Consider the following 115,343-nt stretch of genomic DNA (forward strand, 5'->3'; position numbering starts at 1 on the left):
CTTTGAGTTTGGCTTCATAGGCTTCCCGTTCGGCGCTAGTCCATTGCTTGAAACGCAGTTCATCGGATTGCTGCTCGCGCTTTTGTTGTTCTTCAATCGCAGCTAACCGCCGCCCTTGCTCTTCGTTCTTTTGCAGCAGATCGCGAAGCTGGGAGGAAATGCCGTCGATGCCTAGTGAACGAGGATCGCTGTCGGTCAGGATGTGCTGAATCGTCGCTTGTTTACTGGTCGGCTTGGCGATTTCCGGTGAAACAGAGGCCAAAGCAATGATGGTTGCCAATAGCACGGTGCCGATACTGCCTACCGCGACATTGCGCTTGGCGGTAGGACTCAAACGTGACCACCAGTTGTCCATGCTGGCCATCAGGGTTGACTCCCATTGAGCAATGACGGTCTGAGCGTCGATGATGTTTCCGGTGTATGTCTGACCGCAACATAGAGCTCGGTGGATTCGTTCTGTCCCAGTACGACTTTGGGCCAGCTGGCAACAGCTAACACCTCGTCTTTGGTGGTTGCACAAGATCGCTCGTCAAACTCCAGGGGCTCCATGCCGGTATTACGCGCCAGACCGACCAGAATCAGCATGTCGTGTCCTTCCAGTACCTGGCCAGTTTTAATCTGAACGAGGTCTTGCAAGCACTGAATATGTTCGCCCTTGCTTGGATCGCGCAGGGAAAAGCCTGGCGGTGTCTTTTGCAGGCCCAGGTCGCGGAATAGCTTTTTAATTTGGGCGATGTAGGCTTGTTCCTGATCGCTGGTTTTGCCTGAAGAGGTACTGGGCGATTGCAGTTTGCTCAACAGCTTGTAACTGTCTTTATCCAGGCTGAGATGGATTTCCCGTGCCGGAATACGTTTGGGGATCAAGGTCAGCGACAAGGCGATGTCCTGGTTGTCGCCAGGAGTGATGTATAAGGTCACCGGCGTTTCGTCGGCCGTGGCGACGTAGACGATTTTGCCTTTGGTGCTAGTGGTCGCTTGGCTGGTCGTTGTGACTACGGGATGTTCGAAGGGGGTGACCAGGCGATTCAAATGGCCGACGGCAATCGGCATCAGTTCGTTGATGCCGGGTTTGACTTGAATGTGTTGCGGACCAACGGAGGTTGTCGATGCAATTGCTGCCTGTTGCTTGGCCGTTTGCAATACGCTGGCATCGACCGGCGGAAGCTCGATGCCCAAATCCGTTTGCTGTCCAGCTGACTCGCCTGCTGGCGGCAAAGGATCTGCTACCGTGGTAACCAGCGGTAAAACGGTCACGGGTAATTCATCCGCAGATAAGGCAGTGCTAACGGTCAGCAGTAACAAAAATGACGGTAATGATCGTTTCATGGTTGAGCCTCGCGGGTTTGGCCTTGCATTGCTTTCAGTCGATCTAAGGTTCTGGGCGAATCAGGGTAGACATCGATGAACTCCAGTCGAGGCCGGTAGTTCTTGACGGCGATGATGAATTCGTAGGTACGGGGTTTGATGTCGGGTTTGGAACTGGGGCCTTGGCTTTTGAGCTCGCCGCTGACGAAGACTTTGTTGGTCTCGGCTTCATAATCGACATGACGTGGCGTGAAGCTGATTGCCACCCGATCCATCTTGATGGCCTTGATTTGATCGGTCATCGCATCCAGGACGCTACGATAAATATCCGGTGCCAGCAAAGGCTCGATGGCCACTTTTAGAAAATCGGCGTTGGCTGGTGTGGTGTTGCCGAGCAATTCCGCCATGTACAAGCCCCAGGACTCTTTGAACTCACTAGAGGCGCTACTACGCGTTACTTCAACTTCCTGGGTCAACGTAGGGGGCACCAAAATGATGCTGCGCTCGGTACGCCAGGCGGCAAGTGAGGTAATCACACAAACGACGAGCAATCCAATGACGACGACTCGGCTAAACCGGTTCTCGGTCTCGTGTCCATCCCAGGTTTGCAGAAAATCCGACCATCTCATGGCAGGAACCGGCGAATGTAGGGATTGGGGATGGTTCGGGAGCGATTGGGCAACAGACCCAGCCAATACAGCGCATGCAAGGTATAACCATCAGGCCGGTTGTCCCGAAAGCGCCGGTAAAGTTTGACTGCGATGAAGCCAAGCGCCATGCCCGGAATGAACTGATCAATCAACATGCCAGTGAGCATGCTGACCATGAAGGGTACGATCTCGTCCGCGCTCCACAGCAAAATGTGGATCGGATCGTCGATCGATTGGGGGATGGCAACGGGTTCCATAATGACCTCCGGTTGGATGGTCATTATTGTGAAGCGGATTTTAAGGAGGTCGTTTGCAGCTGATGACGAATTTGCGATCAGCTGTAAAAATTGACGGCAGGTTGAGAGTTCTATACTTTAAAGACCTTTAGCTTGATATTGGATGTAATCCTCTCCGGGGCTAATATTGTCAAGACGTTTCCCGAAGATGGCTCAACCGCACCGTCAATCGACCATCTACAACCCCAAATCGCTCAAACTGGCATGATCGTCGGGACGGCGGCCCAACGGCCAGTGAAACAAACGCGGCTCTTCCTTGATCGGCAAATCGTTGATGCTGGCAAAGCGCCGTTGCATGAAACCCTGAGCGTTGAACTCCCAGTTTTCGTTGCCGTATCTGTGGAACCACTGGCCGGAATCGTCGCGCCATTCGTAAGTGATGTGTCAACACTAAACCGGACACATAGTTAAGCGGCTTGATGCCGCAATTCGTAATTAATCGGTGACAGGTAGCCGTTAGCGGAATGTAACCGCTCCCGGTTGTAAAACACTTCGATATATTCGAACACCGCTTGTTTAGCCTGATCGTGGGTCTGGAAAGTCTGTTGGTGAATCAGTTCAGTTTTTAGGGTGTGAAAGAAACTCTCCGAAACCGCGTTATCCCAGCAATTCCCTTTTCGGCTCATGCTTTGTCGAATGCCGTGTTGTTTCAGCAAAGCCCGATGGCTTTCTGAGGCATATTGGCTACCCCGGTCGGTATGCCATAGCAAGCCTTTGTCGGGCTTACGTTTCCAAATGGCCATCAAGCGCGCATCGTTGACCAACTGGGTTTTCATATGTTCGGCCATTGACCAATCCACGATCTGGCGGGAAAACAAGTCGATCACCACCGCCAAATACAACCAGCCTTCCTGAGTATGGATATAGGTAATATCACCCGTATAGACTCTGTTTGCTCGATCAACGGCGAACTGACGAATCAAATGATTAGGTGCAATCAGCAGGTCGTGCTCGGAATCGGTGGTGACTTTAAATCGGCGCTTGGTTTTACACGTTAATCCGGCTTCTCTCATTAAGTGACCAATTCGCCGTCGCCCCACGGATTGACCTTGATGGGACAGGGCAATTTTGATCCGTCGGGTGCCATAACTGCGTCGGCTTTTTTCGAAGGCTTGCTGCACCAGGTTACTCAGTTGTTCATCTTCTCGCTGCCGTGGCGAGGGGCGGCGATGCTGCCAGGCGTAATAGGCGCTGGGCGACACTTGCAAAAACCGACACATTGCCGCGACGCTGAATTCCGCCGTATGCTTTTGAATCCAAGCGTGCTTTACCGTTGCTCTTTGGCAAAGTACGCGGCGGCCTTTTTTAACAAATCGCGCTCCTCGGTCAGTCGGGCCACCTCTTTCTTGAGACGCTTGAGTTCGTCATAAAGATGATCATCGGTTCTGACCGGGTTATCGGGGGATTGGCGGCGACTGTATTTGCCAATCCACGTATGCAGGGTATTCACGTTAATCCCTAGATCAAGGGCAACCTGGGCAACGGATTTGTCTGATTCATTCGCCAGCTTAACGGCTGAGGCTCGGAATTCAGCAGTATAGGTATTGGGTTTTTCTCGGCTCATTTGGACCACACTCAGTTTTAGGCATTGTAAAAGTGTGTCCAGCAAAGTGTAACCACATCAAAAAGCAAATGATTTGGTCCCGAAATATGCATCGATTTGAAGGCAAGAAATAAAATTTTCATGCCTCAAATCCTTTAATTTTCAAGACTGTTTATTTGTCTCCTGCCATTTGATGATGCATTTTAGCCATCGCTGTATTGGCATCAACTGCTTTTTGGTAGGAATTGATTAGCGATTGGCAATGTTCGAAAAACATCTCGGATTGCTTGCCGTACAGGTAGCTGTGCTGCTTGTACTGTTGCAGAAGCTTTTTGTGTTCTTCCACTTTGACTTCGGCATCCTTTGCATTTTGCTCAAAATGAGTCGCCAAAGACTCATGGTCATCCTTAGTTTTCGCACTTTGGATAGCTGCACTCATATCCATGGGATGGGGATTTTGTTGGCAACCTGATAAAACTCCCAACGTTAAAGAAGTGACGACCAACAATTTAGTTATGGTTTTCATGGGATTTCTCCAGTTCGGTGAAATTCTTCAGACAGCACTAAAAATACCGTCATGTTTGGTTAAAAGGTTGTTATTTAATGCATTATTTTGACTGTACTTATTGTCATAAAACTCCTGGTTAAGTGAATGTGACATGAGAAAATTTACTGTGCTGAACTTCATCGCGATTTCAATGAATGGCCTTTCAACAGCGCATAAATCGCTGGAATTACAATCAACGTCAGCAGCATCGAAGAGATCATGCCCCCCACCATCGGGGCAGCAATGCGGCGCATGACTTCTGATCCGGTACCGTTGCTCCACATGATGGGTAACAGACCGGCCATGATGGCGGCTACAGTCATCATCTTTGGTCGTAGCCGTTCTGCCGCACCGCTGACCACACTGGTGTAGAGTTCATTCCGGGTAAAATCCTGACCGTGTTGCCGGCATTCTTCGATTTTGGCCTGGTAGGCGTGATCCAGGTAGATCAGCATGATGACGCCGGTTTCCGCAGCCACTCCAGCCAGTGCGATAAAGCCCACACCAACCGCCACACTAACGTTATAGTTCAACGCCCACAGCAACCAGACGCCGCCCACCAGCGCAAACGGCACCGACAACATAACGATCAGGGTTTCCGTCATTCGCCCAAAATTCAGATACAGCAGTATAAAAATGATCAGCATGGTCAACGGTACGACAATCTTCAACCGCTCAATCGCCCGCTCCATATACTCGAATTGCCCGCTCCAGGTAATGTAGTAACCGGTAGGGAGTGCTACCGCTTTCTCAACAGCCAGTTTGGCATCATGAACATAACCGGCAATATCGCGATCCCGCAAATCGACGAAGATATAAGCCGAGAGCAGCGAGTTTTCGGTACGAATACCCGGCGGCCCTTTGGATAAGCTCAGATGTGCCACCGACGATAAAGGAATCATGGCACCGTCAGCAGTCGTTACCAGTAAGTGATTGCCTATGGCACTAGGACTGTTCCTGAGTTCGCGCGGATAACGCACGATCACGCCGAAGCGCTCGCGGCCTTCGACCATAGTCGTCACCATCTCGCCGCCGATGGCGGTTGAAATTAGATTTTGAATATCGCCAACCATCAACCCATAGCGAGCCAAGGCTTCATAGTCGGGATCGATATTCAAGTAATAACCACCGGTAATGCGCTCGGCATACGCGCTGGTCGTGCCAGGTACGTTCTTGATAACTTGTTCGATTTGCTGGGCCAACCGTTCCATTTCAGCCAGGTCGTTACCGAATAACTTGACGCCAACTGGAGTGCGAATACCGGTGGCCAGCATGTCGATGCGATTTTTGATCGGCATGGTCCAGGCATTGCTAACACCGGGAATTTGCAGGGCCTGATCCATTTCCGCAATCAATTTGTCGATGGTCATACTGGGACGCCATTGTGATTCCGGCTTGAGATTGACCACAGTCTCGGACATTTCCAAAGGAGCCGGGTCGGTTGCCGTGGCGGCACGCCCGGCTTTGCCGAATACCGATTCGACTTCAGGGAAGGTTTTGATGATGCGGTCCTGAGTTTGCAGTAATTCGGCCGTTTTGGTCACCGACAAGCCAGGCAAGGTCTGCGGCATAAATAACAACGTGCCTTCGTTTAAGGTCGGCATGAATTCGCCACCCAATTGCATGGCAGGGTAAATACTCGCAGCCATGACCAGCAACGCCAGCAATACCGTGGTTTTCTTAAAACGCATCACCCAGGTAATCACCGGGCGATACAGCCACAGCAATACCCGGTTGACAGGGTTATCTTGCTCGGGTCGGATATGACCACGCACAAACAACAATATCAGCACCGGCACCAGCGTCACCGACAGCAAGGCCGCGCCGGCCATGGCAAAGGTTTTGGTGTATGCCAATGGCTGAAATAGTCGTCCCTCTTGGGCTTCCAGCGTGAACACCGGTAAGAAGGATACGGTGATGATCAGCAAACTGAAAAATAATGGCGGCCCGACTTCTCGGCAGGCATTCAACACAATCGTGTGCCTGGGCAATTTTCCGGCATCGTGCTCCAGGTGCTTATGCACGTTTTCAATCATCACGATGGCGGCATCGACCATTGCGCCAATCGCAATGGCGATGCCCCCCAAGCTCATAATATTGGAGTTCATCTTCAATAAATACATGACGATAAAAGCGATCAGGACACCAACTGGCAGCATGACGATGGCCACCAGCGCACTACGCAGATGCAACAGAAATGCCGCACAAATAACGGCGACCACCACACTCTCTTCCAATAGCGTATGGCGTAAATTCTCGATCGCTCGTTGGATCAAATCAGCACGGTCATACACCGCTTTTATGCTGACACCCGCTGGCAGACCTGCGGTAATTTCCTTTAACCGCAGTTTCAAGTTATCAATCACTTCCAGCGCATTTTGACCGTAGCGAGCGATGGCGATGCCGGACACCACTTCGCCCTCGCCATTCAGTTCGGTAATACCGCGACGTTCATCGGGTACCAATTCAACTCTGGCCACGTCGCGCACTAAAACGGGCGTACCATTGGCGACTTTTAATACCAAGCGTTCCAGATCGTGGATGCCATGCAAATAACCACGACCGCGCACCATATATTCAGTTTCGGTCATTTCAATCGCCCGCCCACCCACGTCGCGGTTGCCATTGGCAATTGCTTCAGTCACTGTTTTAAGCGGGATACCATAAGCCTGGAGTTTATGCGGATCGACCGTCACTTGATATTGCTGGACGAACCCACCGACGCTGGCGACTTCGGCAATTCCCTGTGCCTTGGTCAACTGATAGCGCACAAACCAGTCTTGCAGGGTACGCAGTTCTGCCAGGGAGTAATCCTTGCCCAACAACGCATATTGATACACCCAGCCCACGCCGGTGGCATCTGGCCCTAACTGCGGCGTAACACCACGTGGCAACCGTCCGGCCGCAAAATTTAAATATTCGAGCACCCTGGAGCGGGCCCAATAAATATCAGTACCATCCTCAAAGATCACGTACACAAAGGATGCACCGAAAAATGAGAAACCACGAACCACCTTGGATCGCGGCACACTCAGCATCGCGGTGGTCAGTGGATAAGTGACTTGATCCTCGACCACCTGAGGTGCTTGGCCAGGGAATTCCGTGTAGACAATGACTTGGGCATCGGACAGATCAGGTAGGGCATCAAGCGGAATCTTGATCAGAGCATAAATGCCGCCACAGATTAAAAATAACGTCGTGATCAGAACCAGAAACACGTTCTTCAACGACCATGCAATCATACGTTCCAACATGGCTAGTTCTCCACTGCATGTTGATTGTGATCATGTCTCGGCATAGCCTGAGTGTCCGGCTGAGTAGCTTCGGATTCTGGCATCTGATCCACGCTGCGCATACTATCCAGCGCCGCTTTCAAATTGCTTTCGGCATCGATCAAGAAATTAGCGCGGGTGACTACGTTGTCGCCATCCTGCAAACCCTCAAGTACTTCGCTGAATCCCCCCGTCTGATGGCCAATTTTCACCGGACGCGGTTCAAACCGGCCTTCATCCTCTTGCACCAGAACCACTTGCCGTGTACCGCTATCGAGGATGGCCGAATCGGGTACACTTAACTCGCGGTGCTGTTGCTGGGAAGTCAATAATTCAACGCTACCATATAGACCAGGCCTCAGAAAACCTTGCGCGTTGTCCATGTCCACTCTAACTTTGACGGTGCGCGTGTCGGTATTCAGCGTGGGATAGACAAAACCCACTTGCCCTTGAAAAGATTTATCGGGGTAAGCTTTGAAAGCGACGACGACCGCTTGACCCATTTTGACCCACTCTAAATCGGGCTCGAACACATCGACAATCAGCCACACCCGACTCAAGTCGGCAATCTGGAACAATATTTCGCCCGGCATAAAACGCATCCCGTCTACTGCTGGCTTCTCCATCACGACGCCATTGACAGGCGATTGCAACGACAGGGTTTCGATCACGCGATCCTGCTCTTGCAAACGTTGCAATTGTGCCTGGCCTATATCCCAATAATTCAGCCGCTTTAAGGCATTACGGGTGAGTTGTTGCGCGGTGGCTAGCGCCTGTGGACTGGCCTGTTGCAATGACGCCTCGCCTTGTTTGGCGATCAGATATTCCTGTTGAGCCGTGAGTAGATCAGGACTGTAGACTTCCAATAATGGCTGACCGCGTTTGACAGCTTGTCCCGTGCTATTAACTAGCAACCGTTGTATCCAGCCCTCGAATTTGGCATTGATGACATGTAACCGACGCTCATCAACTTGAATACTGCCCGGCGCACGGATAGAACGCACTAAATCCCGATATTGAACTTTCTCGGTTTTGACGCCGAGCTTTTGGATTTTTTCGGGGCTGATCGTCAAGAGTTTAGAACTCGTTACCTCGCCTTCGTAAACCGGCAGATAATCCATGCCCATTTCGTCCTTTTTCGGTACCGGCGATGTGTCTGCGGCCCCCATGGGGTGGCGGTAATACAGAATGCGCCCTTTGTTCGGTTGGGATGTCGGCGAAAGTTCATCGGCATACACGGGTAGATAATCCATGCCCATTTCATCCTTTGCTGGTGTCGAAGACGTCACTTTTGGATTCATCGGATGCCGATAAAACCGTGGTTTATGCTCTGCGACCGACACAGTCTTTTCCATGGATTGCGGCTTATTCGCCAGCCAAAAGCCGCCGGCGATTCCGATGATCATGGTCAATATACTGACCAGAATGGCTTGCTTAGTCATGAGTCAGTTCCTCGCCAATTAAATTCGATAATTCCGCCAGCAATTGCTGGGTTTCGACCAATGATTTCCAATATTGGCTTTGATACTGAAACAAGCTCAGCTGGGTGCGGAGCAAGTTACTGAAGTCAGCTTTGCCGACGGGATACCCGGCCATCAAAGAGCTGACAGTCTGCTGCGCTTGAGGAATGATTTCATGCTCGAATAACGCTAACCGCTGTTTTGCATGCAGGTATTGGGCGGTATTGGCAGCAATTTCACCATGGACTTTGTTGTGCTCGTCCTGCAAGGCGTACTGCTCCTGCAATAATTCACTATTGCGTTGATCGACCGCCTTGGCCTGTTTTTGCTCGGCATAGATTGGCAAATTGATACTGAGTTTGACACTGGCAAAATCGCTACGCGATTCGCCGGACGGCGTGTTTTGCCTGACTGCATAACCCGCACCCAGAGTCAGATCGGGATAGAAATCCTTTTCGGCGATTTCAATGCGGGTCTTGGCGGCACCGAGCATTTTGCGATGCTGCTCAAACAGCGGGCTATGTTCCATGGCTTGTGTTTGCAAATCCGCAACCACCAAGACCGGGGTTTTGATCTCGGCTTGGTCAGGTAGTTTTATCAAGGTATCGGAGTTGCGGCTAAGCAATGTGTTGAGCTGAATACCGGTACTGTGGCGCATGCTGATCAGCTCGATTTTTTCATCCTTGAGTTTCGAGAGTTCCAATTGGGCCAGCAGCACATCCTGCTGTTGCCCCTGACCCGCTTTGTAGCGGGATTGGGCGGTATCGATCAGTTGCTGAAAAAATTGTTCGCTTTCGGCAATGACATTGATGGCCCTATCGTAATAAAACAAGCGCCACCAGGCCTGTTTGACATCACGAACCAGACGCAAACGGGCGACATCTACCGAATCGGCAGCGGCCAGGGCTTCCTGTTCCGCCGCTTGTTCCTTCAAGGCCAACTTACCCGGAAAGGGAATTGTCTGACTGACGCCGACATCCATCATGGTCATGTCTTCCTTGTGAAGACTGAAGCTACTGGTTGGGACATTCAGTGTATCGAAATTAAGCGTTGGGTCTGGAAGTGCACCTTCCTGCGAAGGAATAGCCGCCAGTGCCTCAGCGCGCGCTTTAATTTCAGCAAGACCGGGATTGCCCGCCTGAGCTAGTTGAACGGCCTGTTCAATGGATAAAATCGTTTCGTCGGCATGGACTATGCTGATGAAAATCATCAGATAACAACCGAGCGCCCAATAGGGCCAAGACACCCGATCAAGGGGCGAGGGGTATAACAAGGGGTACATCATTTTCTCCAAACAAGGAAACACAGGCTCACGCCAAAGCATGAAGCTCTATCACGCCAACAAGGCGAGGGTTACCTGGGAGAAATGACTAATTCAGGAGTGTGCAAAAACGATAAAACAACGGAATCGGCTTGCCAATAGGCGGCCTTATCCGATTGAATATCAGTTGAGGTGGGCGGTAGCTAAACAAACAGCCGATTAACCATACCAGACATGCAATAAACAACGGGATTTCCGGTTTATCGATTTTGATATTGAAAGTCGGATTGGGTTGAGAGTCTGGGCAGGATTTAAGAACGCAGTCCTGAGCTTGCGAGGAAAAGTGTTTTGTTTGCTCAGAGTGATGCATGGACTCTGAACAGCCGACCGGCATCGCATCAACAGCAGGAAGCTGAACCGGCATAGGCATGGCGCACGTCGACGTCACCAGCATGAATAGCCAGCTGACCATCATTACCAAAATCAAAATAGACCGGTAATGACTATGGCGATGAGCACGAAGCGTTGACAACAAAAACTTTATCCAAAAAAACTAAGGTCATTACGCTAGCATGCCTATTGGCTTTTTTCAATATCTGATTGGTCACCATCTGATAGGGTTTCTAACGTTCTTCCAACGCATCGCCAAATTCTCAGGCACCCGCCAAAACATACTGGGCAAACAAGACAGTGCCGCCGATTGTCACACTAAGAAAAAGTCATCCAAGACATAAACGAGTCAGAATTTTTCGATGAATGAAACGGCTTGTAGCCAATGCCGCTTGCGAGTCTGCCCTTGTATTGACTGTAATTTTCAACGAATTCGAATTCATCATTGTTTACATCGCCTCTGAAAATTCTGCCTCAGCGTGAAATATACATACGTTCTTCAACAGCCTGTTAGGTCTCAAAACCAAGAAATACTAAAAAACAGTTAAGTCATTGTCATTTAGATTCATTTGGTGTAGCTTTAAAAAATGAATGCTTTGCGACACTCTAAAATTTGGCTCTCTATTGTGCTGATACTCGCGGTGCTTGGTCATTTTGGCCTGGGCCATCGAGATGTGTCGGCCTTTGTGCTATGTTTTGGTGCTGATGGTCATATTGCTGTAGAGAAGACTGGAAATGACCAATTCGCTAGTATAAATTCTGTCACTCGTTTCAACGATGAGACCAATGCTCTTACGAGCGATGACGGTGATCCCTGCTCGTCGCCTTGCACTGACATCCCTATCGATGGTGATGATCATATTCCCCTACAATTGACGAATTTATCAAAAATAGCGCCTGATATTGGTCTTCTGCCGGTATTTTTCCTGATCTCACTCTTGGTTGTTTATGCCAGAGTCATCATTCGGCAGCCGGCATTTTTCGCCCCCCCGTTTACCGATTCCCGACTGCTTGCGCTGCGCAGCACCGTTTTACTGATTTAGCCACCTCTCCTAGCCGCAACTCACCAGCCAAAGGCGCAGGTTCACCTGTGTCTGTGCTGACGTTACTTCTATGCTACGGAGAAATTTTCCATGTTCTCAAATTATGTGCGGCCACTTGGCGTTGCACTGTGTTTATTGATCACTGCCGGCTCGGTCGATGCGAGTCCAGCAGACAACACGCCATTGCCGGCTCAATCAGGCGATCAGGGTGCAAACGGTTCCAGTCGGCAAACCGTTGAGGAACCGACCGGCTCCCTGGTTTTGTCTCAAGTCTTGGCTTTAGCGCTAACCCAAAACCCCGAACTCTCCGCCTTTTCCTGGGAGAGCCGCGCACAGGAAGCAGCCACCCTCCAAGCCGGGTTGTTCCCCAATCCCACCTTCAATGCCAATGCGTCGAACTTTGGTAATAAAGTAATCACGGGTTTCGATGGCGATGTCGTCACCTTGGAACTCAGTCAATTGATCGAATTGGGCGGTAAGCGCATCGCCCGCATGGAAGCGGCATCGCTAACCAAACAATTAGCCGATTGGGATTACGAAACCAAGCGGGCAGATGTACTCACCCAAGTCACGCAGGCCTTTGTGGATGTGCTGGCAGCTCAACAGCGCTTGGCGCTAACACAGCAAATTCATGAATTGGCCACTCAGACGACTGTAACGACCTCGGCGCGAGTACAGGCAGGCAAGGTATCGCCCGTTGAGGAAACCAAGGCCAAAGTTGCTCGCGCTTCGGTGCAAATTGAGCTGATGCGAGCCCAGAAAGAACTGGATGCCGCCCGCAAGCGTTTAGCCGCTGGCTGGGGCAGTACGACACCGCGTTTTGAGGCGGTGAGCGGTAATTTGGAAAACATCCAGGCACTGGCTTCTCTGGACTCATTGGTGCAACGCCTCTCCAAAAATCCGGATTTAGCCCGTTGGGCCACCGAAATCACCCAACGTCAGGCACTCATCACGATGGAAAAATCCAAAGCCATTCCAGATGTCACCGCGACTGTAGGTGCCAGTAAATATCTGATGCCGGGTGATTACGCTTTAGTCGTTGGTTTTTCGGTGCCATTGCCGGTATTTGACCGCAATCAAGGCCGTATTCAAGAAGCCGAGCATCGTTTGACCAAAGCGGAAGAAGAATATCGGGGTGTCGAGATACGCATTGCCACGGCACTGAACACAGCCTATCAAACTTTAGATGCCGCCCATTCCGAAGTCATGACCTTGCAGCAAGACATTTTGCCCGGTGCCCAAAGTGCTTATGACGCCGCTTACGAAGGTTATCGTATGGGTAAATTCGGTTTTCTGGACGTGCTCGATGCGCAACGCACGCTGTTTGGCGCTAAAAATCAGTATTTACTGGCCTTGGCCGAATATCACAAGTCCGTGGCCAACGTGGAACGCCTGGTCGGCAGCGGCATGAACGAGACATTGGCAAATAGCCAGCCAGAGGTATCCCCATGAATAACATCACCAAGAAACAACTTATCGCTATTGCTTCCATTATTCTCCTGGGGATAGTGCTCAGCATACTCATTCTGGGCATTGATAAGACGAAATCGGAAGCTGACGAACAGGTCGAAGAAAGCCACGCGGAAGCTAAAGCGCAGATTGCCCAAGGCGATGATAATCGCGAGCTTTCCAACGAAACAAAGCAGACTCAAGATTCGGGTGGTGGGGAGGTGTTGCACGAAGGCGAATTTGTAGCACTGACCGATCAGCAAATCGCCGAAACAGGTATTTCAATTCAGACCGCAGGTGCAGCCCATATCAAAAGCCTGACAACCCTTCCTGGTGAAATTCGCTTCAATGAAGACAAGACATCGCATGTCGTACCGCGCCTTGCCGGGGTGGTCGAGCATGTTTCCGCCAACTTGGGGCAACAAGTCAAAAAGGGGCAGGTTATCGCGGTGATTGCCAGTACCGCACTGTCCGAACAGCGCAGTGAGTTATTGTCGGCACAAAAACGGCTGGAATTAGCCCGTAACACCTTTGCTCGTGAAAAGCACTTGTGGGAGGCGAAAATCTCTGCGGAGCAGGATTACCTGCAAGCCCAGCAGGCGATGCGGGAAATGGAAATCGCCGTTCAAAATGCCCAGCAGAAATTGATAGCACTTGGCGCAAGTCCGACGGTATCAGCCAGTGACGGCCCACTCAACCGCTATGAAATTCGGGCGCCGTTCGACGGCATGGTGGTCGAAAAGCATATCGCCTTGGGCGAAGCCGTCAAGGAAGATACCAGCATCTTTACCATTTCTGACTTATCGACCGTTTGGGCCGACATCATCGTATCCGCAAACGATCTCAATCTGGTTCGCGTCGGTGCCAAGGTCTCGATCAAAGCGACTGCGCTCGACTCTACCGCCTCAGGTGCCGTGTCCTACGTCGGCTCACTGATGGGCGAGCAAACCCGAACCGCCACGGCACGCGTAACACTCGATAACCCTGACATGGTCTGGCGACCGGGCTTGTTCATCACGGTTGGCTTGGTAGCCAAAGAAACCGAAGTGCCAGTCGCTGTATCGACCGAGGCAATCCAAACGGTTAACGACAAGTCGACGATTCTTGCTCGTGTCCCCGGTGGTTTTATTGCTCAACCGGTGACAACCGGATTAACCGATGGCAAAGTTACCGAGATTGTGTCCGGACTCAAACCGGGCGCTGAGTACGCGGTCAATGGCAGTTTCATCGTCAAGGCAGAGCTCAGTAAAAAGAACGCCGAAGATTCGGATTGATACGGAGAAATTGACATGTTCGAACGTATCATTCGTATCGCCATAGACCATCGCTGGTTGATCATGCTGTGCATATTCGGCATGGCCGCGCTGGGTGTCTACAACTTTCAAAAACTCCCCATCGATGCTGTGCCGGACATTACCAATGTTCAGGTGCAGATCAATACTACGGCGCCCGGTTATTCACCATTGGAAACCGAGCAGCGCATTACCTATCCCATGGAGACGGTCATGGCGGGCCTGCCTAATTTGGAGCAGACGCGATCTTTATCGCGCTATGGTCTGTCTCAGATCACGGTGATTTTCAAAGACGGTACCGACATCTATTTCGCAAGGCAACTGGTCAATCAGCGCATCCAGCAAGCCAAGGATAGACTGCCTCCCGGCGTTACACCGGCGATGGGTCCCATAGCCACAGGTTTAGGGGAGATTTACCTCTGGACTGTCGAAGCTAAAGACGATGCCAGAAAGCCAGACGGCACCACTTATACCGCAACTGATTTGCGTGAAATCCAGGACTGGATCATCAAACCGCAATTGCGCAATGTACCGGGGGTTACCGAAATCAATTCCATTGGCGGTTACGCCAAGCAATATCAGGTTGCACCGATTCCGGAAAAACTCGCATCCTACGGTCTGGCTTTACAGGACATTGTGACTGCCTTGGATCGCAACAACAACAATGTCGGTGCCGGTTACATTGAGAAGCACGGCGAACAGTATTTGATCCGTGTGCCGGGTCAGGTTAGTTCGATGGAGGATATTGGTAACATCATTCTCAGTAATGTGCAGGGCGTGCCTATCCGTATTCGTGATGTTGGCGAAGTCGAGATTGGCCGAGAATTGCGCACTGGAGCCGCCACCGAAAACGGCCGTGAGGTCGTGCTGGGTACAGTCTTTATGTTGATCGGTCAGAACAGCCGAGCCGTCTCGCAAGCGGTGGATAAAAAAATGGCGGAAATCAACCGCACGCTGCCCGAAGGGGTGCAGGCCGTGACTGTCTATGACCGGACGGTATTGGTCGATAAAGCCATCGACACGGTCAAAAAGAACTTAATTGAAGGCGCTATTCTGGTCATCACGATTCTGTTCATGTTCCTTGGCAACATCCGTGCGGCCATCATCACCGCAATGGTCATACCGTTGTCCATGCTATTCACGTTTACCGGCATGGTGACCTATCAGGTGAGCGCCAACTTGATGAGTCTGGGTGCGCTCGACTTTGGGATCATCATTGATGGTGCTGTCGTCATAGTCGAGAACTGTGCGCGACGGCTTGCCCATGCCCAGGCTGAACGTGGTCGGGCATTGACCCAGCAAGAACGCTTTCATGAGGTATTTGTAGCGTCCAAAGAATCCCGTCGAGCGTTATTGTTCGGCCAATTGATCATCATTGTGGTGTATTTGCCGATTTTTGCGCTGACAGGCGTGGAAGGCAAGATGTTCCATCCGATGGCTTTCACGGTGGTGATTGCATTGGTCGGCGCCATGATACTGTCGATAACGTTTATTCCGGCCGCAGTGGCGCTTTTCATCGGCGATAAAGTTACCGAAAACGAAAATGTACTCATGCAAACAGCCAAACGCTGTTATGCGCCAGCACTGGATAAAGTGATGACCAACAAACCCGTGGTTTTAACTTTTGCGACTGTTGCGGTGATTTTGTCTGGCCTTTTAGGTACACGGATGGGCAGTGAATTTGTACCTAGCTTGAATGAAGGCGATTTCTCGATTGGCGTGGCACGCACGCCCGGCACCAGTCTGTCGCAATCCGTCGCCATGCAGCAGCATATCGAAGAAACCTTGATGCAGCAGTTCCCGGAAATCGAGCGCGTGTTTTCACGAACCGGCACAGCCGAGATCGCTTCCGACCCGATGCCGCCGAATATCTCGGATGGGTATATCATGCTCAAGCCTGAAGAGCAGTGGCCTGAACCCAGAAAACCAAGGGACGAACTGCTAGCGGCAATACAGGCGGAAGTCAAAAAACACCCTGGTAACCTGTACGAATTTTCTCAGCCCATACAACTACGCGTAAACGAGCTGATTTCAGGCGTACGTAGCGATGTTGCGGTCAAGGTGTTTGGGGATGATATGAATGTGTTGAATAACACGGCCACAAAAATTGCGTCGGTCATGACCAACATTCCCGGCGCCTCCGAGGTGAAAGTCGAGCAAACGACGGGCTTGCCTGTGTTGACGGTCAATATTGACCGGGAAAAAACTGCACGCTATGGCTTGAATGTGGGGGATGTGCAGGATGTCGTGGCTATTGCGATTGGCGGAAAAGAGGCCGGTATGGTGTTTCAAGGCGACCGCCGTTTCGACATCATCGTTCGCCTACCAGAGCATTTACGTAGTGATATTGAAGCTATTAAGCGTTTGCCGATTGCTTTGCCACTCGGTCAAGGCATTGACGGACGAACGACTTATATTCCACTGGCCGAAGTTGCCAAACTGGAGTTAGCGCCAGGACCCAATCAGATCAGCCGTGAAAACGGCAAGCGTCGGATCGTGGTCAGCGCCAACGTGCGTAGCCGTGACATCGGCTCGTTCGTAGCCGATGCACAGGGACACCTTAATCAACAAATCAAGATACCGCCAGGTTACTGGACTACTTGGGGTGGACAGTTCGAGCAACTGCAATCAGCCACACAGCGCCTGGAACTTGTGGTGCCAATATCCTTGATATTGGTTTTTACCTTGTTGTTCATGATGTTTGGAAATGCCAAGGACGGGCTGTTGGTTTTTAGCGGCATTCCGTTTGCATTGACCGGTGGTTTGGTTGCCCTCTGGTTGCGCGATATTCCGATGTCGATTTCGGCGGCGGTGGGATTTATCGCCTTGTCTGGGGTCGCTGTGTTGAATGGTCTGGTGATGATTGCCTTTATCCGCAGCCTGCGCGATGAAGGCATGTCGCTGGATAAGGCAATTGTACAGGGTGCTCTGACACGCTTGCGTCCTGTATTGATGACAGCATTGGTGGCGTCGTTTGGCTTTATACCGATGGCTATTGCCACCGGCACCGGTGCCGAGGTTCAGCGTCCGCTAGCCACCGTAGTCATTGGGGGCATCCTGTCATCAACAATGCTGACGTTGCTGGTATTACCGATTCTTTATTGTCTTGCGCATCGCAAGGATGAATTGGCCGGAACAGCGATGTCAACACATACACGGGTAGCTTTTAATGAGGATTGAAAAATGAGTTCGTGCAATCAATCAGAAAAATCCTGTTGCTGTCCTGGCGAAAAACCGGATGGCCACCAGCCGACGCCGCTACCTTCCTCTGGTACCACGTTCAAAATCGAGGGTTTGGATTGTGCTGAAGAAGTGGCCACGTTAAAAAGCGCGATAGGGCCGTTAGTGGGCGGCAGTGACAAGTTGGCTTTTGACGTATTAAACGGGCGCATGACGCTGTTGTCTGATGCCGCACCTGTGACTGAAAAAACCATCATCAAAGCCGTTGCTGCAACGGGTATGAAGGCAACTCGCTGGCGAGCCGGTCAAGCCGATGTTGATGTCAAACAACTGCATCGCTCGAAGACCGTATATACCGTGCTCAGCGGTTTGTTTGTCCTGGCTGGCATGATGATTCATGTCATCATGGCCGAAGGCTTAGTCAATCTGCAAACCGTTTTCAGCTTGCAGGAAAACGGAATATTGCGATGGGATGTGGTCGCTGACTATCTGCGAAGCTTATTGAATGCACACGCTCAGCAGGCGATGCCGCTGCCTGAAAAAATAGCCTTTGGTCTGGCCGTTGCTTGCGGTGCTCGGCATGTGATTGTGAAAGCCTTTTATGCCTTGAAACGCCTACGTGCCGATATGAATTTGTTGATGACGATTGCCGTCATCGGTGCCATGTTCATTGATGAGTGGTTTGAAGCAGCCACCGTGAGCTTTTTGTTTGCCCTGTCCCTCGCGATTGAAAGCTGGAGTATTGGCCGTGCCCGTCACGCGGTAGAAGCGTTGCTGGATTTAGCCCCTTCGACGGTGACGGTCAAGGATGAATCCGGACAGGAACATGTAGTGCCCGCCTCAGAAGTGAATATAGGTACCCGCTTCATATTAGCGCCCGGCGATAAGATTCCCCTGGATGGCAACGTAATTTCAGGTTACAGCGCAGTCAATCAGGCGCCGATTACCGGAGAAAGCATGCCGGTTGCCAAGCAAGAGGGCGATGAAATATTTGCCGGCAGTATCAACGGCGAAGGAACGTTGGAAATTCGCTCTACCAAGCTGGTTTCGGATACCACACTGGCACAGATTACCCGTCTGGTCGGTGAAGCCCATAGTAAGCGAGCCGAAATCGAGCAATGGGTGGAGAAGTTCGCGCGTGTTTATACCCCGGCTGTGATGGTGGTGGCGTTGGCGATGAGCATCATTCCACCATTGTTTTTTGAAAGGTCTTGGAATGAATGGTTTTATCACGCGTTGGTCTTGCTAGTCATCGCCTGTCCATGTGCATTAGTCATTTCTACACCTGTCAGTATTGTCGCAGCATTGGCCTGTGCCGCTCGGCAAGGCATTTTGATTAAAGGCGGCACATATATCGAAGCACCTGCCACTATTCAGGCCTTTGCGTTTGATAAAACCGGTACGCTGACTAGCGGTGAGCCAGTAGTGACGGGCGTTTATCCGCTTAATGGGCATAGCGAAGAAGAGCTGTTAAGTCGCGCTGCCGCATTGGAAGCTCGCAGCAATCATCCGCTGGCGAAAGCCATTTTACAATACGTGGAAAATCGGAGCATCCGTGTTGCCAGTGCCGACAACGTGACGGTTCTGCCGGGTAAGGGGGTAACCGGGCTATTTAATGGCACTAATTACTGGCTGGGATCGCGTCGCTATTTATTGGAACGTAGTCAGGAAATACCGGAAATCAGTGAAAAAGCGATTGCCCTTGAACAAACGGGGCAAACCGTGATTGCCATTGGCAATGATCGGCATATTTGCGGCCTCATTGCCGTTGCCGATCAGCCTCGCGCCGACATCAGATCGATTTTGCAAGCGCTGAGACAGACGGGCATCAAACATCTGGTCATGTTGACCGGTGACAATCGGGTGACGGCCACTAACATAGCGACCCAAATTGGCATCGATGAGGTACACGCCGAATTATTGCCGGCCGATAAAGTGGAGATCGTCAGTCAAATGGTCGAGAAATACGGACAGGTAGCGATGATCGGTGATGGCGTTAACGACGCCCCGGCGCTGGGACGGGCCAATCTGGGGATTGCCATGGGGGTGTTAGGGTCGGCTGCGGCCATCGAAATAGCCGATATTGCCCTGATGGGTGATGACCTTTCCAAGCTGCCTTGGCTGATTGGGCATTCCAGAAGAACACTGGCAATTATTCGACAGAATATTGCTTTTGCGCTGACGATCAAGGCCGCGTTCGCCGTTTTGGCCTTTGCCGGTGTGGCGACCTTATGGGAAGCCATAGCAGCCGACATGGGCGCTTCCCTATTGGTTGTAGCCAACGGATTGAGATTACTTCACCCCAAAAATACGGCCTTTTAAGTGGCCTGAATTCAATAAAGGGCGCTTTAACATCGTCAAAGCACCTAGACATCACCATTTCAAGATACCTTTGGAGATAACCATGACATTAAAATCACTGATTGTTTTAGTTTTAGCTGAATCCATATTATCTGCTTGTAGCTTCATGGAGCCTCACGCCATGGATACTGACCTGGCTATACAGCATGAGGCATTAGCCAAACACTTCGAAGACGAGGCCAACGAATTACAGACCAAGATTGAGGAACATAAAGAATATCTCAGCCAATTTGAGTCGCAGCGTTACGTTTATGGTAGACACGCAAATGATCTTAAAGCGCACAGCCAAGAAGTGATTGATCTTTACCAGCAGGCCGTCACTGCAAACCGAGACATGGCAGAAATGTTGCGAGAAGCGGATCATTAGTTATAGCACTTCGCGCTCTGCTGTGTCCGTTCTTGAACTGTCAAACCTATAGATTTCGGATAAATACTTGGAAACTTGTCGTCCGAAATCTAACCACTGTTTCCAGATTCTTAGACAGGAAATTTTTCAATATTTGTGGCACAAAATCCGGAACATTTCATTATTTGTGTCACAAGTGGGTGTACTGCGTGACACAAATAATGAAAAATCACTTCAAAATCAATCGACCGTTTTTCACCTTTTGTGTCACCCAACAGGTGACATAAAAAATGAAAAGTGTGCCAAATTAGTGAAAAACTAATGACACAAATATTGAAAAATCCGACAACTATCAATCAGCCGTGATTTACAAACGGTTGTCCTATCGGATATAGAGCGACTTGCTTATGCGTACCAATATTGATACGCTACGCGAATGAATCCAATCCTTTCTGTTAGATTTTTTGCAACTGAAACCGGCAGCGAACCGGTTAGAGAATGGTTGAAAGCGTTATCGGCTCAAGATAGAAAAACGATTGGCGAAGATATTAAAACGGTGCAATTCGGTTAGCCTCTCGGCATGCCTTTAGTCGATCACCTTGAAGGCGATATTTGGGAAGTCAGAACTAAGCTGGATAATCGGATAGCGCGAGTTCTGTTTGTCATCGTCAACCAAACGATGATTTTGTTGCATGGTTTTATCAAGAAAAATCAAAAAACACCGAAGCCAGAGCTTGATCTGGCAAAACAACGATTGAAAGCATTACGGGGGAAGAAATGAACAGTCAACACGAAGAGAATCCTCATATCGGCAGCAGCTTTGACGATTTTCTCAGCGATGAAGCAATTCTCGAAGACGTAACCGCCGTTGCAACCAAACGGATTATTGCCTGGCAAATTTCAGAAGGCATGTCTTCGCTTAAGCTGAGCAAAACAGCAATGGCAAAAAAAATGCACACCAGCAGAGCATCGCTGAATAGGTTACTGGATGAAGAGGATACCAGTTTAACCCTTACAACCTTAGTGAGCGCCGCCGCCGCTCTCGGGAAAAAGGTAAAAATAGAGCTGGAACCCGCTTGAGTTGGGAGGTTTACCGAATAAGATGGGCCGCGTTACCTTAGCCCATCTTGCCTAGGTTAATGTGCGTCGATTTTGACGAAAAGACTTACTGTTTACATCTGACGATGCATTGCCGCCATACTTAAATTGGCTTCAGCCGCCTTTTCATAGGCATTGATCAACACTCGGCAGTGACTTACCAAGGTGTCGGCTTGCTTGCCGTAAAGATAGCTTTTCGCTTGATATTGGCTAAGCAGTTTTTTGTGCTCTTCCACTTTTAGCTGTAGTTCTTTTGCGGCTTCTTCGTAATGTTTGGCCAATGCTTCGTGATCAGCTTTGGTCGTTGCGCTTTGTACAGCTTGGGTCATATCCATTGGGTGAGGGTTCATCTCGCTGCATGCGACCAAGAGGCCGGTACCCAACAGTAAAGTAATCAATAATTTTGTTTTCATAGATTTTCTCCAGATTTAGTTGTTATTAATCGTTAATTTTGGCCTGTTTTTATAGTTCGTGGAGTGATGAATAAATGAAAAATAACATCAATCCAATCTATAAATCTTTATTTTTCAAGCACAAATAGTGCCATCCTTAAAATCAAGGAGTTAAACTCGTCTTTTACATACTCTCGTGGCTAATTGCGTAATACTGGTGCAAGCAAAGGTGCTAATGCACCGTATTGGGTCAACTCTTACGCCGATCTGCGAGCAACGTCATACCTTGCCTTTCGAGCCTTAAACGCTGTATTCAAGAAGTGTTCGCCAACGAGGCGTTGTAGCATTGCCTCCAGTTGAGATTCGTCTAAATCATTCACCTCTTGATGAAGACGCGGGGCAATCTTGGCAAAAATCGTTACCAGTTGAGGGTCAAAGTGGCTGCCGCCCTCTTTTACGAGATTGGAAATAGCATCGACTAAGGTCCAGGCTTCCTTGTATGGACGTTGCGAGGTCAGCGCGTCAAACACATCCCCGATAGCAAATATTCGTGCGTTCAGTGGAATGGCCTCCCCTTTTAGACCTTGAATGTATCCGCTGCCGTCATATTTCTCATGATGAAACTCCACGACATCCCGCGCACCGGTTAACCAGTGCGATTTATTTAGAATTTCCACGCCTAATGCCACATGCGTTTTCATAACCTCGAATTCATCCGCTGTCAGTTTTTCCGGTTTCAGTAAAATCGGATCGCGGATGCCGATCTTGCCGACATCATGCAAAAAAGCTCCGGCAATTAGATCGCGCATATTTTCTTCAGGCAGTCCGATCGCTTCGCCAAGTCGAAGCGCGTAATAAGTTACCCGATAGTTATGATGGTTGGTTTCCGAATCACGCTCTGCGATGGCACAACCCAGTACATTCATCAGTTCAAGATTGCCTTGCAATAGTTCGCCGGAAAGCCTAATGACGCCCCGATTGAGGGTCAGGACAATCGGATACATCAAAAGGCTGGTAACGAAAATGCCTAGCGTCACGAAGGCCAGCATACGGATTAGGTTTTGCTTCAACGTGGCAAACGTTTCCGGATCAACCTGATAAACCCCTTCGAAATAACCCATCGGCGAATCTTGATCGCCACGTAGCGGAACCAGCGTGACTAACCACAACTGTCCATGAATAAAATGGAGGTCATGAGTAAACTCGTCGGCCTTTGGAAATTGATGGCGATATTGATCGATAAACTGCTCGACCAATTCCTGTCCTTGGCGAACGGCTTCGAGTTTTAATTGTTTGTTGCCATCATACAATTCGACAATCAGAAAATGCTGGCTAACCAGTTGTTCAGCCAACTGCCTCAGATGTTCGGTTGATTGGCCATCGAGTTGTTCCAGATTATGGGCCGATGCCCCGCTGAATATCGCTGATTCCTTCAGCGCAAGGACATGAACTGATTGCTCGGCTCTCTTGATCTCCAGCCATAAAATGGAACCGCCTACCGTTACACTCAGGAACAACCAGCCTAAAAACAATCGGGTCAGAATTTTTCGGTGGATAAAACGATTGGTGGACATCGCTTGTGGCGATTTCGCTTTTTTAGGCCGATGGCGGCGTGATTGCTCGGTTTTCATCGTGCTAAGCAAACTTTTTGGCTCGATTCAGCAGGATTTTTCTGAACTCTAAAATTGCCAAGGGTATAAATCCAACCCCGATCCAGACGACACACTGATGCAACGACACCGATTTGATCTGAAACAGGGTTTGCAGCATCGGAACATGGTGTATTGCCAACTGTAAGCTGAAACACACGGCGACAATCAAAAACAAGCGCAAATTGGAGAACAAACCGATTTGCCAGATGACGCGTTGTTCGCTTCGCGCACCGAAGGCACGCAGCAAACCGGTAATCACCAGAGCGGTAAAGGCGGCATCGCGAGCTTGATCAAGCGTATTGCCGACTACATGCAGTTCATAGGCAAACACGCCGAGCGTGACGCTCGCGGCTAATAAACCGGTGAATAAAGTCAGATAAAACAAATGCCGGTTGAGTAACTGGGACTGAGCCTGGCGAGGCGGACGGTTCAATACTCCTGGATCAATTGGATCGGTGGAAAGGGCCAAGGCCGCAAAACCATCGGTGACCAAGTTGATCCACAAAAGATGTAGCGGTAAAAGCGGTAATGGCCAACCCAGCAGCACGGCGCCCAACATCACCAATAACTCGCCGGTGCTACTGCCCAGCAGGTAGGCTAGCGTTTTGGCGATGTTGTCATAAATGCCTCGTCCTTCTTCAACGGCGGCGACAATGGATGCAAAATTGTCATCAGCGACAATCATGTCGGCGGCTTCTTTGGTCACTTCCGTACCGGTAATGCCCATAGCAATGCCGATGGATGCCTCTTTGATTGCAGGCGCATCGTTCACGCCGTCTCCCGTCATCGCGACAACCGCACCAGTCGCTTTCCATGCCCGCACGATACGCAGTTTATGCTCGGCGGTTACCCGTGCATACACCGAAACATGCGGTACGCGTTCCTTTAGCTCAGCATCGTCCAAGTGGTCTATCTCAGCACCAATCAAAACTTCATCGCCTTTATCTATAATCCCTAATTCGCAGCCGATGGCTCGTGCCGTATCCGGATGATCGCCTGTGATCATTACGGTTTTGATACCAGCCCGTTTACACTTAGCCACAGCCTCTTTGGCTTCGCCACGAGGCGGGTCTTGTAAACCAACGAGTCCCAACAAAATAAGCTGCTGTTCGATCTCGACATCACTACCGAATACGCCCGCACCGAAATGGATGCCTTCTAGTGGACGCTCTGCCACGGCCAGCACTCGCAAGGCATCGTTTGCCAGTAAGGTGTTAGCCTGTAGGAATCGGGTGAGGTCGTTTTCTGTCAGTTCCTTGATGCCTTGATCGGTACGGATCAAGGTGCAGCGGCTGAGAATCTCTTCGGGAGCGCCTTTGACAAAGGCCCAGGGTTGACCGGCCTGACGGCGGATAACGCTCATGCGTTTACGTTCGGAATCAAAAGGGATAACCGCCAAACGCGGCATCTCCGTTTCAATGGCAGACCGGGCAATATTCGCTTTCTCGGCGGCCACCAATAACGCCCCCTCGGTAGGGTCACCTATTACAGTGGACCGACCATCGATTACATTGAGTTCGGCATCGTTGCATGCAGCCGATGCTCGCAGCAAGGCGAATAGTTCGGGGCTTTCCGATGGTAGGCTTTCCACGTTGCCGGCAAAGAATGCGCCTTCCGTGGCGTAACCTTCGCCGGTGACGTGATAGAGGCTTTTTGAGGTAATCAACTTGCGGGCCGTCATTTCACCCATCGTCAGCGTACCGGTCTTGTCGGTACAAATCACCTGCGCACGGCCCAATGTTTCGACCGAAGCCAGACGTCGTACCAAGGCATGACGCTGAACCATACGCTGTACACCCAAAGCCAGCGCAATCGTTACCACCGCCGGCAATCCTTCGGGAATCGCCGCGACCGCAAGGCTCACCGAACTTAAGAACAGTTCAAAGGGGGCGATGCCTCGCCATAATCCCAGACCAAAAATCAAGCCGACGATGCCGAAACACGCCATCAACAACAGGCGCCCAACCCGCTCCAGTTGGCGTTGTAAAGGGGTTTCTCCACTTTCGGCCGATTCGAGCAGTTTCGCGATGCGACCCAGTTCGGTTTCCATGCCGGTGTTGACCACCACTGCGCGAGCGGAACCACTGGTCACACTGGTCCCGAGAAAAACCATATTGCGCCGCTCAGCCAGCGGTGTGTCCAATACCAGACTAACGGTAAACTTAGGCACGGCTTGCGATTCCCCCGTGAGCGGGGCTTCATTGACACGAAACACGGAGGCTTGAATAAGGCGGGCATCCGCCGCAACCAAATCGCCCGCTTCGAGTAACAGTAGATCACCAGGAACGACCTCAGACGTGGTGACCACCAGGCTATGGCCATCCCGAATCACTCGGCAATGCGGCGCTGTTAAACGAGCGAGTGCGGCTGCCGCTTTCTCGGCCCGATACTCCTGGAGAAAGCCAATGACCGCATTCAAGATCACGATAGCGATGATGGCAATACCGTCGATGACTTCACCGAGTGCAACGGAAACGGCCGCTGCACCCATCAGTACCCAAATAACGAGACTTTTAAACTGGCTGATAAAAATCAGCAAAGCCGAAAATCGCTTGCCCTTATGCAGCTTATTTTGCCCATATCGAGCAAGTCGGTTTTTCGCGTCTTCGGTGGAAAGTCCCTGTTCCATATCGGTCGCAAGAAGGCCTGCGGTTTCGATTGCCGATAGCTTGTGCCATGTATTCATCATGACCCACCTCCCTTTAACCATATCGGTGACGGTAGAGATAACGACCGGTGGCAACGTGGGATTATCAAAACAAGCCCCTATTCCGGAATACTGCCCAATAACGAATCCACTGCGGTCGAAACCGCTAGATCGACCCTTTTATCGTTTATTAGCCCGCCCAAAATGCCGCCATCCCCGACCAAACAAATAGTGCTGTCCCGCCATAGCAGCAAGCCCTTCTCCTTGTCGTATAGAAAGCCTGCCACTTCCACCTTATCGTTGCTGCCAACCACATTGAGATCGATAAGGGCCAAGACCATGATCCAGCGTGCATCCGGCGGACCAAGGCGTTTTATCAAGGCAGGATCGGCGGCCCGTAGACTATCGCCCGTCAGGGCAGCACTCTCGCCCGAATTACTCAAGACCACGGGGTATCCTTTCCGCTTCAGGATCGTTGCCGCCTTTTGGCGCAAGGGTTCTTCGAGAGGAACCGCGACCTGCTGGTCGATTCGCGCATCAACGGCAGGCAGTAATGTAATCTGACCGATGGATTTGGGCGTCAATCCCGACGCCCGGTAGAATGCGGGCTGGGTAACGGCACACCCTTCCAGCAAGAAAAGCACACCGACTAAGGTGATTAGAATTGATTTATGCCAACGGATAGCCATGTCTCACCCCCTCACTCTTTCTGCCGATGCAGATTTGCCATATTCAAATTTTCCTCAACCGCTTTTTCGTAGGCATTGATCAATGCTTGGCAATGTTCTTTAAACCCTTCGGCTTGCTTACCGTAAAGATAGCTTTTTGCCTGGTATTGGCTCAGCAGCGTCTTGTGTTCCTGGACCTTGGCCTGCATATCCTTAGCGGTTTCTTCATAGTGTTTTACCAATGCCTCATGCTGTACGGCCAGGTCCAAATCCATCGAATGAGGCTTGATCTCGCTACAGGCAGCTAGTAAGCCTGTCATTAAAAGCAAAGTGATCAGTAATTTTGTTTTCATAGGTGATTTCCAGATAGTTTAAATTTTCGGATAATTAATTTCTTTGAGCGCGGAACGGATAACACGGAATGAAGAATTCAGCAGCAGCATGACAAGACAGGATGCGACGACAATATCCGCCCATCCCGATTCAAAGTACCAAACTGCTCCCGCTGTGATAAAAACCGATAGATTTGACGCTATGTCGTTTCTTGAACATTCCCATACCGAGCTCATGTTGATGTCTTCATTTCTGTGCTTCCACAGCAGAAACAGACATAGCGAGTTTGCCGCCAAGCCCGCCAAACTGAAGGCGCCCATAATTTCGTAAGATGGCAGTACAGGCTCAATCAGCCGCAGAATGATTTGCGCCAAGACCACACACGCCGCGATCAATATCAAACTACCCTTAAATAAGGCCACTTTCGCCTTAGTGGTCGCTTCTTTAGAAACGGCGTAAAGGCTTAAGCCATATGTCAACGCATCGCCAAGATTGTCCAGGCTGTCCGAGAGCAGAGCCGTTGATTTTCCGTAAACGGCTCCGCCGACAATGACGACAAACATAACCGCATTAACAACGAGCACGGCTTTAAGCGTGCCACGTTGTCGTTCGCGTAATTTCTCAATTGCGCAGTTATTTTCACAACATGAAGCCATATCAAATTTCTCCGTGAGCCTAACCAATTGATGAAAGCATCAGTAACCTCTCAAGACTATGAGGTTCGAAACCGTTCTTGAAACTGCAACACCAGGCTGTAAATCACCGGAAACACCAAAAGGCTAAGTATCAACACGGTCAGCATGCCGCCCAGCGCGGGGGCGGCGATGCGTTGAGTGACGTCCGCACCGGTGCCGGTCGCCGTCATGATGGGTATCAAGCCGATGATGTTGGCCAGCGAGGTGATTGCTACTGGCCTGACACGCAGAGCCGTCGCGGCTTCGCTGGCCGCTCTGATTTCCTCGCCGGTCAGTGGCGCCTGCTTTTGCGCCCGCAGCTTATCGATCTCTATGTCGATAAAACTCAGCACCATCACCCCGGTTTCCGCCGCCGTGCCGGCCAGCGCGATAAAACCGACATAGACGGTAATCGACAGGTTGTATCCCAACCAGTAGATGAACCAAATTCCGCCAATCAGGCTAAATGGAATCGCCAACATCACGATAGTCGGCTCGGTGATATTACGAAAGGCGGTATACAGCAGGATAAAAATCAGCAGTAGCGTGATGGGCACCACGATGCGCAAGCGTTCCGCTGCCCGTTCCATGTATTCAAATTGACCGGACCAAGTGACGGTATAACCTGCGGGTATCGTGACAGTCTCGGCTAAGGTCTTTTTTGCCTGCTCCACATAACCGCCGATGTCGGAGATTTTAAGGTCCACATAAATCCAGGCATTGGGCCGTGCATCCTCGGTCTTGATGACATCCGTACCGCGTTTAAAGTTGATGTCTGCCACCGATGTCAAAGGAATCTGGCTGCCTGTCGGGGTGGAGATCAACACTCGTCGCAAGGCTTCCGGGTTATCCCGCAGATCGCGCGGATACCTAAGATTGACTGGATAGCGCTCCAGCCCTTCAACAGTTTCGGTGATATTCATGCCGCCAATCGCACTTTGAATCACATCCTGCACATCGCCGACGGTCAAGCCGTAACGCGCGGCGGCTTCGCGGTTGATGTCGAAATCCAGAAAATAACCGCCAACCGCCCGGTCACCGTAGGCCGATAGCGTATCCGGCAGGGTTTTCATGGCCTGTTCGATTTGCAGCGACAGGGATTGCAGGACATTCAGATCGGGACCGGACACCTTGATACCCACCGGGGTCTTGATGCCAGTGGAGAGCATGTCGATTCGGGTTTTAATTGGCATGGTCCAGGCGTTGGCCAAACCGGGAAAATGAATGGCCTTGTCCATTTCATCCATCAGTTGCCGGGTAGTCTTGTTCGGATCGGGCCATTGATCGCGTGGCTTTAACTTGATGGTAGTTTCCACCATCATCAACGGAGCGGCATCGGTGGCGGTTTCAGCCCGGCCAATCTTGCCAAACACATGATGCACTTCCGGAAAGGTCTTGATGATCTTGTCGGTCTGTTGCAACACTTCCCTGGCTTTGGTGATGGAAATGCCGGGAAAGGTGGTGGGCATGTATAAAATATCGCCTTCATCCAGCGGCGGCATGAATTCACTGCCCAATTTGGATAAGGGATAAAGCGTGGAGGCCATTAACAGCAGCGCCACGATCAGCGTGGCACCCCGCCAGCGCATCGCTACTTTTAAAACCGGCGAATGCATGGCATGCAAAATCCGATTAATCGGGTTTTTTTGCTCAGGAATGATCTTGCCGCGCACAAAATACCCCATCAACACCGGCACCAGCGTGATGGTCAAGATCGCGGCGGCGGCCATCGCATAGGTTTTGGTGTACGCCAATGGGCTGAATAAGCGGCCTTCCTGCGCTTCCATGGTAATAATCGGCAGGAAGGACACGGTGATCACCAGCAAGGACGAAAACAATCCGGAACCCACCTCACGGGAGGCATTGCCGATGGCTTCCCAGCGTTCCTGTGAAGTCAACTTGGCTTGTTTTTTCTCGGCCGCTTCGGCCAGGTGTTTATGAGCGTTTTCCACCATCACCACGCCACCATCGACCATATCGCCAATCGCCAGCGCGATGCCGCCCAACGACATGATGTTGGCGTTCATGCCTTGCCATTTCATCGCAATGAAGGCCATCAGAATACCCAAGGGCAAGGTGATCACGATTACCAAGGACGAACGCAGATGCAGTAAAAACAAGGCGACCAAGGCGCAAACGATGATCAGCTCTTGGGTCAACGCCTCTTTCAAGGTGTCCACCGCCCGTTCGATCAGGCTGCCTCGGTCATAGACCGGGACGATTTCAACCCCTTCCGGCAGGCCTTTTTTCAGTTCTTCCAGTTTCGCCCGTACATCTTCAATGGTTGCCAGGGCGTTTTCACCGAAACGCATGATCACCACGCCGCCGGCTACTTCGCCTTCGCCGTTGAGTTCGGTGACGCCTCGGCGCAGCTCGGGGCCAATTTGAATATGAGCCACATCCTGTAACCGTATCGGCGTGCCGTTGGCGTCGACGCCCACCGGTATGGTATTCAGATCGGCGATGGATTTGATGTAGCCCAAGCCTCTGACCATATATTCGGTTTCGCCGACTTCCAGCAACCGGCCGCCGACATCGTTGTTGGAACGCTTGATGGCCATCATCACCGTCGATAACGAAATCTCATAGGCTTGCAGCGCATTGGGATCGACTTCCACCTGATATTGCTTGACGTAGCCGCCGACCGAAGCGACCTCAGACACACCAGGCACGGTCTGCAAGGGATAACGCAGATACCAGTCTTGAATCGAACGCAGTTGCGCTAAGTCGTGCTTGCCGGTCTTGTCCACCAAGGCATATTCGTAAATCCAGCCGACACCGGTGGCATCGGGACCGAGCGCCGGCGTGACGCCTTGCGGCAAACGGTTTTTCACATAGTTGAGGTATTCCAGTACCCGCGACCTCGCCCAATACATATCGGTGCCGTCTTCGAAGATCACATAGACGAACGACAAGCCGAAGAACGAATAACCGCGCACCACCTTGGCATGCGGCACCGCCAGCATGGCGGTGGTCAAGGGATAGGTGACCTGATTTTCGACGACTTGCGGCGATTGGTCGGCATAATCGGTGAAGATGATCACCTGCACGTCGGATAGGTCCGGTATCGCGTCCAATGGCATATTCTTAAACGACCAAATCCCGCCGATGGCCAGGATAATTGCCCCCAGCAGCACCATGAAGCGGTCTTTTAAAACGCTGTTGATGATGAAATCAGTCATGTTGATGCGCTCCTGGCTCCACTGACAACGACTTGGTTGCCGGCTGCGATGCAGCAGGTTCCATCATTTTTGAGGTGGCTTCATTCAGTTTGGATTCAGAGTCGATCAGGAATTGCGCCGAAGTGACCACTTCTTCGCCAGCGGCCAAACCGTCAATGATGGCAATGTCGTTATTGGACGACAAACCCGTCGTCACTTGACGCGGCTCGAATTTACCAGGACCGCGCACTACCAAAACCTGGGTTTGCGCGCCGGAACGAATCACCGCCTCGGCGGGAATCACCACCGTATCGACTTGCTTCCCGGCATGGATCGTGACTTCGGCGAACATATCGGGTTTTAACAGCAAATCGGCGTTGTCGAAGACCAAGCGCACTTTAATAGTCCGGGTCTTGGCTTCGGCGTAGGGATAGATAAATGCCAAGCGGCCTTTGAAGGTGCGGCCCGGAACCCCGGCCAAACGCATTTCAACCGGGTCGCCTTCCTTAACCCAGGGCAGTTCGTACTCGTAAATTTCGGCATAGACCCAAACCGTGGAAAGGTCGGCGATCATGTACAGCTCGGTTTCCGGGGTGACATATTGGCCTTCGCGGGCACCAATGTTGATGACGATGCCGTCCGCCGGGGTATGAATATGCAGGCTCTTTTTAATGGATTGGCTATCCGTGAGGTCGTGTAGCTGATGGGCCGGCACATCCAACAGTTTCAAGCGTTCGCGTGAGCTTTTAACCAGTTCTTCCGCACCCCGTCTGATGTCTTCAATCGGGCTTTTTTCCAGCACTTTAAGGTTATTCAAAGCCAGCACATATTCCTGTTGGCTGGCCACCAGTTGCGGGGAATAAATGCTCAGCAGCTCTTCATTCTTCCTAACCTTTTGCCCGGTCTTGTCGGCACGCAAGGTTTCGATCCAGCCTTCGGTTTTGGGATGCAGCCGAACGATATGCTCTTCATCATAGGCTACCCGGCCAACGGCTCGGACCACATGCGATAGCAAGGTTTGTTTGGCAAGGGCGGTCCGCACGCCGATGTTTTGCACCGTGGCGGCATCGATTCTAACGGCACCGGCCAAATCGTCAGTTTTTGCCTCGTCTTCGGCATACACAGGCAGATAATCCATGCCCATATTGTCTTTGGCCGGCACCGGTGACGTGACCGAAGGATTCATCGGATTGCGGTAAAACAGAATTTTGGGTTGCTTAGGCGCATTATCCTCGGCATACACCGGCTCATAGTCCATGCCCATAGCATCCTTGGCGGGTACGGGGGATGTGGCCGATGGATTCATGGTACTTCTATAAAATAAAGGCTTTCTGCCCTCTGCCGGTTGAACAGCCGATTCCTGTTTAGGTTGCTGAGCTAGCCAATAGCCGCCCGCCAAGCCTATCCCCAAGGTCACCGTGGCGGTTAATAACAATTGCTTATTCATAAATTTCGTCCTCGCCCACATTCGCGCAGAGTTGCGCCAGTGCTTGTTGGGCTTCCGTGAAGGCTTTCCAGTATTGGGTTTCGTATTCGAACAAGGTGATCTGGCTGCGCACCAGATTCAGGAAATCGACCTTGTTGACTTGATAGCCGGCCAGCATCGAGGCGACGGTTTGCCGGGCCTGCGGAATGATGCCGGTATCGAACAACACGAATTGCTGTTTGGCCCGCTGATAATCGCTGTGGCTTTGGGTAATTTCAGAGCGAACCGCGTTCCATCGATCTTGCAGCGCATAACGTTGTTGCATCAATTCGCTGGTCCGCTGATCGACGGCTTTGGCTTGCTTACTGGCGGCAAAAATCGGCACATTCATGCTGACGCCCAAACTCAGCAAATCCGAACGCCGGGTGCCGTCGAGCATATTGTTGCGGGCACCATAGGCCGCTTCGACGTTAAAATCCGGTAGAAAATCTTTTTGCGCCAGTTCCAGCTTGGATTGCGCCGCATGGATGCCTTGTCGGTCGCTTTCCAACATCGGCCTTGAGCTTTCCGCTTGTTGGTAAAGGCGGTCTTCCTGCCTGATTTCCGGTAGATGTATTGACAGCGTGGCGGGTAATTGCACGGGGTTGTTGGCGGGTTGATCCAACAGTGCATTGAGTTTGGCGACGGTACTGCGCCGCATACCATCAAGGTTGATTTTCTGATCCAACAGTTTTGAAAGTTCCAATTGGGCCAGCAATACATCTTGTTGCAAGCCTTCGCCCACTTCGTATTTACTACGGGCGATATCGACGAACTGCTGCAATAAGGTGTGATTGTTATCGACGATCTCCCGTGTCCGATCCAGATAAAAAACCTGCCACCACAGGGTTTTGACATCGCTCAGCAAACGTAGTCGAAGTTCATCGGCATTCAGCGTGGCAGATTCCGCTTCATACAGCGCGGCCTGCTCGCGTAGCGCCAGTTTGCCAGGGAAAGGAATCGCTTGAGAAAGGCCAAATCCGATTTGGGTCATGTCTTCTTGCCGTGTGCTAAAGCTGTTAGTCGGCAAGCTCATGGCATTGAAACTGATTTGCGGATCGGGCAAGCTGCCTTCCTGCGATGGAATCGCGGCCATTGCCTTGGCACGAGCCAGGGTTTGCGCCAGGTCGGGATTGTCCTGAACGACTTTTTGAGTAGCCGCCTCAAGCGTCAATAGCGCTTGCTCATCTGCGGCGGCCAAGCGGCAGACAATAAACAGCGTCGCCATCAGCAGACGCCTTGATCGAAAAAAGGATGACATGATGATCCTCGTAAACTCGTGATAACCATGACGAACCGACAACCGCCGGACTTTGGCCGATGTTGATCGTCATCAGGGTGGCGGTATTTCTTACAGCGAAACACCACCATTGAACGGCTTAGAGGCTAAAAATCGGCGGTTTTATGTCGGGAGGTGCAATAAACGAGGCGGAATTAGATTTTCCCCCAAAGCCATAGCTATTGGAAACCTGAATCGGGATAAACCTGAAAGATGACGTGATCCCGCAATCCACGCAAACATGAAAGCTACAACTAGCCAAGTGAGGTTTGGCCGTGGCGGATTGGCAATGATCGGCATGTTTGGATGCCAAGCCCCCTCCATCGTCCATATCATCGGCGGCGACCATTTGCGCAACCGCTAACTGGCTGGTGAGTGCAGAATAATGAGCAAACGCCACCACCACAGGCATGATAGCCATAAGCACTAATAGAATGGTGGTGAGGCGATGTTGCATCATATTGCCTTAATCTAACTGATCTTTATTATTGTAGATGAAATATTTGTATAAGTCGCCAGTAACAACCCTGCTGTTGGACGACCCGGCTCAATTAAATGACAGAGGCCACCGCGCTTTAATATCCTAAAGCGCTCAAAATTTTGCCGACAATGTCATACGGAAATTGACCGGCTCAACCGGGTGAAAGTGGATGTCATTCACACCTGCCAGGTCTTCACCAGGCAGGCGTGAAGTGTAGTAATAGTCAATCGCACTGTCTGTACGATTGAGCAAATTGAACATTTCCGCTTGTAAAGTCCAGGTTTTATTGAATTCGTAGCCCAGCAAAGCCGAGAGCATGATGGTCGGTTTTGACCGCACACTATTATCCTCAATCAGGGAGCGAGGCCCGAAGTAACGCAGTCTTGGACCGCCAAAGAAACCGTAGAAATCATGGACCGTAGCGCCGGTCGCTATGACGGTTTCAATGGAACCCGGAATGTAGTTGCCTGCTGGATCATTACCCTTAAAGCGCGATTTAGAATAACTAAAATCGGCATCAAGTGTTAACCAATCGGTCGGTGAGTAATAGTTGGCAAATTCCAAACCGTAACGGCGACTGGGCCGACTAGGTTCAGTGGTTCCTGCGTCACCCGAGAACAGCAATTCAGAATCAATATCCAGCCACCAGATGGCTAATGTACTCTGTAAACCTTTTATCCAGGTGGTACGGGTACCAATTTCAGAGCCGTAGGTTCGTGCAAGCGGCACGGCCGATTTCACGCTGTTGCCAGAGCTAGGATCGATGCGGGTATTAACACCACGACCATCATTACTGTGGTAACCCAAGCCACCGTTCAAGTAAAACTCGGTATCTGCCCATGGTCCAAAAACCATGCCCAATTTAGGACTCACTAACCCATCGTAACGTTCACCTTGATTGGCAGCGATATTACTGTTGGTAACATCGAAGCGGAAGCCATCGAAACGTACCCCAAGGGTGGTCCGAAACCAATCATTCCAGCGCGTTTTATTTTCGGCATAGGGACTGGCACTAGTCACCCAAACGGTATCTTGTCGTACTGTCGATAAGCGTTGCCGTGCTTTCGTTAAAAACAGACCATTATCGATGTTGTCATTACGTATTTGTAAACCGATGGTGCTTTCCGAGTCGGCACCAACAAGTTTGTGATAGACAGTATGGCTGGCCTTGAGCCCAGTTTGCCAACGTTGATCTGGCTGGTTGAATTGATCGCCATTCACTGGGTCATTCAGAAAATAAGTAAAGTTCGAGAATAAATTAAGCGTCGAATAAAGCCCGTAAGCCATGACCTTTGTTGCACTGGTATTGGTATTGCGGTGCCATTCGGCTGTCAGGCTGTAACGTTCACTCGCTCCGCCATCGGTGGGATCGATGGCATCAAAACGGCCGATAAGCCCTGAAGTGACAGCACGCTTTGCGATTTGGTCAGTGGCATTCCAATCTGCTTTATAGGCCATGGCGGTGACATTCCAGCCGGTTTCGCCATGCTCTTCGCTATAACGAAGTACACCATTATATTTCTGAAAATCGTTACTGACTGTCCACGGTCCACCGTTGTTGACGATTTCACCCGCGTACAGCAGATTACCATCACCCAGTTTACGGGAGCCTGTAGCCAATCCGCGATAGTAGTCAAACATGCCGCCGGTAAATTTCACCAACGTATCGGGCATATCATCGAAGTATTGAATATTCGCGGCACCTGCACTGGAAAAATCCCCATTTTCTGCATAGTAGTTCCCTTTCTGATAATTAACCGTTTTAATTAATTCAGGAATCAGAAAGTTGGTATCTGTCCAACCTTGACCGTGTGCATGGGTGGTTAAATTAACCGGAACGCCATCGATTTGGGTTAAAAAATCGGTACCGTGATCAAGGTTGAAACCGCGTAAGTAATACTGATTGGCTTTACCTTCGCCACTGTGTTGTGACGCAATCAATCCTGGTACGGTTTCTAATATTTCGCCTGGCCGGCTAATTGGGCGGTATTTAAGCTGTTCTTGTCCGACATGACCTTGCGAGGCGCTTTCGGCGATACCAACTAAGTCTCTTGATCGCCCAAACTCCTTTACCTCGACAGTTTCCAGTTCTTCCACTTTTTCTTGCTTGGCAGAGGATTTAGCTTTTTTTGATGTGTTGCTCTTGGCCGCTTTGTCGTTGCCTTCAATTTGATCGGCTTGCTCCACCACTTCGGCTACATCTGTCTTCGGTGCGGCTTGAAGACCGGTGCAACTTAAGCCCAAGATGATTTCAAGGCTGATGATCAAAGGTTTCTTTTTTATTATTGTGTTGTAAAGGCTCATAGGTTTTCTTTGAAACGATGTCGGATTGATTTTTATTGTTATGTCAGAATGGGATGGGCCTTAACGGGCCATGTTTTTCTCATTGCCAATGACAAGCTTTTTTGACTTGCAAAAAGCAAATGAAATCGGGAGATAACACCAATAGCGGCGCCGCTTGAACGACGTGATTTGTCGATAAGCGTTAAATTAGAAAAGAAATTGTTCTGAAAACAAACGGTCGTGACCGTGCTTTGCATGGTCTCGCGCAGATTACGAAAGGCGCAATCATGCCTAGTGTGTTTGATCGTTTGGGTAGTGAAATTGCCGGTATCAGATTTGGCAAAGATCGATTGAAGATAAGTGTCTTCAACGGATGAAATCGGGGTCTTGCGAAGATTGGAAGAAGCTTGATGTGCTAAAACATTGAGGAGCGCAACCGGTGGCGAGGTAAGACCAACGCCGTTGCTTAGCAACCGTTTACCAGGTGTATGGTTAATATCGGGGTAATAGTGTTTGAAATCCAAAGCACTATGATTTATGTAATCGGAATTAAATAGCCACTTGTCCAACCAGTTATCTAGCCTTTGCAAAGCGGGTTGTTTGAAAATCAAACCATCGCTATTGCTGTCTACCGTAACACTTCGACTATCATTTTTAACGGGTGTTCTCACGAAATCAACGAAGCCAAGGCTAACAAGCTTGCTACTTGAGGGATCGTTAACCCCAGCACCATACCTAGAAAAATCTTCAGAACACCGTTTATCCTCAGCGAAAACAAAGCAATACTGCGCATACCCAGCTTGATCCGCTTCTATCCAAAAAGGTGTTATTTTGGTGAATTCCGCATCCTGAGCAAACACTGTGTCTATAGCGTTGTTGCCAACAATCGATTCAGTCGTTTTGGCCAGAGCTGCATTGGAAAATATAATCGTCAGCAAACAGCTAATGCAAAATACAACTAACTTTGCAACTAAGATACCGGCACCGTGCAGCAGCAGCGTTGCCAGCATAAAACCCAAGGTATAAGAAATCAGACTGGCAGATGTGGAAATTTCCTGACCATGGGCAAAGCCATGGAAGAAAGCAAAAAACGCCACAATCATGACATTGATCTTGGCGCTAAAACGGATTTTACGGGTGATTAATACACCGAAAACCGCGCAAGATAACAGGATGATGCCTTCCACGCTGGGAATGGCCAAGCCTGCTGCGCCGGCAAGCCCCCCTAAACTCATGACCCCAACAAATGCAAGCGGCAACATCCAAACAGCCTGTCCACGCAATTGGGCCGCCCAGATGCCGACGGCCAACATAGTGACAAGATGATCCCAGCCAGATAGCGGATGACTAAAGCCGTGACTCCAACCGATGCTGTCTAAATCGATAAATTGGAAGCCTGCAAAAATGACTACCAACAAAAACGGCAATCCAAAAGAGAGCAATAGACGACGATTGTGTCTTGAATCTGATTGCTGATTGGATCGATTAGGCTGCATCAAAGGGTTACAATAAAAATAATAAGGTATAGAACTTGTTTAAAAAGATTGAACGCTTGGCTGTTATTCCATCGTTGGAAGTTCGGTAAACCTGACTAGGCAACTTATCCGAAGGTAATGAGGCGATTATAAAGCCAATGTCAGTAGAGAGCACACTAAAAACACGGCATTTAACATAGTTTAATTAAAGAGAGTCGGCAAAATCACGCCATTTTCAACCAGAAAGAACCTCGGTCGTCAATAAAACAACCGCACCAAAACCTGATTTAGTGAATTGAACCAAGTACATATTCAACCGCATATCCGCCGGCGACCAGTACCAACACAATCGAAATTCCCAGTTCAAGCGCACGGTGCGAGAAATGTTTCTGTGCTTGCGCGCCCATATACATACCCACTACACCGCCCAGCCCGAACAGAATACCCAACGTCCAATCAGGTCTTGTATTGATACCAGGCGGTGCAGGCAGAAATTGATAGAGCGCCACACCTACAACGGATGTCACAAACGTACCCAAGAGTGCTGCCCCCGCAACTTCATATACCGGAAGGCTAAACACTGCTATGAGCACTGGTGCCATGATGGAGCCGCCACCAATACCATAGGCTCCACCAATGACACCGATAATCAGTGCAACTAAGAAAATAGGTATCGTATTCCCGCTATTGACAGAAATAGATACCCCTATTTCGCCCCTGGCAAAGGCGCTTTTATTCCCGAGCAAACGGATTGCCAACCCAAGCAGAATGACGCCGACAAACAGTTTAAAAGTGCGTGCGTCCAGTAGCCAATGCACACGTAACCACCAACCCACCAACAGGCCTGGCAAAGTGCCTGTGGCAATAGTCCAGGCGAGCGGCCAGTCCATACGTTTAATACGGGCGTAATGCCATATGCCGCCAGGAATGGCCACTAAATTGAATACAAGATTGGTCGCCGATACCGAAGGACTAACATACCCAAGCACACTCATCTGGAATGGGAGCAACAAGAATGAGCCAGATACCCCGACCATCGAGGTGAAGAATGATATGCCGAAGGCTACCAATGGCGGTAACCAAAACGGAACAGTGATGTCTGCAACTTCTAAGAACATGGATTCTATCATGCCATTTACTTAGCCAAATGTCTGTAAATGGCCAATGTGTAGCAAGATTGGCTTCTTTATGTGACATCCTCCATTAGCCGAGAAATTTTTCATTATTGCCATCATAAAATCTAAGATTTTTTCACTTTTGGTGCCACCCGACATTAGTAATTATCGGAGCGGGCCGATGATGAGGACTCAGGTAAATCACAAAATCGAGCATCAAACCCGTTTCTGAGTATTGGCCAATAAGATGTTCATCGCCCAGGCCACGATAATAATGCCAACCGGCAACGATTGCGGTGGCACGGGAAATGGCAGCGTCAGTCCCATCAGTAAAAGGTATAACGCCCCCAACATCACATAGATACTATAACGATGCGCCATCGGACTGGGGTAATCAAAATTGGTTTGGCTAACCTTGCGCCGAATCAAGCCATCAATGGCAAACGGCAGAATTGCCACTGCCAAAAAGGGTATCCAGGCGCAAGCCATAACAAATCGCTTGATCATCTGATACACCGTATCCCAGAGCACATCGAGTCTGCTTTGAATGAACGGAAACAAATCATTGCGGCCGACGTCTTCAAAGCCTTTGGACATTTGTCGTTCGCGCTCGGTCGGAATGAAGTAACGGTATACACTTTCCCTCATGCCGGTTTGGACAAACATTTGGTCAAACCAGACCTGTGCGGTGTGCCGGATCTCCGCTTCCTTTTCAATGCCGAAATAAGCAATCAACATCTGATCTTCAGTTGCCTGGATTTCCCGTGTCCAGCGATCCGAGACAAAGCTCGCGACTAAAATTACTTCCAACAACCAGATCATCAGACTGAATAGCAAATTGCGTTGCATGGTCAGGTCAGTTGGGTATCAAGTGCTGATTGCAGCACAGGCAAACGGCCTTTTACGATGCGACCGCCGGATAACTTGGCGATGTAATGCAAATCAGGCAGTTGACCGAGGAGCTGTGGCGCAAACAAATCGCCTTCCTCCTCCATTAGTCGCTCGCCGACATTCCCTGAAAACACGGTGGGATTGGTTGCGCTGGTTGCGACACCCTGGGTGCGCATAATGTATTTGAGTCGGGTTTTGGGCAGATTGTCGGTGATGTATTGTTGAGTCTCGCTGTCCATGATGCGCAGTGCGATCAGGTTGTTGACGTTGCCTAATACCTGGCGGGCTTTGTCCTGAGATCCGGTGCGGGCTGCAAAGTCGGCAAAGGTCTGGGTGGCGATGAATAAGCGAATTTTGGCGCCACGGCCTTTGTTTAATACTTGAATGAATGGGTCGTTGATAACTTCAGCGGCCTCGTCGACAAAGACATTCACGGGTCTGTCTGAGACACCGTAGTTGTAACGATCACCGGCAACGGCTGCCAGATCGGCCAATAGAATGGAGCCAATGGCGCTGCCAACCATGCCATCCGATAGTGAGTCCAAGCCGATATAGGCAACCTGGGCTTTTTGAATAATATGGCCTGTATTGGTGATGGGCCGCACGTCATCAATGTCCTGCGGGTTAGGCGACAATAACGGACCCAACGATCCCGATGTCAGCATGTTCATGATCGGAATCAGCGAAGCGACCATTTTGCTGAAATGCGCTCGGTCGTGTTCGAACAAGGACAACAATCCCTCCAAATCCAAATTCGGCACCTGATACTGTACGACTTCTCGGTAAAACCGTACCAAACCAGCCGCTTTGGAGTCGATATCCTTGGCATTTTTCAGGTAAGGTCGCGCCTCTTGCCGCCAATGCTCCAAACTATTGTCGAAATAACGTTCCAAGGCTTGAATTACCAAGGTCGAAGGACCGCCTTCCAGGTAGCGGCGTAGTTTTACCAACGTTGGCCGTTCTTCGATCACCATCAAGCCTTGAATGACGTTATCCAGGGATTTCTGACCAAATGCCTTGAAGGGATCGTTACTGCTTTCGCTGGGCGAAATAGCACTGATACGACTTGCTATTTCGGATGGCCGATTGAAATTATGCAACGGGTCCAGCCGCACGCTGTCTTCCGGAAAAGCTGGGTGGAAATACACGAAGCGATCGGGGCGATTGGCTATTTCGCAAGCCCGTTTGGCACACGCCATCAGATCCTTATCGCCTTTCGGATCGATGATGATCACCGCTTCGCCGCGCAACACGGCTTGCGTAACCAACACGTCAAACGCTCGGGTTTTACCGGCGCCGGTGGTGCCAACTAGTAGCGTATGGCCGGCGGTATGCTGAAGCGGCTGCCGGATATCGTTTTCAGAAATTTCCAAGCCATGAATCCAGGCAGAGCCCATACGTTTATGATCGTTCGGAATCAGTGTCGAGACATCCCGTTTCAAAATCTCATAAGCCAATTGTGCATGCTTTTGCACCCAATCGAATCCCCAGCCAAACCATAACTCGTCCGGATGGTGTTTGATTAAGTGCTTGAGTTTCTCGGCATCCAGGTATTGAAAGCGGAATTGTCCTAGGCGGCGCTTGCGATACCAAAGGCTCACCGCCGTAGGCAGTCGATAACAGGCTATTACGCTACAGGCGATCATTAACCAATCAAACGGTTCTCGGGGCAACCCCGACCAACGACTGGTCCAATACGCTAATCCCGCCCCTCCGATCCAGCCGGAGATGGCATACACCTCAAAAATCGGTCGCCAGGGAAATTGATGGTCGTAATCGGATTTCATGGGCGTAGCCGCACCTGAATGCCTTCAGTCGCACTGACCGAGCGACAATCCGGGTGATTGGCAATGTCTAGCATGAATCGGGTCCGTTTGATGGTTGGATGTTGCGCCAGAAACCGTTCCAGTTCGGTATTGGAAATCTTATGCCAGTTGCCTTCCGTGGATGATTCTTCGGGCGGAATGTTTTGCTGCTGCACATGCGTTATCAGCAAATCGATCGTTCCGGGTTTCTCCGGTGTCGTTGTTTTTGGCGCGGCTGACTTGTCGGCATTTGGTTTAACCATAATATCTGAAGCGTTATCGTTTCTCGATTGTTGGTTGCCGGAAACTTTTGGGGTGAGCTGAGCGACTTTAGGTTCCGGTTTCGTGCGTTTTTGGCGCTTGAGCAGCCCCTGATTACTGACGGAGTTAGCACTGTCGTTTGGGGGTGATGCTGACGGCTCTAGCGGTCTGACTTCACCTTGGGCGGTCAATAACGTCTTCATAGCCAAACTGGGTTCCAATGCCAGTAGGATGCCGCGAACCGATTGGATGGTTTGTACCTTGCGCATGGGCGACAGCACATCGGTGACCAGCCAGCCGGTTTCTTCCATCGTTTTGATGAATTGACTCGGATCAAGCCCTAGTTTTTCAGCTGCGCCCGGAAACGGAAGCAAGTATTTCTCCTGAACTTCCAGAATATCGATTCCCCATTGCCATTGGTCCTGATTGAGGTGAAAGGCGATGTTTAATAACCATTGTCCCGCGGGGCCATGATCGTCCAGCCATGATTTGGTTTTGTCAACGGGACTATCAAGCGTTGGGATTTCAACCGTGGGTGGATCGGTTTCGGAGGCTGGATGATTAAATTCATTTACAGTTGGAATGGGTGTAGTTGGGTTTGGCGACACCTTGGCTTGAATCGGACGGGTAAGGTTGTTGTCCAGATCAGACTGATTCGAGTCTTCATCCAGGGCAGATGGCGCACAATTACTTTCATGCGGGAATTCCGGAGAAGGGATTGCGGAAATGGATTCGGTTTGGCCCCAGTGCGTGGGGACATTTATGTTATCCGCCTCAGTTGTCTGAATTGACGCCTCGATTGCCGCCAAAGGATTCTCTGCACGATGGGGCGGCTTCAGAACCGCGACATTCTTGCTTTTTGCCGGCTTGCTGGTTTTCGGTATCGGATTGGCAACGGGCTCAGTTGTTACAGCAGTCGCATCCTGTTCTCTGATTTCGTGAGCGTCTACCACGGTTGGTGGTTCGCCGCTAAAAACGAGTTCCGCGGATTTCAGGCGTAACAGATATAGCGGATTGTCCAAACCTTCAGGCTGCATCTGCCAATAGCGGTATTGCCGACCATCTGGCCAGGACTTAGGGATTGCCAAGCCGCGTTCGATCAGGATGTCCGCCAAGGTGTCTTCGTCACGCGGAATGCCGGGAACTTTGTCTTTGGCCAGCAATGTGACGATGTCTTGCGCACCGGCCCGCCAGACGATATGCAGACCTTGCTCGAAACGCCATAGCCGAGCGCCTTTTTCGTTGACGGACCACTGTCCGGACTTGACCAAGCGGCGCATGGCGTCGAACAAGTACTTTTCCACCGGCATGCCCAAGGCAGAGTCGATGTTTTGGTAGTGCGCTTTTAAATCCCGTTCCACACTTCTGCAGTCGGCGGTTATCACCAGTGCGTAAACTTTGGAGCCGCGGTCTAAACCGTTAATGGTTTCCAGCATGGCCTGCATGATGTCGGGGCCGGACTCCAGAATGAATGTGCGCGCTTCTCGGGTGAGGACGCGCTCGATTACCAAGGCCGAAAACTGTTCATGGCGTTTATGGCGGTTATCCCTCCAACGTAGAAAGTATCGGTCGATCTGATGTCGCACAGCCCAGTCGGTGATGTTTTCATCGCAAGGGTTCCAGGTATGTTGCCCCTGTGCGTCGACTACGGCGATATCGGCGACCGGTTTGCCGATGTCATGCAACAGCCCCGCAAAACAGACCGCCAGACGCCAGCGTAATTCTTGTGCTTTTCGTTCCTTGGGTGATGCTGACGTGGCAAACAAACTGCCTTGGGAAGCCAAGGTCGCCCAATGGGCGACTTCCAATCCGTGCCGAAACAAGCCACCGGCGCCGCGATGGTGATGAGATTCCGAAGCCGGCAATAAATGGCTGTAGGCGGCATAACGGCGTAAGACCGGCGCGGCTATGGTTTGATAAAGACTTTCCGGCATGGCCAGCGCCTGTTCGATGGCCCCAATCAACTCCGTTTGACTAGACAGGATGCGTTCCACAGGCGCAGCCGGCAAACCCTTCATGAACGGCGGATAACGCGGCACGTCCTCATCAGTCGTTGTCACAACCGGACCTATAGGCGCGGACTCGACTCCAAACAGACGTTGGCGGATGCGGGTAATGAGCGTTAAGGGCGTATTTTCCATATCGCCGCATCTTGCCGGGAATTTTTCAGTCGTCGCTTGCAGCTGGCGACGAATTCGACGTCAGCTGCAAGCAGGCCTGGCAAAAGAGTGTTTAGTGTAACGAGCTCCCTTTAATTACCCCCTGGAGCTCTCATGAAATCCAAATCGCTCGCAATCCATTGTCTTGTGTCCTTAGTGTGCGGCACGGCATGTACTTCGCTGAATCGTCCCGATGCTGCCGTAAGCGAGACCGTCATCGAATCGATTGTGCCGATTCAACCTGAACAACCCTGGCGCCTAGATAATGCTTGGCAGACAGGTGGATTGGGCGGTTCAGTGCTACGAGCTGCAGCAATGGAACACGTCGTCAGGCAAGTTGATCAGCCGTTTGGCGTTTACGTGGCAAATGACGACGTAGCGGGTCATGTCCTTAATATCAGCACGTTCCACTTCCCAGATAGCCCGGATGACGATGCACGGGTCATCGAACGCGCCTGGCGAAAATATTGCCATCATCAACTCGATATGACGCCGGAGGAGCAGGCGCTAGTCAAAACCATGCCAATTCCACACAACGTGCTGAGCCATGGCTGCAATCCCGGCAGCCTGAAGAAGTGAGGCGGCCGTCATGGACAGAAACAGCACCAACCATTCGCTCGAGAATCTCACCGAACGCTTTCAGTCTCTGACGGAGCGGAAAAAAGCCAAATTGCGGGTGGTCGAACCCATGACGTCTTTGCCCAACTGGCCGGCGGCAATTCGCGGTACGCCGAATGCCTGTTTGCGGAGCGCATTGTTCGCCGGCATCCAGGGTAAGGAACGTATTGCTTACAAAAAACGCACCCTGCTGGCTGCGGTTGATGGCATTGAGGTTCGCTACCTCGGCATACAGCTCAATCAATCGGACCTCGATGTCTGGATGCAGATCGTGCACTTGTCCAGGCAACAATTGCCGGGATTTAGCGTGACCTTCAGCGCACATGCCCTATTGACGGCATTGGGTCGCGGTAGCGGCAAAAGCCAACATGAATGGCTGAAAGAATCGATGGCCCGCTTGGGAGGCGCCTTTGTCGAAATCACCTTTCACGGCCGGGATGCCTTTGGTGAAAAAGGTTTCTTGCGCTATTACCGTGATGAACTGACACAGCGCTATGTGGTGGAATTGACCGAATCCATGCTGCGCCTGTTCGAGGAGGGGTACACCTACATTGAGTTCGAACAGCGGCAAAAATTGCGCAAACAACCTTTGGCATTATGGTTACACGGTTTCCTGTCGTCCCATGCCGCTCCGTTTCCGATGAAAATTGCCACCATTCACCGGCTGAGCGGCAGTGGCGCGAAAACCCTGCGAGATTTCAAATATCGGTTGGGTAAAGCGTTGGAGGCCTTGGTGCGCATTGGCACTTTGGCAAACTTTGAATTCGCTGATGACATGGTGAAGATCAAACGCCAACCTACGCCCAGTCAACAGCGCTTTCTGGACGACCAACAGCACTAAAAAGCACGGCATTAGACCGACGCTATTTTCGGTCGGTCGAAGCCTCTCGATACGGCATTAGGCCGACGCGGATACGGCATTAGACCGACGGAGGCACGGCATTCGGCCGACAAGGTAACGGCATTAGACCGACGGGCACGGCATTAGACCGACAAAAAGCACGGCATTAGGCCGACGTTTGACACGGCATTAGACCGACGCTTCGAGCAAGTTATGAAACCGCTGCAGACCTTGCTATTCGATGGCTGTAGCGATTCTTTTGCAATGAAAATCTAGGGTGCTAATCTATTTATAATCTTTATTTAATCTAAATAAGGGGATGTTACGTTGTGGATAATTTCGCCTCCGAAAATAACACTTGTTCATCGTGTCGGGGTTCTGTGAACATGTCGCCATCTCTTCCGGCTTTCGTACATTGGCCCCAATAGCCATATAAAATTCAATGTGCGGCAGTCAGGTTTCTGATTATGATTCCAGCCATTTGAGGAACGTTGCCGTTTTGCATTGAAAAGAAAACTTTAAGGCTCAAAATGCCCAATTTAACGATCGGCAAACTTGCTAAACAAACCGAAGTCACTATCGAGACCATCCGTCACTATCAACGCATTGGTTTACTGACAGAGCCAGCGAAACCCGAAGGCGGTTATCGCGTATATTCAACAGATGCGATTGCCCGAATACGTTTTATCAAACGCGCTCAACAGGCTGGATTTACCTTGAAGGAAATTGCCACCTTGTTATCCCTTGATGGAGCGCACTGTGCCGATGTAAGACAACTGGCCGAGCAGAAATGCCAGCAGATCGATCAACAAATCCGGGATTTAACCGCTCTCCGTCAGGTATTGGAAAGCCTGGTCAACGACTGTCAGCAAACCGCGCCAGCCGCTCATTGCGCTATTCTCGATGCGTTTAGCGATGATGATGCATCACCAACCTCTAATTTTAAGTAAGACACCACCGTCCACTTGACTCTGTTCTAAACAACAGGGTTTAGACTCCTTGCCAACATTTAGCATGGTTTGGCTTAGGAGATTGGCATGAATACAGACCCTGAAACGCCCTTAAAAACTCCGTCATGGTTAGGTATCGGCGCCTTGTTGGCCGCTGTAGGGGCTTCGGCCTGTTGTGTCGGGCCATTTTTGCTGTTGTCGTTAGGTATTGGCGGCGCATGGATTAGCACGCTAACGGCTATGGAACCGGTCCGGCCATTTTTTATCATCCTGACCCTGGCCTTTATGGCTTTAGGGTATCGAAAACTCTATCTAACGCCTCACCACTGTGAAGAAGGTGAAAACTGTGCCACATCCGACATTCAACGCCGACAACGCCTACTGTTTTGGTTGAGTTCCGCATTCATTTTGATATTGCTGGCCTTTCCCTGGTTAGCGCCTTTTTTCATGGCTTGAGAGGATTCATATATGACCATTAAATCCAGTTTGTTTATTTTAAGCTTGTCATCAAGTGTGTTGTGGATGCCGGCAGCTCATGCTGAAACGACTGTTGCACTGCCAAACCAGCAGCAAACGGTGACGCTGAACACAGAAAATATGACCTGTGCCATGTGTACAGTCACCATCAAGAAGGCCTTGCAGAAAGTCGAAGGCGTACAAGAAGTGACTGTCGATTATGATGCCAAAACGGCCGTGGTTACTTTCGACAGTCGCAAAACCAATAGCGCCGCCTTGATCAAAGCCACGACGGATGCCGGTTATCCGGGTTCCCTGGTTACACCTATTACCCGATAAGGCCGAGGATAGCGTTTATGTCTGATTGCTGCTGCCCAAGTACATCCACCAAAACCAAACAGATTTGTCCTGAATGCGGTTCCTCGTGCAAAAGCGTCGGCATGCCGACGCTGTACCATCAGGTACGGTTTCCCGAGAATCAGTCAATCGTCATTGACAGCTATTATTTTTGTCCGGCAAAAACCTGTCCGATTGCTTACTTTGCCAACGCAGGAAACATCATTCCCAAACAACACTTACGAAGCTATCAAGCGATTCAGAACGACGCGCTGTGTTACTGCTTTGACATAGACACTGAGCAGTATTTATCAGCGTTAAAAGATCGACGGGCAGAAGCGATCAAAGCTTTCGTCATGCAACGTACCAAAGCCGGCGAATGCGCCTGCGAAATCAGAAATCCATCAGGTCAGTGCTGTTTGGCCAACTTGAAGCGTTTGGTAAATCAATGACAGGAACCAGACATATTGAAACTGGATTTTAGACTCGGCGATTAAGCGCTTTTATCTGAACAGAAACCTTAAATTCGTTTAAAGCGCGCAATAAACATGGCATTTAACGGCCTCAATTGGCGGTCGGGTTTGTATTGGATTCGAGACTTTTTCGATAACGCTGCATCGCATCGCGGATCTTTCCTAGTTGATCGAGCTGTTGCCGAATATGGGCAAACTCGGTTTCCAGTTCTTCGACTAATTCGGCCTCCCAGGCGGGTTCGCCTTTTAGCATGTTACCAAGCGGATAACGATAGCCACGGCCTTTCTTAACGTACTGCGCAATGGGCCTGGTCTGACCGTTTTGCCGCAACGTGGCCATGCGATACCACTCAATGCTGAAAGCTCGTTGGTTTTCCCGGCAGCGAATGCGGACGCCGATTCGGCCCGATTCGCTTTTGCTGTGTTTCTGGCGCTGGCTTTTCATTTGGCGCCAATAATCATCGACCAATACTTTGGCTTGCGCCTGGAGATGATCGCACCGGGTTTCGATCCAATGCAGCAGGTCTTGTTCTGTGAGATTGAATTGAGTGTTGACAGGTTGTTCGCTTGACATGAATTTTCCTATTACTTAACTGTAGGGATAGGCATGGACAATGCCTAACGGGATTTTCTATTCATTGCGAGCCTTGGAAAGCGCCTTACTGCATAGCCATTTGCAAATTGAATCCCTACCACAGTAGGCATATCACTGTCATTTTATCGAGGGTTCATTTAGGCATTGCCTTCGCAAAACGGCGTGACTCATGCCTACCTAGGAAATAACATCGGATTACAGGCCGGTTAACGACCGTTACGTTTCCCTACTACAGTAGGGAAATCGAAAGTCGAATTCCTGTTGGGATTTGCGGGCTATCATCCGTTCGCAATAACGTCGGCATTTTATGCAACCGATATGGGACGCCGATTGCAGTTGACGACGAATTCGCGATCTCCTGCTGTTACGGTCGCGTTCTGCGATAGCTTTTCGAGCCATCTTGCAGCTGATGGCGTTTTCGACGTCAGCTGCAAAAGTCGCTGGGAAGATCTGACGGACAATGGCGCGATGAACCGAAATGTCATTTCTTTGCCGATCATCATGAGCTTGTGTCTCAGTTCCTCACTGGCGATGGGTAAAGACAACGCGCCCGAGGTTTCCTATTTCGCCGACAAACAGCGCGGCTGGTTTTGGTATGAGGTGTTGCCGGAGCCGGTTAAAAAACCTCAACCCGAAACTCAAGCTGATCAGGAAGAACCCAGGCATGACAGCAAACCACCCAGCGTCGTTCAGACTCCAATTGAACCCAAAACACAAACCAATCCCTCTGCTGAACCCCAACCACTGTCCTCGGCATGGTTGAAGCAAAACTTGGAGCATTACCTGAACCAGGCCATTGATGATCCCACCCAAGAGAATGTTGCGGCGTTTTATTACCTGCAGCGGGTGATGATGGATAAAGCCGAGCGCTTTACCAACGCCGCGCGTTATGTGGTGATGTCTGATCCGCAACTCGATGAAACCGTGCGTCGTCCGGTGGCAACTTATGCGGCCAATGAAGCCAATCATCAGGCCGGCGTGGTGGCCGAACGCGCCTTGAAGTCGATTGCCGCCCAAGCAGGCATTTTGTTTTTCTTCCGGTCCGATTGTCCTTATTGCCATGTGCAGGCGCCGATTTTAGCGATGCTGGAAAACGCTTATGGATTCAAAATTTATCCCGTGTCGCTGGATGGTTTACCGATGCCGAATGGCATTTTCAGTCAGTTCAAACGCGATCAAGGTCAGGCTGCAATGTTGGGCGTTGAACAGACACCAGCGCTGTTTCTGATGAAACCGCCCAAGCAGATTGTGCCGTTGGCGCAAGGCGCCTTGTCGCTGGAAGAAATCACCGGTCGTATTCTGTTGGCGGCCAAGGAAGCGGGATGGATCGATGCTTCGCAATACCAAACCACCCAGGGCATTCGTAATACGCCGATGTTGTTACCGGCCGCCGGTAGCATCAGCCCTGCGGCCACTCAAGATCCACTGTCATTGATCCAGGCACTGCAACGCAGTGCGCAAATGGGGAGCACGCCATGACGTCGTTTACGTTTCGATTACGCTATCGTCAGATCTTAGTGTTGATTTTGTTGGTTGAGAGTGCCGTTCCAGCCTATGCCGACCTGCAACAGGAAATGGACAGCATGTTTGGTACCATGACCAATTTCACGGCACCGACCGCCCATTTGGGACAGCGCCGTGGCGTGATTACCGGCGGTAGCTTGGTGGCGCGCAATGGTATCACCAACACCAACCTGGTGTCGTTCGTGCCACCGTCGTTCAGTGCCGGTTGTGGCGGCATCGATTTGTTCGCCGGCAGTTTCAGTTTCATCAACTTCAACCAGTTCGTGCAATTGATGCGCAACGTGGCCGGTAATGCGGCGGGTTATGCGTTTCAGTTGGCCGTGGGTGCCATGTGTCCCTGGTGTGCGTCGGTGATGACTGACCTGCAAAAGAAAATCCAGGAAATGAACCAGATGTTCAGCAACTCCTGCCGGTTGGCACAAGGCTTAGTCAACGATACGGTCAAAGCCTTCGATCTGCAGAGTAAAACCAATCTGTCCAATGCCTCGTTTACCCAGGGTATTTCGGATGTGTTTTCCAGCTGGACCAATACCAGTACTCTGGGTGATCCGGTTCAGCAGATCAAGCAGAACGACCCGACGGATATGACCAAGATCATTCAGGGCAATCTGGTCTGGCGGGCGTTGGTCAATCAAAATGCCGGCGGTTGGTTCCGCTTCGGCGGCAACAATTTGCTGGAAGCGGCGATGAGTATTTCCGGTACCGTGATCGTCGATGCGCCTCAAGCCGCGCCCGACGGCAAAGGCGAAAACAATGCAGTCAGCGCGCCGCCGCCGGTGCTGCGGATCAAGGATCTGATGTACGGCAATGACGCCGGCAATAGTTATCAAACCGTCAGGATGTACACCTGTTCGGATGGACACGATGCCGATCAGTGTCTGAAACCCATCGTCCAAAACGTCAATCTGGTCGGCTTGAAGCAGCGGGTGATGGACATCCTGCTGGGTTCAGCCAATAGCGGTAACGGCCTCATCTACAAATTCTCGACCAACTCCGGTCAAATCACTGACAGCGAAAAAGCCTTCATGCAAACCGTGCCGGATGCCATCGGCGGCATGATCCATAACCTGGCTAGGGAGGACGCCGGCATTGCCAAACTGTGGGCCGAAGAAGCGGCACCGGTGATTGCCTTGGAATTGGCGCAACTGATCGTTAACGATCTACTGAATGCCGTGCAAACCGCTGCGCACATGAATGACCATGCCTACGCCAAATTGCTGATGGATGCTCTGAAAGATGCACGCGAGCAAATCCAGGCTGAATACGTCACCATCGCCGGCCGCTACGGCAATCCACAAACCCTGATGGCGTTCTACCAGCAATTGATGACCACCGTGAAGCCCAAACACTACGGCACCGTGGCGCAATTGCCGGCTTCCGGGATGGCTTGGCCAAGTCCTTAGTATCTCGTTTTCCCGTCTCCCATGATGGTTTTCTCCGTCGTTGATTAAAAGGTAGGTTGCCCATGTTTGAAATCTTCTCCGTGGGCGATTCCGCCTATTTGCAAGCCGTCCTGAATGCGATCGCTATGATTTCCGGTACCGGCGATTACCGCACCGCCGCAGCCGTGGGTGGTTTGATCGGCATCATCATCGTCATGCTCCGGGCTTTGTTGCAATGGGATGGCCGCGGCATTCGTTATCAGGATTTATTGTTGGCCTATGTGTTGTGGTTGATGTTGTATGCGCCGTCGGTGCGGGTGTCGATCGAGGATGCCTATACCGGCAGCGTGGTAGTGGTCGACAACGTACCGTTGGGACCAGCGGTGGTGGGTAGTGTGATGTCGAACATGGGTTATCGGACCACACGTTTGTTCGAACAGGGCTTTGGCACGCCGTCGATGACCGGCAATGGTTTTGCCGACAGTTTGCAGACTTTGACGGCGGTACGGAAGAATCTATTATCACGGGTGAATCTAGGCGCCGCCAATGTGCCCAATGCCGGCAGCGACATGGAAACCTCGTTTGCCAATTACGTGCGGGAATGTACCTTGACCGGTGTCGATCTAAACCTGAAATCGGTGGACGCCATCTTACGCGATGCGGATCCCCTGAATGCCATTCGCTTCGATTCCGACATCTACATGACCCAAATCTATGTCGGCGGCCAACCGCAAACCAAAACCTGTACCGATGCCTGGACGGATTTGAGCGTGGTGGCCACCGGTAATTTCACGACGGCGCTGGAAGGGTTGTTGCAACCGACCTTAGGCCTACCAGCGGCAACAGACACGGTACCAAAAATCCAGGAGGCCTTCGATGCGCTGGCCGGTGCCGGTGTGGTCGATGCCGCCGATTACATGCTGATGTCGGCGATCATGCCGATGTTCGAAAAAGGCGTCATCGGTCGGCATGAAGACGGCTTGCACTGGAACAAGGCGGCGATGGTCGAGCAAGCCATTCAGCAACGCAATACTCAATGGGCAGCGGAGCAAACCTTGTTTGCCAAGATCGTCCGGCCCATGATGGCCTTCATCGAGGGATTGAGCTATGCCATCGCGCCGATCATGGCCTTCGTGGTGATGCTGGGCAATGTCGGGATTCGGATGAATATCGGTTATTTCTCGATGCTGCTGTGGATCCAGTTGTGGATGCCAATACTAGCGGTGATCAATCTGTTCATCCAGATGTCGGCCGCCGGCAAAATGGCGGCACTTACTACGGCCACCTACAATCTACCGTCGATGATGGGGATTTACCAACTGGACATGGAGTTACAGCAATGGTTGTCGATTGGCGGTATGTTGGCGGCGTCGACGCCGGCGATCACCTTGATGCTGATCTATCGTGGAGCGGTAACCGCCACGCATTTTCTGGGACGGATGGATGGCGGCGACACCATTAACGAAAGAATTGCCACGCCCGATGTGATCAGTCCGGCGCCGGTCTTGAATGCCCAGGCGCAACATCAATACAGTCCGTTGTCTGCGGTTACCCAAACCGGTGTCGACAAAGTGCTGCCGACCTTCACGGCCGGAAAAGACATGAGTGCGGCGGTTTCATCAGCTTACAGCGCTTCGGAACAGGCGAGCAGTAGCTTCATGCACAGTGTGTCGTCAACGGCGATGAAATCGGCCAGCATCAGCAGCGATGCCTTTGACAGCCGTTCGTTGGGCAATCAGATTGCCAGCAGTTCCAGTTATACCGATGCTTATAACCGTCAGTTCGGTGAAGCCTTCGCCAAGAAACACGCCGATACCGGAATTTCCGCTGATCAGTTCTCAGCGTTGGTGGCCGGCAGTGCCAATGCCGGGGCCAAGCTGGGAAGCGACCAACTCAGCGGCGCAATATCTGGCCGCTTGCAGAACGATTTCAAAGTCAGTCAGGACAAGTCCGATGCGATTGCCGCGGACATCAGCCAAACGGTCAACGACAGCCAAGGCTACCAAGCCGGCTTAGCCAAAAGCCTGGCGATGGATGCACAAACCGGCACCCGAAACGTCGCCTCAATGGGACTGCAAAGTCAATCGTTGTCCTCATTGCAACACAGCGCAACCGATGCCGTATCGGCCAGCGAATCCTATCAACAAACGCTATCAGCCCAACAACGCTTCGGAACGCAAGCCAGCTTCGGCGCGGCGGAAACGGGTTACAAAATTGCGCATGATCCCGGCTTGATGGAACGCCTGGATCGTACACTAGACCAATATGGCTTGCGCGGCGATACGCAGCGGCTAGCCTCGCAGTGGAAAGCCGCCGGTTGGATCAGCGATGCCGATCAAGCCTATGCCGCTGCTGGCATGTCGTTATTGACCGGTTTTTCGTCACCCAGTTACCGCACTCTGGATAATCAACAATCGCACCAGGCGCAAATCTCGGGTTATCAACTCTTGGGCGACACTTTTAATGCGCCGCAGCCCGATCAAAGCTGGAATGCCAGCCAGAACGAATCGCTGAAGGCCAATGCTCCGGAAACTGGCAAGGTTCAGACTATTGTCGAACAGGCTCAGATTAAAGACCCACGCGCTGAAACCGAATCGCTAAATCAGCATGCTCAGGCACAGATTCGTTCAGCGACGGGGAAAATTGCCGGCGGCGAAGCCCGTATCGAAGCGCAGCATGATCGTAATTTGGCTGAGCGTGAACAATATTCAAGCGAAGGCTTTGGGCAATTGGCAAACGTCAAAGCGGAGCATTTCAGGCAATCCATTGCGGCTGCGGCTAATGACACGCCTTCGGCCGCAGAGGCAACATACGATTACCTGGGAGGGAGTATTTATAATACCGCCAAGAATATCGAAGCCGTGGGTTCTTCTGGTGCTGAAAGCATTAAAGAATTTACTTCAAATACTACGGAAGCTTACTCGAACGGAGCAAGCTTTTGGGATTCGGTAAAATACGGAGCCTCTAAATCTTACTCCGGTTTTATTCAAACTACCCAGGCTTGGGCAGACCAAAGAATTAATGAAATCGGTGACAAATTAACGCCAAGTCAAAAATCATATTACCGAGCAGCAATGTTTGAAGCATTCGCTGGAATATCAGTTGGTGGAGGATATAGCGGAAATTTGGCCGCAGCAAAACAACAATTGATCAAAGAGGAAGGAGACATTGATGGCAACAATATTTCAAAGTTATTGATGAGTGCAGCCGGCCAAAATCGCATGGATCTCATAGATCAGATTAGTAGCTTTAATCGAGCTAGAGGACTAATTAATTATTAAGAACCATGAATTATTTGTTGCGAAGAATTTGTCCAAAACCAACAATAAGCCCTCGCAGAATCATGGCAAATGAGAGCATGATAATTGGTACGGTAAGTTCATTGTTAATGCTCCCCAGTACCCAGGCTACAAGCACTAAGGTAGCCCAATAGTAATTACTTTCATGGGAAAGACGATTTGCCAATTGTTCAATACACTGAAAAACTAATTCTGCTAATGCTAGAACAGTAAAAGTAACAAAACCAAAAAGGGCAAATGTAGAAAGTGTTTCAGGCAGCATGTCTTTTGAACTGCCCATGAATGTTAATCCAAATAATCCAGCTGCCAAGCTAAAAAAATTAAAGTGCTTTGTAGTTAATGTGCGGGTATGAAAACGCTGCAAAAACTTCTGTAATTCACTCGGAAACCGCGCAAACATTGCACCACAAAATGGACAAATCGATTTTGTTGGTTGCCCGTAATAGGTAATGACGCGCGGCACCATGATTCGATGGCATTCGGGACAATCGACAGTTGCATGATGGCCCTTAAACATTGAGTGATTTGATCGAGTTTGAACCGATTGGCTGGGCCGTTTGAACCGATCTGAGAGTGATGACTGTGAAGACATTGTATTCTCCATGCTTAAGCGGTTGGGCAATCCTACCGCGAATGAACTAACGTTCCAAGTCGGTTTTTAAATCAAAGCCATTTTTTAGGGCAAAGAAAAATGGCCTGCATAACGACTGGATCACTCGCCGACACTCGCCAAAATTTTGTTGATCACAGTAGCCGAAATCCGAAAATCCGATCGGTGCAAAATTTCAAAAGCGGCTCGAGCAGACGAAATCAAACCTTGTTTTTTGGCCTGTCCGATGACGGCGGCAGTACCGACGACCTGGAGTTGATATTCTTTGGCCACAGCCCGGCCGGCACGTTCGTCCATGATCAGCAAATAATTTTGGGGTGACGATAGCGCGATGTTGATGCAATCCGTTTCACCAGCGTCCAGATCAATGTCTAAACAAGGTGTGATGGATTCATGCCATACCGTTAGCCAACCCGAATCGAATGCGTGAGCTAGGGCTTGTTCACCCGGTGCCGATTTGCCTGGTAACACTTCTTGTTTAACCGATTCGGGCACGAAAACCTGGCCAAATAACTGGGGCAGCCAGATTAAACCCTCCACCAACGCCAGTCCGATCAATGGACTGGCATCGACAATGACTTTTTTGGTCATCCGCGATCAGGCTTGGTTGAGCCACTGGTCCAGAGTGTCCAAATCATCCTTGACTTCATCAGTCGTTTGATCGATGACGGAAATACCCAGGCGCGAGACGTGCGCAATAAAGTTTGCCAACGGCATATCGGCCAGTTTAGCGGAGCGGGCAAGGGACAGGTTACCGTCCTTGAAAAGTGCCGTTGCCAAGGCTTTACGCACGCCCGGCATTCCAATGATTTTGGCGGCTTTGAGGCCGACCATCACCGCGTCCGGTTCGTTTCGATTCATAACCAGGACCATATCCTCGTGAGCCATGCGCAACGCTTCGCTGGGGTTGTTCTTTAGACCGCTGACATTGACCGTTTTCATAGTCTGATTACATAGGAAGATTGGGTAGGTGGATTATAATCCTCTAAATGAAAATTGCTGCATAAAATTGTCTCCCTGGACAATGAATCGACACCCATACGGCCACAACAACTTTACTCCGAGGATCAACTACTAGGTGTTGATTATGGTTTTAGAGATTTGGTTTAACACGCACATCTGACAGACCTGCTGGTATTTGCAACCATGAATGATCAGATAGGGCGTATGGCAGGTCGTACAGTAAGGTAATTCAGCGAGTCCGTCTCTCAGGGCTTCGACGATAATCCAGGCTTCATCGAAATTTGCTGGCCGTATGCGGCCAAACGGTCGGCGTTCTTGGATATGGCTTGGATATAATGCGCAAAAAGTATCCCAGGCAAATACCATGGCATTCAGGTCGATTTCCGCCCTGATAGCGCCTGAGCAAGCGCTTCGATAGATTGAAGCAAATAGGGCCATGTAAAGAAACGACTCGCGTGACTGCGGCATTGCCGTAATACTGGGGACCAGTCCCGCCACTGGGCTTTCGCGGTGCAGCGAAAAGTAAAGGTTACACAAGTCTTTAGGACGCAGGGTTTTGATGGCCCGGCTGGCCAATTTTGTACGCAACTTTCGTTTCAGTAATTGATAGGCCCAATACTGATCTTTGAGTCGAGCAGCAAAAGCGCAATGGTTGCTCATGACTCTGGTGAATGGGAGGATAATAGCGTCAGGAGCTCGACAGCCCTTGCGGCGAGTGCATCGGGGGCTACGGTTTTTTGGACGTCTAGGAATTTGCTCCATTTGTGGGGATTGAAACGAGGAACAAAGGTTAGGCAATCACTTCGAGCCAGAATCTTTAATTGTTCGAGCGGCATCTTTCTGAGCAACGACACCGCTTCGGTCGTGAGACCTAAGCAGAACATGGCTTTCTGTTCACTTTCGGAAAAAATTAAGGATTGAGCGACGATGAGGTAGTCGAGATTGAGTTTGTATAGATTCTCATCCATTCTGGAATCCTCTATTGGCTAAAGAATCGCTCTGATTTGATTCGCCAAGGCGATCACTTTTTGTCCGTACTGAATGGCTGCAGGCTCGTTTTTCCAGCTGTAATATCGGCCGATACCATGAGCGAGATTGTCTGGCACCGATTGGATGGCCTCTGAGAGTAGGCTAGCGCCGATTTCGAGATTGGTGCTCGGGATCAAGAGTTGTTCGGGTTTCGCAACTCGGTGGCCATGCCATCGCAGATTCACTTGCATGATGCCGACGTCGATATTACGCTTGCCCTGATCCAACATTTCATTAAGTAAAGTTTCAGCCTCCTGCTGACTGTTAGGAATAAAGGCGTTGCCCGCGTTATTGATGGCCCAAGGCCAGGGCATGACACGATTCTGTTCACCGTTTTTTCGCGATTCCGTGAGCGCAACGGCATACAGAATATAGGGGTCAATACGATGCCTTCGGGCTATTTGCCACCATAGCGTGTGTTGTAATTTGGTGTTAGATGTTGCGGTGTGTTGGCTGTTGCCATTCGTTTGAATAGAATCAGCAGCCAATGATTCCATTGGTTGGCTGATGATGCAAAGGCCACCGATCATGCCAATCCAAAGATGCTTAATAGCGGGTTGGGTTGAAACGCCAGAGGATTTAAACTCTTGATTTTTTATGTGAATAATGAACATTATCAGCTCGCCGTTTTGGTCTTGAGGCGAGTTTACGATGTTGCCAAAAATTCTATAAGTTCGAAAAACCTCTCTTTTAGCTGTTTTTCGCCGACCCTCTGAGTTTGGCCTTGCTTGATCTTATGATCGGAAGGAATGTGATGACTTGGGTGAGCAGATGGTGGCTGAGGTTTATGTGTACCACCAAGAATATTTTTATGGCGCGATTTTTGGTTTAGTGACATATTAAGTGGCGCAATAAAGTAAATCGCGACACCAAAAAACAAATCATGCCAAAAACAGTCCCAACAGAAGAGCTGGATCGAGTCGAGAAGTTGATTGCCCAATATCCTGAAGGTATAGGTGTGAAAGACATTGCGCAACAGCTAGACTTTGAAATCAAGGGGCGTACTTTGCAACGCCGTTTGGCCACATTGGTAGCAGAGCGCCGCATTTTTAGTAAAGGCGAAGGGCGTGCTCTGAAATATAAGATTGCAAAGCCTGGTCAGGGTGTCGACTCGGTTAGTGTCGTTGACGGTTCGATCCGGCAATTCGTTGACGAAGTCTATATTCCCATTTCGCCGGAAGGCGAAGAGATTAAGTCCTTTATTCGTCAACCTAGGACTCAACGATCTCCCGTCAGCTATCAACCCGATTTCCTTGGGCAGTACTATCCAAACAACACCTATTATTTACCGGCCGGGTTGCGTGAACAATTGCATGCCTTGGGTCGGTCGCCGGCTGAACAAACCCCGGCAGGCACATTTGCTCGTGACATTCTGAATCGCTTGCTTATTGATTTATCATGGGCTTCATCCCGATTAGAAGGCAATACCTATAGCCGTCTGGATACCGAACGTCTGATCGAATTCGGACAGGCCGCTGAAGGTAAGGATGTCATGGAAACCCAGATGATCCTCAATCACAAGTCGGCCATTGAATATTTGGTACGCGATACTGAGCATGCCGGCGTTACAGCAGAAACCATTGTTGCCTTACATGCTTTTTTATCGGATGGTTTGTTGGCGGACCCGATGAGTTGTGGGCGTCTACGCAATCGGGCGGTCGATATCGGGGGCAGCGTTTATTTGCCGATTGCGATGCCGCAACGGATTGAGGAGTTGTTCGGGATTGTCATGACTATGGCGGCTGAAATCAACGATCCGTTTGAACAATCATTTTTCCTAATGGTGCATTTGCCCTACTTGCAACCCTTCGAAGACGTCAATAAACGGGTTTCGCGGTTGGCGGCCAATATCCCGCTGATTCAGCACAACCTCTGTCCACTGTCCTTTATCGATGTGCCTCAACAGGCTTACGTGGACGCGGCCCTCGGAGTCTATGAGCTGAATCGAATTGAATTGTTGAGAGATGTCTACATCTGGGCTTACGAGCGATCTTGCCAGCAATACGTTGCCGTGCAGCAGCAGCTCGTACCGCCGGATATCGTTCGATTACGTTATAGAAACGAACTGGCTGAAGTGATACGAGCCATTGTCCGGGAGGGGCTGGCGACCGATGAAGCATCGATCATGTCAGGTATTCCGGATTCAGTGTCTTCAGAAGACAAGCAGCGCTTCATTGTTTTAATACAAAACGAACTTAAAACTCTGCATGCGGGAAATGCAATTCGTTTTGGATTGCGTCCTCTGGAGTTTTCAGTATGGCGGGAAAAAGGAATAAAGGTCAGTGATCGAACTGAATAAAAAAATAATTATGGTTAAATTGTATTAGATCCAATAAAAATCATCAGAAGGTATTTTTATCTGCAGTCAACTCGATTAGGTGGGTTTCCCATTTTAATAAGGCGTTTCGTTTTTCCTGTAAGTAATCATATCTATCATAATGTTTTGAACTTACATCATTTAAAGCATGATTTTGTATCCTATCCCTGATGCTTTTCTCTATGCCAATTTCTCCCATACGAGTTTTTACTGTTCTCCTTAAATCTCTCGGTGTAAAAGTATCTATACTGCTTATTCGAGTTATGGCGTGAGCCAAAGATGTTTTATGAATCGTTTTTTCTTCATTATATCTACTTGGAAATAGATATTCAGAATTTCCAGAATACGGCCATAGTTCATTAAGTAATTTTTTTGCTAATGGAGTGATTGGCAATACCAGCCAGCGTTCGTTTTTTACGCGCTCTGGCGGGGCACTCCAAATCATGGAATCAAAATCAAACTCATGTTTCATTGCACCACAGAGCTCCCAAGAACGGCAGCCATATAGGAGTAATAATTTTGTAGCTAGATGGAATTGCTCATGAACGCATGTTTCGTTCCAAAGCACTTTGATTTCGGCAAATGATAACGCTCTTTCTCCAGCTACTTCGGCACTTGTGTCTTTTGGAATTGCATCGACAGGGTTGGTTTGTATTTGAAAGGTAAAATCATTTGATAGGTTTTTGGGATCGTTATCGTGATAAACCCCTAATTCAAATGCCCTTCTTAAGTAAGATCGAATTCGATTAGCCTGAACATTCGAACCTCGCGAAATAATTGTGTAAAGTATTTTCCTTATATGGGCTGGTGTTACGTCTTTGGCTTGTAAGTCTAAAATATCTTTACAGTTGTAATGGAGATCGGCCTCGACCTTTTCGAAGGTTCGTTTACCAGAATCAACCATGTGCTTGATGTAGTAGTCAAACAAATCAGCTACGCTGCCATGCCTTAGCTCGATGCGGGCTTGAGGGTCAATTCCTCGATCAATATCCCGCCTCAGTTCACGACATCTATCCCTAGCCTCAGATAAGGTAACCGATGGATATCGTCCTAGACTCGTAAACTTTTGTTTACCATCTGAACCTGCATACTGAATAAAAAAGGTCACACTTCCCGCTGGAGTGACTTTGACACCAAAGCCTTTATCAGGCCCTTTTTCATAGAGTCTATATGCCGATGGTTTTGCCTTAAGCCCTTTGATTGATTTGTCAGTAAACATGATTTCGTGGTCACTTTATGGTCACTTGAATTCCGCAACATAAGGTTGCAGGTTGAAACAACCATGAACGGATGATGGTATAAAGTTCAATATAATCGGGCATTTAGGACTATTCTGCAACATACAGAAATACGTGGTAACATACTTTTTAGCGACTGTTAATCACTAGGTCGGCGGTTCGAGCCCGTCCGGGGGAGCCAAATAAATTAAGGCCTCACATCTAAATGTGGGGCTTTTTTTTGCCCGCGCCGGCCCTCCGCTGATCCGAGGGGCGTCTAGCTTCATCCAGTTCTGTCTATCTGATTCGAATATCCAAATTCGGTTTGGAATCAGATCAGCAACCCATTCAACTTGAAATCGACCTACTGATAAAATCCAGGGCAAGGATTTTTTAATGGGTTTGATAGACTATTACCCATCGGACGCCGTTTCCAATTAATTCTAAGATAGGGAAAGTCACCAAAAATGAGCTACAACGAAGCTGAAACCCGTTATTGGTTGATCGATCCCGTTCTGCGCGATAAAGGCTACGACGACGACGGCAAACTAAAATTGGAAACACCCGCACCGGTGGAAGCGATCGGCCACAAAGGTCGCAGACGCCCCGGCGGCGGTCGCACTGATTATCTACTTTGCGTACAAACGCCCGATGCCACCAAACCGCTCCCCGTCGGTGTGCTGGAAGCGAAAAAGGAAGAGGCCGACCCGCTGCAAGGCATGCAGCAAGCCAAGGCCTACGCGGAATGCAGTCGCTTTCATGTGCAATACGTATTTGCCACCAACGGCCATCGTTATGGTGAGTTTGATAAAACTACCGGCTTGCAAACCGGGCCGCATGCGTTCAAAGAACACTTTCCAACGCACACCGCGCTAACCCAGCGCTACCTCAACGACACCGGCATCGACCTGCATAAACCGGAAGCGGCGCTGTTGTTCACCGCCGACAGCAAAGCCTATCCCAAGAGCCGCTATTACCAGGATGCCGCGATTCGCGCCGTGTTCGAGAAGATCCTGCATTGCGAACGGGCACTAAAGCCGTGTCGTGTTTTGCTGGCACTGGCCACCGGCGCGGGTAAAACGGTGATTGCCGCCAACTTGCTGTGGCGCCTGCAACAAGCCCAACGCCTGACCAAGCCGGCATTATTTTTGTGCGACCGCGACGAACTGCGCACCCAAGGCTATAACAAACTGAAAGCAGCCTTTGGCGATAGCGCCCGCATCGTCGAAACCGCCAGCGGACAAAACGCCGCCAAAAACGCCCGCGTGCATATCGCCACCTATCAAACCTTGGGTTTGGATGACGAGGAATCCGGCGCCAGCAGTTTTTTAACCGACCACTATCCGCCCGACGCCTTCAGCGTCATCATCATTGACGAATGCCATCGCTCCGCCTGGGGCCGTTGGTCGGAAGTCTTGCTGCGTAATCCTAACGCGGTGCAAATCGGCTTGACCGCCACGCCGCGCCAGTTGCGCGAATCCAAACAGCAAACCGCCGACGATGCCGCCATCACCGCCAACAATCTCAAATACTTCGGCGAACCGGTCTACGAATACACCTTGATTCAAGCGCAAGAAGACGGCTACCTCGCCGCCTGCGAAATCGTCAAACGCCAGGCCAGTATCGACAACATCAGCTATACCAAGCAACAAATACTCGACCTCAAACCCACCGACCTTCGCACCGGCAAACCCATTTGCGAGACGGATTTAAAAAAAGACCTCTACACCGCCAAAGACTTCGACGACGAAATCTTTATCGAGTTGCGCACCCCCACCATGTGCGCAGACTTGTTCGAGCAACTCTGCCGCCACGGCGGCCCCGAACAAAAAGTGATTATTTTCTGCACCCGCGACATTCATGCTGATCGCGTCGTGCAACAGATGAACAACCTGTACAGCCGATGGTGCAAACAGCACGGCAAAACCCCGAAAGACCTGTACGCCTTTAAATGCACCAACAAAGGCGGCCGCGACCTGATCCAGCCCATGCGCGGCTCCGGCGAACGCGCTTTCATCGCTTGCACGGTCGATCTGCTGGCAACCGGCGTCGACATCGAACGCCTCAATGCCGTGGTGTTCTTCCGCTACCTGGAATCCAGCATCTTGTTTTACCAAATGGTCGGACGCGGCACCCGCATCGACGAAGACACCCAAAAATACAAATTTTGGCTCTACGACTACACCGGCGTCACCGACTTATTCGGCACCGATTTCATCACCGCGAACAGCTCGGGCAAAAAGAAAAAATCGGGCGGCGATGATGAAGATGACGAGGATGACGACGGCGGTAATGATGGCGATGGAGGACAAGGCCATCAACCCTCGGTAGCAGAGATCAAAGGCCAATACGTCAGTGTCACCCCGCAAGGCCGTTACATTCTGACCCGCCGCGACGGCCGGGACGTGCAAATCCCCAGCGACGAATACCGCCGGGAAATCCTGTAGCGCGTGGTGAGCGAAGCGCACGACCTCAACCAGTTTCGGCAATTGTGGATAGAAGCCAAAAAACGCCGGCAATTGATAGACCATCTGCTGGGCGACCATTACTCGCCGGAAGTACTGCGCGAACTGGAAGACATGCAGGATTTTGACTATTACGACATCTTCGCCCACCACGGCTACCGCGCCCAAGCCTTGAAGCAGCCGCAACGCGGTCAGGCGTATATCGACAGCAATCAAGCCTGGTTCGACACCATGCCAAGCGACAGCGCCATGGTGTTGCGCGGCTTTGGTCTGCAATTTGCGCTGGGCGGCACCGAAGCTTTGGAAACGCCGGCGCTGTGGGACGTGCCGGACATTCAGCAGGCGGGTGGTTTGGCGGCGTTGAAAAAATTGGGAAAACCGGTGGAGGTGATTTTGTTGGCTAAGGGAAGGTTGTTTGGGGTATGAATTTTCAGAAAGTTGATACTCTTTGCGAGTTGGTGAGAGGTAGCAGTCCGAGGCCCCAAGGTGACAAGCGATATTACGGAGGAAATGTACCAAGATTGATGGTTGAAGACGTTACTCGCGACGGGATGTATGTTGTACCAAAGGTGGATTTTTTGACCAACGAAGGTGCTAAGCTCAGTAGACCCATGCTAAAAGGAGACTTGACGATGGTTGTAAGCGGTTCTCCGGGGTTGCCTTCTATTTTAGATGTTGATGCTTGCATCCATGACGGGTTTGTGGGGTTCAGAAATTTAGATCAACGAAAAATTATTACTGAGTTTCTCTACTTTTGGTTTCTATTTCAGCTGGTTGAAACTGATAAACATGCAACAGGCGCTATATTCCGAAATTTAACCACAGATCAAATAAAGAACTTCGATGTACCTATTATCGAAATAGAGAAACAGCATCAGGTCATAAAAAATCTCAAAACCCAACTAGCCGAAGTCGAAACCGCGCGGCAGGCTTTAGAAATCCAACAGCAAGAAATTGTCAAACTTGCCAATGCCTATATTCGCCAAAGCATCGAGCATTCCAAGGTTAGCGAATGCCCGTTAGGTGATGTTCTGGATGAAGTGAAAAAGGGCATTGGTGAACGTTGGGCCGATTACCCGGTATTGGGTGCAACCCGTGACGGCTTGGCCCCGGCCAAGGAGCCGCCGGGCAAACAACCGCAACGTTATAAACCGGTTTTCTCCGGTACCGTGTTTTACAATCCAATGCGTATCCTGATCGGCTCGATTGCCTTTGTCGATGACGACGATCAGCCCGGCATCACCAGCCCGGATTAAGTGGCGTTGCGGGGCAAGCCTGGGGTAGTCGACTCCCGCTGGTTTTATTACTGGCTACGTTCGCCTTACGGTGTGCAGTGCATCAATTCGCTGGCGCGCGGTGCAGTACGCGAACGGATGTTGTGTAATCGCCTTGCAGAAGGCTTCATTCAACTGCCACCGTATTCCGAGCAAGTCCGAATATCCGTTGCGCTGAAACAATTGCAACCGGTCAAGGCGGCCATTAAACAACAGCTTGACGACTTGAACAAAATCCCTGAACGGTTGCTGGCTAAGGCCTTCGATTTTAATCACGAAAGGAGATCGTCATGACCACCAAACATATCGCCGAACAGCACCATGCAACATTCGAGAATATCCGTCGGTTAGACGATAACGGTAACGAATTCTGGCTGGCGCGCGCCTTGTCCAAAGTCTTGGATTATTCAGAGTTCCGGCATTTTTTGCCGGTACTGGAACGGGCTAAAGAGGCCTGTCGAAACAGTGGTCAGCCTCTAGATGACCATTTCGAGGATGCCCTCGAAATGGTCGAAATCGGTTCCGGTGCAAAGCACAAACTGCTAATGTGGGCCTATGTAAAACGTGAATTGATGGAGTGTTAGCCATGTTGCAACAACAGCTGATTGAAGAAATCAAACAAATTCCCAGCGATAAGCTGGGCGAGATTTACGATTTGGTGCATTACTTTCGACTGGGTTTGGAGCGAGAAGCATCGCAGCCTGCCGCTACCGGACAACGACGTCCCATAGGCCTGGCCAAAGCCAGTTTTAAAGTGCCGGATAGTTTTTTTGCACCGTTACCAGCGGATTTGCTGGATGAATTTGAAGGGCGCTAAGTGAAAGTTTTATTGGATACCTGTGCTTTTCTCTGGTTGGCCAGCGATGACGCGGCATTGAGCGAAAAGGCCAAGACCGTGTTTCAAGATCCTGATAACACGGTGTTGTTAAGTAGCGTGTCGATTTGGGAAGTGTTGGTCAAGCATCAGTTGGGAAAGTTGCCACTACCTCTGGCACCCGAAGCGTTTGTTCGCCAACAATGCCGCGACCATTTGATCGATTATTTGCCGCTGGATGAAAAGGCCGTTTTCCAATTAAGTCGCTTGCCAACCTTGCACCGCGATCCTTTTGATCGCATGTTGATATGCCAAGCGATGGCACATGATTTGGTTATTTTGACTGCCGATAGTCTGATTAGCCAGTATCCCGTCGCGACGTTGTGGTGAGAAAAAACATGCTTGAAAAAGTTAAATCGGCACGCCGCGCCAAAGCCCCCAAAGCCATCGCCTCCACGCAATCGCTGTCGTCTTTCGTCAAAGCCATTTGCGACGTAATGCGCCGTTCCAATTGCGCCAGCGCCTTGCAATATGTGCCTGAACTGACCTGGATTCTGTTTTTGCGCATTCTCGATGCCCAGGAGCAAAAAGCCCTGGAACAAGCCGAAGCCTTGGGCAACGACTATTCGCCGGCTTTGCGGGCGCCGTATCGCTGGCAGGATTGGGCCGCGCCGTATTCCGATAAGCCGGATGCGCCGAAAACGCCGGAAGGTTATCGGTTTGGTTGGAAGCGGCAAGCCTTGTTCGAAGCCGGTGAAGGCAGTTTGTTCGATTTCATCAATAACCAATTGCTGCCGCATTTGCATCGGCTGGATGTCGACCCGCGCACTCAACTGCCTAACGCCAGCGCCAGCCCGAAGCAGCGCGTGATTGGCCGTATCATGACGGCGGTGGAAAAGGTGCGCGTGGATAGCGAAACCAATCTGTGCGACATTTTCGACAAGGTGCATGAAATCCACATCGATCATATCGACGACACCCATTTCTTTACCCTGTCGCAAGTCTATGAAGATTTGCTGCTGAAAATGGGCGAAAAGAACTCGGACGGCGGCCAGTTTTTCACGCCGCGCGAAGTGATTCGGGCGATGGTGAATGTGCTCGATCCGCAGCCGGGCGAAACGGTGTACGACCCCTGTTGCGGCACCGGCGGCTTTTTGGCGGTGGCTTACGAGCATATCGCCTATCAACTAGGGCAATCGCCGGCCTCGACGGTGTTGGAAACGCTGAAGCACGATACGTTTTTCGGTCGGGAAAAGGAAAATCTGGTATTCCCCATCGCCTTAGCCAACCTGATTTTGCACGGCATCGATCAGCCCAATCTCTGGCACGGCAACACGCTGACTGCTAAACAAACCTACGACGGTTTATTAGAACACGCGCCGGCAACCTTTGATGTGATCCTGACCAATCCGCCGTTTGGCGGCAAGGAAGGCACGGACGCGCAGAAAAACTACGATTTTGAAACCGGCTCCACGCAAGTGTTGTTTGTGCAGCATATCCTGGAAGAATTGAAAGCGCCGCTGGACGGTAAGCCGGGCGGGCGCTGCGGTATCGTGCTGGACGAGGGTTTGCTGTTCCGCACCAACGAAAGCGCTTTCGTGGAAACCAAACGTAAATTGGTGGATGAATGCGATTTGTGGTGCATCGTCAGTTTGCCGGGCGGGGTGTTTTCCACCGCCGGCGCGGGCGTTAAAACCAACCTGCTGTTTTTCCGCAAAGGTAGCAAAACCGAGCGCATTTGGTATTACGACTTGTCGCAAGTCAAAGTCGGTAAAAAGTCGCCGATGACGTTGGCGCATTTCGGTTTTGATCGACACGGCGGCCTATTGAGCGATGCCGAATTGCCGTCCACACTGACCGCCGACTGGCTGGCGGTGGAAGAAAATAACGACAAGCTCTTCCCGTCGTTTGCCCGTTTGCTGGCGAAACACGGCACGCCGGAAGCCGACAGCGATTTTTCCTGGACGGTCGATTTCGCCGCCCGCCGCGCAAAAGCCCGCGCAGACCTACAGCCCTTTATCGACGAAGCCAACCGGCTAACCGAAGAACTATTGCCGTTACGGGAAACCTTGAAGGCATTCAAACGCGACAAAGCCGGCAAGGACAAAATCGCCGCCGCTGAAGACGCGATTAAAACCACGGAAAAAGCCGTCCGCGAAGCCCAGGCCAAAGCCAGCGACATCGACGCCGCCGTTTTCGACCTGAAAGCTGTGAATCCGCATGCCAAAGCCGTTACTGATACCCGTACCGTGCAGCAGATTATCGACAACATCAATCATCAAGGCGAGATAGTCGCGCGGGCTATGGCGAATTTAGCAGCCATGATCTAACGCTGCGTCGTTCCGAATGCATGGTAATAACCTGGGTTTGTAACATCGAACGAAGGACTTATGCATTTTGCTCAAGTGCTAGGAATTTTTGTAAATGCTGTTGAACTCGCTTTTTGTCACATTGATGTCATAAGGTATTTGTAAGCTAAAGCTTCAAATAAATAAAAATATGAGTCAGGAAAATGAGCGAATTTTTCAACAAGAAGCCGATGGAGCTTTTGGAGATTGAACAAGTGGTTAACGAATTGATGGAAGACTTGAGCCACCCGGTGAATAACAAAAGACATCCTTACCATCGAGATTGTGTACAAGCGTTTAATGATTTGATGGCACATGCGGACACTATTCGCCAGCACTGGGCTTCTCATTAGAACGATCTCAAAGCTCTACGGTCATCGGCCATGCTCACGCCAGAAGTAAAGCGCCCGGTTTTGGATTGGCTGGCGCGTAGGTATAGGATTACGCTAATGATTGTTGTAGATCAAAAAATCCTTTATTTTTAGGCCTATAGTGGCAGCGTCTTCACAGCAATAGGATCAGAAATACGATGACGGCAGAGCTGCAACTTAAACGTTACCATGTCTTTTTTGAAGATCTTACGCACCCTGGATTCGGTTGCCATCGCGATGAATCCGGCGTCGTAATGATCACGCTCCATCGATTACGCTTATCTATTTATGGTCGGACATTCAACCGCCGTTGGAAATAATCTCTTATCGCACGCTGGACAGCTTCTGCACATCACGTAGAAGCCATGGCGTGTTGCAGTTCTTGAATCGCGGTCTTTAGGGCTTTCAGTTGATGGTTTTGACTGGCTTAGCCATCCCAACTTTCCCGGTAGTAGTCATTGGCATTTTGGCCTGAATCGATTTCGCCGTGGGCCGGCATCTGTTCGTCTAATTTTCAATGTTGACTATAATTTCCAGCGATTCCAGTTCAGTTTCAGGATACCTGGGGCTTCAAGCCATTGCGGCTGTTCTGGCGGTGCGGTGAATCTTTATTGGGAAGACAAAATCATGGTGAAGCGCTTAACGGGGTATTTATGTGTTGTGTTTTTTACCGGCTGTGCAACGCTTAGCCAACAAGACTGCAAGCGGGGTGATTGGTTTGGTTTAGGGGTTCAAGACGGCCGTTCTGGAGAGGCGAGTGAGCGGCTGAGCGAACATCGAAAGGCATGCTCCGAATACGGTGTGGCGGTTAATGATTCGCAGTATTTTGCTGGCCGCGAACAGGGTATAAGAGAATACTGTCGTATCGATAACGCTTTTGAAGTGGGTTTGCAAGGCCATGATTACCGCCATGTTTGCCCGCCATCGATTGATGGTGTATTCAGCCGTTACCACGCAGCGGCTTACGCTGTACATAGAGAACGCGCCGAATTGGATAGGATAGATAACGAACTTTCCAGCAAAGAAATCAGCTTGGGGGATAACAAATTAAACGACAAAGACCGGGCCAGAATTCGTAACGATATAAGTCAATTGCGGCGTAACCGAGACCGGGCTCGGGATGATCTTTACTACCACGAACGGCAACTCAACGAGTTTCGCCATGAGTCTCAGTCTTATCGCTGAGTGGCTTCTTGGGATTCGGGACGATTCGTTGCAAGTATCCGGCTTATGCACAGATAAGCCGTTAGCAAAACACGGTATCTGTTAGGCAAGCTAGACATTGATAATTTTTTGAATTAACTCCGCCTTTAAGTTGCCTGGCAGCGTTTTTGCCTTTAACTCATTCTCTCGGTTCGGGTTTGCCGTCGTTCAGTCTTTCCTGCTTGTCTTTCTCAAACTCGTGTTTCACGAAAAACAGGCCACCCATCAAGCCCAATAGCATTACGACTTCCAGTATTTCTCTCATCATTTCAGCCACCTTTCATTTAGGAAAAAGCCTTGTTACTTCAGTGGGGTGACTAATGATTTTTTGGACGGGCTACAAGCATAGGTTTTTACAACATTAGTTTCCCTCTCCTAACAGACTACCTTGGGAATTTGCATAGTCAATGATTAACCTGATGGTCAAATTAGCGGCTTACTGCAACAGCGGCAATAAACTCACCATGCCCCAGGCTATGCCGCCGGCGGCGGGAATCGTCAGAACCCAGGCCCAAACAATCCGTTCGATCACGGAAAGTTTCAGGGTATAGGGATTTTTGGCAAAACCGACACCCATGATTGCTGTCGAGATACTATGCGTAGTGGAAACCGGCATGCCGAAATGTGCGGCGGCCAATAGAATGGTGGCGGAGCTGGTTTCCGCCGCGAAGCCATTGATTGGGTGCAGTTTGACCATTTTGTGGCCAAGGGTCTTGATAATGCGCCAGCCGCCCACCGACGTGCCGAGCGCCATGATCAAGGCGCAACTGAAGACGATCCAGGTGTCGATGTCCTTTTCGCCGCCATCCGGACGCAGGAATTCCGCCCAACTGGGCAACTGATCGAGCGTGCCGGCGTTATTGGCCGCAAAAATGGCCAGTGCAATGATGCCCATGGTTTTTTGTGCATCGTTGCTGCCGTGGGCAAAGCCCATGTAACCGGCCGATAGCAATTGTGCTTTTCCGAACAGCGCATTGATCCATCTCGGCCGGGAGATTTGCGCCATGACACCGCCGGCCGAATTCATGCCGCTGATGATTGCCATCAACAAACCCATGATCAAAATGCCCAAGGTAAAGCCGGCAATTGGCGAGCTGATCATCGGAATCACCACTTTCCAGAGCAGGCCTTTGTTTTCGGTCCATACCAAGGCGGTTTTCGACCATATCAACACATCGGGATTATTGTGCCCCGCCGCCAGGGCCGCGCCGCATAAGCCGCCGATCAAGGCGTGGCTGGAAGAAGAGGGCAAGCCCAAGGCCCAGGTGATCAGATTCCAGATAATCGCCCCGGTCAGTGCGCAAATCAACACTTCGGAGGTAATCGTCACCATGCCGGTATCGACCAGCCCTGAGGAAATGGTTTTGGCTACCGCGGTGCCGGATAAGGCGCCGACCAGATTGGTCACGGCAGCCAGGATCACCGCCTGGGTGGGGGTTAATACTTTGGTGGCGACTACCGTGGCAATCGAGTTGGCCGTGTCGTGGAAACCGTTGACGAACTCGAATATCAGTGCCGCCAGAATGACCAGCAAAAGCAATGTCAGCATGACGGAGCCACTAAGAATTTTTTAATACGATGTGGTAAACCACGTTGCCGGCATCGCGACAGCGGTCAATGGCTTTTTCCAGGATTTCGAACAAATTGGTTTTTACCAGATAACGGATCGGATCGGTTTCGTTGGCGTAGACGTCGCGATACAGCTCAAGTATCTGTTCGTCGGCTTCCGCTTCAATCGTTTGCAGTTGATCGTTGAGTCTTTTGACTTCGTCCAAATCCATGCCTTTGCGCAGTTGACCAACCATTTGTTCCAAAACTTGGCAGGCTTGTTCCAGCATGACAGCGCGGCTGTTGAAATCGACATCGCCGATCCGCTCCGATGCCAGCGTATAACGCTCGGCAAATTTTTCGACGACTTTCGGAATCTTATACAGCGCGCCGTTTAGGGCTTCTATATCCTCGCGGTCCAGGACGGTCACGAAGGTATTGACTAATTCTTCGCTGATTTGGCCGAATAAATTCTTTTCCCGGCGCCGCGCCTGTTTAAATTTTTCTAGTGACTGTTGGGTGGTGGGTGTGCTTAGCAGTTCTATCAAAGCTTTGGCCGAGGCGTGTGCCGATTCCGCACTAGCTTCAAGCAATCCATAAAATTTATCGCCTTTGCCAAAAATGGTTTGTAGAGAGAACATGGTGTACCTTAATTGTGACGGTTTTGTTGCATATTGTATAACAGCGTGGCGGCATGTGCAGAAACTGTCGGCAATTTGCCGGCCGCATGCGTAGCGGATGTCATCAGGCGCTAAACTGCCAAGCGCGGGTTAATCACGTTTTTGCAAAATGTCCTTAACCGCGCGAATTGCCGATTGGCTGGCGCCGTTGGAGTGGGTATCTTCGGAAAAGTCTCCGGCAAAATAGATGCGGCCTTGCGGTTTTCTCAACGACTCGGAAAGGCTATCGAAGCGCGATCGGCCGACCGGCCATGACGCTATCGCGCGCGGATGGTAACGGTAAAAGCTCATCCGTTTGACCAACTGCCGGAAACCGGGCCATTGTTTGTCAAACGCCGCCAGCAAAGCTTCCCGAATCTGGTCCGGATCGCTCATCCGCGAGTTAAACCGTTCTGCGTCGGCACCGCTGATCAATAAATTCAACAGCGCATCGGCGCCGGATTTTGATCCGCCCTCATAAATCACCCCCAGCGGACTGTCGGTCATAATCGGCAATATGCTGTCGCCGTCGCGGGTCCAGAAGCTGCTGGCGGCCTTATCTACCGTGACGTGCGCGGTAAAGTAGGCGCCGGCCGATTGGGTTTGGATAGCTTGCTTGCGCTCGGCGCTCAACGGCGGAGCGAACTGAATGTCGTTGAGCCGGAATAATGGAATGGCAGTGATCACGTATTTGGCGCGGAATAGCTTTTGCCGCAGACTGCTTTGGTCCGACGTAAGCACTTCCACATTGTTGTCGGTGGCGGTGATATGAGTGACTTGCTGGTTCAGCAGGATGCGGTCCCGGCCGATAAAATTGGCCAGCGCTTGCGCGGCTCGTTGATTGCCGCCGACTACATGGCGGGGTGCCAGACCATTGCCGGAAAAATAATGCCATTCGGCAATGCCGTCCAGCGCGCTGATTTTTCGCCAGGAGGTAGCATATTCCGGTTCGGTTTCAATGCGCACCAACTCTTGGGCTTTGGGCGACAGGCCGCTGGTGCTTTCGATCCAGTCGGCAAAGGAAATTTCTTGCAGCGCCAGCATATCCTCGGACAAGGGCCGCAAAGCCAATTGCTGATAAAGCTCGGCCATTTTGGCGTCCCAGCGTTGATAGGCTTGCAATTCGTCGGTATCCAACACCGATGCCAGAAACTCCTGATTGGTACTTTGCGTAAACGGATACAGCTTGCCCTGGTAATAAAAACTGGAAAAACTGCTGTAAGCCGTTTCCATCGGCACATGCAAATCCCGGAAAATCTCGATAGCCGGGTTATTTTCCCAAAACTCTTCCAAACCCACTTCGGCATGCGTGCCGTCCGGGTAAGCCGCGGTGCGGATGCGGCCGCCAACACGCGGACTCATTTCCAAAATCACGGCAGTTTTGCCGGCTTTCTTTAAATGATAGGCGGCGCTCAAACCCGACAGGCCGGCGCCGACGATCAACACATCGGCGCTAAGCGGTTCGGCGGCTAAGGCGGCGGAGCGCAAGCTTAGCGACAGGGCCAACACAATGAAACAGATGGAACGGGCCAGTTGCTTGAGGGGTAGGGTGGTCATCTGCGTCGCCTCTGCGTGATTATGGGTTGCCAGCCGGTTCGCTATTCGAATCGGCAGCGAATTCTCGCTACGGTACGAGCCAAATATTGCAGGCAAATGACTCGATTGTAACTAAAGGTCTGCTGCCGACTATGTCACATAATAGTCACAAACTTGTCGTATTCTCGAGTTTTACCCTATCGTAAGCTGCCCGACTGATGACTTACTCCGCAACCGCACACGGCAAAAGCTTCCATTTTCGCGATTTGCGTACCTTGCTGGCCAAGGCTACGCCGCGCCGGGCAGCGGATGAATTGGCCGGTTTGGCGGCGGATTCCGAAGTGGAGCGGGCTGTTGCTCAGCGAGTTTTGGCCGACGTACCCTTAAGGCGGTTTATCGAAGAGCCTTTGATTGCGCCGGAACTGGATGAAGTCTCGCGCTTGATTCTGGAGCGCCATGATCCGCAAGCGTTTGCGCCGATTGCGAGTTTAAGTGTGGGCGAGTTTCGCGATTGGCTGTTAACCGAGCAGAGTGATGTGGCAGCAATCTCGGCCGGGCTGATGCCGGAAATGGTGGCCGCGGTCAGCAAAATCATGCGTAACCAGGATTTGATTGCCGTGGCGCGCCGTTGCCGCGTGGTTACCCGCTTTCGCAGCACGATCGGCTTGCCGGGCCGCTTATCTACCCGCCTGCAACCCAATCATCCAACCGACGATCCGCGCGGCATTGCGGCAAGTATTTTGGATGGCTTGCTTTACGGCAGCGGCGATGCGGTGATTGGCATCAATCCCGCCACCGACAATCTGCACAACGTCCACAGCTTGTTGAATTTGCTGGACGAAATCATTGCGCAATACCAAATTCCCACCCAGTCTTGCGTACTAGCCCACGTGACTACCAGCATGGAGTTGATGCGCCGCGGTGCGCCGCTGGATTTGCTGTTTCAATCCATCGCCGGCACCGAAGCGGCCAATCGCAGTTTCGGTATCGACCTGGCAATGCTGTGCGAAGCGAAGGCCATGGCGGAAAACTTGGGCCGTGCGAGTGCCGGCCAGCAGTTGATGTATTTTGAAACCGGGCAGGGCAGTGCTTTATCCGCCAATGCGCATCACGGTATCGATGCGCAAACCTGCGAGGCGCGGGCTTATGCGGTAGCCAGGGAGTTCGATCCGTTGCTGGTGAACACCGTAGTCGGCTTCATCGGCCCGGAGTATTTATTCGATGGTAAGCAAATCATCCGCGCAGGTCTGGAAGACCACTTTTGCGGCAAGCTGCTGGGTCTTCCGATGGGCTGCGATATTTGTTACACCAATCATGCCGAGGCCGATCAAAACGATATGGATACGTTGCTGACTCTGCTGGGCGTGGCCGGCTGCAACTTCATCATGGGCATACCAGGTGCCGACGACGTGATGCTGGCGTACCAAAGTACCTCGTTTCACGATGCCTTGTATCTCCGGCAAGTATTGGGCTTGCGGCCGGCGCCGGAGTTCGAGGTCTGGTTGCAGCGGATGGGTATTTTCGATAGTCAAAACCGCTTGGCCGAGGCGCGCAACACCACACCATTGCTGGCCAACTTTCATGGCTTGCCGCGGGCTTAACGATGAACGATCCGTGGATTAGCTTACGGCAATTTACCCAGGCCAGAATTGCCCAAGGCCGCGCCGGTTGCAGCTTGCCGACGGCAGCCCTATTGGAGTTTCAATTGACCCACGCGGCCGCGCGCGATGCGGTGCATCAGGCTTGGGATGTGGCGGCATTGGCCAAAGGCTTGGAAAGCTTGGATTTGGAGCCGCTGGTACTTGCCACGCCGGTAGCCGGCCGCGCCCAGTATCTGCAACGTCCCGATTGGGGGCGTTGCCTGGCACCGGACAGCCGGGAACAACTGACGGCGCGCAAGCAATCCGCAATCGACGTCGCCTTGATTGTCAGCAATGGCTTGTCATCCGCGGCACTGGATGCGCACGGCTTGCCCTTGCTCAGCGTCATCGTTGCTGCTTACCGGGCCGCCAAGCTGCGGTTGGGGCCGGTGTGTTTGGTGCCCAATGGCCGGGTGGCCTTGGCCGACGAAATCGGTGGATTATTGAACGCGCGCCTGGTTGTCATCATCGTCGGCGAGCGGCCCGGTCTAAGCGCCGCAGACAGCCTGGGGATTTACCTGACCTACGCCCCGCAAGTCGGCAACACCGACGCCGAACGCAACTGCATCTCCAACATTCGCCCGCCCGCCGGCCTGAGCTACAGCGCCGCGGCTGCCAAACTGGTTTATTTGAGCAAGCAGGCGCTGCAACTGGGTTTTTCGGGGGTAGCGTTGAAAGACGATATGCCGGCGCAGTGGCTTACCGAGATTGGCAGCGCGGAGTTGTTAAACAAACTCTGAACCAGTTGATTACGCCAAGGCAAAAGTGGCTCGGCAGCTGCTCCCTCATCCTGACAATCGACACAATGTGCCATTTTCTGTTCGAATCGGCGGAAGATTTTATGGCCGCTTTCATGTCGCATGCCGCCGAATTAAACCGATTTAGGACCGGTGATGCAGCTCAATAACGTGTTGATTTCGGCGCAAGCCCGCGACTTGACGAGACTTGATCAATGATGGCCGGAGAGATGATTGGCCGATTGGGCTGCCATAGCTCGCTGAACCTGCGCTTTCGTCGCAATGCAATTGGCCGCTATTGCAGTTGGAGCGGGCGGCTAGAAAGGGTCCAAAAACACCGGTGCTTTGCCGAACTCGGTCTTGTATTCGCCGTTTGGCACGTACCAACCGGGGCCTTGAGAGCCGTTCATCCAAGCCACGCGCTTGCCTTCCGAGGCCCATTTCTCAAGTTTCTCGCCGCTTTTGGTCAGGTAGTTGGATGCGTAGCAAACGGTATTCAGCCAGGGGTCGATGATTAGCCAGGATTGGGCGATCTTGCGTTTGGTGAAATCGGCCATCGAAGCATAGTCTTGCGCCGAATCGGGGATTGCTTCCTGGGAAACCAGGCAAAAGGCGTGGTCGCCTTTGTCGTGAACGTAGCAGATATAGAGTAAGTCGCGCTTGATATTGTAGATTTTCTTAGCGTAATAAGCGCTCAAGACTGCCATCTCTTCGCAGTTGCCTGATCGATCCGCAATAGTCATCTTGACCAATTTCTCGGCCAAGTCCAAGTGCGATGTGCTGCCGTTGAGCCTGTGTTTGCCAGACTCGCGCGCTTGCTGATATCGGGTCTTGCCTTTTGCGCTCATACTCACTAGAACGGCATGCCCGGCAAGGTCCACGTCGTAAAGCTTGTTACTGGATTTATGGCCTTTTTTAAAGAACTCTCTGACTAGAACCTTGATTTTTTCGCCTTCGTCCACCAGCATGGTTGCACCCTCTAGAGTTTGATTCTTGGCAATTGCAAGCGCCCCGCTCTCCGCTGTCCCGGTGGGCAAACGGGCGGGCCTCACACCCGGTATTGCGTTCTCGGCGTTGTCTCGTAAGTATAGTTGAAACCCGAATGGTTTATGGGGATCTCTAAAAGTCCACGATTAAACAGATTCGGAGCCTACCTTGTAAGGACGAGCTGTTCCCATTGCGCTTGCAGCAATTTAACGATTCGAAACAGCCGTTTTTTTACGTGTTCGGTGATAGCGAATGGACCGATTGCCATAGAGCCGCTGCCGGTAGTTACAACCTTCGATGTCTATAAGTTAAGCGTTGGAGCTGTTTATTCCCCGCTTTGCAACAGAGGGTAACTCGCGAGACGGCCTTTGTTTCAGAAACTCGGTTATAAACCGACAAGCCTCTATTAAATTAGCCGCGCAGCGTTCGCTTAACCCGCTGCCCAGTTCGAAGGCTTCAGCTTGAATGCTTAATAAATAGCAGGGTGGCGGTGCTTGTTTGCCGACGGCTGCATAGACTGACAGCAGCGCGGCTGGGCTCAGCGCATGGCTGGAGTAACTGTGGTCTTGGGCTGGGGTTAACGGGGTAAAGGTAAAGCTGTCCGGGCAATCTACGGCTGCATCGACAAACACTACCCATTCGCGGTCTTGTATATCCAAAGCGTGCTCGATTTGTAACTGAAAATCGCTGAGCAATTCGATATTGCTGAGGTCCAGATGCTCGGCGAGATAATCCAACAGCAAAGGACCAACGGCATCGTCGCCACGGCTGGGATTGCCGTAACCAAACACCAGGATGGGTTTTGTCATTCGCTACCGTGAATGAATTCGCCGCTGCTGTGTCGCACCAGTTTATCCACCAACTTGCCGTCCGCGTCGACCAATTCCAACTGCAAGGGCATTTTGCCGACCGCATGCGTGGCGCAGGACAGGCAAGGGTCGTAGGCGCGAATCGCCACTTCCAGATTATTCAGCAAGGGTTCGGTCAATTCGCGCCCCGACAGATATTCCGCCGCGACTTGCCGCACCGACTCGTTCATCGCCGTGTTGTTGCTGGTGGTGGAGACGATCAGATTGGCTTTGGTGACGATGTCGTTTTCGTCGATTTGATAATGATGAAACAGCGTGCCGCGCGGCGCTTCGATCACGCCTATGCCTTCGTAGCGTTTTTCGCCTTTGGCAAGCAGATCGTTACTCAGCAGGTCCGGATCGTCCAGCAGGATTTGGATGCTTTCCGCGCAATGCAGCAATTCGATCATCCGCGTCCAGTGAAAAGCCAGCGTGCTGTGTACCATCGCGCCGCCGCCGTGCTGCTTGAATTCGACGCGCGCGGCTTCCGCCAGTGGTGTGTCGATAAAATCGCAATTGTTGACCCGCGCCAACGGTCCCACCCGATACCAGCCATCGGCTTTACCCTGCGCCGTCAGGTAGGGGAATTTCATATAAGTCCAAGAACGGACTTCTTCTCGGATCAAGTCCGGATAGTCGCAGTAATCGTAATGATCCACGAGGGTGTCGCCTAGCGGGTTCTTCACCCTAATCCCGCCGTGATAAAGCTCCAGCGCACCGTCAGGCTTGGTCAAACTCAGGTAGTTGCTGCGGATGGTGGCAAAGTCGTCGTAATAGGGCAGGTTGGCGGTGTGGACTTTTGTGACCAGTTGCAAAGCGCCTTGCGCCCAACTCACGATTTGGCCGATGTCTTGTTTGAGATAATCGCGCTCATCTTTGCTCAGCGCTTTGTTCATGCCGCCCGGTATCGCGCCGGTGCCGTGGATGCGCTTGCCGCAGACCATGCGGATCACTTCCTGGCCGTATTTGCGCAGTTTTACGCCTTGCAGGCCAATATCCGGATAATTCGCCAACACGGCGACGATGTTGCGTTTGCCGATCTCGCTTTCGAAACCGAACAGCAAATCCGGGCTGGACAGGTGGAAAAAATGCAAGGCATGCGATTGCAAGACCTGGCCGAAATGCAGCAAGCGCCGTAATTTATCTGCAGCCGGCGGCAGATTGGCCGGATCGACGCCGACTAACTGGTCGATGGCCTTGGCGGCGGCCAGATGATGACTGACCGGGCAGATGCCGCACAAGCGCTGCACCATCACCGGTAGTTCCCAGTAAGGACGGCCTTGGATGAATTTTTCGAAGCCGCGAAATTCGACGATGTGCAGGCGGGCTTGCTGGACTTGATTGTTTTCGTCGAGCAGCAGCGTGACTTTGCCGTGGCCTTCCACGCGGGATACCGGATCGACGGCGACCCGTTTTAACTTGCCTGACTCGACCAAGGCCGGATCGGCGGTTTCAAGATATTCGTACACGGGGCTCCTCCGTTAGTCGTAATGGACTAATTCGTAAGGTAAAGTCGGGTCGCGGCCTTCGATCAATGCGCTGAGGTAGTGCCAAAACACATCGGCGGACGGCGGACAGCCGGGCATAAAATAATCGATTTTGACGATCTCGTGGACCGGTCGTACCTTGTCCAGCAGCAAAGGCAATTCCGGGTCGCTGGGTATCTGCGGATTGTCCACGCCGATACCGTCCTGATAGGCTTCCAGCAGGCAGTCTTCCAGTTTGAAAAAATTGCGCAGCGCCGGCAAGCCGCCGTTGATGGCGCAAGCGCCGACGGCGATCAGAATTTTGCAGTTAGCGCGAAACTCGCGCAGCACATGCACGTTTTCGGAATTGCACACCCCGCCTTCGATCAGGCCGATGTCGCACGGGCCGCAGTGCTCGATGTCGGTGAGTGGCGAACGGTCGAATTCGACGATGTCGGCCAGTTTCAGTAAGCGCTCGTCTATATCCAGAAACGACATATGGCAGCCAAAGCAGCCGGCCAGCGAGGTGGTGGCGATTTTAATCTTAGCGGCCATGTTTGATGTCCGGAGCTGGCGGCATGGTCGCCGCGTAGTGGGAGTCCGGGCCACCGTTCTGCTGAGCTGACTCCGCCAGTTTGGTCGGGTCGCAGCTTGGGTAGCCGCGGGCCTCGCCGGCTTTGATAACCGATTTTTCGCAGGCGACTTCGCTGATGGGATGCCCGTCGTAGATGCGTTCACCAATCGGTGCCAGATAGGCGCTGCGTTTGACCAGAATCGCGCCGGTCGGGCAGACATGGGCGGCCTCGTCGTCGACACTAATCTCGCTGTCTTTCAGCTTGCCGCTAGGCGAGTTGACGATTAGGCGTTTGTTGATGCCGCGCCCGGCGATGCCGAATACCTCTTTGCCGTCTTTTTCCTTGCTGGCGCGCACGCACAGGTTGCAGAAAATGCAGCGGTCGTGGTCGATCAAGATATCCGGGTGCGAGGCGTCCATTTCCCGCTGGGCATAAAAATGCGGGTAATGGTTGTCCAGCATGTTCTGAAGGTAGGCCACGGCCTGTAACTGGCAATTGCCGGATTTTTCGCAAGAAGGACAGAAATGGTTGCCTTCCACGAACAGCATCTGCGTGATGCGCTGGCGGTCGTGTTGCAGGTCGGGGCTGTTGCTGATGACGGTTTGGCCGTCGGCGGCCGGCAGGGTGCAGGCGGTATTGGTGCGGCCGTTGACTTTAACCGTACAGAGTTTGCAACTGCCGTAAGGGGCGTAACCCGGCCGGTGGCACAGATAAGGAATGTACACGCCGGCTGTGCGGGCTGCTTCGATAATAGTTTGGCCGTCGCTGAACGGAACGGCGATGCCGTCGATGCAAAGAGTGCCGCTCATCTCAATTCTCCACTTGCGATAAATGCGCTGCGTCGTCGTCGCGCTGTGCCATACGGCGGGCCACGGCCAGGGTGGCGTCCAAGTCAAAACCCGGGGTAAAACTGCTCTGCTTTAATTGCTTAAGATACAGCTCCGGATAGCTGGCCAGGGTACTTAGAATCGGATTGGCGGCCGAATCCCCCAAACCGCAATGGCTGTTGTTTTTGACGACCAGGCATATCTCGTTGAGTTCTTCCAGGTCGACCGCAGCGCCGTTGCCTTCGACAATTTTCCGCAGCTGATTTTTCAACAGTGTGGTGCCGACCCGACAGGGCGTGCAAAAGCCGCAGCTTTCATGGGCAAAGAAATCGGTAAAGTTTTGCACGATGTCGAAAATATTGCGGCTGTTGTTGAACACCATAAACGAGCCGGCGGTGGATAGGTCCTCGAAGGCTATGCGCCGTTGCAATTCCCGGTTGGAAATAAAGGTGCCGGACGGCCCGCCGACTTGCACACCCATCACGTCGTCCGCGCCGCAGTCCCGCAAAATCTCTTCAATTGATGTGCCGAACGGGTATTCGTAAATGCCTGGTCGTGCGCAGTCGCCGCTGATGCTGAGCAGTTTGCTGCCGGTGGATTGCGGGGTGCCGACTTCCGCAAACCATTGCCCGCCTTGTATGGCGATGTGGGTGGCAGCAAAAAAAGTCTCGACGTTGTCCACCACGGTGGGTTTGCGTTGATAGCCGCAGATCACCGAGTTGGGTGGCTTAACCCGAGGTATGCCGGGCTTGCCTTCCAAGGACTCGATTTGCGCGGATGCCTCGCCGCAAATATAGGCACCGGCGCCCATGCGGATTTCGATGTCAAAATCAAAGCCTTCGTGACCGAGAATATTGCGCCCCAGCAAACCGCTATCGCGGCGGCGCTTTAACACCCGCTGCAATTGCTCGTAGAGGAATAAATACTCGGCGCGCAGATACAGCAAGCCCTGATCCGAACCAATAATCGCCGCGCACAAGGTCATGCCTTCAAAGACTTGGTCGGCATACAGATCGAGCAGCATCCGGTCTTTAAATGTACCCGGTTCGCCCTCGTCGGCGTTACAAATGACGTAGTGTGGCGTGACAGTTTGTTGAGCACAAGTCCGCCATTTCAACGCGGTTTTAAAGCCCGCACCTCCGCGGCCGCGCAGATTGGAGCTGTCCACTTCCGCCAGGGTTTCCGTCAGGCCGCGGGCAAAGGTCGCCCTTATCGCCGCGCCATTTTCGAATGGCTGGTTGAGCAATAGGCCGGGTTTGCGGAGCGGCTCTTCCACCGCAAAGAACTCCGGCGGCCAATCGCTTAACGGCGCTTGTTGTTCGATCAGTTTGGCGATGACATCGATTCTGGCAGGGTCCAGACGGGTCAACGCATAGCCGTTAACCAAACCGGCCGGGCCTTGGTCGCACATGCCGGTGCAGGAGGTATTATTCAAACTGACCAGGCCGTCCGCGCGGACTTCACCCACTTTGACCCGCAATTTTTCCGCCAGGTAATTCAGCAGTTTTTCCTTGCCTAGCATTCGGTCGGTAATCGAGTCGCTGATATGAATGTCGTAACGGCCTTGCGGCGTCAGGTGCAGGAAACTATAGAATTCCGCGACGGCAATAATCTGGGTACGGGGAATATGCAAAGCAGCGGCCAATTGTTCGATAGCCGCCTGGGGAATATGCAGGTACTGCGCCTGCACGGCTCTTAGCATCTGCAAGAGCCCTTCCGGTTTATAGTCCGCCTCTGCAAGTACGGATCGAATAAAACTATTCATCGTCGAGTTCTGGGCAGTTAGGTTGAATCGTCGCGTTCCATTGCAATTGAAAAATCATAGGCCATCTACACGCTGTTCTTAATTTGGAGCTAGATTTTTCAAATCGTTCACTGGCAGTTATTTGGCGGGGCGCCTCCAAAAGACGCCTTGTCGGCGGCGATACATTCCGCTTGCCAACTGAAAGTGTCTGCCCGGTCTCTCCAAGCGTCAATGCAGACAACTCAAGCGCGCGATGCCTATCGATACCGCCACGGAAGCTGTGCAAATTCGCCGTCATCCATGGCGCAATACTAAACAAATAAGCCAGGCGTGGACAGCAAAATATTGCCGGTTAAAACCGGGCAACAGCGGCGAAGGGGTTGCGGCGTTGGCAAGAAATACGCTTTTTACCGGGCTCCCGCTCACAGTCATGCTTGCGGGTTTGGTAACAAAGTGCGCAACGGTTCAAGCGGCGCTGGTAACGGCCATAGGCACTGAAAATCAAACGCTCCAGGCGATCCAATGCCGTAAGGTTGGGAGCCAACAGCCCAATCTGTCTGGCATGCAATGCCGCATAAAGCTGCCGGGCTTGATCGATTAAAATGTCATTGTCCATAGTCATAACCTGACTTAATCGCTGATGAATCCAAAAAAACCGCGTTGGCATGTGCGATTGAACATGTCCGGCTGAATTATCAAACAGGCTTGTTCTGATAGCTTTGACTTCAATCAACGCCGCTTAAAATTGTTGGCGATTTTGATCCGGCTGACACTAATTGGCTTCCTCTGAGTCGGCAGCCAGGCACTGCTCGACGACACGGCGGCTTAACACTTCATCTTGCAGCATGATATTCACCATACACGCCACCACCGTACGGGTTTTTAAGCCGTTAAAGCGGGAAAAGTTTTTCAGTTGGTCGTAAGTGGGTTCTTCCACCGCAATTTTCTTTCTATCGTTTTTCGATTTATCAGTAGCCATGAGGGTATTCCTTTGTAAGGTTAAAGAGGGGTAATGCAGTCGTTGGGTAAACGTTTTGCTATTTTTAAATCATCCCCTGTTTACGGAAAAAGAAAGCCACATTGACCAAGGCGATCATCACCGGCACTTCGATCAAGGGTCCAATCACCGCGGCAAACGCCGCGCCGCTGTTAATACCAAACACCGCCACCGCCACCGCAATCGCCAACTCAAAATTATTGCTGGCGGCGGTAAACGCCAGTGTGGTGGTTTTGCCGTAACCGGCGCCGATGGCTTTACCCAGCCAAAAGCTCAGTAAAAACATCACCACAAAATAAATCAACAGCGGTATCGCAATCCGCACCACGTTCAGCGGCAATTGCACGATTAAGTCGCCTTTCAGCGAGAACATCACCACGATGGTAAACAGCAGGGCGATCAAGGTCAGTGGGCTGATTTTCGGGACGAAATGCTGGTGATACCAATCCTTGCCTTTGGCTTTGACCAATAGAAAGCGCGTGCTAAAGCCGGCGATAAATGGAATGCCCAGATAGATGAATACGCTCTTGGCGATTTCGCCAATCGTAATATCAACCAGACTACCTTGCATGCCGAACAAGGGCGGCAGTACGGTGATGAACAACCAGGCATAGACGCTGTAAAACAAGACCTGGAATACGCTGTTAAATGCCACCAAGCCCGCCGCGTATTCATTATCGCCGTTGGCCAATTCGTTCCAGACGATGACCATCGCGATACAGCGCGCTAGGCCGATCAGGATCAGGCCCACCATGTATTCGGGATAATCGCGCAGAAACACGATAGCCAATACAAACATCAACAGCGGTCCGAGCAGCCAGTTTTGCAGCAAGGACACCGCCAATATTCGCCAGTTGCGGAATACGTCGCCGAGTTCTTCGTAACGGACTTTGGCCAGCGGTGGATACATCATCACGATCAAGCCGATGGCGATGGGAATATTGGTGGTGTCGACCGATACCGCCGTGTTAAAGCCAGTTACTTCCGTGGGAAACATAAAACCGATGCCGACCCCAATCGCCATGGCGATGAAAATCCACAGGGTCAGGAAACGGTCGAGAAAGGATAAACGGGCGTTGGGGCAATGCGGGGTGCTCATTTAAATCTCCAAGTCAGCTATTTACTGTGCAGCGTTATCGGCTGCCGGTGGTTTGCAGCAACTGCTGGCGGGTTCAAGTTGCAACACTTGATCGTCGCCAAATAAGGGAATAGTTTGCAAGGAGTGGAAGGCTTCCCAGGCGATGCCTTGCGGATCGACGGTCCAGTATTTGTCGGACTGGGCATAGCAACAGTTGGCTTGTTTTTGCGCCGCGACCGGCAACTCGGCGGCGGCCAGATTTTGTTCGACCGCTTCCAACTCCTCACCCGATTCGACTTGTATGCCCAAATGATCCAACCCCGGCTGGCGGCCGCGACTGGAAATCGCGAAATTGACGCGCGGATCGTCCAATAGCCACTTGGCGTAATCGGCTTCGCGCACGCTCGGTGCGCTTTGAAACAGTGCACTGTAAAAGTCGATATTTTTTGCCAGATCATCGACGGCGAGATGGATATGCAGGCGTTTCATCGCGTTTGCTCCGGGGTAAAGAGTGAATGAGATTAGAGATTAGCTAGCATTGTTTAGTGGGGACCTCTGAAAATTCCCTCTCCCTCAGGGAGAGGGCTAGGGTGAGCAATGTAAATAACTGATTTTAATCCCCTCATCTCAACCTTCTCCTTTATGATCCGTAGGTACTAAAGGAGAAGGACTTTGGCCGCCAGCTAATGCCAGCAAGCGTTCCACACCCGTCGGTTCTTCTCGCAACAAGGGCACGAGCGCATAACGCTGGGCGTGCCGATCCGCTACCTCGGCAATTTCCGGCAATTCATTGGCCGCGCGTTGGCGTAACAGCGCCGAATGCACGGTGGTCGCCGCCACGCTGTTATTAATCACCCAGGCCCAGGGCTCGATACCGGCCCGGCGCAGATCGTTTTGCAGATGAGCGGCTTCCAATACTGGCGTGGTTTCCGCTAAAGTGACGATCAGCACCTTGGTTTGGTGCGGGTTTTGCAACTGCATCATCGGCGTGGTGAAATGCTGCTTGGAATCGCCCATCTGCCGCGCCACCTCGCGATGGTAAGCGCCGGTGGCGTCCAAGAGCAGCAGGGTATGGCCGGTAGGGGCGGTATCCATCACCACGAATTTCTTGCCGGCTTCGCGGATGATGCGGGAAAAGGCTTGGAATACGGCAATTTCTTCGGTACACGGCGAGCGCAGGTCTTCTTCCAGCAAGGCGCGGCCTTGTTCATCCAGTTTGGCGCCTTTTGTGGACAGCACATGCTGACGGTAGCGTTCGGTTTCAGCATGCGGATCTATTTTGCTGACTGCCAGTTCAGGCAAAGCGCCGTTTAGCGTGTCCGTTAAATTGGCGGCTGGGTCGGAGGTGGTCAGATGCACCGGCAAACCGCGCCGCGCCAGTTCCACGGCCAGCGCGGCGGCCAGGGTGGTTTTACCGACGCCGCCTTTGCCCATCAGCATCACCAAGCCATGACCATCGGCGGCAATCTCGTCCACAAGTGTTGAGAGATTGGCTGCGGGTATGGCTGGTATCACTTCATTGTCAGATGTGGAGAGCGGCGTGGATTTGCTCAGCAATTGCCTAAGAGCCATCAGTCCAACCAGATTGAAGGGCTTTAATTCAATGCAATCTGTCGGTAAGCCACTCACCGCCGCCGGTATATCGGTTAAGGCATTTTGCTCGCGCTGGTAGATCGCGCTGGCGAGTGGGTCTTGCGCGGTTTCGCTTTCCGGCAAAATACCGTTAACAACCAGATATTGTTGCGACAAGCCGATGGTGTTTAACTCTTCATGGGTACGTGCCACTTCGCGCAAGGTCGATGCTTGGGCGCGAGCGACCAGGATCAAACGGCTGCGTTGCGGATCGGCCAATGCGTCCAGAGCAGCTTTATATTGGCTACGCTGTTTTTCCAAACCAGCCAAGGGGCCCAGGCAAGAGGCATCGCCTTTGCCTTGTTCCAGAAAACCGCTCCAGGCGCCGGGCAGTTGCAGCAGACGAATGGTGTGGCCGGTCGGGGCGGTGTCGAACACGATATGGTCGTAGCCGGCGGTCAAATCAGAGTTGACTAATAGTGCGGTGAATTCGTCGAATGCCGCAATTTCCGTGGTACAGGCCCCGGACAATTGTTCTTCTATGCCTTTAACGATGCTGTCCGGCAACACGCCGCGCACCGGGCCGACGATACGGTCGCGATAGGCTTGCGCTGCCGCTTGTGGATCGATTTCCAAAGCCGCCAGGCCGGACACGGCCGGTATGGCGGTGATCTGATTGCCGATGTCGATACCAAATACCTGGCCGACATTTGAGGCCGGATCGGTGCTCACCAACAACACCTGTTTGCCGGCATCCGCCAACTCTAAGGCCGAGGCGCACGCGATAGAAGTCTTGCCCACGCCGCCTTTGCCGGTAAAAAACAGAAAGCGCGGCGCTTGGTCGAGGAATTTGCAATCGCTGTTCACGGCTCTATCGGTTGAAGTTAACAACAGCTGCTGCCGCTGCAACAGCCGGACGGGCTTGGCTGTTCCGCTACGCTAATTGCCGCCCAACGCGCCAATTCGGTTCGATTCGGATAGCGGCCGGCCAAGGCGACTTCACCATCCACCAAAATCAACGGTAGGGCATCGGCGCCGGAACGCTCCAAAAACGCCTTAACCACCGGGTTTTCGGCAAACGCCAACGGGGTTTGCGCCAGATTAAAGCGCTCAATGTCCGCGCCGTTTTGTTTGGCCCAATCGACATCGGCGGCAAAACCCACTAACTGCTGATCGACTTCCACACCGCAAACGCCGGTGCTGCAACACAATGCAGGATCAAATATTTGAATACTGGTCATAAGGAAACTCCTTAACAACTAAGGCAACAAGGTGCCGATGCGATCCAGTTCGGCTTTCAGACGCTCGGGATCGTTTTTTAACTCTTCCAACGGTAAAGCAAAAAACTGCTCGATGCGATGGCGCAGAATCCGATACGCGACCATGAAGGCCGCGTCGATTTCCTCGTCGGTACCCTCGACGTGAGCCGGATCTTCAACGCCCCAATGGCTGCGCATGACTGGGCCCAAGTAGGCGGGGCAGGTTTCGTTGGCGGCATTGCCGCACACACTCAGCACGATGTCGGGCGTCATCGGTAGGCCATTCCAGGATTTGCTGTAATAACCCTCGGTGGATATGCCTTCTCTGGCCAGCAAAGCCAATGATCGCGGGTGGATCTTGCCGGTGGGTTTGCTGCCGGCGCTCAGGCCACGCCAGCCGGCCGGTGCCAAATGATTGAAAGTGGCTTCGCCAAGGACGGAACGGCAGGAATTGCCGGTACACAAAAACAATACGTTCATGATGGAGTGTCGGTCGGGGTTGAGGGTAAAGATTCGTTATTGGTGGAACAGGCTGAGAGCGATAGACAGGGATGGCCGTCGCAACAGTTCTCAGTCAGGAAAGCCAACAGATCGTTCATCGCGGAAAAATTGGCCGTATAAATCACAAAGCGGCTCTCGTTGCGCGAGTTCACCAGGTTGGCGTAAGTCAATTCCTTCAAATGAAACGACAGGGAAGACGGAGCAATACCGGTGGCTTCACTGATTTTTCCGGCGGCCAAACCTGCCGGGCCGGCTTGCACCAGCGCGCGGTAAATTGCCAGACGGGATTCTTGGGCCAATGCGGCCAGTGCGATCACAGCAGTTTTATTTTCCATATTTCAACAATAATTGAAATATGGAATCAAGTCAATTTTCCGGGCGTTTGCGATGCGGCTGTCGCGTAACGCTACTGTCATAAAGGCTATTTACCATTCGCAAGACTACCGTTCCGACGCTGTCGGTGCGCTGGAACTCAGACATCCTTTCTTCAAACACCAAACGAATAGTGCCTCAGGAGCATTTTTATGAAACTCACTTCAATCGCCGCCGCCGTCGCTGCTGTGCTGGCCTCTCCCAATGCCAGCGCTGCGGGGGATTTTCAATGGTCGCGTCAATGGACCTTCAATCACACTGCAGCGAATGGTTCCAGTGCCATGGGTTCGGAAATCGTCTCTTTCGATGCGGTTAACAACCGCTTGTGGGTAGCGGGAACCGATGCCAATCAGGCCAATATCGGCCAAGGCGGCATTGATGTGCTGGATATGAACGGTAATTTGCTGCAAAGCATTTCCACGAGCGCGCTCGGCGGAATCAACAGCGTGGCGGTGAAAAACGGCCAAGCGGCCATTGCTTTGACTGCGCCCACTAAAACCGATGCGGGTTTGGTGCGTTTCTACAATGCGGCTGACTACACATTGCAGCAAAGTGTCACCGTGGGTGCCAACCCTGACGCAGTGACTTACACGCCCGACGGCAGCCGCTTGCTGGTGGCTAACGAAGGCGAACCCAGCAGCTATTTGATGGGGCCAAGCGGCGATCCGGAAGGCTCGGTGAGTATTATCAACACCAACACCTTTGCCGTCCAAACGGCAGGATTTTCTGCTTTCAATGATGCGGCGGAGGCTTTGAAAGCCAGCGGCGTGCGTCTGACCGGCCCGAACGCCAGCGTCGCGCAAGATTTGGAACCGGAATACATTGCGGTTAGCCAAGATGGCAGCAAAGCTTTTGCGACGCTGCAAGAAGCCAATTCGGTTGCGGTCATTGATATTGCCAGCGCCACAGTCACCGACATAAAGTCCATGGGTTTGAAGGATCACAATTTAGCCGGTAACGGTCTGGATGTCTCTGATCGCGACGGTCCCGGCACTGCGGCTCTGAAAGGCAATATCCAGAATTGGAATGTGATGGGTATGTATATGCCCGACGGCATCGCCAGCTTTAGCAAAGACGGCAATCAATATTACGTGACCGCCAACGAAGGCGATTCTCGCGAGGATTGGCCGGGCGGTGCAGAAGAAGTGCGGGTGGGCGCAGCGACTATCGATCCCGTCTTGAATGCCACTATGACAGCCTTGCATGGCCCTGATTGGGCTACGAACAATGACAAGCTGAATCGACTGACGGTTTCCACAAGCGGCGATTTGGACAACGATGGCGACTTGGATCAATTACAAGTCTTCGGCGCCCGCTCGTTCTCGATTCTGGATGCCAATGGCAGCATGGTGTTTGATTCCGGCGACAAACTGGAACAAACCATCAAAGCGTTGATTGCGGCGAACCCTGGTAACGCGGCTTTCGCAGCCTTATGGGACGATGGCCGTAGCGACAACAAAGGTCCTGAGCCGGAAACTGCGGTGGTGGGTAAAGTGGACGGCCGTGACTTGTTGTTCCTGGGTTTGGAGCGTTCCAATGCGGTGATGGTTTGGGATTTGACCGACCTGAACAGTCCGACGTTTTTGGACATGTTGTTCACCGGCGGCGACATCGGTCCCGAGGGGTTGAGTTTCTTCAGCAATGCCCAAGGCAGTTATCTGGCGGTGGCCAACGAGGTAAGCGAAACCACTTCGCTGTACAAAGTGTCTGCCGTGCCGGTGCCGGGCGCGGTTTGGTTGTTCGGTTCCGCGCTGGTGGGTTTGATATGGATGAAACGCGGCCGTAAACATTAAGATCCGCAGTGATTAACCCGGCCCTTAAATACCGTTCGTCCTGAGCGCAGCCGAAGGGCTCAGCCCGAACGGTGTACCCATGTGAAATAGCGTCGGGGCAATAAGGCAGGTTAGCCGAGCTTTATCGGCTAAGCTGGCTTTTCATGTTTTATCCCGTAATGAGCTTGTCATATTCAATCGCTAATGTTGCCGCTCCATAAACCGTTCTCGGGGCAACACATGAAAAAAACACATCCACAAAAATTGGTGGCAGTCGCTGTCGGCGCCTTCGGTTTTACCTTGTCGGTAGCCGCAGTCGCCCATGACCATGCCGACCGCGATCATCAGGATTCTCATAAACCTACGCCAACCAGCCAAGTACCGACATCCGGCGTTGAATGGTTCAAAGCCGGAGAAGCTGCGGTATTGGTCAATAAGCGAGACGTAGCAGAATTACGCAAAGCCAAAAACGTTATCTTGTTCGTCGGCGACGGCATGGGTGTATCTACGGTCACCGCTGCGCGGATTTTGGAAGGCCAAATGGCCGGACGCGACGGCGAATTCAACCGTCTGCAATTTGAAAAATTCAACAATATCGCTCACTCGGTTACTGCCAGCGCCAACCAGCAAACGTCGGATTCCGCGCCTACCGCCACCGCCATGGTCGCCGGTATTAAAGCCAATGACGGCGCTATTTCCGTCGAGCAAGGTATTTCACGCACCGAAAAAAGCGCGGAAGTCACCGCGGCACACAGTGTCAAAACCATCCTGGAACGCGCCGAGGAACGCGGCATGTCCACCGGTGTCGTCACAACCGCCCGTTTTACCCACGCCACGCCCGCCGTGAATTACGCACATATTTCCAACCGCGATTGGGAAGCGGACAGCAATCTGCCTGCCGGCGCCACTGTGAAGGATATTGCCCGCCAGTTGCTGGAATTTCCTTACGGCGACGGTCTGGAAGTGGCATTGGGCGGTGGCCGCAGCTATTTCATGCCTAATAACATTGCCGACCCTGAATACCCCACCCAAAAAGGCCGCCGTGCCGATGGCCGCGATCTGACCTTGGAATGGACTTCGCAATACAATAATTCCGACTACGTCTGGAACAAAGCGCAATTCGACGCGGTAAATCCAGCGTCTACCGATCATTTGTTGGGTTTGTTCGAACGTTCGCATATGCGCTATGAAGCCGACCGCGCGCAAGACGCAGCCGGCGAACCGTCCTTGACCGAGATGACCGAAAAAGCCATCAAAATTCTGGAAAAAAACCGCAAAGGTTATTACCTGATGGTGGAAGCCGGCCGGATAGACCATGCTCACCATGCCGGCAATGCCTACCGGGCGCTGACCGATACCGTGGCGTTGTCGGATGCGGTGAAAAAAGCCAAACAACTGACCCGCGACGAAGATACATTGATCTTGGTTACTGCCGATCATAGTCATGTATTCACCATCGCCGGTTATCCTTCGCGCGGTAATCCTATCCTGGGCCAAACCGCCGTGGACGGCGTTACCCTGAAGGATTCTTTGGGTTTGCCTTACACCACCTTGTCGTATGCTAACGGTCCGGGTTGGACCGGCGGCTTGCAACGCAAGGAATTTAATCCAGCCAACGAAGGCACCGTGGCCGCTGCTTATGCTGGCAGCAAATTGCGTCCTGATTTGACAGCGGTTGATACAGCCAACCCGAACTACATGCAGGAAGCTACAGTACCGATGAGTGCGGAAACCCACGCCGGCGAAGACGTGGCGATCTATGCCGATGGCCCTGGCGCTTATTTGGTCCGTGGTACCCTGGAACAAAACGTGATTTATCATGTAATGGCTGATGCGCTAGGCATGCGTAAATAATCCGTAAGCCTTTTCCCGAAAGCGAATCAGGGACGCCAGCCGTCCCTGATTTTTTGTAATTATTCACTGCGAAGTACAAGAATCCCTCTCCAGCGGGAGAGGGTAGGGTGAGGGGATGAAAACAAAGTATTTTGCTAGTTTAATTCTCCTCTCCCCAACCCTCTCCATCAGAAGAGGGAGCAATTTCTCGGCGATTGTCAGAGTTTTGCAATTCACTGAATAATTACATTTTTTTGAATACCGCTAAAGTACAGGATCCATGTTCAACACCCATTTCAAATTTTTACCCAAACTGCTTGGTCTCAATTTATTAGTCGTTTTGGCGGCTTGCAGCCATGCATCGGCCAAGCATGCCGCTAACATCACCGATTTGTCTTCGGCAAACTTGCCCGCCGTGGCCGCCGAGTTCGTCACCACCCGCACCGGCGCAGAGCACGAACACGACGAGCACCAGGCATTGCCGGCAGAAGTGAGTTGGCGCTTCTGGCGCGATAGCCGGCAGATCACAATAGAACGGCCGCAACTGGGCGTAGGCGAACTTTGGCAGCGTGACGGCCAAGAGCTGATTCACCGTAAGCTGTATCACCAAGACCGGCGGGCAATCGAATTTCAGGCCGGCGATTTGCGGATGCTGGATATCACGCCGTCCTGGCAAAAATTGGCGTTGCTGCTGGATAGCCAACTGCTGGAAAAATTGACTGCCGAAGACATCGAATGGGCCGACGGCATCCCGACCCGCGAATATCAAGGCAAAGTCGCGGATACCGAATGGCATGTGGTGATGCGTCTGGACGTCGCGTTACCGGCCTTGATCGAACGCCGGCATGGCGAGTTTTCCGAGCGTACCGAACTGTTGCAGGCTTATTCTTTAAACGCCGCGCCCTGGCAACCGACCCCCATTGACAGCTACGATGTGATCGATTTCGCCGATTTGGGCGACAAGGAATCCGATCCGTTCGTCATCAAAGTACAAGCGCAAATGGGGCATGAGCATCATCATTAAGCGCTAGAACCGTCAGGCAAAAAAAAGCCCGCTGTATCGCGTACCAGCGGGCCCGAGTACCACTACAGAGCTTACAACTAATCCCTAAAACTTACGGAGCCGGCAAAATCCGGTTTTGCGGGCCTGGGGCTACTGTACCGTTGACGGTGAAGTAGTTTTCCAGCGCATCCAGATCCAACGCACCGCCCAGACGGTTAGTGCCTTGCGTCAACACATAGTATTGATCGCCACCGTCGGCCATGAAGTTATTCACGGTAACCCGATAGCTGGCGGCTGGGTCGACTACGACACCGTTGATCTTGATACTGGCTGGATCGACGTTATCGCAAGCCGTGCCTTTTTCTTTCCACTCGTAACTAAAGCCATTAGACACTTGCATGATACGGTTGAAAGCTTGGCCCGCAACTGGTGCACCGGCCGGATAGCCGACTGTGCAACCGGTGAATTGTTGCTCCAGCAGGGTGTGGATTTGCGCGCCGGTCAAGGTCAGCGTCACCAAGGTGTTGCCGAACGGTTGCACGGTAAACGCTTCCGCGTAAGTGACCTTGCCGTCGCCTTCAGCAGCAGTGCTGGACGGAAAGGTCAAATCGGCGCGGATGCCGCCGGGGTTCATGAATGACACCACTGCTTCGCCGAAGCCGACGTTTTGGGTGGCCAGCAATTGCGCATCGGCAATCACGTCGCCCAAGGCGGATTCGCCGGCCGCGGTGGAGGTTCGGGTGATCGCTGCGCTGATATTGCCTATCACCCGATTCGCGATGGGCGTGGACAGGGCTTTGTAATTATCGACGATGGATTTAATCGCCGCGTTGGGGGTGATGGCGGTGTTGCTACGATCAACGACGATGTTCTCGGCGCTGACGCTGCTGACTTCGCCGTTAATGGTGCTGATGGCCACATCAATATCAGTCAAAACTCGGCCTTGCGAATTGGCGCTGGTCACCGAAATCAAGCGGCCGGCTTTGTTGGCGATTTGGCAGTTATAGGCTTGATGCGTGTGGCCGGAAATCACCAAATCCACTTCGTCGTCCAATTGGTTGACGATGGTTTTAATCGGCGAACCGTCCAAACCGCCATCGCAGTTGTTGATGGTAGATTTGCTTTGGGTGACCGGTATCGTGCCGCCTTGGTGAATCAACACCACCACCGCTTCCACACCGCGCGCCCGCAATTTCGGAATCAACGCATTCACGGTTGCTGCTTCGTCCTTAAATTGCAGGCCAGCCACGCCGGTGGGGGTGACGATGGTGGGGGTTTCTTTTAAGGTCATGCCGATAAAGCCGACCCGCACGCCGCCGATGACTTTGATCGCGTATTGCGGAAACAAGGTTTTGCCAGAGGCAGTTTCGACCACATTAGCAGCCAGAAATTTGAAATCAGCGCCTTCAAACGGCACCGGCGTGCCAACTGAAGCGCCTTGGCAGGAGTTAGGGTCGGTCGGATGACAGCCGCCGTTTTGCATGCGTTTTAATTCAGTCTTGCCTTCGTCGAACTCGTGATTGCCAACCGCGTTGAATTCCAGGCCCAGACGGTTCATCGTTTCAATGGTCGGTTCATCGTGAAACAGTGCCGAAACCAGCGGCGTGGCGCCGATGATGTCGCCTGCCGATACCACGACAGTGCTCGGGTTTTGGTTTTTCAATTCGTTGATATAGCCGGCCATCCAATCCACGCCGCCGACCGGAATATTGGTGGATGCCGCGCTGCTGGGCGTTTGCCGGAACGTGCCTGGGGATTCCAGTTGGCCGTGAAAGTCGTTGAACGCGACGATTTTAATCGTGGTGGTGGGGATGGTGGTCACGGCGTTGGCCGCGCCCAATGTGCCCAAACCCAAGGCAATGCCTATGGCAAGTTTGTTTAATTTCATTGGTTTAATCCTTATTTAGTGGATTGGCGGCGACGAGAGACCAGGCCCAGCAGGCCGGCGCCGGCGGCATACAGGCCTGCGGCGGCAGGCAGCGGCACTGCGGTCAGGCTGACTGCGCCTACGGTGGCGTTAAGCTCGGTGGAGGTATCGTCCAGAGCGGATTGGGTCAGCAGACCGCTGATTTGATAACTACCGGCACCCAGCAAAAATTCGCCGCGGCTGTAGGCTGAGTTGGCGTAAGCCAAATCAAAATCGCTGTATACAGAAGTGGGGTAATTGTTAACGGCAGCCGAGGTCTCACCAAGTACGCTGCTAGTGTTAAAAATTCTGAATCTGTCACCCGCAAAGCCGGCATCGACTACGCGCAAAATAGCCGATCCGGTTAAGGTAAAGTCAAAGCTCAACGCATTGTTATCCAGGTCTATCCATTCCAGACCACCGGAATTAGACACAGAATTGTCTACGTCGAACGCATGCCAAGCGCCGTCGGCATTAAGGGTAATCGCCTCGGCTTGCGTAGAAATTGCCGACAGCAAGGCCACGGCAAGAACAGATTGTTTAATCATTTAGAGCGCTCCGATAAAGACAGCGAGTGGGTTTTTGTTATAAGTCACTGGCTGCTCGTTCATTTGGGGTTGAGAAATTTCCATCGCTATGGGTAAAGCAAGTACAGCCTAAGGAAATTTTGTGATGAACTTGTGATTGCTAAATGAAGATTTCGTGAAATGTAATACACGGGTGTTGCGGGTTTTATTCGGGCGCTGACTCTAGCTTGGGTGGCTAGAAGGCAATCGATGAAATTCGCGGAATGAGGTATTTCGGGATGTCGTTAGTCCGGCTTGGTTTTCGACTGTTTGAGCTCAGAGCTCGGCTGTTGGACAAAATAACTCCGAAGTTACGGTTCGAAGCTGGATTAGTAGGATTCGTGTCGCTATCGCGTCGATTGTTTTAAAGTCGGTTCTCGCACCGACAGGCGAGATACTTTTCTTTGCTCCGCCAAAGAAAAGTATCCAAAAGAAAGGCGGCCCGGATGCCGCTTTTTCCCTGTGCTCCTCGGGTTTGAACGGGGTTGCCTGAAGGGGCTTCCCAGCCCCTGCATGCAACGCGCCGCATCCCTGCGGCGCCCCTGACGGGCGAATCCGTTCAAACCCTTCGGTGCTCGGCGCGGCATACGGGAGAAAACCCCGCCGCGAAGTTTGAAATCCAGCTAATATTTGCGCAGTTTTGTAGGGCGCATTAGCGATAGCGTCATGCGCCGAATGATTTAAGGCCAACATACGGCGCAATACGGCTGCGCCTATTGACGCCCTACGAATTGCGCCTTACGGCCTTGATCCGTTCAAACCCTCCGGTGCTCGGCGCGACATACGGGAGAAAACCCCGCCGTGAAGTTTGAAACCCAGCTAATATTCGCGCAGTTTGGTAGGGCGCATTAGCGATAGCGTAATGCGCCGAATGCTTTAAGGCCAACATGCGGCGCAATACGACTGCGCCTATTGACGCCCTACGAATTGCGCCTTACGGCCTTCCATCCAGAAAACAGTCACCAATAAAGGGATATCAATTATGATTAAAAACTCATTCTTAAAAGCGCAAGAATGGTTCACTAACAATTCAGAATTATCAATAACAGTAACATTTATTTTGTTGTTATGTTTTGCATTTTTCGATGCGGCGGCGGCATCCGCAGCAGCTGTAGGATTTTGTGCATTTCTTGCTACTTACTGGCAAGCAAAAATAAGCCGAGAACATAATATGTTGTCAGTAAGGCCAAAAGTTCAATTCGAGAAAACAATAGATCCCGATAATGGTTCAATCTGTTTTGGAATAGTTAATCATGGCCTTGGTCCCGCTATATTAGATGAAATAATATTGACCATTCATAGCCAAAAAGGACTTTTTGCGAATAATGAAATGCAATCCGAATTAAAAAGACTGTGCAGAGAAAGCGGCGTTACATATACTCCTTTTTTTCTGCTAAAGAACAGTAATTTACCTATAAATAAGAAATACGATTTAATGAATTTTACGAGCCCTACAGACAATCCCTTGTGGCATCAAAATGTCGATAGATTAATGCGGACGGCGTTGAATTTCGAATTCAAATATAAGTCAATGTATGGTGAAGAATTTAAAGTAATATTATATGAAACACAACCTGTCATTGAAAAAGTTCTGTAGGCCGGGTAACAGTCCGTAGTTTGCGGCAGTCTGGTGGGTGGGCACGGTTTTTGTGCCCACGCGGTATTAAATATACACCGCTGACGGTGGGCAGAAAAGCGTTGCCCATGTTTTTTGATTTTTCAATAGATTTTGGGAGTGGCTTTCTCCCCCGGATTAAAAAGCAGGGTGAACGCGATAAATATTTTTTTGAATGACACGTGTGTTTTCGAAATGAATGGTAAACGTGTAGGTAAAACAAAATTTCCTGATTTGAGATAAAACGCTGCTAAGCGGTCCACTCCTTCGGGTTTGAATCCGCTGTTTTTAACATTAATCGATTTGACGGGAAAACCCGCGACCGCCTGCTGTTTCCAGCGTACTGCAATACTGGCGGAAAATCTAAAAAGCCGGCGCTTGGTCTTGCAGCGTAAAAATGATTGGCACCAATACCGCGCTGGCGACATTGATTTCAGCGCGTTTGGCCGGTACGAAGCGCCATTGCTTGACGGCTTCGACCGCGGATTCGTCCAGCGCTTCGTGGTCACAGCTTTGTTCGACGGCAACGCCCACTACCTGGCCATCCTCGCTGACTTCCACGCGCAAAACCACTTTGCCCTGCCAGCCTCGGCTGCGGGCGATACCGGGGTACTCCGGCTTGGGATTGTGTTGGTAAGCGGCATTCAGATATGCCTCGGTAAACGTCGGACTTGGATTGTTGGCGCTTACTTTCTCGGCAATCGCCGGCTGAGTGGCATCGTCGACCGGCCGAGGCTGTTGATCAAAAACTTGTTCCTGCATTGAAAAATCGGACGGCGGCGCCTGCGGCGTCACTTTTTTCAACCGGGGTTTGAGTTGCGGCTTTTTAGGTTTGGGTTGGGCAACGCTGGGCGGCGGTGGTTGGGTTCGCTCAAGGCTTGGCTTGCTGGCCGGAACCGTGATTGTCGACACTTCCATTTTAAGCGGACTGGCTTTTGCCTCCGGCAGGTCGGGGCACAAGAAGCAGCTGACCCCGGCCAAGTGCAGCAACATAACGGTAACTAACATCAAAAATAGCACGGCGATGTTGCGCGAACGTTCTTTGTTGCGGGTTGGTTTTAGCGACACCGCGCGGCCGGCTTCGACGCCGACGGATGCATCAAGAAAAGATGCTGCCGGATTTTGAGCAATAACAAGTCCGATTCGATTCGCTCTAATAAATGGCACGGGTTTTTAGGATTGGCGGTTAAACATGCGGCGGCGTCTCTGAGCTGGCGTGATTCTTCCAAACAACTAAATTCGCCAAGTTAAGACGATTTTCAATTAATTATGACAAAAGCCTTGCCGCCAGGAATGCGGCCAATTGCCGCAGCGGCGGTTCCTTATACGGCCCGGCCGATTCTGTTTTCGCATCAAGAATGCAAAATCACCAGCCACGGCCCCAATGCGGTCTGACGCAGTGCCAAAGATTTTTGCAAGGCATCCAGCATCGCCAGACCGTCGGTTGGAAATACCCCGCTAACTCGCAATTGCTTGACATCCTCCCCGTTCAGAATGATTTTGGCTTTGGAATAGCGGTTTAACTCTGCCACCACGTCGGCCAGCGCCTGATCGTGAAAAATCAACTTGCCGCGTTTCCAGGCATTTAACTGGTTGAGATTGGCTGGTGCCGGTTTATCCAACCCACCACCAGCGGAATACGTCAATCGCTGGCCTTCCTCCACCCGTATCGCGGCGACATCGGCTTGATCGGTCAAGCGCACGGCTACCGCATGCTCGGTAACATTGACTTCGACCTTATCGGCGCCAGGGCGCGCCACATCAAACACCGTCCCCAAGGCCCTAACCGCCGTATCGCCGGCCACCACTTCAAAGGGTCTATTGGCATCGCTGGTAACCTTGAACTCGGCTTGGCCTCTGAGCAATACCACGCGCCGTTTGTCCGCCGACCAGTCTATGTCCAACGCGGTATCGGTATTCAGCAACACGCGGCTGCCGTCGGCCAATTGAATCTGTTTTTGCTCGCCAACGGCGGTTGCGTAATCGCTGAACAACCAATCGTGCAGCCTATCCCGGCCTAGCAACAACCCCAACACCAGCGAAGCGGCTAGCGCCAAACCGGCTCGCCGCGGCAAACGCGGAACGGCATGAATTTGCTTTGGCTGGAAATTGGCGGGCGGTGTGGTTTTAACGGCTTGCGCGACCGAACCCCACAGCGCTTCGGCCTCGGCGTAGGCTTGCCGGTTGGCGTCGTCTTGACCATACCAGGCCTCGAATTGGTGGCGTGCGGCGTCTGTAACCGAACCGGAACGCATCAGCACCAGCCAGTCTATCGCCTGGTCGGCCAAGCTTTCATTGGAGTTGTCGGGGTCGGTGTTCATCAAGGCTGCTGAAGCGGGGAAGGAGTGGGCAAACGATAAAACAATGTTGCCGGAAAATAAACCGCAGGCCAATTCAGTGTTGCTCGCGACGGTCACGGCAATGCTTCAAAGTTTTGGCAATGCGTTTGGCGATGGCCCGTTCGGACACGCCCAAACATTCGCCAATTTGCGCGTAAGTCAGGCCTTCGATGGCGCTTAAGTAAAACGCCGCCCGGCACTCTTCCGGCAATTCATTCAGGGCCGTATTGACCGTATCCAGATCCTGCCAGGCCATTAACTGTTTTTCGGCGTCCGGATCATTGCCGGCAACCGCCTCCAGTAGTTCGGCCGGTATCTCCTGGCTTGGCGCATAACGGGCGCGTACCGATTCCTTGCGGATATGATCGACCACCAAATTGCCGGCGATAAAAAACGCCAACGCCCGCCTATCCTGAGTCGGCGTCCGCTGTTCGGAGAACAATAGCCGCACAAAGGTTTCTTGGGCCAAATCCTTGGCGGTATCGGGACAATGCAGGCGGCGCAGAAAAAAACCGATTAAATCGTCCCGATTTTCCCGAAAGAAATGATCCAGTGTGTCCGAAACAGCAGTCATCAGTCGTTTTTGAAAGCGATACAAGTGGGTTATCTATCAAGACGTTTGACGAAGCAAAATCGGCGCCAATGGCCTTTATTTCGTATCAATTTAGGCACGCTGCCGGGCAGCAACGGCCGTGATAGGCGCTATTAATGCGGCTTTAGCGTCTTCAAAAATCCAACATTTGACCGCCGCCGGGATACGTCAAATGCCTATGTTGGCCTGGATTTGCATTAACAGAGCTGTGTGAAATGCCGTATAAGGCGTGATATGACACACTGCAAGCAGTCCAATATTGCTCTACCCAATGGACTGAAGACGCTCCTCGTTGTTTTTCAAAGCATCAGAGGAAAGTGGATCGGCGAGCATTTATTCCGAAAATCTCCCCGGCCCTATTTATTACCGGTATTCCGTTCGTACCCTCAGGGGCATAAAGGCTGAGCTCGTCGAAACTCAGGCTGGCGTGCCCTTCGGCAATACCGGCCATATGTTGAAAAATTTTTAAGGTAGTGTTCATGATTTCTTCCCTGAAACGTTGTGAAGAGTAACGCCGGCTATCGGCGCAGTCATTCACGCAATCAGGAGATTTTATGAGGACACCCGCATTCGCGCCCTTAAGTGCGCCATTCGCCGTGACAGCCCTGGCGCTGAGCATTGCCAGCTATACGGCCTACGCCGAGCCCATGCAACAGGAAGCACGGACTTATGCCATTACTGCCGGCGGTTTGACCGAAGCGCTGACGGCTTTCGCCGACCAGGCCAATCTAAAACTGGTATTCAACGCCGAGTTGACCCGCGGTCTTAGCGCGCCGGCCTTACATGAAACAGTCACCGTCGAACAAGGGCTGAGCAAATTACTGAAGGACAGCGGGTTGGGTTATCGCTTGGTGGGCAACGGTACGGCGATTATCGAAGCTAAGCCGGTGGTCAATAACAGCGAGCCACAGTCGGCGGCTACGATGCCGGCAGTAACGGTGCTGGGGAGGGCGGCTTATGACGCCAACGATCCGTATAACAAGGACTATGCGCTGCGCGATTCCGCGACGGCCACCAAAACCGATACGCCATTGATGGAAACGCCGGTGAATATTCAAATCGTGCCGAAAGCAGTATTGAACGATCAGCAAGCGATTACAATAGAAACCGCGTTAAAAAATGTCAGCGGCGTAACCCTGGGCGCGGGTTCCGGGGGCCTGTCCGAAGATCTCTATCTGCGCGGCTTTCGCAGTTCGGCGCTATTTCGCAACGGCTTCCGCTACGACTCCGAGTTCAGTTCTTGGGGCAAGCGGCAGATGGCCAATGTCGAACGGGTTGAGGTAGTAAAAGGCCCGGCCTCTATTCTTTACGGGCGGATGGAGCCGGGCGGCATGGTCAACGTGGTGACCAAGCAGCCGCTAAATACCCCTTATTACGCCTTACAGCAGCAGTTCGGTTCGTTCGATCTTTACCGCACCACAATGGATGCCACCGGTCCGCTGACGAACGACGATACCTTGTTGTACCGGATGAATGCGTCTTACGAAAACAGCGGCTCTTACCGCGAGTTGGTCGATAGCGAACGCATCTTTCTGGCGCCGGTGCTGAAGTGGAACATCAGCGCTCGAACGCAAATTACCTTCGAGATGGAATACAAACACGACAATTTGGTCAACGACACCATGGTTTGGCCTTACGTAGACGGCCGGTTTATCGATATGCCGCGCGGGCGCAATTTAATGGAAAAGACCCCAGAGAATCACGACGACATTTTGTTGGGCTTCAATTGGTCGCATCAATTTAACGACAATTGGAGCATCAGCCATCGCTTCGCCACCGAGCGCCGGGATACGCCGAACAGCGTAGCGATGCTGGGAGATGGACTGACGGGTAGCCAGCTCAATCGAATCGTGGTTGCTAACCCGGCCGACATTAACACCTATTACACCACGCTGGACTTAACCGGCCACTTCAATACCTTTGGGCTAAAGCACACATTGCTGGTCGGCGGCGATTATTACAACAACCGTTCGACAGGCCAATATTATTACGGCGATCCCGCGACCGGCATCGACATCTATAATCCTATCCACACCGGCTATAGCTTTCCGACCGGATTTGACCGCTACGACACCGACACCGAGTTCTACGGCTTGTACGCCCAGGATCAGATTCAGTTGCCGCACGGGATTCACGTGATGGGCGGTTTGCGTTACCAGGTCGTAGATCAGGCCGATAAAGTGGCGCAATCCAAGCTTTCCGCGGACGCGGTGACACCGCGCGTCGGGGTATTGTGGCAAGCCCAAGATTGGTTGAGCCTTTACGGCAATTATGTCGAAAACTTTGGCGCCACCAATGGTTTGGGCCAGGGCGGCAAGCCGCTGCCGCCCGAGAGCGCGCAGCAATGGGAATTGGGCGCCAAGAGCGAGTTTTTCGACGGCCGGCTCAGCGCCACGCTGGCCTATTTCGATTTGACCAAACAAAACGTAGCCACCACCGACCCCAACAATCCCTTGTATTCCATCGCGGTCGGAGAGGTGCGTAGCCGCGGACCGGAGTTGGACATTAAAGGCGAAATCCTACCGGGCTGGAATATGATCGCCACCTACGCCAATCTGGACACCCGCGTTACCAAAGACAACGACGGCCGAGAAGGTCGGCGGATGTTCGCGATCCCCAGAAACGTCGGCACGTTTTGGAATACTTACGACTTTCAACAGGAGTCATTGAAAGGGTTTAAAGTCGGCGGCGGCATCACAATGCGCGATGCCTCTACCAATGTGCCGAATACCTATAATGTGCCGGGGTTTATTACGGTTGATTTAATGACTGCCTACAATTTGAAAGTCAGCCAATCCAAAGTCACTTTCCAGCTGAATGTAAACAATCTGTTGGACAAAAATTATCTGCAAGACGTGATTCCGGGTCTGGGGCCGAACTCGCGGGTTAATATCGGTACGCCAAGAACGCTGCTGGGATCGGTAAAGGTGGAGTTTTAAGCCAGGAGGCCGCATATCTTTGGGCTCGTTCCTGTGCGTTACAGCTCGTCCGATTAGCGCAGCGTAATCGGACGCATGCAATCCTGAAACTTGTGCCCAAATACGTGCGATTACGCTTCGCTAATCGCACCTACGCGGTTTTCTTTGGACGTGGCTCTTTCCGACTCGCTGCACGGAACCTCAAAAACAAAAGAACGTTCCGATCCTGCCGGCAACGACCTACAAAACCGCCCGCACCAATAGCCAATATGCCGGGCGGGCACGGTTTTTGTCATTACCTGGCATAAGCCTATACCGATAATCGGTTTGCAGAGAACCGTTGCTCACCCTGCGTTTTGTTTTCTCTTGATTTTGGTAGTGGTTTTCTCCCGTTATTCCGCGCCGAGCATCGCAGCTCTTGTGCCCCGTGGGTATTTGGCGAGAATAGTCCGTCAGGGGCGATGCAGATATGCCGCGCGCTTCCGAATCCCCCCAAAACCTACCACCAAGCCACTCCCAAACAGCAACAAAGAGGGCGGTAACGGCACAGCCGTGATGTTGAAGCCGACGCTGGCATTGATCGCCAGCGGCCCTTGATTCAAAAAGATCAAACCTTGGTTGAGATCATGCAAATCGCTGGTGATCGCGATATTCAAGTCACCTGACGCGACGGCCTGAAAATGCAAAACCGCCAGAGAAATGAACGAGCCCACGTCATTTGCACTCAAGCCCGGAAAGGCCAGGCCGGCAGCGGCTAAATTCACGCCATCCTGTGTTGAAACGTCGGTGAACAACGGGTTAATGCTGCTACCCAAAAACTGCGCAGCGCCCGTGCCGCCTAATAGCGTGTTGAAACCAAAGCCCAACACCAGTTCGTCCGGGCTGGCGTTAGCCAAAGGCGCGAAAGCCAGCACTTCAACATCAAAATGATCGCCAATATGGGTAAAGCCTGAGGTCTGCTGTAGCGCCAAAAATGTGGGTTCAGTAGGAGAGACAAGGGTTAACGGTGAAATTGATCCCGAATTGGTTGGCGTTGGTCCCGCTGGGCTTGCAATACTACCTCGAGGCACAATTTGAATGTCACCCCCTGTAATAAGTGGTGGTTGTTTAGCTTGCAGATTTCCTGGGGTTTGACCCGTTTGGAGTTCTATATTGCCGCCCGGATTAATTTGAATATCGCCGGATGTGCTGAGCGTACTCGCTTGGTTGACACCAGACCAAAATGCCAACGCAAGTATCAGGCAATGACGCCATATCATATTTTTCATAAAACCTTCTTTAACAAATAAAAATTAATCGGCGATGTTCGCGGCCGTTACGGCTTGCTGTTCGCCGTGTAGTTATTGAAATAGCCGTACCAAGTCCGGTAGTCAGCCATGCTGACACAGCCGGTCGCGTCATAATCCGCTTCCCGGTTAAAACCTATTTTGCCGCTGCATTTACCAACTTGAGCCTTGATCAAATTGGCGTCGCTACCATCGACATCGCCGTCGTTATCCAGGTCGCCCGGCACGAACAATTTGATTAACAGTGGGTCGTGGTCGGATGAGCGATAAGCATCGGCCGCGTAGAAGCTGCTGATTTGATTGGCTGTTTTGAACTCGGTGTTGTAATCCAGAGAGCGTGGTTCGTCGGCGTTGATATGCCATTCGCCGGCACTTTTAACTTGCGGCGCGAGTGCGGCATTCGCTAGGCCATGATCCAGATAACCGGCCGCGCCATCGAATACGTAACTGTAAGCGGCCTGATTGCCGACGAAAGTTTCCAGCAGGTTCTGGTAACCGGCGTTTTTCAAGGCTGTGATCGGGTCTTCCTGGGCATAGCTGTTCAGGTCACCGATGATCAGGGCATTGTTGGCGCCGTTGTGGGTAGGATCGCCAGCCAACCAGGTGGCCAGGGCTTGCGCAGCATTGGTGCGGGTTTGGTTGCAATTGCCTTGGCCGTCGCCGGTGTCGGGATCATTGACATCGTCGCAAGCCGAACCTTTGGATTTAAGATGGTTGACTGCCACGGTCAGCAACTTGTTGGAAGCCTTATCCAAGAAAGTTTGGGCCAGGGCAGGGCGGTTTTTGGTGTCGATAAATAAGGGGTTTACCGAAGAATCCAATATTGCCACCGCGCCAACCGGCGTGATTTTAGCCGGTTTGTAGATGATGCCAACCGCGATCTCATCGGTGCCGACTTTGCTCAAGCCCGGATTGATATAGGCATACGTGCCGGCGCCGGCCAGTTGATTCAAACCATTCACCAGATCGGCGATGGCGCTGCTGCTGCCGTAGCCGTCGTTTTCGATTTCCATCAAACCTACCACATCGGCATTTAAGGCATGGATGGCCGGAATGATTTTGTCGCGCTGGCGGTTGAATTCGACCAGGGTATTAGCGCCGCGAGCGGTTGGGAAACCGCCGCCGACACCGTTACCGTTGAAGTAATTCAACACGTTGAAGCTGGCGACTTTTAACGAGCCCAAGGCGGACAGGGCCGGAACCGGGCCGCGGGAATTGTCGGCGACAAAGGTTAGCGGCTGAGTCGGTTGCAGGCGGTACACGCCAAAATCGTAAGCCAACACGCCGGTAGCGCCCACCACCGCATCGCCACTACGTAAAGGCGTGGCGGCGCTGAGACCGGTCGGTTGCGGATAAATTACCGGGTCTGGGTTTTGGATGTTTGAGCCATCGTCTACGGTGAGCTGATTCAAGCTATTTTGCGCGGCAGCATCGATAGCGGCTTGGCCGGGCATGGCGACCTGGGTAGGCGTCATCAAGCGGCCGCCGGACGAGAGTAAAAATTCACCGAAGCGGCCTAGATTGAAGTTTTCGCTGACCGTCAGGGTTTGCGGCAGACGGATCAACATGCCTTCCCAGCGTTCAGCGTTATTGTCGGCGTTGTCGAAGGGTAAATTTACTTCAACCGCTGTCGGTAAGGCGTTACCGGTGGCGCAAATGTCCACTGAGCTGACGCTTTCCAGGCGGGTCATATTGAAGGTTTCGGTGACGGTGCCGACGATGTGGATTTTATCGCCGACATTGACCGGCAAGCTGGAGGCGACGAACAAGCCTTCGGACGTAGCCGGATTGGCGTCGGCACCATCGATTTGCTGCACGAAAAAGCCGTTCAAATTACCGCTGCCTTGGAAGTCGGCGCTGACCACGGCTTCAACATGTTGCACGCTGCCGCTCAACGGACTGACGCCGCTGCTGCCTTGGATGGCGCTGATTAGGGTTGCCGCTTGGCCGCATTGGGATACCGGGGGAGGCGGGGTGACGCCGCCGAAGTTTTGGCTGTTGTTGACCGCGCCAAATGAATTTGTGGCTGGGGCGTTCCAGGTAAAGTTTTCGTAGCTGTTGCCGGTGCCTTTCAGTTGTAAGGATTGGCCGACGGGAGTTGAGTTAGTTTCCGCTACGCCAATATCCAAGCTGGTCATGCCGTTGGCCGGGCCGCCTACCGCTGTAAAAGGTGAGGGCTCGTAACTTAAAAACTGCACCACCGTGCTGCCGTTGACCAAGGCAATGCCGTCTGGCCCACCGTTTTGTATGCCGTCTGCCGGATAGCTGAAGCTCAGCGTGCCGAAGCCGGTGCCGGTTTGATCGGCTATTACGCCGCTTAAGGCTTTGCTGTTATAGCTGGCGCCACCGTTGCCGTTATAAAGCACCAACGACCAGCCGCTGAGGTTGGTGCCGGCCGGGCCGGCGATTTCGATGGCCTCGCCGCTATCGGTGCCGGCATTGTCGTAGTGAATTTCGTTGATAAATACCGGCGTGGCTGCCTGGGCGTTGCCGAAGCAGCTGAGGGCGCTCACTGCGGCCAGCAGCGGGTAGCTGCGGATGTGCTTTGCGATCATGGTCGGATGGTCTCTGTGCTTAAAAATCAGTAAGCAGGCTTGGATGAGCCTGAGCTGACTCGCAGAGAGACGCACTCGCCGGCCTAAGGGGATAGGCGACGAGCGCGTCATTGGGTGACTTCCCAAAATTCTGCAAGCCCGCTCACATTTTCCGGGATTACGCTTGGAGGAGGGTTAAGAAACCGTGACGGTTTGGCGAAGTTTTTGTGACATGTAATACAAAGCTAAGTAGGCCGGTTCCGGCAAGCTTTGGAGTTAGCCAGGATGCGGCAATTCTCCATCGTGCTGCTGCGTCAATTGCGGCGCTTCCTGGGCCAGCCAGCGGATTAACTCCAGTCTGCCGTCTTGATGTTCGACAATGGCCGTGCAACTCTCCACGAAATCGCCGGTATTGACGTATAAGAAGCCTTCTATTTCCTTGATTTCGGCATGATGAATGTGCCCGCAAATCACGCCGTCCAGGCCTTCGTTTTTCAGGGTGCGGACAATGCTTTCTTCGTAATCGGAAATAAATTGCACCACATTCTTGACTTTGAATTTCACAAACGCCGCCAAGGAGAAATGCGATTGCCTGCCGAATAGGCGTCTGAACAAGCGCAGGAAGCGGTTGATTTCGATCAGCCAGTCGTAACCCAGGCTGCCGATTTTTGCCAGCCATTGGTGGTGTTTGGCGATGGTATCGTATTCGTCGCCGTGGACGATCAGGAAGCGTTTGCCGTTTACCGTGGTGTGAATATCCGAGTTTTTGACGACGATGTCGCCGAACACGTAATCGTCGTAATCGCGGACGTTTTCGTCGTGGTTGCCGGGGACGTAGATAATTTGCGTGCCGTGTCTGGCTTTACGCAGGATTTTTTGAATGATGGTGTTGTGATCACGCGGCCAGTACATTTTTTTGGACAAGGCCCAAAAGTCAATGATGTCGCCGACCAGATAGAGTTTTTCGCTGTCGTTATGTTTTAAAAAATCCAGCAGGGCATCGGCCTGGCATTGGGTCGAGCCAATGTGTAGGTCGGAAATCCAGATGGTGCGATAGAAAGAGGTATTCATAAGCAAACGCCAAATATTGGTATCGGACGAGGGCTATTTTTGTCTGCATTTATGACAGCAGCATGACAGAGCAGGCTTGTCGCTTCTTTGCCGAGTAATGCGGGCAACGGATTATTTTTGGCGTTTTGTGCAGACTTTAGATCGTCGGCTCTATAAATATGTTGTTTAAAAACAATGGCTAACGCGCCGGGTTTTGCGTGTCTATCGGGTTGTGTCACATTCTTGTAATCTGCTTGTTCTAAGGTTCGCTTATTACCGAGACCCTGGCCAAACAAGCAAGAGAACTGCCGATGACGAAGCAAACAGACACTCCCAATAATGTGCATACCTTGCATGCGTATGACACCGATTTAGGGCATATGCACAGTTTGATGCTGGATATGACGGACCTTTTGGTTTACCAATTGGAACAGGCGATGCAGGCACTGGACTACGGCGATGCCGAACTGGCGCAAAAAGTCGTATCACGGCATAAGAAGGTCAAGCGCTTCGAAAGCAAGATTGACGGCGAGGTATTGAACATCATTGCCCGGCATAGTCCGGTGGCAAACGATCTGCGCTATGTGTTATCGACGTCGAAAATCGCCGTAGAGCTGGAAAAAATCGGTGTTGAGATTGTCGAGTTCGCCAAACTGATTACGGTGTTGTTCGACCCGAACACCAGCGACCCCAATCAAAAGCTGTTGGCTGACATCGTGAAAATCGGCGGTTTAATCAAGCTGATTTTGGACAAGTTGATGGTGGTTTTCGAAAGCCGGGATACCAAGCAGGCATACGCCTTGTTGGAATGCGATAGGGATTGCGAGTCGGAATTGCAGGAGGGTATCAAGCACCAATTGACTTTGGTATTGCACGACGCCCGAATGATTCGCAGAGCCTTGGATGTGATGCAAATGATGAAAGCCATGGAGCGTTGCGGCGAGCATTGCCGGAACATTGCCGAGCACGCCATTTTTATGTTGGACGGTATCGATGTGCGGCATGGTGGGCTGGCGACTCAGGCGAGTCTTGCTGGTTAAGCATTTGCGCGCGGCTGCCTCTTCGGTATTTGCCGTCAGTTAAAAACAAAAAAGCCGGCATTGCCGGCTTTTTAATGTGGGTAAATGCCAAACCGTTATTTGTGGATTTCCAAATGCAAGGCCCGGTATTCTTCGGTCAATTTGTGGGTTGGCGCGTAGTGGATCAAAGGCTGGGCGTCGCTATGCGATTCGCGGACTTTCACCGAGGTGGAGATTTTGGTCTCCAGGACCGGCAAACCCTCGGCGATCAGGTCTTCCACCAACTGCCGCGGCAGGTTGGCCTGCTTTTGATATTGGTTGACGATGACGCCTTCCACTTCCAGTCTGTCGTTATGATCGGCTTTGACTTCGGCGATGGCGCGCATCAATGTGTACAGGGCTTCACGAGCGAAGGTGTCGCAGTCGAACGGAATCAGGCATTTTTCGGCGGCGATTAACGCTGATAGGCTATAAAAATTTAAAATCGGCGGGGTGTCGATATAGATTTGCTCGAAGCCTTCCAGTTTTTCCAACGCTTCTTTTAATTTGTAGATTTTATGCCGCGATTCCAACCGGCTTTGCAAACCTTCCAAATCGCTATGAGATGGCAATACGAAAAGGTTGGGGAAGGGGGTTTCATGAATCAGACCGTCCAAGCCTTCCTTCCCGCCGCCGAATAAGCCCAATCCCAGGCTGTCTTTGAAAAAATGGGCGATGGTCTTGTCGGAATCGGCGACTTTATTGCCCAGCAAATACTGGGTGGAATTGCCTTGCACATCGAGATCGATCACCAGGGTTTTTTTACCCTCTACGGCGCTGATGGCTGCTAGGTTACAGGTAATGGTAGATTTACCCACGCCGCCTTTCTGATTGAAGATCACCCTGCGCATAATCGCCCTCGATTGCTAAAAAATAAAAGCCCGCATTATAAGGTTAAAGCCTGCAATATCAAACGCGCGAGAAACTGCCGCCCTTGCATTCCGGGCAGGCCGGTATCACGCTGGTGGATTTGAAGGCGATTTGTTTACCGCAGGCATCGCAGACAAAAGTGCCGGGGCCGGCTACCTCACCGCTTTTATAAGGATGATAGAGCTTGGCTTCCATCTCCAACGCGGCCAGCTTGACCTTGGTTTTGTCGGCGATGTCCATGAAGGCATCCAGGGCAAAGTTTTCGATCAAATCGATGTCAAACTTCAACCATTCGGACAACGAATTGCTGTCGTTTTGTTGCGACGGCGCGGTGGCGACGTGTTCTACATCGCGCATCACATAGTCGGCGATTTTATTGATTTCTTCTTGCGTGTGGCCGCCCAGCGCGCTGGTTTTTTCCTTGGCTATTTCCAATGCGTCGGCGACGGTGTGTAAGGTATCGTCCAGGGCTTCGTAAAGATGGCCCATCAGATCGTCATACGCTTTGATCAGTTTGTTTTCGCCCATGGCTGCTCCTTGTGTTGTTTTAATTTTCACGCTTTAGCTTTAAGCGTCTCTAAGGTATTCTAGCGCCTTTTTACAGCAAAAGACGAATAGGATGGAAGAGCATTACAAGCCGTCGGAAATAGAGCAAAAAGTACAGGCCGACTGGGAAAAATCCGGAGTGTTTACCGCTTCTGAAGACACCGGCAAAGAAAAATACTATTGCCTGTCGATGTTTCCTTATCCCAGCGGCAAGCTGCACATGGGCCACGTCCGCAACTACACTATTGGCGACGTGATCAGCCGTTTTCAAAGGATGCAGGGCAAGCATGTGTTGCAACCGATGGGGTGGGACGCCTTTGGTTTGCCGGCCGAGAATGCGGCTATGCAAAACAAGGTGCACCCGGCCGACTGGACCTATTCGAATATCGATTACATGCGTGACCAGTTGAAACGTCTGGGTTTTGGTTACGACTGGAGCCGCGAACTGGCGACCTGCGATCCGAGTTATTACCGTTGGGAGCAATGGTTTTTCATCCGCTTGCTGGAAAAAGGTCTGGTTTATAAAAAAACCGCGCCAGTCAATTGGTGTCCGCACGACCAAACCGTGCTGGCCAACGAACAAGTCATCGACGGTTGCTGCTGGCGTTGCGATACGCAGGTCGAGAAAAAAGAAATTTCGCAGTGGTTTTTAAAAATCACCGCTTATGCCGACGAGTTGCTGACCTCGCTGGACAAACTTCCCGGTTGGCCGGAACAGGTCCGTACCATGCAAGCCAACTGGATCGGCCGTTCCGAAGGCGTGGAAATGGACTTTGCGGTCGATGGTTTTGAAGCGCCGATCCGTATCTATACCACCCGCCCCGACACCGTGATGGGCGTGACTTACGTCGCCGTCGCCGCCGAACATCCCTTGGCCTTGAAAGCCGCCCAAGCCAATGCCGACATCGCCGCCTTCATAGAATCCTGCAAGCAGATGGAAACCTCCGAAGCGGCGATGGAAACCATGGAAAAGCGCGGTATCGCTTCCGGTTTTCACGCCATTCATCCTTTGACCGGCGAATCCGTACCGGTATGGATCGCCAACTTCGTGTTGATGAATTACGGCACTGGCGCGGTCATGTCCGTGCCTGCACACGATCAGCGCGATTACGAATTCGCTAAGAGATATGGTATTGCCATCAAGGAAGTGATTGCCGCTGCGGATGGCTCTGACGACAGCGTTGCCGAAAAAGCCTTTACCGATAAAGGTGTGTTGAAAAACTCCGGAGAATTCGATGGCTTGAATTTTAAACAAGCCTTCGACGCCATCGCCACCAAACTCGCCGGTATCGGCAAGGGCGAACGCAAAACCAATTTCAGATTGCGCGACTGGGGTGTCTCCCGCCAGCGTTACTGGGGTGCGCCGATACCGGTGATTTATTGCGGCGACTGCGGCACCGTCCCCGTTCCGGACGAGCAATTGCCGGTGACCTTACCGCGCGACGTGGTGTTGGACGGTTCGCAATCGCCCTTGGCCGCGCATCCTACTTTTCCGCATACCGATTGCCCGAAATGCGGCAAACCGGCCCGCCGCGAGACCGATACCTTCGATACCTTCATGGAGTCGTCCTGGTATTTCGCGCGTTATGCCAGCCAGGATTGCGATAGCGCGATGCTGGACCAACGCGCCAATTACTGGTTGCCGGTCGATCATTACATCGGCGGTATCGAGCATGCGATTTTGCACTTATTGTATGCGCGTTTTTTCACCAAATTGTTGCGCGACGAAGGTTTGGTGGTGTGCGACGAGCCGTTCAAAAACTTGCTGACGCAAGGCATGGTGATCGCCGAAACCTTCTATCAAATCGACGATCACGGCCACAAACGCTATTTCAATCTGACCCAAATCGATGTCGAACGTGACGCCAAGGGCAAGATCATCGGTGCCAAGTTACTCGAAGATGGATCACCGGTCACGGTGGGCGCGGTCGAAAAAATGTCGAAGTCGAAAAACAACGGTGTCGATCCGCAGGTGTTGATCGACAAATACGGCGCGGACACGGTGCGTCTCTACACCATGTTCACTTCGCCGCCCGACCAGTCGTTGGAATGGAATGACGCCGGTGTGGAAGGTGCATTCCGCTTCCTGAAACGTTTGTGGCGGCAAGTCTATTTGCATGTCGAAGCCGGATTGCCTCAGCAAGCGCTGGACAAGGCGGCCTTGAGCGATGATCAAAAAGTGTTGCGCCGCCAGTTGCATCAGGCGTTGCAAAAAGTCACCGACGATATGGCCCGTCGCCATACCTTTAATACCGCGATTGCGGCCAACATGGAGCTGGTCAACGCGCTGAATAAATTTGAAGACGATAGTGCCAATGGCAGGGCAATCCGTCAGGAAGTGCTGGAAGCCATCGTCTTGATGCTGGCGCCCATTATTCCGCATGCGGCTCAAGCATTGTGGAATCAGTTGGGGCATAACGATGACATCGTGCTTGCCGCTTGGCCACTGATCGACGAATCCGCATTGCAACAGGACGCCATCGAAATGGTCGTGCAAGTGAACGGTAAGCTGCGCGGTAAATTATCCGTTGCGGCAACGGCGTCCAAGGAGCAAGTCGAAGCCTTGGCCCTGGCCGACGACAATGTGCAGCGTTATCTGGAAGGTAAACCGGTGAAAAAGCTGATTGTGGTGCCGCAGAAACTGGTGAATATCGTTGTTTAAACGCTGGGTTTTCGAGAAGCAAATGATAAATCACTTGAGCCGAATGGTTTTGTTTGGAACTTTGGCGCTGCTGCTTGGCTGCGGATATCATCTGCGCGGTTCGATAGAGATGCCGGAAGTGCTGAAAAACATGTATGTGTTTGGTGCTTCCGTGCCTTTACAAGGCGAACTGCAAGCCATCATGAAAGCCTCGAAAGGCAAAATAGTGGGTTCTCCCAATGATGCCGGCGTGGTGGTCAAGGTGCTTAGGGAAGACATGCGTAACCGGGTACTGACCATCGGTTCAACCGGTAAGTCCAGTGAGTCCGAGCTGGAATATTATCTGCGCTTTCAGTTTTTCGACAGCAAGGAAAATGCGCTGATGGACGAGCAAGTGATCGAAATTTCCCGGGAGTTTTTCAACGACCAAACGGCGGTACTGGCGAAAGGCAACGAAGAACAATTGATTCGCAACGAAATCTATAAACAAGTGGCGCGGATGATATTGGCCAGAGCCAGGATCGCCGTCGATACGCAGAAAAAATAGCTATGCGTCTGAAGCTTGACCAGTTAACCGGCGCCTTGCAGAAAGAGCTGGCACCGGTTTATCTGGTGAGCGGTGACGAGCCTCTACAACTTGGCGAAGCGGCGGACGACATTCGGCGTGCGGCTCGTACTGCAGGTTATCTCACCCGCGAAGTGATTGCCATCGATACCGGTAACGAGTGGCCGCAATTGACGCTCGAAGCCGAATCCCTTTCCATCTTTTCCGACAAAAAACTCATCGATTTACGCTTGCCTTCCGGCAAGCCTGGGTTAGAAGGCGGCAAAGCCCTAAGCGCGTATTGTCAGCGTCCCCCCGAAGATACCGTTTTGCTGATCACCGCCGGCAAGCTGGATAGCGCGGCGCAGAAGTCGCAATGGTTTCAGACCTTGGATAAAATTGCGATCACCGTGCAGGTCTGGCCATTACAAGGGCCGGAGTTGTTGCAATGGTTGCAGCGCCGCGCGGAGCGGAAGGGCATGCATCTTGACGCGGAGGCGTTGAAAAGCCTGGCCGTGCGAGTCGAAGGCAACTTGCTGGCCGCGGCTCAGGAGCTTGAAAAACTATATATCTTGCACGGGGCTAACCGTATCAACAAAGCCATGGTTGAGGGCGATGTGGCTGACAGCGCTAGGTTCGACGTGTTTAAGTTGATGGATGCTTTGTTGTCGGGCAAGGTGAATCGATCCGTTAAAATTCTTGCCGGGCTCAAAGCGGAAGGCGTCGCAGCGCCGGTGGTGTTGTGGGCTATCAGCCGCGAAGCCCGAACCCTGGTCAGTATCAAGACTGAATTGAAACGCGGTGGTAACCCGGACGTTCTCTACAAAAAATATCAGATATGGGACAAGCGCAAGCAGTTGGTGCATGAGGCCTTGCAGAGGTTGAAGACCAAGGAGCTACAGGGTGTTTTGCAAGCCAGCGCCAATGTGGATTGCCAAATCAAAGGCCAGATTAACGGCGACGAATGGGAGGGCTTGTTTAGGATTTGTTTGTTGTTTTCGAAAGGATTACAGCTTTAGAAGCCGGTCCAGAATGACTTCGTCGCCCCAGCCGCTATCATGGCTTGGGCGACGAAGTCGAAATGCTTTAGATTTAGAGCTTAAGCAGCGAAATTTTTACGTTTGCCGGCAGTCATTAAGCCGATCACACCAGTGGCAAATAGCCACGCAGCAGCAGGTACCGGTACGGATGTCAATTGGATAGAGCCATCTACAGCAGCAAGTACTCCAGTGTTTGTGTTTTGGCCCAAAACGCTATTAATTCCCGACAGTAAAGATGAATTGTTCAAGTTTATCGAAAAAACTGAATGCCCGCCGGTTATGCCTGGGGCGTAGACGTTGGAGTCGTAACTACCAAAAATACCGGAAAAATTTAAATCCAACTGCTCGGCGCCTATGCCTGCTGGCGATATGACCCCGGAACCGCCGGTTACGGTACCGGATAAAATGGCAGCACCGTTGTTGAAGCCGCTATCGCCCGTAAAGCTGTAATCGGGTGTCGTGTCAAAATACAGGTTGACAGCTCCGCCAGTGAAGCTGAAGGACTGGAAACCGGAGAAATTACTGTAGGTGCCATTTAGGGTTGCAGCCACAGTCAATTCAAAACCCGAGCCCGCGCCTGAGATATTCAACTCCGGAACGTTGATGCCGGCGTTGTTCAGGAAGTGCCCATCCACCATAGTTTGGAAATAAGCAGTAAAGGTGGATGCGCTGGTAAATTGCACCAAGGTAACGCCTGAGCCGAAATCGTAAGTATCAAACGGACCTACTATCGCTTCGTCGCCAGTGGCACCAGGTGCGGCCGTATAATTTGCCGTTCCAGCCCATGTGCTAGCCATTGAAACAGGAGCCGCCATACTCAATCCCGCAGCTAGAAGCAGGGTCTGTTTTAATCGATTTGTGAAAATATTCATGTTTGTACCACCTCAAAAAATAAAAAACACCTTCCCCCGGGAAAAGTATATACCTGTTTTTGGTAGTCAATTCAAATAACGATTCTATTACAGGGAGGGGCTCAGCGAATGATTTTAGAATCCCTCACAATAAGCCCGGATCATTTTTTTCATGCAAAGTAAAACCCTTATCCCACAGGAAACCCTCAATGCCTGCTTGGTACGCAGATAATTCCCAATCGATAGGCAGGACACCTTTAGTACGGATCAATCATATTAGCCAAGGATTGAACGCGACCTTGCTGGTGAAAATTGAAGGCCGTAATCCGTCTTATTCGGTGAAATGCCGGGTCGGTGCGGCGATGGTCTGGGCTGCGGAGCGTCAAGGCCTATTAACGCCGGGCAAGACTTTATTGGAAGCCACCAGCGGTAATTCCGGTATTGCGTTGGCTGCGGTGGCCGCCGCGCGTGGCATCCCTATCACATTGACGATGCCGGACAACATGAGCCAGGAGCGCCGCACGTTGTTGTTGGCGTATGGCGCGAACCTGCGGTTGACCGATGGTGCGCTCGGCATGCGCGCGGCGGTGGAGCAGGCGGAGGCGATTGCCGCGGCCGACCCTGAGTATTATCTATTGCTTGAACAGTTTAAAAACCCGGCCAATCCGGCGATACACGAACAAACCACCGGCCCGGAAATTTGGCGCGATAGCG

Annotated in this window: 105 protein-coding genes and 1 pseudogene (2 of these 106 running past the window's edge); 41 read left to right on the forward strand and 65 right to left on the reverse strand. The window is 51.8% G+C overall.

Going from position 1 to position 115,343, the window contains the following annotated elements; all coding sequences use genetic code 11:
* From JL719_RS06430 to JL719_RS06480, 10 genes and pseudogenes are all read right to left on the reverse strand, one after another.
* Positions 1–364: the 5' portion of a TraB/VirB10 family protein gene (locus tag JL719_RS06430; protein WP_026601814.1), read on the reverse strand. It extends 1,016 nt beyond the left edge of the window; the window shows 364 of its 1,380 coding nt (coding positions 1–364); the start codon lies at positions 362–364; its stop codon lies off the left edge, out of view.
* Complete coding sequence (locus JL719_RS06435) at positions 364–1,326, reverse strand: type-F conjugative transfer system secretin TraK (protein WP_026601813.1); 963 nt, start codon at positions 1,324–1,326, stop codon at positions 364–366. The genes JL719_RS06430 and JL719_RS06435 overlap by 1 nt, the downstream gene beginning before the upstream one ends.
* Positions 1,323–1,934, reverse strand: coding sequence for a TraE/TraK family type IV conjugative transfer system protein (locus JL719_RS06440; protein WP_026601812.1), 612 nt, complete (start codon positions 1,932–1,934; stop codon positions 1,323–1,325). The genes JL719_RS06435 and JL719_RS06440 overlap by 4 nt, the downstream gene beginning before the upstream one ends.
* Positions 1,931–2,212 carry a type IV conjugative transfer system protein TraL gene (gene traL / locus JL719_RS06445; protein ID WP_033157999.1) on the reverse strand — a complete coding sequence of 94 codons (282 nt, stop codon included), beginning with the start codon at positions 2,210–2,212 and terminating at the stop codon, positions 1,931–1,933. The genes JL719_RS06440 and traL overlap by 4 nt, the downstream gene beginning before the upstream one ends.
* 216 nt (positions 2,213–2,428) lie before the next feature.
* Positions 2,429–2,626, reverse strand: a pseudogene (locus JL719_RS06450) (DUF1348 family protein); the annotation flags it as partial.
* 32 nt (positions 2,627–2,658) lie between these two features.
* Positions 2,659–3,815, reverse strand: a protein-coding gene (locus JL719_RS06455) for an IS3 family transposase (RefSeq protein ID WP_373276517.1) whose coding sequence is annotated in 2 segments (ribosomal slippage) — positions 2,659–3,545 and positions 3,545–3,815 — 1,158 coding nt in all. Because the reading frame shifts where the segments join, the coding sequence is not laid out codon by codon here.
* Positions 3,816–3,966: 151 nt separating this feature from the next.
* Positions 3,967–4,320, reverse strand: coding sequence for a hypothetical protein (locus JL719_RS06465; RefSeq protein ID WP_026601808.1), 354 nt, complete (start codon positions 4,318–4,320; stop codon positions 3,967–3,969).
* Positions 4,321–4,478: 158 nt separating this feature from the next.
* The gene (locus tag JL719_RS06470) at positions 4,479–7,595 is read right to left on the reverse strand and encodes an efflux RND transporter permease subunit (protein ID WP_026601807.1); all 3,117 of its coding nucleotides are present in this window, start codon (positions 7,593–7,595) and stop codon (positions 4,479–4,481) included.
* Between the two features lie 2 nt (positions 7,596–7,597).
* Positions 7,598–9,055: an efflux RND transporter periplasmic adaptor subunit gene (locus JL719_RS06475; RefSeq protein WP_051670212.1), complete on the reverse strand. Its 1,458-nt coding sequence runs from the start codon at positions 9,053–9,055 to the stop codon at positions 7,598–7,600.
* Positions 9,048–10,355, reverse strand: coding sequence for a TolC family protein (locus tag JL719_RS06480; protein ID WP_051670211.1), 1,308 nt, complete (start codon positions 10,353–10,355; stop codon positions 9,048–9,050). Before JL719_RS06480 ends, JL719_RS06475 begins: the two co-directional genes overlap by 8 nt.
* A gap of 551 nt (positions 10,356–10,906) precedes the next feature.
* Here JL719_RS06480 and JL719_RS06485 point away from each other — a divergent pair.
* From JL719_RS06485 to JL719_RS06525, 10 genes are all read left to right on the forward strand, one after another.
* Positions 10,907–11,068 carry a hypothetical protein gene (locus JL719_RS06485; protein WP_165385927.1) on the forward strand — a complete coding sequence of 54 codons (162 nt, stop codon included), beginning with the start codon at positions 10,907–10,909 and terminating at the stop codon, positions 11,066–11,068.
* Positions 11,069–11,311: 243 nt separating this feature from the next.
* Positions 11,312–11,767: a hypothetical protein gene (locus JL719_RS06490; protein WP_033157943.1), complete on the forward strand. Its 456-nt coding sequence runs from the start codon at positions 11,312–11,314 to the stop codon at positions 11,765–11,767.
* A 90-nt stretch (positions 11,768–11,857) separates the two neighbouring features.
* Positions 11,858–13,219, forward strand: coding sequence for a TolC family protein (locus JL719_RS06495; RefSeq protein ID WP_033157942.1), 1,362 nt, complete (start codon positions 11,858–11,860; stop codon positions 13,217–13,219).
* The gene (locus tag JL719_RS06500) at positions 13,216–14,490 is read left to right on the forward strand and encodes an efflux RND transporter periplasmic adaptor subunit (RefSeq protein ID WP_033157941.1); all 1,275 of its coding nucleotides are present in this window, start codon (positions 13,216–13,218) and stop codon (positions 14,488–14,490) included. The genes JL719_RS06495 and JL719_RS06500 overlap by 4 nt, the downstream gene beginning before the upstream one ends.
* Positions 14,491–14,505: 15 nt before the next feature.
* Positions 14,506–17,688 carry an efflux RND transporter permease subunit gene (locus JL719_RS06505; RefSeq protein ID WP_051670209.1) on the forward strand — a complete coding sequence of 1,061 codons (3,183 nt, stop codon included), beginning with the start codon at positions 14,506–14,508 and terminating at the stop codon, positions 17,686–17,688.
* A gap of 3 nt (positions 17,689–17,691) precedes the next feature.
* A complete protein-coding gene (locus JL719_RS06510) occupies positions 17,692–20,010 on the forward strand; it encodes a heavy metal translocating P-type ATPase (protein WP_051670207.1) in 2,319 nt (772 codons plus the stop codon).
* Positions 20,011–20,092: 82 nt separating this feature from the next.
* The gene (locus tag JL719_RS06515; RefSeq protein WP_033157940.1) at positions 20,093–20,416 is read left to right on the forward strand and encodes a hypothetical protein; all 324 of its coding nucleotides are present in this window, start codon (positions 20,093–20,095) and stop codon (positions 20,414–20,416) included.
* Between the two features lie 415 nt (positions 20,417–20,831).
* Positions 20,832–20,966: a hypothetical protein gene (locus JL719_RS24275; protein WP_256438967.1), complete on the forward strand. Its 135-nt coding sequence runs from the start codon at positions 20,832–20,834 to the stop codon at positions 20,964–20,966.
* A gap of 9 nt (positions 20,967–20,975) precedes the next feature.
* Complete coding sequence (locus JL719_RS06520; RefSeq protein ID WP_051670205.1) at positions 20,976–21,176, forward strand: type II toxin-antitoxin system RelE/ParE family toxin; 201 nt, start codon at positions 20,976–20,978, stop codon at positions 21,174–21,176.
* Positions 21,173–21,475 carry an XRE family transcriptional regulator gene (locus tag JL719_RS06525; RefSeq protein ID WP_033157939.1) on the forward strand — a complete coding sequence of 101 codons (303 nt, stop codon included), beginning with the start codon at positions 21,173–21,175 and terminating at the stop codon, positions 21,473–21,475. Before JL719_RS06520 ends, JL719_RS06525 begins: the two co-directional genes overlap by 4 nt.
* Before the next feature lie 92 nt (positions 21,476–21,567).
* Here JL719_RS06525 and JL719_RS06530 read toward each other — a convergent pair whose 3' ends face one another.
* The 16 genes from JL719_RS06530 to mobH all read right to left on the reverse strand — a co-directional run bounded on the left by JL719_RS06530 (position 21,568) and on the right by mobH (position 44,216).
* Positions 21,568–21,906: a hypothetical protein gene (locus tag JL719_RS06530; RefSeq protein WP_033157938.1), complete on the reverse strand. Its 339-nt coding sequence runs from the start codon at positions 21,904–21,906 to the stop codon at positions 21,568–21,570.
* 236 nt (positions 21,907–22,142) lie between these two features.
* Entirely contained in the window at positions 22,143–23,516 is a 1,374-nt protein-coding gene (locus tag JL719_RS06535) for an HD-GYP domain-containing protein (protein WP_051670203.1), read from the reverse strand.
* Positions 23,517–23,520: 4 nt separating this feature from the next.
* Positions 23,521–26,226 (reverse strand): cation-translocating P-type ATPase, encoded by a 2,706-nt coding sequence (locus tag JL719_RS06540; protein ID WP_033157937.1) that lies wholly within the window; start codon positions 26,224–26,226, stop codon positions 23,521–23,523.
* Positions 26,227–26,303: 77 nt separating this feature from the next.
* Positions 26,304–26,873 carry a hypothetical protein gene (locus tag JL719_RS06545; RefSeq protein WP_033157936.1) on the reverse strand — a complete coding sequence of 190 codons (570 nt, stop codon included), beginning with the start codon at positions 26,871–26,873 and terminating at the stop codon, positions 26,304–26,306.
* An 11-nt stretch (positions 26,874–26,884) separates the two neighbouring features.
* Complete coding sequence (locus JL719_RS06550) at positions 26,885–27,205, reverse strand: hypothetical protein (protein WP_033157935.1); 321 nt, start codon at positions 27,203–27,205, stop codon at positions 26,885–26,887.
* An 18-nt stretch (positions 27,206–27,223) separates the two neighbouring features.
* Positions 27,224–27,841 carry a cation efflux transmembrane domain-containing protein gene (locus JL719_RS06555; RefSeq protein WP_033157934.1) on the reverse strand — a complete coding sequence of 206 codons (618 nt, stop codon included), beginning with the start codon at positions 27,839–27,841 and terminating at the stop codon, positions 27,224–27,226.
* Positions 27,842–27,897: 56 nt separating this feature from the next.
* Complete coding sequence (locus JL719_RS06560; protein ID WP_033157933.1) at positions 27,898–31,041, reverse strand: efflux RND transporter permease subunit; 3,144 nt, start codon at positions 31,039–31,041, stop codon at positions 27,898–27,900.
* Complete coding sequence (locus JL719_RS06565) at positions 31,034–32,467, reverse strand: efflux RND transporter periplasmic adaptor subunit (protein WP_033157932.1); 1,434 nt, start codon at positions 32,465–32,467, stop codon at positions 31,034–31,036. Before JL719_RS06565 ends, JL719_RS06560 begins: the two co-directional genes overlap by 8 nt.
* Positions 32,460–33,746: a TolC family protein gene (locus JL719_RS06570; protein ID WP_505187729.1), complete on the reverse strand. Its 1,287-nt coding sequence runs from the start codon at positions 33,744–33,746 to the stop codon at positions 32,460–32,462. The genes JL719_RS06565 and JL719_RS06570 overlap by 8 nt, the downstream gene beginning before the upstream one ends.
* 118 nt (positions 33,747–33,864) lie before the next feature.
* The gene (locus JL719_RS06575) at positions 33,865–34,221 is read right to left on the reverse strand and encodes a hypothetical protein (protein WP_033157930.1); all 357 of its coding nucleotides are present in this window, start codon (positions 34,219–34,221) and stop codon (positions 33,865–33,867) included.
* Between the two features lie 135 nt (positions 34,222–34,356).
* Complete coding sequence (locus JL719_RS06580) at positions 34,357–36,549, reverse strand: TonB-dependent receptor (protein ID WP_084153363.1); 2,193 nt, start codon at positions 36,547–36,549, stop codon at positions 34,357–34,359.
* 38 nt (positions 36,550–36,587) lie between these two features.
* Positions 36,588–38,024 (reverse strand): HupE/UreJ family protein, encoded by a 1,437-nt coding sequence (locus tag JL719_RS06585; protein ID WP_084153362.1) that lies wholly within the window; start codon positions 38,022–38,024, stop codon positions 36,588–36,590.
* 266 nt (positions 38,025–38,290) lie between these two features.
* Positions 38,291–39,133, reverse strand: a complete 843-nt coding sequence (locus JL719_RS06590; RefSeq protein WP_201799021.1) for a sulfite exporter TauE/SafE family protein — start codon at positions 39,131–39,133, stop codon at positions 38,291–38,293.
* Between the two features lie 201 nt (positions 39,134–39,334).
* Positions 39,335–39,967 (reverse strand): IncC plasmid conjugative DNA transfer DtrJ family protein, encoded by a 633-nt coding sequence (locus JL719_RS06595; RefSeq protein WP_026601735.1) that lies wholly within the window; start codon positions 39,965–39,967, stop codon positions 39,335–39,337.
* Positions 39,968–39,969: 2 nt separating this feature from the next.
* Entirely contained in the window at positions 39,970–41,796 is a 1,827-nt protein-coding gene (gene traD / locus JL719_RS06600) for a conjugative transfer system coupling protein TraD (protein ID WP_026601734.1), read from the reverse strand.
* Positions 41,793–44,216 carry a MobH family relaxase gene (mobH, locus tag JL719_RS06605; protein WP_026601733.1) on the reverse strand — a complete coding sequence of 808 codons (2,424 nt, stop codon included), beginning with the start codon at positions 44,214–44,216 and terminating at the stop codon, positions 41,793–41,795. The genes traD and mobH overlap by 4 nt, the downstream gene beginning before the upstream one ends.
* 132 nt (positions 44,217–44,348) lie before the next feature.
* Here mobH and JL719_RS06610 point away from each other — a divergent pair, with 132 nt between their 5' ends.
* The 5 genes from JL719_RS06610 to JL719_RS06635 all read left to right on the forward strand — a co-directional run bounded on the left by JL719_RS06610 (position 44,349) and on the right by JL719_RS06635 (position 47,887).
* Positions 44,349–44,813, forward strand: a complete 465-nt coding sequence (locus JL719_RS06610; RefSeq protein ID WP_026601732.1) for a hypothetical protein — start codon at positions 44,349–44,351, stop codon at positions 44,811–44,813.
* 10 nt (positions 44,814–44,823) lie between these two features.
* On the forward strand, positions 44,824–45,693 hold the full coding sequence (gene trfA / locus JL719_RS06615; protein WP_026601731.1) for a plasmid replication initiator TrfA: 870 nt from the start codon (positions 44,824–44,826) through the stop codon (positions 45,691–45,693).
* A gap of 530 nt (positions 45,694–46,223) precedes the next feature.
* A complete protein-coding gene (locus JL719_RS06620; protein ID WP_026601730.1) occupies positions 46,224–46,643 on the forward strand; it encodes a MerR family transcriptional regulator in 420 nt (139 codons plus the stop codon).
* Between the two features lie 87 nt (positions 46,644–46,730).
* The gene (locus tag JL719_RS24370) at positions 46,731–47,438 is read left to right on the forward strand and encodes a MerT/CopZ fusion-like heavy metal transport selenoprotein (RefSeq protein WP_331725249.1); all 708 of its coding nucleotides are present in this window, start codon (positions 46,731–46,733) and stop codon (positions 47,436–47,438) included.
* Between the two features lie 17 nt (positions 47,439–47,455).
* Positions 47,456–47,887 carry a putative iron-sulfur cluster-binding metallochaperone gene (locus tag JL719_RS06635; protein ID WP_165385928.1) on the forward strand — a complete coding sequence of 144 codons (432 nt, stop codon included), beginning with the start codon at positions 47,456–47,458 and terminating at the stop codon, positions 47,885–47,887.
* 112 nt (positions 47,888–47,999) lie between these two features.
* Here JL719_RS06635 and mobI read toward each other — a convergent pair whose 3' ends face one another.
* Positions 48,000–48,482, reverse strand: coding sequence for a conjugative transfer protein MobI(A/C) (mobI, locus tag JL719_RS06640; protein ID WP_026601726.1), 483 nt, complete (start codon positions 48,480–48,482; stop codon positions 48,000–48,002).
* Positions 48,483–48,971: 489 nt separating this feature from the next.
* Here mobI and traF point away from each other — a divergent pair, with 489 nt between their 5' ends.
* From traF to JL719_RS06655, 3 genes are all read left to right on the forward strand, one after another.
* Positions 48,972–49,982: a conjugal transfer protein TraF gene (traF, locus tag JL719_RS06645; RefSeq protein ID WP_033157929.1), complete on the forward strand. Its 1,011-nt coding sequence runs from the start codon at positions 48,972–48,974 to the stop codon at positions 49,980–49,982.
* A complete protein-coding gene (locus JL719_RS06650) occupies positions 49,979–51,430 on the forward strand; it encodes a conjugal transfer protein TraH (protein ID WP_026601724.1) in 1,452 nt (483 codons plus the stop codon). Before traF ends, JL719_RS06650 begins: the two co-directional genes overlap by 4 nt.
* Before the next feature lie 62 nt (positions 51,431–51,492).
* Complete coding sequence (locus JL719_RS06655) at positions 51,493–54,690, forward strand: conjugal transfer protein TraG N-terminal domain-containing protein (protein ID WP_026601723.1); 3,198 nt, start codon at positions 51,493–51,495, stop codon at positions 54,688–54,690.
* Between the two features lie 10 nt (positions 54,691–54,700).
* Here JL719_RS06655 and JL719_RS06660 read toward each other — a convergent pair whose 3' ends face one another.
* From JL719_RS06660 to JL719_RS06685, 6 genes are all read right to left on the reverse strand, one after another.
* On the reverse strand, positions 54,701–55,225 hold the full coding sequence (locus JL719_RS06660; protein ID WP_203531407.1) for a hypothetical protein: 525 nt from the start codon (positions 55,223–55,225) through the stop codon (positions 54,701–54,703).
* A 195-nt stretch (positions 55,226–55,420) separates the two neighbouring features.
* Positions 55,421–55,909 (reverse strand): PIN domain-containing protein, encoded by a 489-nt coding sequence (locus tag JL719_RS06665; protein WP_026601721.1) that lies wholly within the window; start codon positions 55,907–55,909, stop codon positions 55,421–55,423.
* A gap of 6 nt (positions 55,910–55,915) precedes the next feature.
* On the reverse strand, positions 55,916–56,260 hold the full coding sequence (locus JL719_RS06670; protein WP_026601720.1) for a UPF0175 family protein: 345 nt from the start codon (positions 56,258–56,260) through the stop codon (positions 55,916–55,918).
* A 132-nt stretch (positions 56,261–56,392) separates the two neighbouring features.
* A complete protein-coding gene (locus tag JL719_RS06675) occupies positions 56,393–56,941 on the reverse strand; it encodes a FlhC family transcriptional regulator (RefSeq protein WP_026601719.1) in 549 nt (182 codons plus the stop codon).
* The gene (locus tag JL719_RS06680) at positions 56,938–57,249 is read right to left on the reverse strand and encodes a flagellar transcriptional regulator FlhD (RefSeq protein WP_026601718.1); all 312 of its coding nucleotides are present in this window, start codon (positions 57,247–57,249) and stop codon (positions 56,938–56,940) included. Before JL719_RS06680 ends, JL719_RS06675 begins: the two co-directional genes overlap by 4 nt.
* 18 nt (positions 57,250–57,267) lie before the next feature.
* Positions 57,268–57,924 carry a transglycosylase SLT domain-containing protein gene (locus JL719_RS06685; protein WP_026601717.1) on the reverse strand — a complete coding sequence of 219 codons (657 nt, stop codon included), beginning with the start codon at positions 57,922–57,924 and terminating at the stop codon, positions 57,268–57,270.
* Positions 57,925–58,193: 269 nt separating this feature from the next.
* Between JL719_RS06685 and JL719_RS06690 the strand changes: the two genes are divergently transcribed.
* Positions 58,194–59,609 carry a Fic family protein gene (locus tag JL719_RS06690; protein ID WP_026601716.1) on the forward strand — a complete coding sequence of 472 codons (1,416 nt, stop codon included), beginning with the start codon at positions 58,194–58,196 and terminating at the stop codon, positions 59,607–59,609.
* Positions 59,610–59,652: 43 nt separating this feature from the next.
* Here JL719_RS06690 and JL719_RS06695 read toward each other — a convergent pair whose 3' ends face one another.
* Positions 59,653–60,846, reverse strand: a complete 1,194-nt coding sequence (locus tag JL719_RS06695; protein ID WP_026601715.1) for a tyrosine-type recombinase/integrase — start codon at positions 60,844–60,846, stop codon at positions 59,653–59,655.
* A gap of 465 nt (positions 60,847–61,311) precedes the next feature.
* Between JL719_RS06695 and JL719_RS06700 the strand changes: the two genes are divergently transcribed.
* The 10 genes from JL719_RS06700 (at position 61,312) to JL719_RS06745 (ending at position 69,301) form a co-directional block, all read left to right on the forward strand.
* Positions 61,312–63,291, forward strand: a complete 1,980-nt coding sequence (locus JL719_RS06700; RefSeq protein ID WP_201799022.1) for a DEAD/DEAH box helicase family protein — start codon at positions 61,312–61,314, stop codon at positions 63,289–63,291.
* Positions 63,292–63,297: 6 nt separating this feature from the next.
* A complete protein-coding gene (locus JL719_RS06705) occupies positions 63,298–63,735 on the forward strand; it encodes a hypothetical protein (RefSeq protein ID WP_201799023.1) in 438 nt (145 codons plus the stop codon).
* Positions 63,732–64,565 carry a restriction endonuclease subunit S gene (locus JL719_RS06710; protein WP_084153361.1) on the forward strand — a complete coding sequence of 278 codons (834 nt, stop codon included), beginning with the start codon at positions 63,732–63,734 and terminating at the stop codon, positions 64,563–64,565. The genes JL719_RS06705 and JL719_RS06710 overlap by 4 nt, the downstream gene beginning before the upstream one ends.
* Positions 64,566–64,877: a restriction endonuclease subunit S domain-containing protein gene (locus JL719_RS06715; protein WP_033157927.1), complete on the forward strand. Its 312-nt coding sequence runs from the start codon at positions 64,566–64,568 to the stop codon at positions 64,875–64,877.
* Positions 64,874–65,167 (forward strand): hypothetical protein, encoded by a 294-nt coding sequence (locus JL719_RS06720; protein WP_033157926.1) that lies wholly within the window; start codon positions 64,874–64,876, stop codon positions 65,165–65,167. The genes JL719_RS06715 and JL719_RS06720 overlap by 4 nt, the downstream gene beginning before the upstream one ends.
* A 2-nt stretch (positions 65,168–65,169) precedes the next feature.
* The gene (locus JL719_RS06725; RefSeq protein WP_033157925.1) at positions 65,170–65,400 is read left to right on the forward strand and encodes a hypothetical protein; all 231 of its coding nucleotides are present in this window, start codon (positions 65,170–65,172) and stop codon (positions 65,398–65,400) included.
* Positions 65,401–65,787, forward strand: coding sequence for a type II toxin-antitoxin system VapC family toxin (locus JL719_RS06730; RefSeq protein ID WP_033157924.1), 387 nt, complete (start codon positions 65,401–65,403; stop codon positions 65,785–65,787).
* A gap of 8 nt (positions 65,788–65,795) precedes the next feature.
* A complete protein-coding gene (locus JL719_RS06735) occupies positions 65,796–67,727 on the forward strand; it encodes a class I SAM-dependent DNA methyltransferase (protein ID WP_033157923.1) in 1,932 nt (643 codons plus the stop codon).
* Between the two features lie 182 nt (positions 67,728–67,909).
* Positions 67,910–68,098 (forward strand): hypothetical protein, encoded by a 189-nt coding sequence (locus tag JL719_RS06740; protein ID WP_033157922.1) that lies wholly within the window; start codon positions 67,910–67,912, stop codon positions 68,096–68,098.
* 618 nt (positions 68,099–68,716) lie between these two features.
* The gene (locus JL719_RS06745; protein ID WP_051670197.1) at positions 68,717–69,301 is read left to right on the forward strand and encodes a DUF2799 domain-containing protein; all 585 of its coding nucleotides are present in this window, start codon (positions 68,717–68,719) and stop codon (positions 69,299–69,301) included.
* Between the two features lie 157 nt (positions 69,302–69,458).
* Here JL719_RS06745 and JL719_RS24280 read toward each other — a convergent pair whose 3' ends face one another.
* The 4 genes from JL719_RS24280 to JL719_RS06760 form a co-directional block, all read right to left on the reverse strand.
* Positions 69,459–69,587, reverse strand: a complete 129-nt coding sequence (locus tag JL719_RS24280) for a hypothetical protein (protein WP_256438968.1) — start codon at positions 69,585–69,587, stop codon at positions 69,459–69,461.
* A 168-nt stretch (positions 69,588–69,755) separates the two neighbouring features.
* Positions 69,756–70,868, reverse strand: a complete 1,113-nt coding sequence (locus JL719_RS06750; RefSeq protein ID WP_033157921.1) for an inorganic phosphate transporter — start codon at positions 70,866–70,868, stop codon at positions 69,756–69,758.
* Positions 70,869–70,878: 10 nt separating this feature from the next.
* On the reverse strand, positions 70,879–71,508 hold the full coding sequence (locus JL719_RS06755) for a DUF47 domain-containing protein (protein ID WP_033157920.1): 630 nt from the start codon (positions 71,506–71,508) through the stop codon (positions 70,879–70,881).
* Positions 71,509–71,637: 129 nt separating this feature from the next.
* A complete protein-coding gene (locus JL719_RS06760) occupies positions 71,638–73,083 on the reverse strand; it encodes a flavin monoamine oxidase family protein (protein ID WP_225893049.1) in 1,446 nt (481 codons plus the stop codon).
* Positions 73,084–73,280: 197 nt separating this feature from the next.
* Between JL719_RS06760 and JL719_RS06765 the strand changes: the two genes are divergently transcribed.
* The gene (locus JL719_RS06765; protein ID WP_033157919.1) at positions 73,281–74,663 is read left to right on the forward strand and encodes an ethanolamine ammonia-lyase subunit EutB; all 1,383 of its coding nucleotides are present in this window, start codon (positions 73,281–73,283) and stop codon (positions 74,661–74,663) included.
* A gap of 2 nt (positions 74,664–74,665) precedes the next feature.
* A complete protein-coding gene (gene eutC, locus JL719_RS06770; RefSeq protein WP_033157918.1) occupies positions 74,666–75,442 on the forward strand; it encodes an ethanolamine ammonia-lyase subunit EutC in 777 nt (258 codons plus the stop codon).
* 314 nt (positions 75,443–75,756) lie between these two features.
* Here the strand turns inward: eutC and JL719_RS06775 are convergent, their stop codons facing one another.
* The 14 genes from JL719_RS06775 to JL719_RS06840 form a co-directional block, all read right to left on the reverse strand.
* Complete coding sequence (locus JL719_RS06775) at positions 75,757–76,407, reverse strand: hypothetical protein (protein WP_033157917.1); 651 nt, start codon at positions 76,405–76,407, stop codon at positions 75,757–75,759.
* A gap of 327 nt (positions 76,408–76,734) precedes the next feature.
* On the reverse strand, positions 76,735–77,235 hold the full coding sequence (locus tag JL719_RS06780; RefSeq protein ID WP_033157916.1) for a hydrogenase maturation protease: 501 nt from the start codon (positions 77,233–77,235) through the stop codon (positions 76,735–76,737).
* Entirely contained in the window at positions 77,232–78,743 is a 1,512-nt protein-coding gene (locus JL719_RS06785) for a Ni/Fe hydrogenase subunit alpha (RefSeq protein ID WP_033157915.1), read from the reverse strand. The genes JL719_RS06780 and JL719_RS06785 overlap by 4 nt, the downstream gene beginning before the upstream one ends.
* 12 nt (positions 78,744–78,755) lie before the next feature.
* The gene (locus JL719_RS06790; protein WP_033157914.1) at positions 78,756–79,295 is read right to left on the reverse strand and encodes an NADH-quinone oxidoreductase subunit B family protein; all 540 of its coding nucleotides are present in this window, start codon (positions 79,293–79,295) and stop codon (positions 78,756–78,758) included.
* Positions 79,285–80,124, reverse strand: coding sequence for a 2Fe-2S iron-sulfur cluster-binding protein (locus JL719_RS06795; protein WP_033157913.1), 840 nt, complete (start codon positions 80,122–80,124; stop codon positions 79,285–79,287). The genes JL719_RS06790 and JL719_RS06795 overlap by 11 nt, the downstream gene beginning before the upstream one ends.
* Position 80,125: 1 nt before the next feature.
* The gene (locus JL719_RS06800; protein WP_033157912.1) at positions 80,126–81,907 is read right to left on the reverse strand and encodes an NAD(P)H-dependent oxidoreductase subunit E; all 1,782 of its coding nucleotides are present in this window, start codon (positions 81,905–81,907) and stop codon (positions 80,126–80,128) included.
* 331 nt (positions 81,908–82,238) lie between these two features.
* On the reverse strand, positions 82,239–82,502 hold the full coding sequence (locus tag JL719_RS06805) for a hypothetical protein (protein ID WP_033157911.1): 264 nt from the start codon (positions 82,500–82,502) through the stop codon (positions 82,239–82,241).
* 156 nt (positions 82,503–82,658) lie between these two features.
* On the reverse strand, positions 82,659–82,865 hold the full coding sequence (locus JL719_RS06810) for a hypothetical protein (RefSeq protein ID WP_033157910.1): 207 nt from the start codon (positions 82,863–82,865) through the stop codon (positions 82,659–82,661).
* Positions 82,866–82,929: 64 nt separating this feature from the next.
* Positions 82,930–83,982 (reverse strand): ACR3 family arsenite efflux transporter, encoded by a 1,053-nt coding sequence (arsB, locus tag JL719_RS06815; protein WP_033157909.1) that lies wholly within the window; start codon positions 83,980–83,982, stop codon positions 82,930–82,932.
* Positions 83,983–84,003: 21 nt separating this feature from the next.
* Positions 84,004–84,450 carry an ArsI/CadI family heavy metal resistance metalloenzyme gene (locus JL719_RS06820; RefSeq protein ID WP_033157908.1) on the reverse strand — a complete coding sequence of 149 codons (447 nt, stop codon included), beginning with the start codon at positions 84,448–84,450 and terminating at the stop codon, positions 84,004–84,006.
* 138 nt (positions 84,451–84,588) lie between these two features.
* A complete protein-coding gene (gene arsA / locus JL719_RS06825; RefSeq protein ID WP_051670218.1) occupies positions 84,589–86,400 on the reverse strand; it encodes an arsenical pump-driving ATPase in 1,812 nt (603 codons plus the stop codon).
* A gap of 17 nt (positions 86,401–86,417) precedes the next feature.
* Entirely contained in the window at positions 86,418–86,774 is a 357-nt protein-coding gene (gene arsD / locus JL719_RS06830) for an arsenite efflux transporter metallochaperone ArsD (RefSeq protein WP_033157907.1), read from the reverse strand.
* An 18-nt stretch (positions 86,775–86,792) separates the two neighbouring features.
* Complete coding sequence (locus JL719_RS06835) at positions 86,793–87,272, reverse strand: arsenate reductase ArsC (RefSeq protein ID WP_033157906.1); 480 nt, start codon at positions 87,270–87,272, stop codon at positions 86,793–86,795.
* On the reverse strand, positions 87,269–87,628 hold the full coding sequence (locus tag JL719_RS06840) for an ArsR/SmtB family transcription factor (RefSeq protein ID WP_033157905.1): 360 nt from the start codon (positions 87,626–87,628) through the stop codon (positions 87,269–87,271). The genes JL719_RS06835 and JL719_RS06840 overlap by 4 nt, the downstream gene beginning before the upstream one ends.
* 189 nt (positions 87,629–87,817) lie before the next feature.
* Here JL719_RS06840 and JL719_RS06845 point away from each other — a divergent pair, with 189 nt between their 5' ends.
* The 3 genes from JL719_RS06845 (at position 87,818) to JL719_RS06855 (ending at position 92,294) form a co-directional block, all read left to right on the forward strand.
* Positions 87,818–89,458 (forward strand): choice-of-anchor I family protein, encoded by a 1,641-nt coding sequence (locus tag JL719_RS06845; protein ID WP_033157904.1) that lies wholly within the window; start codon positions 87,818–87,820, stop codon positions 89,456–89,458.
* Between the two features lie 219 nt (positions 89,459–89,677).
* Entirely contained in the window at positions 89,678–91,291 is a 1,614-nt protein-coding gene (locus JL719_RS06850; protein WP_033157903.1) for an alkaline phosphatase, read from the forward strand.
* A gap of 259 nt (positions 91,292–91,550) precedes the next feature.
* Entirely contained in the window at positions 91,551–92,294 is a 744-nt protein-coding gene (locus JL719_RS06855) for a hypothetical protein (RefSeq protein ID WP_033157902.1), read from the forward strand.
* A gap of 91 nt (positions 92,295–92,385) precedes the next feature.
* On the opposite strand, the gene JL719_RS06860 is transcribed toward JL719_RS06855, so the two are convergent.
* Entirely contained in the window at positions 92,386–94,161 is a 1,776-nt protein-coding gene (locus tag JL719_RS06860; protein ID WP_033157901.1) for a bifunctional metallophosphatase/5'-nucleotidase, read from the reverse strand.
* A gap of 11 nt (positions 94,162–94,172) precedes the next feature.
* Positions 94,173–94,727 carry a hypothetical protein gene (locus JL719_RS06865; RefSeq protein WP_033157900.1) on the reverse strand — a complete coding sequence of 185 codons (555 nt, stop codon included), beginning with the start codon at positions 94,725–94,727 and terminating at the stop codon, positions 94,173–94,175.
* 1,000 nt (positions 94,728–95,727) lie between these two features.
* Between JL719_RS06865 and JL719_RS06870 the strand changes: the two genes are divergently transcribed.
* Entirely contained in the window at positions 95,728–96,342 is a 615-nt protein-coding gene (locus JL719_RS06870) for a hypothetical protein (RefSeq protein WP_033157898.1), read from the forward strand.
* Between the two features lie 381 nt (positions 96,343–96,723).
* Here the strand turns inward: JL719_RS06870 and JL719_RS06875 are convergent, their stop codons facing one another.
* From JL719_RS06875 to JL719_RS06890, 4 genes are all read right to left on the reverse strand, one after another.
* Entirely contained in the window at positions 96,724–97,428 is a 705-nt protein-coding gene (locus tag JL719_RS06875) for an energy transducer TonB (RefSeq protein WP_129871362.1), read from the reverse strand.
* A 284-nt stretch (positions 97,429–97,712) separates the two neighbouring features.
* On the reverse strand, positions 97,713–98,681 hold the full coding sequence (locus JL719_RS06880; protein WP_033157979.1) for a FecR family protein: 969 nt from the start codon (positions 98,679–98,681) through the stop codon (positions 97,713–97,715).
* A gap of 73 nt (positions 98,682–98,754) precedes the next feature.
* Positions 98,755–99,273, reverse strand: a complete 519-nt coding sequence (locus JL719_RS06885; protein ID WP_033157978.1) for an RNA polymerase sigma factor — start codon at positions 99,271–99,273, stop codon at positions 98,755–98,757.
* Positions 99,274–99,598: 325 nt separating this feature from the next.
* The gene (locus JL719_RS06890) at positions 99,599–99,772 is read right to left on the reverse strand and encodes a hypothetical protein (protein WP_165385931.1); all 174 of its coding nucleotides are present in this window, start codon (positions 99,770–99,772) and stop codon (positions 99,599–99,601) included.
* A gap of 73 nt (positions 99,773–99,845) precedes the next feature.
* On the opposite strand from JL719_RS06890, the gene JL719_RS06895 reads away from it, so the two are divergent.
* A complete protein-coding gene (locus tag JL719_RS06895) occupies positions 99,846–102,230 on the forward strand; it encodes a TonB-dependent siderophore receptor (protein ID WP_033157897.1) in 2,385 nt (794 codons plus the stop codon).
* Between the two features lie 431 nt (positions 102,231–102,661).
* Here JL719_RS06895 and JL719_RS06900 read toward each other — a convergent pair whose 3' ends face one another.
* From JL719_RS06900 to JL719_RS06915, 4 genes are all read right to left on the reverse strand, one after another.
* The gene (locus JL719_RS06900) at positions 102,662–103,180 is read right to left on the reverse strand and encodes a hypothetical protein (RefSeq protein ID WP_033157896.1); all 519 of its coding nucleotides are present in this window, start codon (positions 103,178–103,180) and stop codon (positions 102,662–102,664) included.
* A gap of 344 nt (positions 103,181–103,524) precedes the next feature.
* Positions 103,525–106,050: an ExeM/NucH family extracellular endonuclease gene (locus JL719_RS06905; protein ID WP_033157895.1), complete on the reverse strand. Its 2,526-nt coding sequence runs from the start codon at positions 106,048–106,050 to the stop codon at positions 103,525–103,527.
* A 255-nt stretch (positions 106,051–106,305) separates the two neighbouring features.
* The gene (locus JL719_RS06910) at positions 106,306–107,100 is read right to left on the reverse strand and encodes a UDP-2,3-diacylglucosamine diphosphatase (protein WP_033157894.1); all 795 of its coding nucleotides are present in this window, start codon (positions 107,098–107,100) and stop codon (positions 106,306–106,308) included.
* Positions 107,097–107,318, reverse strand: a complete 222-nt coding sequence (locus JL719_RS06915) for a hypothetical protein (protein WP_165385932.1) — start codon at positions 107,316–107,318, stop codon at positions 107,097–107,099. Before JL719_RS06915 ends, JL719_RS06910 begins: the two co-directional genes overlap by 4 nt.
* A 72-nt stretch (positions 107,319–107,390) precedes the next feature.
* Between JL719_RS06915 and phoU the strand changes: the two genes are divergently transcribed.
* Positions 107,391–108,119 (forward strand): phosphate signaling complex protein PhoU, encoded by a 729-nt coding sequence (phoU, locus tag JL719_RS06920; protein WP_033157893.1) that lies wholly within the window; start codon positions 107,391–107,393, stop codon positions 108,117–108,119.
* Positions 108,120–108,214: 95 nt separating this feature from the next.
* On the opposite strand, the gene JL719_RS06925 is transcribed toward phoU, so the two are convergent.
* Positions 108,215–108,988 (reverse strand): ParA family protein, encoded by a 774-nt coding sequence (locus JL719_RS06925; RefSeq protein WP_033157892.1) that lies wholly within the window; start codon positions 108,986–108,988, stop codon positions 108,215–108,217.
* Between the two features lie 58 nt (positions 108,989–109,046).
* On the reverse strand, positions 109,047–109,535 hold the full coding sequence (locus tag JL719_RS06930; protein WP_033157891.1) for a zinc ribbon-containing protein: 489 nt from the start codon (positions 109,533–109,535) through the stop codon (positions 109,047–109,049).
* A gap of 91 nt (positions 109,536–109,626) precedes the next feature.
* Between JL719_RS06930 and leuS the strand changes: the two genes are divergently transcribed.
* From leuS to holA, 3 genes are read left to right on the forward strand one after another with little or no spacing between them, the layout of a single operon-like run.
* Positions 109,627–112,215, forward strand: a complete 2,589-nt coding sequence (gene leuS, locus JL719_RS06935; RefSeq protein WP_033157890.1) for a leucine--tRNA ligase — start codon at positions 109,627–109,629, stop codon at positions 112,213–112,215.
* Between the two features lie 22 nt (positions 112,216–112,237).
* Positions 112,238–112,741 (forward strand): LPS-assembly lipoprotein LptE, encoded by a 504-nt coding sequence (locus JL719_RS06940; RefSeq protein ID WP_033157977.1) that lies wholly within the window; start codon positions 112,238–112,240, stop codon positions 112,739–112,741.
* A gap of 2 nt (positions 112,742–112,743) precedes the next feature.
* Complete coding sequence (gene holA / locus JL719_RS06945; protein WP_033157889.1) at positions 112,744–113,757, forward strand: DNA polymerase III subunit delta; 1,014 nt, start codon at positions 112,744–112,746, stop codon at positions 113,755–113,757.
* A gap of 80 nt (positions 113,758–113,837) precedes the next feature.
* On the opposite strand, the gene pepA is transcribed toward holA, so the two are convergent.
* A complete protein-coding gene (pepA, locus tag JL719_RS06950; protein ID WP_129871363.1) occupies positions 113,838–114,650 on the reverse strand; it encodes a flocculation-associated PEP-CTERM protein PepA in 813 nt (270 codons plus the stop codon).
* A gap of 188 nt (positions 114,651–114,838) precedes the next feature.
* Here pepA and cysK point away from each other — a divergent pair, with 188 nt between their 5' ends.
* Positions 114,839–115,343, forward strand: the 5' portion of a protein-coding gene (cysK, locus tag JL719_RS06955; protein ID WP_033157887.1) for a cysteine synthase A. The gene runs 446 nt beyond the window's last position; only the first 505 of its 951 coding nucleotides appear in the window; its start codon is at positions 114,839–114,841; its stop codon lies beyond the right edge, outside the window.

The sequence above is a fragment of the Methylomonas sp. LW13 genome, assembly GCF_016865255.1.
GTDB lineage: Bacteria > Pseudomonadota > Gammaproteobacteria > Methylococcales > Methylomonadaceae > Methylomonas.

Excerpts from the sequence above, each read along its gene's own strand:
- JL719_RS06680 (WP_026601718.1), bottom strand. The coding sequence starts at position 57,249 with ATGGATGAGAATCTATACAAACTCAATCTCGACTACCTCATCGTCGCT.
- JL719_RS06755 (WP_033157920.1), bottom strand. The coding sequence starts at position 71,508 with ATGTTCTCTCTACAAACCATTTTTGGCAAAGGCGATAAATTTTATGGA.
- JL719_RS06515 (WP_033157940.1), top strand. The coding sequence starts at position 20,093 with ATGACATTAAAATCACTGATTGTTTTAGTTTTAGCTGAATCCATATTA.
- JL719_RS06610 (WP_026601732.1), top strand. The coding sequence starts at position 44,349 with ATGAAATCCAAATCGCTCGCAATCCATTGTCTTGTGTCCTTAGTGTGC.
- JL719_RS06555 (WP_033157934.1), bottom strand. The coding sequence starts at position 27,841 with ATGGCTTCATGTTGTGAAAATAACTGCGCAATTGAGAAATTACGCGAA.
- JL719_RS06500 (WP_033157941.1), top strand. The coding sequence starts at position 13,216 with ATGAATAACATCACCAAGAAACAACTTATCGCTATTGCTTCCATTATT.
- JL719_RS06650 (WP_026601724.1), top strand. The coding sequence starts at position 49,979 with ATGACGTCGTTTACGTTTCGATTACGCTATCGTCAGATCTTAGTGTTG.
- JL719_RS06780 (WP_033157916.1), bottom strand. The coding sequence starts at position 77,235 with ATGACAAAACCCATCCTGGTGTTTGGTTACGGCAATCCCAGCCGTGGC.
- mobH (WP_026601733.1), bottom strand. The coding sequence starts at position 44,216 with ATGGAAAATACGCCCTTAACGCTCATTACCCGCATCCGCCAACGTCTG.
- JL719_RS24280 (WP_256438968.1), bottom strand. The coding sequence starts at position 69,587 with ATGATGAGAGAAATACTGGAAGTCGTAATGCTATTGGGCTTGATGGGT.
- traD (WP_026601734.1), bottom strand. The coding sequence starts at position 41,796 with ATGAAATCCGATTACGACCATCAATTTCCCTGGCGACCGATTTTTGAG.
- JL719_RS06635 (WP_165385928.1), top strand. The coding sequence starts at position 47,456 with ATGTCTGATTGCTGCTGCCCAAGTACATCCACCAAAACCAAACAGATT.
- JL719_RS06925 (WP_033157892.1), bottom strand. The coding sequence starts at position 108,988 with ATGCGCAGGGTGATCTTCAATCAGAAAGGCGGCGTGGGTAAATCTACC.
- JL719_RS06520 (WP_051670205.1), top strand. The coding sequence starts at position 20,976 with ATGCCTTTAGTCGATCACCTTGAAGGCGATATTTGGGAAGTCAGAACT.
- JL719_RS06545 (WP_033157936.1), bottom strand. The coding sequence starts at position 26,873 with ATGGCTATCCGTTGGCATAAATCAATTCTAATCACCTTAGTCGGTGTG.
- JL719_RS06470 (WP_026601807.1), bottom strand. The coding sequence starts at position 7,595 with ATGTTGGAACGTATGATTGCATGGTCGTTGAAGAACGTGTTTCTGGTT.
- JL719_RS06890 (WP_165385931.1), bottom strand. The coding sequence starts at position 99,772 with ATGAACACTACCTTAAAAATTTTTCAACATATGGCCGGTATTGCCGAA.
- arsB (WP_033157909.1), bottom strand. The coding sequence starts at position 83,982 with ATGAGCACCCCGCATTGCCCCAACGCCCGTTTATCCTTTCTCGACCGT.
- JL719_RS06850 (WP_033157903.1), top strand. The coding sequence starts at position 89,678 with ATGAAAAAAACACATCCACAAAAATTGGTGGCAGTCGCTGTCGGCGCC.
- JL719_RS06575 (WP_033157930.1), bottom strand. The coding sequence starts at position 34,221 with ATGCAACATCGCCTCACCACCATTCTATTAGTGCTTATGGCTATCATG.
- JL719_RS06795 (WP_033157913.1), bottom strand. The coding sequence starts at position 80,124 with ATGAGCGGCACTCTTTGCATCGACGGCATCGCCGTTCCGTTCAGCGAC.
- holA (WP_033157889.1), top strand. The coding sequence starts at position 112,744 with ATGCGTCTGAAGCTTGACCAGTTAACCGGCGCCTTGCAGAAAGAGCTG.
- mobI (WP_026601726.1), bottom strand. The coding sequence starts at position 48,482 with ATGTCAAGCGAACAACCTGTCAACACTCAATTCAATCTCACAGAACAA.
- JL719_RS06440 (WP_026601812.1), bottom strand. The coding sequence starts at position 1,934 with ATGAGATGGTCGGATTTTCTGCAAACCTGGGATGGACACGAGACCGAG.
- JL719_RS06910 (WP_033157894.1), bottom strand. The coding sequence starts at position 107,100 with ATGAATACCTCTTTCTATCGCACCATCTGGATTTCCGACCTACACATT.
- JL719_RS06685 (WP_026601717.1), bottom strand. The coding sequence starts at position 57,924 with ATGTTCATTATTCACATAAAAAATCAAGAGTTTAAATCCTCTGGCGTT.
- leuS (WP_033157890.1), top strand. The coding sequence starts at position 109,627 with ATGGAAGAGCATTACAAGCCGTCGGAAATAGAGCAAAAAGTACAGGCC.
- arsD (WP_033157907.1), bottom strand. The coding sequence starts at position 86,774 with ATGACCAGTATTCAAATATTTGATCCTGCATTGTGTTGCAGCACCGGC.
- JL719_RS24275 (WP_256438967.1), top strand. The coding sequence starts at position 20,832 with ATGAATCCAATCCTTTCTGTTAGATTTTTTGCAACTGAAACCGGCAGC.
- traF (WP_033157929.1), top strand. The coding sequence starts at position 48,972 with ATGAACCGAAATGTCATTTCTTTGCCGATCATCATGAGCTTGTGTCTC.
- JL719_RS06810 (WP_033157910.1), bottom strand. The coding sequence starts at position 82,865 with ATGGCTACTGATAAATCGAAAAACGATAGAAAGAAAATTGCGGTGGAA.
- JL719_RS06840 (WP_033157905.1), bottom strand. The coding sequence starts at position 87,628 with ATGGAAAATAAAACTGCTGTGATCGCACTGGCCGCATTGGCCCAAGAA.
- JL719_RS06700 (WP_201799022.1), top strand. The coding sequence starts at position 61,312 with ATGAGCTACAACGAAGCTGAAACCCGTTATTGGTTGATCGATCCCGTT.
- JL719_RS06820 (WP_033157908.1), bottom strand. The coding sequence starts at position 84,450 with ATGAAACGCCTGCATATCCATCTCGCCGTCGATGATCTGGCAAAAAAT.
- JL719_RS06490 (WP_033157943.1), top strand. The coding sequence starts at position 11,312 with ATGAATGCTTTGCGACACTCTAAAATTTGGCTCTCTATTGTGCTGATA.
- JL719_RS06550 (WP_033157935.1), bottom strand. The coding sequence starts at position 27,205 with ATGAAAACAAAATTACTGATCACTTTGCTTTTAATGACAGGCTTACTA.
- JL719_RS06690 (WP_026601716.1), top strand. The coding sequence starts at position 58,194 with ATGCCAAAAACAGTCCCAACAGAAGAGCTGGATCGAGTCGAGAAGTTG.
- JL719_RS06660 (WP_203531407.1), bottom strand. The coding sequence starts at position 55,225 with ATGTTTAAGGGCCATCATGCAACTGTCGATTGTCCCGAATGCCATCGA.
- JL719_RS06670 (WP_026601720.1), bottom strand. The coding sequence starts at position 56,260 with ATGAAAACGGTCAATGTCAGCGGTCTAAAGAACAACCCCAGCGAAGCG.
- pepA (WP_129871363.1), bottom strand. The coding sequence starts at position 114,650 with ATGAATATTTTCACAAATCGATTAAAACAGACCCTGCTTCTAGCTGCG.
- JL719_RS06800 (WP_033157912.1), bottom strand. The coding sequence starts at position 81,907 with ATGAATAGTTTTATTCGATCCGTACTTGCAGAGGCGGACTATAAACCG.
- JL719_RS06930 (WP_033157891.1), bottom strand. The coding sequence starts at position 109,535 with ATGGGCGAAAACAAACTGATCAAAGCGTATGACGATCTGATGGGCCAT.
- JL719_RS06510 (WP_051670207.1), top strand. The coding sequence starts at position 17,692 with ATGAGTTCGTGCAATCAATCAGAAAAATCCTGTTGCTGTCCTGGCGAA.
- JL719_RS06590 (WP_201799021.1), bottom strand. The coding sequence starts at position 39,133 with ATGATAGAATCCATGTTCTTAGAAGTTGCAGACATCACTGTTCCGTTT.
- JL719_RS06740 (WP_033157922.1), top strand. The coding sequence starts at position 67,910 with ATGAGCGAATTTTTCAACAAGAAGCCGATGGAGCTTTTGGAGATTGAA.
- JL719_RS06940 (WP_033157977.1), top strand. The coding sequence starts at position 112,238 with ATGATAAATCACTTGAGCCGAATGGTTTTGTTTGGAACTTTGGCGCTG.
- JL719_RS06805 (WP_033157911.1), bottom strand. The coding sequence starts at position 82,502 with ATGGACAATGACATTTTAATCGATCAAGCCCGGCAGCTTTATGCGGCA.
- JL719_RS06880 (WP_033157979.1), bottom strand. The coding sequence starts at position 98,681 with ATGAACACCGACCCCGACAACTCCAATGAAAGCTTGGCCGACCAGGCG.
- JL719_RS06835 (WP_033157906.1), bottom strand. The coding sequence starts at position 87,272 with ATGAACGTATTGTTTTTGTGTACCGGCAATTCCTGCCGTTCCGTCCTT.
- JL719_RS06750 (WP_033157921.1), bottom strand. The coding sequence starts at position 70,868 with ATGCTGACATTGCTTTTGCTGGTCATTCTGGCGGCACTGATATTCGAG.
- JL719_RS06735 (WP_033157923.1), top strand. The coding sequence starts at position 65,796 with ATGCTTGAAAAAGTTAAATCGGCACGCCGCGCCAAAGCCCCCAAAGCC.
- JL719_RS06620 (WP_026601730.1), top strand. The coding sequence starts at position 46,224 with ATGCCCAATTTAACGATCGGCAAACTTGCTAAACAAACCGAAGTCACT.
- JL719_RS06530 (WP_033157938.1), bottom strand. The coding sequence starts at position 21,906 with ATGAAAACAAAATTATTGATTACTTTACTGTTGGGTACCGGCCTCTTG.
- JL719_RS06885 (WP_033157978.1), bottom strand. The coding sequence starts at position 99,273 with ATGACTGCTGTTTCGGACACACTGGATCATTTCTTTCGGGAAAATCGG.
- JL719_RS06505 (WP_051670209.1), top strand. The coding sequence starts at position 14,506 with ATGTTCGAACGTATCATTCGTATCGCCATAGACCATCGCTGGTTGATC.
- JL719_RS06870 (WP_033157898.1), top strand. The coding sequence starts at position 95,728 with ATGATTAAAAACTCATTCTTAAAAGCGCAAGAATGGTTCACTAACAAT.
- JL719_RS06855 (WP_033157902.1), top strand. The coding sequence starts at position 91,551 with ATGTTCAACACCCATTTCAAATTTTTACCCAAACTGCTTGGTCTCAAT.
- phoU (WP_033157893.1), top strand. The coding sequence starts at position 107,391 with ATGACGAAGCAAACAGACACTCCCAATAATGTGCATACCTTGCATGCG.
- JL719_RS06720 (WP_033157926.1), top strand. The coding sequence starts at position 64,874 with ATGACCACCAAACATATCGCCGAACAGCACCATGCAACATTCGAGAAT.
- JL719_RS06465 (WP_026601808.1), bottom strand. The coding sequence starts at position 4,320 with ATGAAAACCATAACTAAATTGTTGGTCGTCACTTCTTTAACGTTGGGA.
- JL719_RS06525 (WP_033157939.1), top strand. The coding sequence starts at position 21,173 with ATGAACAGTCAACACGAAGAGAATCCTCATATCGGCAGCAGCTTTGAC.
- traL (WP_033157999.1), bottom strand. The coding sequence starts at position 2,212 with ATGGAACCCGTTGCCATCCCCCAATCGATCGACGATCCGATCCACATT.
- JL719_RS06905 (WP_033157895.1), bottom strand. The coding sequence starts at position 106,050 with ATGATCGCAAAGCACATCCGCAGCTACCCGCTGCTGGCCGCAGTGAGC.
- JL719_RS06560 (WP_033157933.1), bottom strand. The coding sequence starts at position 31,041 with ATGACTGATTTCATCATCAACAGCGTTTTAAAAGACCGCTTCATGGTG.
- JL719_RS06865 (WP_033157900.1), bottom strand. The coding sequence starts at position 94,727 with ATGATTAAACAATCTGTTCTTGCCGTGGCCTTGCTGTCGGCAATTTCT.
- JL719_RS06475 (WP_051670212.1), bottom strand. The coding sequence starts at position 9,055 with ATGACTAAGCAAGCCATTCTGGTCAGTATATTGACCATGATCATCGGA.
- JL719_RS06860 (WP_033157901.1), bottom strand. The coding sequence starts at position 94,161 with ATGAAATTAAACAAACTTGCCATAGGCATTGCCTTGGGTTTGGGCACA.
- JL719_RS06485 (WP_165385927.1), top strand. The coding sequence starts at position 10,907 with ATGCCTATTGGCTTTTTTCAATATCTGATTGGTCACCATCTGATAGGG.
- JL719_RS06495 (WP_033157942.1), top strand. The coding sequence starts at position 11,858 with ATGTTCTCAAATTATGTGCGGCCACTTGGCGTTGCACTGTGTTTATTG.
- JL719_RS06775 (WP_033157917.1), bottom strand. The coding sequence starts at position 76,407 with ATGCTGGTGGACGAAGGCGAAAAAATCAAGGTTCTAGTCAGAGAGTTC.
- JL719_RS06695 (WP_026601715.1), bottom strand. The coding sequence starts at position 60,846 with ATGTTTACTGACAAATCAATCAAAGGGCTTAAGGCAAAACCATCGGCA.
- JL719_RS06655 (WP_026601723.1), top strand. The coding sequence starts at position 51,493 with ATGTTTGAAATCTTCTCCGTGGGCGATTCCGCCTATTTGCAAGCCGTC.
- JL719_RS06675 (WP_026601719.1), bottom strand. The coding sequence starts at position 56,941 with ATGAGCAACCATTGCGCTTTTGCTGCTCGACTCAAAGATCAGTATTGG.
- JL719_RS06565 (WP_033157932.1), bottom strand. The coding sequence starts at position 32,467 with ATGAATAAGCAATTGTTATTAACCGCCACGGTGACCTTGGGGATAGGC.
- JL719_RS06580 (WP_084153363.1), bottom strand. The coding sequence starts at position 36,549 with ATGAGCCTTTACAACACAATAATAAAAAAGAAACCTTTGATCATCAGC.
- trfA (WP_026601731.1), top strand. The coding sequence starts at position 44,824 with ATGGACAGAAACAGCACCAACCATTCGCTCGAGAATCTCACCGAACGC.
- JL719_RS06845 (WP_033157904.1), top strand. The coding sequence starts at position 87,818 with ATGAAACTCACTTCAATCGCCGCCGCCGTCGCTGCTGTGCTGGCCTCT.
- JL719_RS06535 (WP_051670203.1), bottom strand. The coding sequence starts at position 23,516 with ATGAAAACCGAGCAATCACGCCGCCATCGGCCTAAAAAAGCGAAATCG.
- JL719_RS06895 (WP_033157897.1), top strand. The coding sequence starts at position 99,846 with ATGAGGACACCCGCATTCGCGCCCTTAAGTGCGCCATTCGCCGTGACA.
- JL719_RS06540 (WP_033157937.1), bottom strand. The coding sequence starts at position 26,226 with ATGATGAATACATGGCACAAGCTATCGGCAATCGAAACCGCAGGCCTT.
- JL719_RS06710 (WP_084153361.1), top strand. The coding sequence starts at position 63,732 with ATGAATTTTCAGAAAGTTGATACTCTTTGCGAGTTGGTGAGAGGTAGC.
- JL719_RS06790 (WP_033157914.1), bottom strand. The coding sequence starts at position 79,295 with ATGGCCGCTAAGATTAAAATCGCCACCACCTCGCTGGCCGGCTGCTTT.
- JL719_RS06585 (WP_084153362.1), bottom strand. The coding sequence starts at position 38,024 with ATGCAGCCTAATCGATCCAATCAGCAATCAGATTCAAGACACAATCGT.
- JL719_RS06725 (WP_033157925.1), top strand. The coding sequence starts at position 65,170 with ATGTTGCAACAACAGCTGATTGAAGAAATCAAACAAATTCCCAGCGAT.
- JL719_RS06435 (WP_026601813.1), bottom strand. The coding sequence starts at position 1,326 with ATGAAACGATCATTACCGTCATTTTTGTTACTGCTGACCGTTAGCACT.
- JL719_RS06765 (WP_033157919.1), top strand. The coding sequence starts at position 73,281 with ATGACTTACTCCGCAACCGCACACGGCAAAAGCTTCCATTTTCGCGAT.
- eutC (WP_033157918.1), top strand. The coding sequence starts at position 74,666 with ATGAACGATCCGTGGATTAGCTTACGGCAATTTACCCAGGCCAGAATT.
- JL719_RS06760 (WP_225893049.1), bottom strand. The coding sequence starts at position 73,083 with ATGACCACCCTACCCCTCAAGCAACTGGCCCGTTCCATCTGTTTCATT.
- JL719_RS06570 (WP_505187729.1), bottom strand. The coding sequence starts at position 33,746 with ATGTCATCCTTTTTTCGATCAAGGCGTCTGCTGATGGCGACGCTGTTT.
- JL719_RS06595 (WP_026601735.1), bottom strand. The coding sequence starts at position 39,967 with ATGCAACGCAATTTGCTATTCAGTCTGATGATCTGGTTGTTGGAAGTA.
- JL719_RS06480 (WP_051670211.1), bottom strand. The coding sequence starts at position 10,355 with ATGTACCCCTTGTTATACCCCTCGCCCCTTGATCGGGTGTCTTGGCCC.
- JL719_RS06665 (WP_026601721.1), bottom strand. The coding sequence starts at position 55,909 with ATGACCAAAAAAGTCATTGTCGATGCCAGTCCATTGATCGGACTGGCG.